The following is a 115343-nucleotide window of genomic DNA, read 5'->3' on the forward strand; positions in this document are numbered from 1 at the left end:
AGTTTGTCATCTAATTCGTATTGTGCTTCGTAATCTTCAAACAACTGATATAACTTATCATAATTTTGTCGATTATCCATTTCGATAATATCGTTATAAAGTTTATTTTGCGCTTTAGGAAAAGGGATGATATCTGACACTATTTTGCCCCCTTTTTTATAAATCTTTTAAAATTAACGCACTCCATGTTTCGAAGTTATCATAGTCTTCAATTTTTTCTTGTTCAACCCACTCAATTTTTAAAGTATCAGTTTCTTTAACTTCAATATCTTGGGAATTGACTTTAATTTTAAACACAACTCCGATGTGAACTTTGCCAACCTCATTAGTATCATCATTAATAAAACCGATATAATCCATATTTTGTGAATTTTGTTCTGATAAACCAACCTCTTCTTCTAGTTCACGTTGCGCATTAACACGTAGAATTTCATTAATAGATTGTGCGCCTACTACATCATTCATATGGCCACCTACACCTATTGAAGATTGTCCATGTAAACGTTCTTCTCCTCCACCACTTAAACGTTTATAAACTAGTAATTCATTATTTTCATTTTCAAGTAAGCAATACGAAATTAATTGTTTATATGAAGGATCTTCTTCCATATCTCCACGACGTTTTACTTCGTAGTGTGGTAAAGCATTAAAAATACTATCTCCTTGAGGATCATTTTTAGACAAAAATCCATTAAATGCATTTTTTTCATCTTCAAAAATTGTTTTTCTAGGAACTACTATAATTTGTTCATCGTATTTAGACATACTATTCTCCTTATTTAATGTATTCTTTTTATGTATTTTATCAAACTCCTCTATCGAACAACAATTAAAGCAATTACTATTTCTTAGTTCGAAGCGCTTTAATTTATTAAGAACTGGTTTGTTTGTTATAACTAGTCGATTAAATATGTTATAAAAAAATGTCGACAAAGTATAAACACCTTTGTCGACAATATGTGAAGACTTGATAAAATCTTCTATCTTATATTATTTTAAAGCTTCTTTAGCTTTTGATACTAATTCAGCGAATGCTTTATCGTCTGAAATAGCTACTTCAGAAAGCATTTTACGGTTGATGTTGATGTCAGCTTTTTTCAAACCGTTCATTAATCTTGAATAGCTGATATCGTGTTTACGTGCAGCTGCATTGATACGTGTAATCCATAATTTACGGAAGTCACGTTTACGTTGACGACGGTCACGGAATGCATATTGACCTGATTTCATAACTTGTTGTTTTGCTACTTTATATAGTGTGTGTTTTGAACCGAAGTAACCTTTAGCTAATTTAATAGTTTTTTTACGACGGGCTCTTGTTACTGTTCCACCTTTAACTCGTGGCATATTAAATTCCTCCTTAGATATAACTGTTTATTATCGTTCTTATTTAACGTCTACAATTATTTTTTGTAAGCTAATAATTGTTTTACGCGTTTCATATCGCTTTTAGAAACTAATTTAGCTTTACGTAATTTACGTTTTTGTTTAGTGTTTTTGTTTGCGAATAAGTGAGATGTGAAAGCTCTTGAACGTTTTAATTGACCTGAACCAGTTCTTTTAACACGTTTAGCTGCTCCACGGTGAGTTTTCATTTTTGGCATGATTCATTTCCTCCTACTAATTATGAATTATTTTTCGTTTACAGGCGCTAACATGATAAACATTTGACGCCCTTCCATTTTAGGTTTTTGTTCAACAGTTGCAATATCTTTACATTCGTCAGCAAATTTCTCTAATACACGTTGACCAATTTCTTTATGCGTAATCGCACGACCTCTGAAACGAATTGAAACTTTACATTTATCGCCTTTAGATAAGAATTTGCGTCCGTTTTTCAATTTAGTTTGGAAATCGTGTTCCTCAATTGTTGGACTTAAGCGAATTTCTTTAACGTTGATAACTTTTTGTTTCTTTTTCATTTCTTTTTCTTTTTTCTGTTGTTCGAATTTGTATTTACCGTAATCCATGATTCTCGCAACAGGTGGCTTAGCATTTGGAGCTACTACCACTAAGTCTAATTCTACACGTTCAGCCATTTCTAAAGCTTCACGTTTAGATTTAACACCGATTTGGTCTCCGTTTTGGCCAATGACACGTAATTCTTTTGCACGAATTTTTTCGTTAACTTGCGTTTGATCTTTTGCTATGGTTGACACCTCCCAAAATTTTACGAAATGTTCCAAGTAAAAAGAGCGGACGTATAACGCCCGCTCTTCACTCATACACAATAAATGTGTGACATGATTAACCTGCCAACTGCCTAAAGCGTCGCTACAGGTGAGAAACGGGTGTTTCTACTTGGTTCGTTTCGTATTCAACGTTAATAATCATATCAGCATTTATCATGTAAGTCAACAATTATTTTTTATCTAATGATGTTTAATATCATCCATTTTAACATCTTGACGTAAATCCACTTTATCAAGCGGTATTAATTTTGTTTTATATCTAATTTTATGGTAGATATAAAATGCTAAAAATACTGGAATACCCATGTAAGTAATAACAAAGCGATTTAAATCAAAATGCCCTGTTTTAATAAAATCTACGTCTTGTCCAATAATAACAATCACACATAAAATCCCTGCAAATATAGGACCAAATGGGAACCATTTAGCTTTATATTTTAATTCACTCTTATTATGGTGTTGTCTATCAAAGGCTCTTCTGAATCTATAATGACTAATGGCAATACCAACCCATGCAATAAATCCAGTCATACCACTTGCTGCAACAATGTATTCATATGCGCCACCGCTAAGCTTTTGAACTAAGAAAATAACAATAACTAACACGCCTGTAGCAACTAATGCTAAATATGGCACACCGTGTTTATTCGTTTTACCAAAAGTATCAAATGCTAATTTATCTTTACTCATTGAATATAACATACGTGTTGAAGCGTACATACCTGAGTTACCAGCAGATAAAACTGAAGTTAAAATAACTGCGTTCATGAATGAAGCAGCAAAAGCTAAACCAGCATTTTTAAATACAAGTGTGAATGGAGAAGTTGCGATACTGTCATCTCCACCCATTAAAGCATTACTATCATAAGGAATTAACATACCAATTACAAAAATGGCTAAGATGTAGAATAATAAAATTCTCCAGAATACTTGTTTAATTGCTTTAGGAACAGCACGTTCTGGATTCTCAGATTCACCAGCAGTAATACCGATTAATTCAGTACCTTGGAAAGAGAAACCTGCTACAAGGAATACACCTAAAATAGACAATAAGCTACCGCCAAGGTTGCCTCCTAAGATAGGACCCTCGCCTTTCGTGAATGTTTCAAATCCTACAAACTCGCCACCCATAATACCTAAAATTGTTAGTAAGCCTATAATGATAAATATGATAACTGTTACTACTTTAATTAATGCAAACCAATATTCACTTTCACCATACACTCTTACTGATAAAGAGTTAAGGGCAAAAATAATTACTAAAAAGATACAACTCCATAACCATGCAGGAATACTAGCCATAGGAGTCCAATATTGAATAACTTGAGCAGCTATTGTGACATCTGCTGCTACTGTAATTACCCAGTTAAACCAATAATTCCATCCTAAAGCAAATCCTAATGATGGATCCACAAATCGAGTGGCATATGTACTAAATGATCCTGATACAGGAAGATAAGTTGCCATCTCACCTAATGAAGTCATTAAGAAAAATACCATGGCACCAATAATAGCATATGCAATTAATGCACCAAGTGCACCTGCATCATGAATAGCGCCTCCAGATGTCATAAATAAACCTGTACCTATACATCCTCCCATTGCTATCATGGATATGTGACGGTCTTTTAAACCACGTTTGATGCCGTCATCTTGATTTTTGACTTTACTCATAGAAGCTTCCTTTCCTACAGTAGAGGCTAACTAGAAACATTTTATTTGCTATGTGTTGATAATTAACTTATCAAATTTATATTTTACTTTTATTTATGTAAAATTAAAAATCGAAATAAAAAAAGCTGCATACCTTAGAGATATGCAACCTTTTGCTTAATCTATATCGGTAGCACATCACAAATTGTGACAGTACAGTTTCTATTCGATAACTGTCCCAACAAATGATAATTATGGTTATCATTCATTTCGGCAACTTTACCTTTCACTCTTTCAACGTACGTTCCATAACAACTTCTGAAGAGTTACTGATCAAAGTTGCAACCTCTAACTCATTTTTTTATTTTAACTAATTTGTAATATACATTAAGCATCCATTTTTATCAAGACTATCTACGTTTTTTTAAACGAATTTCATCGACTAAATTCCAAATAAATTCATCTTTTTCAACAGTTTCTTGATCTTGTGAACCGTATTTACGTACATTCACTTCGTTATTCTCAACTTCTTTATCCCCTACAACGATTTGATAAGGAATTTTTTGCATTTGTGCTTCACGGATTTTATAACCCATTTTTTCATTACGATCATCGATTTCTACGCGAACGCCTTGAGATTTTAATTCATCTTGAAGATTTTTCGCATAATCGTAATGTAAATCAACATTTACAGGAATAATCTCAACTTGTTTTGGTGCTAACCAAGTTGGGAATGCCCCTTTAGTTTCTTCAGTTAAGAAAGCTACAAATCGTTCCATAGTTGATACAACACCACGGTGGATAACTACTGGACGATGGTTTTCGCCGTCACTACCAATGTAATTTAATTCAAAACGTTCAGGTAATAAGAAGTCAATTTGAGCAGTTGATAAAGTCTCTTCTTTACCCATTGCTGTTTTAACTTGAACGTCTAACTTAGGACCATAGAATGCCGCTTCACCAATTGCTTCAACATATGGTAAGCCCATTTCATCAACCGCTTCTTTAAGCATTGATTCAGCTTTATTCCACATTTCATCGTCATCCATGTATTTTTCTTTATCGTCTGGATCTCTATAACTCAAACGGAAAGTATACTCTTCGAAGCCGAAGTCTTTGTATACATCTTGAATCATGTGTACAACACGTTTAAATTCATCTTTGATTTGGTCTGGACGAACAAAGATATGAGAGTCATTTAAAGTCATACCTCGTACACGTTGTAAACCTGATACAGCGCCACTTGCTTCATAACGGTGCATAGTACCTAATTCGGCGATACGAATTGGTAACTCACGATATGAATGTGGTCTATTATTGTAAACCATCATATGATGAGGACAGTTCATTGGGCGTAATACCATTTCTTCTGTTTCATCTAATTTCATAGGTGGGAACATATCGTCTCTATAGTGATCCCAGTGACCTGAAGTTTTGTATAATTCAACATTCGCTAACACTGGAGTATAGACGTGATCATAACCCATACTTACTTCTTTATCTACAATATAGCGTTCGATTTCACGACGAATAGTAGCACCATTAGGTAACCATAAAGGTAATCCAGCACCTACTAATTGGTTGTTAGTAAATAATTCTAAGTCTTTACCGATACGACGGTGATCACGTTCACGACGTTCTTCTAACATTTGTAAATGCGCTTTTAATTCTTTCTTATCGAAAATTGCAGTACCGTAGATACGTTGTAACATTTTATTATCACTGTCACCACGCCAATAAGCACCAGCAGTTGATAATAATTTAAATTCTTTAATTTTTGAAGTAGATGGTACATGTACCCCTCTACATAAATCTGTAAATTCACCTTGAGAATATAAAGTTACATTTTCATCTTCAGGAATTGCATCAATTAATTCTAATTTATAAGGATCATCTTTAAAGAAGTCTTTAGCTTCTTCTCTAGAAACAACTTTACGTTCGATTTTATGATTTTCATCAACAATTTGTTTCATTGTTTTTTCGATTTTTTCAAAATCATCAGATGACACTTTTTCATCCATATCAAAATCGTAATAGAAACCGCCCTCAATAACTGGACCTACACCAAATTTCACATCACCATACAAACGTTTTAAAGCTTGTGCCATTAAGTGAGCAGTAGAATGACGTAAAACTTCTAAAGCTTCCTCACTTCCAGGTGTAACGATTTCAATTTCACCATCTTCTTCTAATGGTCTTGTTAAATCAACCATTTGTCCATTAAATTTACCCGCTACAGCTTTTTTTCTTAATCCAGGACTAATTGATTGCGCGATATCTTCAGTAGTAGTTCCTTTATCAAACGCTTTTGAATTGCCATCTGGGAATTGAATATTAATTTGATCCATTATATAACCCTCCAATTATAAATTCTATTATCGTTGAAAATTAAAAAAACTCGCCCCCTAAAAAAGGGACGAGTTCGTCGCGGTACCACCCTAGTTATTTAGTAAGCACTAAATATCTCTACATAAGATAACGGTCTTGAGCCGGGCACTAATTACTAGCACCTTAAAATGAAGGAGTAACAATTTAATATATTAGCTAAATTCACACCATACATTAGCTCTCTGTATAATATAAATTAAATTATCATATCTTCATTAATTTCAACGATTTAGATTTAAGTTTATTATACATCACTTATTGTAAATTTCAATTGTTTCGTAAATTTTCTCCGTCTAAATAATACGCATTCGTTAAACTCTTAATTCTTTCGACAATTCTAGCCGCTTTAGTTTGCTCAGCACCTTCACGTGTATTAGCTAAATGGTGCTCTAGTTCATCTAAATTTAAATTTGAAGAAAAGAATGTTGGTAGTTCATGCACCATGCGATAGTGAAGTAAAGGGCCAATAACTTCATCTCTTACCCATGGTGTCACTTCTTCAGCTCCAATGTCATCTAACATTAAAATATTAGCTTCTCTAATGCGTTGCAATTTTTTCTCATAACTTCCATCTTTGAATCCACTTTTTAATGTACGTATATATTCTGGAAGATAAACAATTGTAGATGGAACGTTTTTAGATTTTAATTGATTCGCTATCGCGCCTAATATAAACGATTTACCCGTTCCAAATGGTCCATGAATATATAGTCCTTTAACATTTTCCTTGTTCACTAACTTTTTACAAATATCATTAACCGCCATTGCAATATCTAAGCGATGTCTTCCGTTTGTATAAATATCTTTAACCTTCGCATTTAAAGTATCACGTTGCATATGATGAGCAGTAATGAGTTGAGAATTAATACGTGCCTCATCATGTTTAATTTTGCATGGACATTGTTTATATCTAATTTTTATGCGTTCATTTTCAATATAGAGTTCAGGTATATGCCCTTTAACGAAATTCGGACAATGTTCATAATCATGCCCATCATAATGCTTTTGTTGGTCTTTATACTCTTGTAGTATATTTAAATCATTATCAATCATTTTATTCGTCAATTCTGATTGATGCTGAGTTAAAAAATGTTTAACGTCTTCATCATTTAAAACTTGTTGCTTTATCTTAGCAATTCGGCGTTCTAATTCATTGTTTGTTCCAATGATACTACTAAAAGATTTCATCTAATCCTCCTCCCAGTCTTGAGCTAGTTGAGCACGAAAAGCTTCTCTATCTTTCTCAAGTTGTTCATCATTATCTTCTTTCTTAGTCGTTGATTGCTGTCCTCTATTTTGTAGCCATTTTGGTGTTTTCTCTCTTGAAACAATTTCACGATGTTTCGAATAGCGTCGACGTGACTGATTTGAATTATAAATTTTAGAAGAACTATCTTCATTTGTTTTTAGAGCATAATTATATGCTTGCTGAGCTGTTTTAATGCCTAACTTTTTCCAGTTTGAGGCAATCTCAAATATATAAGTTTTAGGAAGCTTCATATCATTTTTAAGCATGACAAATTGTAGCAGAATGTTAATAACACCAAATGACAATTTTTCGCGTTCTATTAATTCTTCAATCATTCTTTTTTGTTGTAAAGTTGGCTCAGATTCTGACCATGATGAAAGCATATCAATTGGACTCGTTTGTTCTAATAAATCAAACCATTCATTAGTAGATGTTTTATCATCTTTTAGCGCATTCTCATTTTGCGTCTCAGGTAATGATTGATGACTATCACTCGTTTTCACTTGCAATTCAGGAAGCTGCTGATTATGTTCTATTAAATAATAGGAACGAGCATGCTTTCTCATATCTTCAAAAGAAAGTTGTTGATTACTTGTAATTGAGTTCAGAATGATGCGTTTCATTGAATCTGGCGTTAAGCCGTATAATGTAGCTAACTGAATAATTAATTGACGTGCTTCTTTATTAAGAATTTCACTACTAATAAAATGCGTTTGCAACATTTCTTTTAGCATATCAAAATCAAATGTTTCATTTGATAAATCGATACCTGAATAACTAGATTCTTTGATTATTGGAGATGAATCTACACTTATATTATTTTGAGGCACTTTAAAAACATCGGTAAATTTACGTGTCACTTGTTGAAACCCTGCTAAATTAGGTTCATTCTTTTCAAAATAAGCTTTTAAACGCTTATATCTTTTATTATCTACTTCGTTGTATAGATAAACAGACAACATCGGATCATTAAAGAATTGATATGCTGTTGGTGGTTGAATGAGTTCATAAATAAAGAAAGATTGTTCATGACTATGTTTCACATACGTCTTAATTAAACCAATTGCTTCTAATGCATCCATGGACTTTCTAAACTCTAATAAATTGATCTTTAATTCGTTCATGATAGTGTAGTGCGTCAGTGCTTCACTTATTGATTCATTTACAAATTGATTCATGTAATGATAAACACCAATCGCTTGCGTACCAATTAGTGGAACATATAAACGATTTAGTATATCTAAATGATTATGATTAAAGAAAAAATAGCGATAAACTTCAAACCCATCGTGAGGTCTTAAACCATATTCATAAGATTGCAAACTCATTTATGAATCACTCCGTTTATTTTCATTCAATATACCTTGCATAGAGGCCAGTAATTGGTCTACATCTTTAAATTCTTTATACACAGAAGCGAAACGCACATAGGACACTTGATCCACATGCATAAGTAAATTCATCACATGTTCCCCAATATCTCTAGATGAGATTTCAGTATGACCTGTGTCACGCAATTGCCATTCAACTTTATTAGTAATATCTTCCAGTTGTTGATAACGTACAGGTCTTTTTTCACATGACCTTACAAGTCCATTTAATATTTTTTCTCTTAAAAATTGTTCACGTGTGCCATCTTTCTTCACAACTATAAGCGGACTAACTTCTATATGTTCAAATGTCGTAAAACGAGTTCCACAATTTTCACATTCACGTCTTCTACGAATTGCATTAGCTTCATCAGCATGACGTGAATCAACGACACGTGAATGCGTTGAATTACATTTTGGGCATTTCATATCTTTCACCCTCTTGAATAGATTATGCTTCATTATACTATAAATGCAATTGAGACAAAAGAAGTCGACTTATGAGCTATAATACCAAATCTGTATTTATTTCAACTAAAATTGGTATTATATATCTTAACCTTATTTATTTTACTTATATTGATGCTATACAATGTCCAATAATTGAAAATAAAAAATTTGTACTCCCTTAGATAACTATTCCAAACACTCTTAAACTTCAGATGAGTAAATATACCTTCAAAAGTTTACATAATAATTTTAAATTAAACTTAAATCTTATTAGTAGTTCTGAAGTGAGTGATGAAGTGTAGTTGTGCAGACGCCTAATAAAAAAAGTATCGAGTGATTCATACACAAGCCTTTTCCACCGAAAAAGCACCACTACTTAACAAATAAACACCTACCTAATAACTACAAATACATGTAAAAAATAAAACTGCCGGCAAAGATCAATACTTTGTCGACAGTCTGACTCATTTCCCTTATGAATAAGAATTGAGATTATTATATATAATTAGTTAGCAGGTACTGCATTTTCAGAAGCAATTAAATTACCAATTTGTTCAGCAACTTCAACTACTCTATTTGAGTAACCCCATTCATTATCATACCAAGCAATAACTTTAACTTTATTGTCACCCATAACGATAGTGTTTTGAGCATCAACAATAGCTGAGTTAGGATTAGTATTAAAATCAACAGATACTAATGGTGCGTCCTCAACATCTAAGATACCCTCTAAACCAGCATTACGGAATGCATCGTTCACTTCATCCACTGTAACGTTCTTCTCTAAATCAACAACTAAGTCTACTAAAGAAACGTTTTTAGTTGGCACACGTAAAGCAAGACCATGTAATTTACCTTCTACTTCAGGTAAAACTTCTTTTAATGCTTTAGCAGCACCAGTAGAAGTTGGAATGATACTTTCGTTACATGAACGCGCACGACGTAAGTCTTTATGTGGATTATCAATGTTATTTTGGTCGTTAGTAATAGCGTGAACTGTTGTCATTAAGCCATTTACAATACCAAATTTATCATTTAACACTTTTGCAACTGGACCAATACAGTTTGTTGTACAAGAAGCATTACTGAAAATGTCATATTCTTGAACATCTAATTTATCGTCATTTACCCCTTTAACAATCATTTGAACGTGGCCACCTTTTGATGGACCAGTTAATAATACTTTTTTAGCGCCAGCATTAATATGGCTGATTGCTTTATCTCCATGATTGAATTTACCTGTAGCTTCAATGACGATATCAATATCTAAATCTTTCCAAGGTAAGTTTTCTGGATTACGATCTGACACTAATTTAATATCATGACCATCTACACGGATACCATTTTCAATTGGTTCTACTTTTTTATCGTATCTACCGTGAGTTGTATCATAATTAATTAGATGCGCAATTGTTTCTGGTGGATAGCTAGCATTGATTGCTACTACGTTTAAGTTATCTTTATGTAATGCAATTCTTAATACCATTCTACCGATTCTACCCATACCATTAATTGCTATATTTGTTGACATTTAAAGCACCCCTTGATTGTTTGTTTATATGTTATACTTTATAAAATTAGTGTAACATAATTATTTGAATTTGAAAGCGTTTTCCACTAATTTAAATATTTTATTTTTATATAACTTTAATAAGTTTTAGTTATTAAAAAAATCTTAGCGAAAAGTGTTATGATTAATAACTTCTTTTTCACTAAGATTTGGGGCTTAAAATTATTCTTTATTTAAAAATCCTTGTTCAGTTAATAAATTTTCAACATTTTGTTTTAATTCAAGTTTGTCTCCAAGATTATCTATGACATGATCTGCCATTCTGCTTTTTTTATCAATTGAAATTTGACTATATACTCTTGCTTTAGCATCTTCCGCAGTCAAATTATTACGTTCCATTAAACGATCAATTTGAACACTTTCTGAAGTATATACTAACCAAACTTCATCTACTGTATCTTGTAAGTCATTTTCATATAGAAGCGGAATATCCATAATTACATTATGACCTTGTTGTAAATATTCATGTTTTTCTTCTTCCATAATTTCTCTTACAATTGGATGCACGATTTTATTTAATTCGAGGCGTTTTTCAGGATGATTGAACACGAGTTCTCCCATGTATTTACGATCCATTTCACCTTCTTCAGTAATTGCTTCCTCACCAAATTGCGCTCTAACTTGTTCTAGACCTTTTGAACCTTTAGCAACAGCTTTACGCGCTGCTATATCCGCATCTACAATTTTGAAGCCATATGCAGTTAAAAGTTCAGAAACTGTAGATTTACCTGTTGCTATACCACCTGTTAACCCAATCACTTTAGGCATAAATATCACCACTCATTTCTATTTCTGACACTGCGGGCAGAAATGACTATTTCTAGCTGCTACTACTTTTTGTTCTATGTCATGCCCACATACATTACATTTACTTTGTTTATACACATTTAAATGAAGTTGCATTTCTCCAGTTTTACCATCTGCATGTCGATAATCTGAAATGCTAGTACCTCCATTATCAATACCCTCTTTTAGAACTTCTTGAACATAATAGAACACCATTTTACGTTCAAGTTCAGTTGTATCTTTAACTTTTCTTGAAGGATGAATTCCCGCTCTAAACAGCGCTTCACACGCATAAATATTGCCACAGCCAGCGACAATCTTATGATCTAATAACATCTGTTTAATTGGCTTATTCTGTACTTTTTTTTGATTTAAATAATCTTTAAAATGTTCAAACGCTTCATCATCAAACGGTTCCGGCGCTATTTCTAAAAATGAAGGATAATCTTCAAAGGAAGCTAAATTACGAATTTCTCCAAATCGACGTATGTCTGAATAGACAAGCTTTTTGCCATTATCTAAGTGAAAAATAACATGCCAATGTTTTCTATAATTAGGTGTCGTTATTTCAGATAATTGATTAACGATGAAAACCCCACCTGCCATACCTAAATGGCTTAATAAAATACGTTCATTATTATTTTTCTCGATATTAAATACGATATATTTACTACGACGTTGAATTTTTTTTAATGTATAACCTTCACTATTTAAACAGAAACCATCTAGATTTATCCCTTTAATGATAGTTTCTTTACCTTGGCGTTTCCCTTCAATTACTTTTTTTGAAAAGGTTACACTTTTAATAGTAGCATTTTTAATATATGGTTCTATACCTCTTTTAACATGTTCAACTTCTGGTAATTCTGGCATTTCAATTTCCTTTCTCTATTTCGCATCATACCAAGTAGAGCCATAGTTTGAATCTACTTTTAAAGGTACATCTAAATCTAGTGCATGTTCCATTATGTCTTCTACAAACGCACTAAAATCTTCAATTTCATCTTTAGGTACTTCAAATATCAATTCATCGTGAACTTGAAGTAATAATTTCGCATGATAAGAAGTCTCTTTAACTTGCTTATCAAATTCAACCATTGCTAGTTTAATAATGTCAGCTGCGCTACCTTGTATTGGTGTGTTCATCGCAGTTCTTTCAGCAAAGCCTCTTAAATTAAAATTACGACTAGTAATATCTGGTATATATCTACGACGATGTAATAGTGTTTCAACGTAACCATTTGCTTTCGCATCTTTTACAATATCTGACATATATTGTTTTACACCCGGAAAACTAGCTAAATAATCATCAATAAATGCTTTGGCTTTTTTACGAGTTATTCCTAAACTTTGACTTAAACCATAGTCACTTATTCCATAAACAATACCAAAGTTAACAGCTTTAGCTTGACGACGCATTAAATCATTTACACCATCCGCTTCAACGCCAAAGACTTTCATAGCAGTAGCAGTATGAATATCATGACCATGAATAAACGCTTCCTTCATACTTTCATCTTGCGTAATATGAGCTAATACACGTAACTCAATTTGAGAATAGTCCGCTGAAAGTATGACACTGTCATCTGAGTTTGGTTTAAATGCACGACGAATTTTACGTCCTTCCTCAAGTCTAACAGGTATATTCTGTAAGTTAGGGTCTACTGATGACAAGCGTCCAGTTTGAGCTAATGTTTGATTGAAACGTGTATGAATACGTTTGTCATCACTAATTACTTTTTGTAATCCCTCAACATAAGTTGATTGTAATTTAGATAATTGGCGATAATCTAAAATATAATCTATGATTGGGTGTTCCCCTTGGAGTTGTTCTAACACATCAACTGCTGTAGAATAACCCGTTTTCGTCTTTTTAATGACTGGAAGTTTAAGCGTTTCAAATAATACAACACCTAGTTGTTTAGGCGAGTTAATATTGAATTCTTCTCCAGCTGCATTATGAATATTACTAATAAGTGTATCCAATTTTTCTTGAATTTCATGTTGCATTTGTTGTAAATCATTGACATCTGTATAGATACCTATCTCTTCCATTTCACCTAAGATGCGCGCAAGTGGAAGTTCTAAGTTCTGTAATAATTCTATTTGATTATGCGCTTCTAACTCTTTTAACATTAAAGGTTGTGATTCATGAATAGCTTCAGTTATAGAAGCGATATGAATGTTTAAAATTTCATCGTCAGGGATGCTACGTTTTTTACCTTTACCATATATAGAAATATCATCTTTTACATAATTTTGATGATAATGCGTTACAACAGAACGGACATCATCTATTGTTCTTGAAGGATCTATAATGTAACTTGCTAGCATTACATCAAATTGAATATTTTTAATATCTATATCTAATCTATGAGCTACGACATACGTTTTCTTAGCATCATAAACACTTTTGATCGTATTCTCATCTTCAAGCCATTTGATTAAATCAGGATAATCATTAATACTGTCAGCATTGATAACAATATGTTGTTCACCTGTATAGAAACCAAATTTTAATATTTCATCTTTTAAATAGTTTGAACCATCTATTTCAAAATGTATTACTGCTTCATCTAAATGCTTTAGATCGATATGTTCAAAAGTAGGTTCAATTTCAAATGTTCTATCTGAATTATCTTCAGTCTCAGGAACGTCGCTATCCATATCAGCAAGTAACTGCTTAAACTCTAATTTTTTAAATAACTCAATTTTATCTTTATTGTCTTCTTGATTTTTAAGTTGTGTATCTTCTAAATTTACTTCAATAGGACTTTCACAATTTATTGTCGCTAGGTCTTTACTCATTAATGCATCATCATGACTGTTTTCAAGTTTCTCTTTAAGTTTTTTTCCTGAAACTGATTCAATATTGTCATAAACACCTTCGACAGTTTCAAATTGTTTTAAGAGTTTAATCGCAGTTTTTTCACCCACTCCAGCAACACCTGGAATATTATCTGACGTATCTCCCATTAACCCTTTCATATCAATAATTTGATGTGGCGTTAATCCGTCATATTTTTCGGCAATAAATTCTGGAGTATAATGATCGACGTCAGTAACACCTTTTTTCGTATAATAAATAGTGACATTATCAGTCGCTAATTGAGTTAAATCTCGGTCTCCGGTTACTATAATCGTTTCAAAACCTTGCTTATCCGCTTCTTTACTTAGTGTACCGATAATATCATCGGCCTCGTAATTTTCTAATTCATAGTGTTTAATATGATAAGCATCTAATAATTGACGTATATATGGAAACTGCTCACTTAATTCAGGTGGTGTACTTTGTCTGCCACCTTTATACTCACTATACTTGGAATGACGGAATGTCGTTTTACCTGCATCAAATGCTACTAAAAAGTGGCTCGGTTGTTCTTCTCTCATAATTTTTTCTAGTAACATAGCAAATCCATAGATTGCATTTGTATGAATACCTGCTTTATTAGAAAGCAGTGGCAAGGCATAGAAAGCTCTAAAACTTAAACTATTACCATCTATTAAGATTAATTTATTCAAAGTGCAAACCTCCAGAATGAATTTAATTATATTTTAGCATATTCCCTGTATCATCACGAATGAATGACTTTACTGTAAATCTAAACAATAAAAAACCTGTCTATTTGCGATATACAAATAAACAGGTAATTTAAAATTTTATTGTTTTTCATCTATAAATGACACTCTAAACAATGAACCTTTACCAAGTTGGCTTTCAACATTAATCGTACCATGATGTGCTTCTACAATATGTTTTGTAATTGATAGTCCTAATCCTGTTCCTCCTGAATCACGACTTCTTGCCTTATCTACGCGATAAAATCTTTCAAAGATGTGTTTTTGTTCATCTTTATCAATACCAATACCAAAGTCTTGAATTTCCAAGTTAACTTTAATATCTTCTCGATAAACTCTCACTATAACTTTATTATCTTCAAAAGAATAATTAATCGCATTAGATAATAAATTAGTAATCACTTGTGCTAGTTTATTTTCATGGGCCTCAATAATCACATCTTTTTCAATTTCTGAAATAATAGCAATGTTTTTATATCTCGCCTGGTTTTGAAGATTATCAATCGTATTACAAGCTAATTCTGAAAGATTAACGTACGTTGTTTCAAGTTCCGTTTGTTGTTCAATATGTGATAAATCTAGTAAATCCATCACTAGTGATTCAATACGATTTGATTCTTTTAAAATAATATTTAAAAACATTTCAAGTGATTGTTCATCATTTTTAGCACCTTCAATTAAAGTCTCAGCAAAACCTTTAATTGACGTAATTGGTGTTTTAAGTTCATGAGAAACATTTGCTACAAATTCTCGTCTTAGATTTTCAAGTTTCTTTAAATTTGTAATATCATGCATAACGACTACTAGCCCTTGTAGACGTGTTTTAGATTTACTTAGAATTGGTATACATGAAACATCAAAGTATTTTTGATGTACATCATTAATATATAATTCTATCTGATCGTAGATTTGTTTTTCGGTTTTAAACGCTTCAAGTATTAAACGTTGTATTTCTTCATCTAGATATGAGGTATAGTCTTTACTTTCTACTTTTTTACCTGGTCTAAACACTTCATAATATGCATGGTTAGCTATCACGATTTCTCCTCGCTTATCAATCATTAAGACTGAACTTGGAATATTCTCAAGGGTTGTTTTTAAACGATTAGATTGCATTTTTTGCTTATTATTAAGCTTTTGAAGTCGTCTCGCTAAATCATTTGTTGTAACAAAAAGTGCTCGCGTTTCTTTAACGTTACTTTCTGGTACGCGAACATGATAATAACCATCCGCAATAAGTGATGTTGCATATGTAACTTCATTAATCGGTCTGATATAGATTCTATTAATACTTCTAACTGCTAAGTAAACTGCCAATAATACAAAGATGCCAATGATAGACAAGTATTTCCACATACTTTTTTGTAACTCAATAATTTCATTATTTAAGCCGCTTATGTATATCTTTTTATCATTCATACTATGTTTAAACGTATATCTTAATTGTCCATTTTCATTGTGATAAACAATTTCAGAAGGATTAGCAGCATTATCTATATTTTTATTTAAATTATGATGATTACCCAATTTATAGATAACCTTGTCATTTTTATATATATAAACCGTTAAATGTTGGTCAGATGCAATATTGGTAATTTCTTTATTGTTCTTTTGGTTATTTAATTTTATAAAATTTTCAGAAATATGGGTTAATTCAGCACTTTGTGTAGTAGATAATATTTGATAAATCGTATGATGTATAATAGCTCCTAAACCTATAAAACTGATAATCGTGATAGTACCTAATAGAAGAAGTAATCTATGATGAAACTTTAACATTACCCTTTAGGTCTTTCTAATTTATAACCTAAACCACGTACAGTTTTAATTAATTTAGGTTGCTTAGGATTTTCTTCTAATTTATCCCTTAAGTGACTAATATGTACATCAACTATTCTTGAATCTCCAGCAAATTCGTAATTCCATACTGAATTAAGCATATGTTCTCTTGTGATCACTCGCCCTTGTCTTTCGATTAAATATAGAAGTAATTCAAATTCTTTAGGTGTTAATTCTAATAATTCATCATCTTTGTAGACTTCAAAGAATTCCGGTCTAATTCTGATATTTTCTATTACTATATCTTCTTCATCCACATCATCTTTTTCTACTTCACTAGCAAATTTCGATCTTCTAAGGATAGCTTTAACTCTCGCTACTACTTCTCTAGGTGAAAAAGGTTTAGTCATATAATCATCTGCGCCCAATTCTAACCCTAATACACGATCAAATTCATCATCTTTAGCAGTTAACATTAAAATTGGAACTAAGTTTTTGTCAGATCGAATTGTCTTACAAACTTCAATTCCATCTTTTTTCGGTAACATTACATCTAAAACAATCAGTTCAGGTTGAACTTCATTTACTTTTTCAAGTGCCTCTTCCCCATCGTATGCAACTTCAACGATGTAACCAGCTGTTTCTAGATTATATTTTAGTAAAGTTACAATGGATTGCTCGTCATCCACCACTAATACTTTTTGTGACATAATGTGCCTCCCTGATTAGAAATAACATTCATGTACATTATAACTGATGTTTAAATAAAAATAACATACCACATATTAAATTTACATAAACTTAACAATTAATATAATATTTTCTATTTATTAAGAAATTATTTTACTAACCTTAACTTAATATTAACAAATTTAGTCATTAAATTATAATTTTTTATAAAATTAATCAAAAAAACTCACTTGAAGCCTATATCTAAGCTTCAAGTGAGTGATATTAATACTTAATGATTATTTTAAATTTTTAATAAGTTCATCAGCAAATTCAGAAGTAGAAACTTCTTTAGCGCCATCCATTAGACGAGCAAAGTCATAAGTAACGATTTTTGAAGCGATTGTTGCTTCAATAGCATCTGTAATCTTATCAGCCGCTTCTTGCCATCCTAAATGTTCAAGCATTAATACAGAACTTAATAATTCTGATGAAGGATTAACTTTATTTAAGTTTGCGTATTTAGGAGCAGTACCATGTGTTGCTTCGAAAATCGCATGTCCTGTTTCGTAGTTAATATTAGCACCTGGTGCAATTCCAATACCACCAACTTGTGCTGCTAAAGCATCTGAAATATAGTCACCATTTAAGTTCATAGTAGCAACTACATCATGCTCAGCTGGACGAGTTAAAATTTGTTGTAAGAAGATATCCGCAATTGAATCTTTAATAATGATTTTGCCTTCTTGTTCTGCTTTGTTTTGAGCTTCATTAGCAGCATCTTTGCCATCTTTTTCAACAATTTCATCATATTGTTGCCAAGTAAATACTTTATCTGCAAATTCATTATGTGCTACATCATAACCCCACTGTTTGAATGAACCTTCAGTAAATTTCATAATGTTACCTTTATGAACTAAAGTTACAGCTTTACGATCATTATCGATAGCATATTGAATTGCAGCTCTTACTAATCTTTCAGTACCTTCTTTAGAAACTGGTTTAATACCAATACCTGAAGTTTCTGGGAAGCGGATATTAGTAGCACCCATTTCATTTTGTAAGAAATCGATGACTTTCTTAACTTCATCAGTACCTTCTTTAAATTCGATACCAGCATAGATGTCTTCAGTATTTTCACGGAAGATAACCATATCAACATCTTGAGGACGTTTAACTGGTGAAGGTACACCTTTAAACCAACGTACAGGACGTAAGCAAGTGAATAAGTCTAATTCTTGACGTAAAGCAACGTTAAGTGAGCGAATACCACCGCCGATTGGTGTAGTTAAAGGCCCTTTAATTGCGATTAAATATTCTTTAATCGTATCTAATGTTTCTTGTGGTAACCATTCGCCAGTTTCATCATAAGCTTTTTGACCTGCTAAAACTTCTTTCCACTCAATACGTTTTTCACCGTTATATGCTTTTTCAACAGCAGCATCAATAACACGACTTGCTGCTTTCCAGATATCTGGTCCAATACCATCACCAATAATAAATGGAATGATTGGTTCATTTGGTACATTTAATCCTTCATTAGCTCTAGTAATTTTTTCTGCTGACATAACTTTAACCTCCAAGATTAATTATAATTAAATTATTTTAATAAATTAATTTATCTTTCTTCGATTGGTACATATTTGCGATTTTTTTCACCAATATAATTAGCACGTGGTCTCATAATTCTGTTATCACGATATTGTTCAAGAATATGAGCAGTCCAACCAGAAGTACGGCTCACTGCGAAAATTGGTGTGAATAAATCATGTGGAATATCCATACTGTGATATACAGTTGCACTAAAGAAATCTACGTTTGGAATAATGCCTTTTTCTTCACGCATACGTTTTTCGATTGCAATTGAAATATCATATAATTCACTTCTTCCTGTTTCAGAAGTGATTTTGCGACTCATTTCACGTAAATATTTAGCACGTGGGTCTCCGTCTTTGTATACACGATGTCCGAAGCCCATAATTTTGTCTTTATTTTTGAATTTTTCATCTAGATAAGCATCTACTTCATCAACTGATTTAACATCAGATAACATATTCATAACTTGTTCATTTGCACCACCATGTAAAGGTCCTTTTAAAGAACCAACAGCAGCTACAATACCTGAATACATATCAGATAAAGAAGAAACGGCACAACGTGCTGTAAATGCTGAAGCATTTAGTTCATGATCAGCATGTAAAACTAATGCTTTATTGAATGCTTCAACTTCTGTATCAGTTGGTAATTCCCCTCTTAGCATATATAAGAAGTTAGCTGCATAACTTAACTCTGGGTTAGGTTTTACAGGTTCTTTACCTTCACGCACACGTGCAAATGCAGTAACTAATGATGCAATTTTAGCTTGAATACGAATCGCTCTTTCTTTACGATTCTCTTCTGTTTCATCTTCAGCATCTGGATCAAAGTGTGCAATATAAGAAACTGATGTACGTAATGCTGTCATTGGATGTACATTATCAGTTGCGTATTCCTCGAAGTGTTTATACACTCTTGGATTTAATGTCATATATTTATTTAATTTTTCTTTTAATGTATCTAATTCATCTTGAGTTGGTAATCTATAATTCCATAAAAGGAAGATAACCTCTTCGAATTGCGCATGTTCTGCTAAGTCGTCAATATCATAGCCCGCATATGTTAATTGACTATCAATAATTGAACTGATTTTAGTTTCAGCTGCAATTACCCCTTCTAAACCTTTTTGTAATTCTGCCATAAGCAATTCCCCTTTTCTTTAACTTAATGTAATGGCTTTCAAGAACATTATAGCTAATTGTCTAAATTTTGTGAATGAATATATACCTTTTCACAATCAAACTAATGTGTATCCAACTTACTATTATGATACTTTTATAACCTATAATCCCCGTTATCAATGGCTTTATGCTTCAATTTAAAATGTAACTAGTAAGAAAATATTGAAAATTTTAATTTTTTTATCAAGAATGATTACAATTTGTTAACTAAATATTAAAGGAAATTTTAGAAAAAATTATAAAAATAATTGTCGAATTGGTTATATAAGTGCATAATAAATATTAATTAAATGTAAGGGAGTTGTCTTATGGCTGAAGAAAAATTACAAAGAGGGTTGAGTAATCGTCATGTGCAATTAATTGCCATTGGCGGCGCAATTGGTACAGGGTTATTCTTGGGAGCTGGACAAACGATAGCAATGACAGGTCCATCTATTTTATTCACCTATATTATTATAGGCTTCATGTTATTCATGTTCATGAGAGGTCTCGGAGAAATTATGATTCAAAATACCCGTTTCCACTCTTTCGCAGACGTGACTAATGAATACATAGGACCTTTCGCCGGTTTTGTAACTGGTTGGACTTATTGGTTATGTTGGATTATTACAGGAATGGCCGAAGTTACAGCTGTTGCAAAGTATGTAAGTTTCTGGTTCCCACACATTCCAAACTGGATTTCAGCATTATTCTGTGTATTAATTCTAATGGCATTCAACTTATTAAGTGCTAAAATATTTGGTGAATTAGAATTCTGGTTTGCGATTATCAAAATCGTTACAATCATCGCTTTGATAGTTGTAGGTTTAATTATGATTCTATTCGCGTTTAATACACAATTTGGTCATGCAAGTTTCACTAACTTATATAAACATGGCATCTTTGCTGATGGCGCTTCAGGTTTCTTTATGTCATTCCAAATGGCACTATTCTCATTCGTAGGTATCGAAATGATTGGTGTGACAGCCGGAGAAGCTAAAGATCCAGAGAAAACTATTCCAAAAGCAATTAATGCGGTGCCATTAAGAATTTTAGTGTTCTATGTGGGTGCATTAGCAGTAATCATGTCAATTATCCCTTGGGATAAAGTGGATCCTGCTGAAAGTCCATTTGTACGATTATTCTCATTAATTGGTATTCCGTTTGCAGCAGGATTAATTAATTTCGTAGTATTAACAGCAGCAGCATCATCTTGTAACAGTGGTATCTTCTCAAATAGCCGTATGTTATTTGGGTTATCTGAACAAGAACAAGCACCTCCTTCTTTTAGAAAGACAAATAAAAACGGTGTACCACATATTGCAATTATCGTATCATCAGCGTTATTGTTGGTTACAGCATTGCTAAATTACATCTTCCCTGATGCTACTCTAGTATTTACTTATGTAACAACTATTTCTACTGTATTATTCATCATTGTATGGGCATTAATTATTATTGCTTATATCAATTATCACAGAAAAAATCCTGAGCTACATAAAAAAGTTAATTATAAACTTCCTGGTGGTAAATATATGGGGTATGCAATTCTAGTGTTCTTCATTTTAGTATTCTGTTTATTATTCGTGAATGAAACTACTAGAAATGCAATTTTCTTAACACCATTATGGTTTATCATTTTAGGATTAATGTATTTAAGATATAAAAAAGTAGCTAAAAGAACTAAATAATTATATTGCTCATAAACCTTAACTTATCGAATTCGGTAGGTTAAGGTTTTTTTATGTAACAATTAATCTAGTATTGTTTATTCTTAATCGTTCCTTCTTAAAACATACTTTACCCTTTTACACGTGATTCCTTTAAGCATAAAAAATAGGCTAAACCATTTAATAGTAATAGTTTAGCCTATGATATTGATTGTAAAGCTTAATATTTTATATGGCTTTAATTAATTATAAAACGTTAGCATACCCTTCAAAGATTTTACCTTGGGCAGCATCGACAGTTACTAAAATATCATTTTTGAATTCTTTAGTAGCATTTTCAACACCAATTACTGTTGGAATACCTTTTTCAAGACCAATAATAGCACTTGGAGATGTAATACCATTTTCTTCAGTGATTAAACCAACTGCTTGTTCTACGTATGGTACTAGAGTTTCATCTACAGAGTTAGTAACAATAATTGATTCACTTAAATCCTTACCTTCTAAGTCACTAGCGCTATTCGCAACAACAGTTTTACCTACAACTGATCCACGTCCTACGCCTTGACCTTTAGCAATTTCGTCGCCTACTAGGTGTAATTTCATCATATTAGTTGTACCTTGTTCACCAGTTGGTACACCTGCAGTAATAATAATTAAGTCTCCGTTACTTACTCTTCCAGTTTCAACAGCAGTTGCAACCGCATTATTTAAAAGATCATCTGTAGTTTTACGACCTTTTTTAATTACAGGGTAAGCACCCCAAACTAATGCTAATTGACGAGCAGTGTGTTCACTAGGTGTAACTGCGATAATATCTGAATGAGGACGATATTTAGAAATAGTTACCGCTGTAGAACCACTTTCTGTAGCAGCTACGATAGCTTTAACATTTAAGTTAAGAGCAGTGTGTGCTACTGATACACCAATTGCATTTACAAGAGATGTTTCAACTAATTTAGTACGGTCAGATAATAATTTTTTGTAATCTTGAGCTGCTTCAGCAGATACGGCAATATTTCTCATTGTTTTAACTGCTTCTTCAGGATATAAACCTGCAGCAGTTTCACCAGATAACATTACTGCATCAGTACCATCGTAAATCGCATTGGCTACGTCACTTGCTTCTGCTCTTGTAGCACGTGGGTTACGTTGCATAGAATCAAGCATTTGAGTAGCAGTAATAACTGGTTTACCAAGTTTATTACATTTTCTAATTAAATCTTTTTGAACAATTGGTACTGATTCAGGTGGAATTTCAACACCCATATCACCACGAGCAACCATTAATCCATCAGAAACTTCAAGAATTTCTTCGATGTTATCTATACCTTCTTGGTTCTCAATTTTAGGGAAAATTGTAATATTGTGATTATTCTCTCTTTCAAGAATCTCACGAATATCTAATACGTCACTTGGACGACGTACGAAACTTGCAGCAATGTAGTCTACATCTTCTTTAATACCGAATAAGATATCCGCAGCATCTTTATCAGTGATACCTGGTAAATTAACTTTAACACCTGGTAAGTTAACACCTTTTTTATTTTTCAATTCACCAGTATTTAAAATATCACACTTAACTTCGCCTTTAGCTTTATCAATGTCTTTAACTTGTAATTCAATTAAACCGTCATCAAGTAAGATATAAGATCCTAAGTCAACATCGTTAATTAAATCACCGTATGTTACAGAGAATTTCTCAGGTGTACCTTCCACTTGATTCATGCTTACGATAACTTCTTTACCTTTTTCAAGTGTAATTAAGCCATCTTTCATGTCGTGAGTACGAATTTCAGGTCCTTTAGTATCAAGTAAGATACCAATAGTTTTACCTAATTTATCAGCTACTTTACGAATTGTATCGATACGCGCTTTATGTTCTTCATGGCTACCATGAGAGAAGTTTAAACGCGCAACGTTCATTCCAGCTTTCATTAATTTTTCTAACATTTCCTCTGATTCTGATGCAGGTCCAATAGTACATACGATTTTAGTCTTTCTCATTATAAAAGCCTCCTAAATTAAATAGATAACTCTTTAGCTAATTCATAAATATCTTTATAAAATTTATGATCATCTTTATTGAAAATGTCTTCAAACGGTGTTGCAGTAAGTTTGTTGTCTTTAATACCAACGCCCTTACCAGATTGTCCTTCCATTAATAACTCTACAGCATAACCACCTAAACGCGAAGCAAGTACTCTATCAGCACCTGATGGACTACCACCACGTTGGATATGACCTAAAACAGAAACACGTGCATCAACATTAATATATTTCATTAATTCATCCGCACATTCTTGTCCAGTCATACAACCTTCAGCGACCATCACTATAGAATGTTTTTTACCACGTTTGATACCTTTTTCAATTTTTTCCGCAATGTCTTTAATATCTGTGTGCGCCTCCGGTACTAAAATAGTTTCAGCCCCTACTGATAATCCAGCCCATAGAGCTAAATCACCACAGTCACGCCCCATTACTTCAACAATAAAAGTTCTAGCATGACTTGACGCTGTATCACGAATTTTATCGACGCTCTCAATGATAGTGTTTAAAGCTGTATCAAACCCAATTGTAAAATCAGTACCATTAATATCATTATCAATCGTACCAGGAATACCAATAGTTTTAATATCCTTCGTTTCTTCACTAATTCGTTGTGCACCTCGGTAACTACCATCTCCACCTACTACAACTAAACCTTCAATTCCATGCTTGTGTAAGTTCTCTATCCCTCTTTTACGAACACTAGCTTCTTTGAATTGTGGACATCTAGCAGAGTAAAGGAAGGTGCCTCCACGTTGGATAGTGTCTCCAACTGAGCCCAATTCAAGTTTATGAATATCATCGTCTAATAAACCTTGATAACCTTGATAAATTCCATAAACTTCAATATCATTATAAATCGCCTTACGCACTACTGCTCTAACAGCAGCGTTCATGCCTGGTGAATCTCCACCACTTGTTAATACCGCAATTTTCTTCATGACGACATACCCTTTCCTAACTAGAATTATCTTTAGTATTAAATTACCACAATTTTTTTAGGTGTTCCATTAATATAGGTGCTTTATATTGATGTAAACGTTTTATATATTAAAATTAACTTATTCAATATAAAAAAACTAGAAATCAAAGTATTGATTTCTAGTTTCAAAATTAATTTTCATTATAAGAACCGATGTTTCTAAACTTGTTAAATCTATTTTCGACTAATTCATCCGCGCTTTGCTTATTTAATTCATCTAAGTGTTTAACAAATGCAGTTTTAATGTCTTTAGCCTGTTGTTCGATATTATTATGAGCGCCACCAAGTGGTTCATTGATTACTTCATCAATTACATTTAATTGATGTAAATCCTTAGCAGTAATTTTCATCGTTTCTGCAGCCATCTTAGCTAATGAACTATCTTTCCATAATAATGCCGATGCACCTTCAGGAGAAATAACTGAATATGTACTATTTTCAAGCATTAGAATTTTATTAGAAATACCGATACCTAGTGCGCCACCACTACCGCCTTCACCAATGACAATAGCGATTACTGGAACTTTAAGTGAAGCCATTTCAACTAAATTTCTAGCGATAGATTCACTTTGACCTCTTTCTTCTGCAGCTTTACCCGGATAAGCACCTTTAGTATCAATAAAGGTAAAAATAGGACGCTTAAACTTCTCAGCTTGTTTCATCAATCTTAAAGCTTTACGATATCCTTCTGGATGAGCCATACCGAAGTTTCTATAAATATTATCTTTTGTATCCTTACCACGTTGTTGTCCTATTACTGTTACTGCTTGTCCGTTTAAATAACCGATGCCACCTATCATTGCTGGATCGTCTCTGAAATTTCTGTCTCCATGTAACTCAATAAAAGAATCAAAAATATGAGGTATATAATCAAGTGTAGTAGGTCTTTCTTGTAAACGTGCGATTTGTACTCTATCCCACGGCTTTAAATTTGTATAAATCTTTTTCGTTTCTCTCTCAAGAGAAGCTTCTAATAAATCAATTTCATCTTGCAAATCAACATCATTTTTTTCTTGAGATTCTTTTAAAGATTCAATTTTATTCTTTATATCAAATAATGGTTTTTCAAAATCAAGCATTCGGTTTCACCTCTTGGTGCATTTTTAAAATTTGAGCAAGCGTTGTTTTCATTTCTTTACGATGCACAACTTTATCAAGTTGACCATGCTCTAATAAAAATTCAGCAGTTTGGAAATCATCTGGTAATTTCTCATTAATAGTTTGTTCAATGACTCTACGACCAGCAAAGCCAATTAAAGCCTTTGGTTCACTTAAATTTATATCTCCTACAGAAGCAAAGCTCGCTGATACCCCGCCCGTTGTCGGATGAGTTAAATAAGAAATATATAGCAAACCAGCATCAGAATGGCGTTTTAAAGAGACGCTCGTCTTACCCATTTGCATTAATGATATAATACCTTCTTGCATTCTCGCACCACCACTAGCTGAGAATAAAATGAAAGGCAAACGATGCTCAGTACAATAATCAATAATACGACAAATTTTTTCTCCGACTACAGAACCCATACTACCCATTCTGAAACGTGCATCCATAACAGCAATTCCGTATTTGATGCCTTCTAATTCTGCAGTACCTGTTACCACTGCTTCATTTAAATCTGTCTTCTTCTGATCTTTTTCAATTTTTTCCTGATAACCTGGAAAATCTAATGGGTTAGCAGATGTCATTCCTTTATCAAATTCTTCAAACGTATGTTCATCTGAAATCGCTTCTATTCTTTTATAAGCAGGTAATGCAATGTGATGATCACAATTAAAGCATACATTTAAATTTTCGGATAATTCTTTTGTATACATAATTTTTTTACATTTAGGACATTTAGTCATTATACCTGCTGGAACTTCATTTTGTTTTGAATCTTGTACTGTTAAATATTTCTTTTTCTTACTACTTCTATTAAAAAAATCTTTAAACATGTGTAAACCTCCACGTAACCTATCAAACAACCTTATAGTTTACAAAAATGTTGAATTTGCATCTTTAATCGCTTGCAAAATATTAGAGAGAAATTATGAATAAATATTAATTCATAATTTCTCTGTAAATATAGCAAACTGAATTATTGGTTAATTATTTAACAAGTTGGATTAAATAACTTTTTATTATTTTAAATCAGTTAATTTCATTGTTTTATCGTACACTTTTTGAGGGTCAACATCAATACGAGCTACACCTGATTCCATTGCTGCTTTAGCAACTTCACGGGCCACTGAAGGTGCTACTCTTTTATCAAATGGTCCAGGAATGCAGTAGTCAGGGTTCAATTCATCTTCTTCAATTAAATTAGCAATCGCTTCAACCGCTGCTTTCTTCATATCTTCATTAATGTGAGTTGATTCAGTTTCTAAAGCGCCTCTAAAGATACCTGGGAATGCAAGTACGTTGTTAATTTGGTTAGGGAAATCTGAACGTCCAGTACCAACTACTTTAGCCCCAGCTTCTTTAGCATCATCAGGTTTGATTTCTGGATTAGGGTTAGCCATAGCAAAGATGATTGCATCATCAGCCATAGTTTGTACCATTTCTTTAGATAATAAATCTGCTACAGATACACCAATAAATACATCTGCATCTTTGATAACATCTTCTAAAGAACCATCTACTTTGTCTTTATTTGTAAATTTAGCAACGTATTCTTTAGTCTCATTCATACCATGAGAACGTCCTTCATAAATAGCACCTTTAGAATCACACATAACCATATTTCTAACACCATATGCATCTAAAAGTTTTACAATTGCAATACCAGCAGCGCCAGCTCCATTAAGCACTACTTTAATATCTGATAAATCTTTATTAACAATTCTTAGGGCATTAATTAAACCAGCCATTGTAACAATAGCAGTACCATGTTGATCATCGTGGAATACTGGAATATTTGTTTCTTTCTTTAATCTCTCTTCAATTTCAAAACAACGTGGCGCTGAAATGTCTTCTAAATTAATACCACCGTAGTTAGGTGAAATATGTTTAACTGTTCTAATTATTTCTTCAGTATCTTTTGTATCTAATGCGATAGGTACACCATTAATTCCTGCGAAACTTTTAAATAGAACTGCTTTCCCTTCCATAACTGGAATACTAGCAGCAGCGCCAATGTTTCCTAAACCTAATACTGCTGTACCATCTGTGACAACAGCAACTGTATTTCTTTTAATAGTATAATCATATACAGTACGAGGATCTTCATGAATCTCTTTACATGGCTCAGCTACGCCCGGTGAATAAGCTAAGCTCAGTTCTTCTTTATTCGTTACCTTTACATTAGGCATTATTTCTAATTTACCTTGATTTTCTTTGTGCATTTGTAAAGCGTCATCTCTTAAAGACATCAAATCAACCCCTGTTAATCATCTATATTTTTTAAACGAAAATTGCGAACAACTTATTTTTTATCTTAACTCAAATGTGTATATAAAATAAAATTAACTGATGATTTTATCTTATTAATCATCAGTTAACTATATCATAAAATTTTTACATATAAAAGTTATACAATCCTTATATCGCTCGGTTTAAATAGATTAATAAAATGACTGAGGTAGTCCCTTTCTCTTTTAATGAAACCTAATGTCATTGTTTTATTAGACGTTTCGTTATAAATCATTACTTCAATATTATTTTCTTTGCTATTTGAAAGATGCTGTTTTACTTCCTCAATATCTGTCACATTTCGAATAATAATTTGATTCGCCTTTTTAATTCGGTTCTCTTCAAATTGATCTACCGTAGTTAAATAATTGACCACTAATTGAATTTGTTGATTTCTTTTTTCAAATTTGCCATATACGACATCAATTTCATTTTCTTTCAAAACGGTTTCAAATTGCTTAAATTTATCAGGGAAGATGACCCCGTCTATAGTATTACAACCGTCATTAAGCGTTAAAAATGCCATATTTTGACCGTTTTTTGTGCGAATCTGTTTAACTCTATCAATTTGCACTAAAATTGGTTTAGAGTTTATCTGATGTTTAAGCTTAAAAATCCCTAAGTATTGTTTATTGTTAAATAATTTTTCAACGGGATGATTTGAAATATAAAATCCTAAATATTCTTTTTCATAATTGCTAATCATTTGATCACTGAGTTCTTCTTTATCTTGATATGTCTGTTTAGGCGTCAACATATCAAATAAAAAGTCATCTTGTTCTACATTAGAAACGTCATCTAAAACTTGATCAATAGCACTTAGCAATGTAGCCCGAGTCTTACCTAAACTATCAAATGCGCCAACTAATATAAGTGCTTCAAGCAATTTCCTTGTCTTAATTCGTTTAGGGATTCTTCTAGCAAAGTTAAAGAAGTCTTTGAAATTCCCATTCTGATATCGCTCATCGACGATTAATTTCACGCTCTGATAGCCTACACCTTTAATAGCACCAAGCGACAGATATATATTAGATTCAGTCGCTTTATAAAACCAATGGCTTTTATTTATATCAGGAGGCAAGATATTTAAGTTTTGACTTTTTGCTTCATCAATAATAGTCGCAGTTTTACTTTCATTTCCTACTACATTGCTGAGTATATTGGCATAAAAATAATTAGGATAATGTACTTTTAAATAAGCCATAATATAGGCTATTTTTGAATAACTAACTGCATGCGCCCTTGGGAAACCATAATCAGCAAATTTAAGTATTAAATCAAAGATTTGTTTACTTACCGCTTCATCATAACCATTTTCAACGGCACCATTTACAAAATGTTGACGCTCATTTTCTAATACGGTTCTATTTTTCTTACTCATTGCGCGACGTAAAATATCCGCTTGCCCATAACTAAAACTTGCGAACTGACTAGCAATTTGCATAATTTGCTCTTGATAAATGATAACTCCATACGTACGTTTTAATATAGGCTCTAAATCAGGATGCAAATACTGAATATCACTTTGATTATGTCTTCTTGAAATATAAGTTGGTATTTCTTCCATAGGACCTGGTCTATATAAAGAGGTTACAGCGACGATATCTTCAAAATGTTCTGGTTGAAGTCTAACCAGTACTTTTCTCACACCCTCTGATTCTAATTGGAAAATGCCAGTGGTATTACCTTTTGAAAGTAACGCAAATACATTCTCATCATTCATCGGTATTTTTTCAATATCAATATCTATATTTAAGTCTTTCTTAACTTGTGTAATAATTTGGTGAATAATTGAAAGATTTCGAAGACCCAAGAAATCAATCTTTAATAAGCCTAATCGCTCTGCTTCAGTCATTGTCCATTGCGTTAATAAGCCTGTATCCCCTGTTGTTAATGGCACATAATTATAAAGTGGTTTCTCATTTATGATAATACCTGCTGCGTGAGTAGAAGTATGTCTAGGTAACCCTTCTAATTTGCGACTGATTTCAAACCATTTCTCATGACGATGGTTTCGGTGAATGAACTGCTTAAAATCATCGTTTTGATACGCTTCATCCAGAGTGATTCCTAAACGGTGTGGAATAAGCTTAGATATCTCATTAAGAGTAATATCATCAAACCCCATAATTCGCCCAACATCTCTAGCAACCGCTCGAGCCAATAAGTGACCAAATGTTACAATACCAGACACGTGGTGCTCACCATATTTTTCTTGAACATATTGAATCACTTTTTCGCGTCTGGTGTCTTCAAAGTCTATATCGATATCTGGCATCGTTACACGCTCAGGATTCAAGAAACGTTCAAATAGCAAATTATATTTAATCGGGTTAATTGTTGTAATGCCAAGTAAGTAACTAACTAGTGATCCTGCTGATGAACCACGCCCTGGCCCTACCATGACATCATGAGTTTTTGCATAATGAATTAAGTCACTTACGATTAAGAAATAATCTTCAAAACCCATATCTGTTATAATTTTATATTCATGCTTTAAGCGAGCTTCGTAACGTTCATCTCGATGTAAATCGAATTCCTGTAACTTTTGTTGCAACAGTGACCATAAATAATCTTTAGAGCTTTCGCCAGTTGGTGTTTCAAATTTAGGTAATAAATCTTGATGATATTCAATTTCAGCTGTACATTGATTTACAAGTTCTGCAGTATTGTGCAGTATTTTATCAGATAACTTCATTTCTTGAAGTTCATTTTCTGATAAAAAATGTTCCTCAATATCCTCGACATCGTTGACTAAATCTAACTTTGTATTGTTTTTAATTGCTTCTAGAGCTGGTATAGTATCTATATCTTTCGCATCAAGATACCTAGCATTTTTTAGCCAAACTGTTTTTAAATCATATATTGATGCATCACTTGTGTGATTGATATATATCGCTTTATGATTAGCAAATTCATTAATGATAGATTGATGATCTTCTTGAGCCTCTTTAAAAATAATAGCAAGATCAGCACTATATTTATGTAACCAATCTAAGGGCACAAGGTCTTTCTCCTTCATCTTAATAGCAGATGATAATCGATACAAAGCAGTTAACCCTTTATTATTTCTGGCAAGTAACACTGTTTCAATGGTATTTAATCCATTCGACAAGTGAATGGTCATACCGAAGATGGGTTTAATGTGATGTTCGTTACAAGCATCATAAAATTTCGGGAAGCCATATAAAACATTCGTATCTGTTATTGCTAACGCCTCATAGCCATTTTGTTGCGCTTTTTTAACAACATCATCGATTTTCAAGCTTGAATATAATAAATCATACGTTGTGTGAATATTTAAATGTGCAACCATACATGACTTCCTTTCATTTTAAAATTTATAATTTTTGACGTAATGCTTCTGCTAACTTCTCAAACTCTTCCCAACTATAAACAGAAACGCCTGACGCATTCGGGTGGCCGCCCCCACCAAATTGATTAGCAACATCATTAATGATAATGCCTTTTGAGCGTACGCGACATCTTATTTGGTCTCCCTCATCAACAGCGAATACCCAAATTTTTAAGCCTTGAATATCAGCTACAGTATTTACAAATTGAGATGCTTCATTCGGCAATAATTGATATTCTTCTAATATTTCTTTAGTAATTCTCACTTGGCAAAATGCATGATCTTCACTCAATTCAAAGTTTTGGAAGATATAACCTTGGAAAGGCATCACTTTAGGATCTTTTTCCGACATTTTATTTAATTCTGCATTATGGTCGAATGAGAATTTCAATAATTGACTCGCTACTTCCATCGTATGCGGTGTTGTATTATTAAACATAAATCTACCAGTATCGCCGACTATACCCAGATAAAGGACACGTGCAACAGCAGCATCGATAATATTGAAGTCATTAAAATGCGTAATAAAGTCAAAGATGATTTCACTTGTGGATGAAGCTTCAGTATTTACATAATTGATTTCACCGTATTGATCAGTAGCTGGGTGATGGTCAATTTTAATTAACCCTTTACCATTACTGTATCTTTGGTCATCAATTCGTGGCGCATTCGCCGTATCGCATACAATTACTAATGCATCTTCATAAACCTCATCCGCAATTTCATCTAAACTACCGATAAATTCTAACGATACTTCTGGTTGTCCTACCGCATATATTGTTTTTTCAGGAAACTTGCGTTCTAAATATAATTTTAATCCAAGTTGTGAACCATACGCATCAGGATCTGGTCTAACATGTCTATGAATGATGACCGTATCCGCTTCTTCAATTTTTTGCATAATTTCATTAAATATTCCTACCATAAATGATTTCTCCTCAATTTTTATTTTTTGAAAATGCAGCTCCAAACAGACTGCATGACTTACTAATTAAATATCCTCAAACATTTGGCAAATAATCATTGCGTTCGCTACTCTTTCGTTACCACTCATCATTGTAACTTCTAACTTCGCAAAGTTTCTACCTACATCTAACATTTCATACGAAACATTTATGAATGTTTCAATAGGGACAGTTTTAATATATATGATATTCAAACTTTCAATCATTACATCTACTTTTTTAAACTTACGTAACTCGTGTTTAATTGTTTCTTCAATTATTGCTACAAATACAGATTTACTTAATGTACCGTATTGATTCGTTAATAATGGCGAAACTTCTACTGTAATATCATTTTGAGTGATAGTGATATGTTTAGCAATTTGATCATTAATTGTTTCACCAATCTGAGGTTGTCTACCAATTAATTGCATCGCTTTTAATACATCATCTCTAGTTATGACTCCGATTGCTTTTTTATTTCTCGTAGTTACTGGCAAAATTTCAATACCTTCCCATATCATCAGATGCGCACAACTTGCCACAGTTGTTGTTAATTCTACATTGATAGGTCGTTTAGTCATCACTTTACTAACTGTATCTTCAGCTTGCATGTGAATAACCTCTTTACTAGTAATAATGCCTACTAATTTCCAATTTCTATCTACAACTGGAAAACGAGAATGCCCTGTCACTTTCGCACGTGCTTTATAATCCTCAATACCCATCTCATCAAATATAACTGTCATATCATTAATAGGTTTAACTATATCATTTACAACCAAGATTTCTTTACGTATCATTTGATTGTACATTGCTCTATTAATAATATTAGCCACTAAAAACGTATCATAATTCGATGATAAAATTGGTAAATTATGACTATCGGCATAATCAATTATGTTTTGAGAGGGTTTAAAACCTCCGGTAATGAGTATTCCGCTTCCTTTCTTTAGAGCTTCTAACTGTACATCAGATCGATTCCCTACAATCAACAAAGTCTGGTGACTGATGTATTTTACGACATCTTTAAGCTCCATTGCACCTATGGCAAATTTAGATACACTATTGCTTAAGCCATTTTTACCACCAATGACTTCCCCCTCGATAATTTTAAGGATTTCATTAAATGTTAAATTTTCAATTTCTTCACGGTTTTTCTTATCAATACGCACAGTTCCTACGCGATCAATCGTTGTTACCAATCCTAATTGACCTGCATCCTTTATCGCCCTATAAGCAGTACCTTCAGATACACTCAAGACTTTTGCTATTTTTCGAACTGAAATTTTTTGACCGATTTTTAAAGATTCAATATACGCTATTATTTGTTCATGTTTAGTCATTCAACTACCTCTTTAAACTGACAATGTCCTATATATTATAACTTTTTACTTAGAAAAAATCGATTTTTGGTAAAACACCTAGTAAATCTCCTTTTTCACACATTTTCCGGATAAAAAATAATAATATCAAAATAATTTAATGATTATCGTTATTTAATAATTATAAATATATTCGTTGGAAAAATAAATTTACATTATATATAATTATATTAAAGGAGGAATGTCCTATGTATAAACATATATTATTAGGCGTTGACACACATTTAAAAAATGAAAAAGCATTGAAAGAAGTATCAAAATTAGCTGGTGAAGATACAGTTGTTACTATCTTTAATGTAATTGGAGAACAAGATGCTCAAGCATCTATTAAAGGTGGCACACATTTAGAAGAACTCACTGAGAAACGCAGTGGAGAACTTGAAAAAACACGAAATATTTTAGAAGACTATGGCATTAATTTTGATCAAATCATCGTGCGAGGAAATCCTAAAGATGAACTTGTTAAACATGCTAATAGTGGTAAATACGAAATCGTTGTGCTAAGTAACCGTAAAGCTGAAACTCAAAAGAAATTTGTACTTGGTAGTGTCAGTCATAAAGTAGCTAAACGTGCGACTATTCCAGTATTAATTGTTAAATGACTTTATTCAATATTAGAAAACTCCTATTATAGAGTGACTTGAAACATATGTTATCCACTCATATAATAGGAGTTTTTCTATTTATCGTATATTGAGAATACGAAACATTCTTCTATTTATTTAAAACTCTACAGCTTCTCCAGGTTCTAAGATTTGAACTTCCCCTTCTATTACTGCATCTTTAAATTCTTGAGGATTTTGCTCAATTAATGGAAACGTATTGTAATGAATTGGTACTGAAATTTTAGGTTTAATAAATTCATTAATTGCATAACTAGCATCATCAATACCCATTGTGAAGTTATCACCAATTGGTACGAAACATACGTCTACAGGATGGCGTTCTGCAATTAATTTCATATCACTGAATAAACCTGTATCGCCAGTGTGATAAATTGTTTTACCTTCAGTTTCAATAATCACACCCATAGGCATGCCTAGATAAACTGGAATGCCATCTTCATGTGTGAAACTTGAACTATGGAATGCTTGAACATATTTTACAGTACCGAAATCAAACTTGGCTTTTCCTCCAATATTCATGCCGTGAACATTCTCAACGCCATGATATGTTGATAAATAACCTTGTAATTCTGCCGAACCAATGACAGTCGCATGATTACGGTTAGCAAGTTCCACTACATCGCCAAAGTGATCAGCGTGACCATGCGTTAAGATGATGTAATCCACATCTAATCTTTGTTCATCTAAATCACAATTTTCATTACCAGATATAAACGGATCTACAATTACTTTTTTTCCGTTTCCTTCGAAATAAATAGTAGATTGACCATGAAATGAAAGTTTCATAATTGATAGCCTCCTAATAGCTTGTTAGTTGTAGTATACCCTAGCACATAAATTTTATAACACTTTTTAAAGAAAATGCGCGAGATAACGTGATCGTAGTAGTTCATTTTTCTAAAAAAGCCTAATAACAATCTCTTTAGAAATTATTCAATAATTTTGAAATTATTCTTTATTAGACGTAAAATTAAAATCAAAGCATTGAAGGAGGATACTTATTTTATGACAAAAATAGACGAAATTACACAAACATTACATAATGAAAATGCTGATGCAGCATGGATTACGACTCCACTTAACGTCTTTTACTTTACTGGTTATAGAAGTGAGCCTCACGAAAGATTATTAGCAGTATTAATTACTGCTTCTGGTGAGAAAACACTTTACTGTCCTAAAATGGAAGTTGAAGAAGCTAAAGCTTCACCTTTCGATGGTAAAATCATTGGCTACTTAGATACAGAAAATCCATTTGATATTGAACCTCATACTTTTAACAAATTATTAATTGAAAGTGAACATTTGACAGTAAAACGTCAACGTGAACTAACTGAGAATTTCAACGTCACTGAATATGGCGATATCGACCAAACTATTAAGAATTTAAGAAATATTAAAAATACTGATGAAATTAATAATATTAAGAAAGCAGCTGAGTTAGCTGATAAATGTATTGAAATTGGCGTTGATTTCTTAAAAGTAGGCGTGTCAGAACGAGACGTTGTCAATCATATTGAAAATGAAATTAAAAAGTTCGGCGTAAGTGAAATGAGCTTTGATACGATGGTATTATTCGGGGATCACGCTGCTTCTCCTCATGGAACACCAGGCGATAGAACTTTAAACGATAATGAATATGTTCTATTTGATTTAGGCGTTATTTATAATCATTATTGTAGTGATATGACACGTACTGTCCAATTCGGAATACCTTCAGATAAAGCTCAAAAAATTTATAATATTGTTTTAGAAGCTGAAACAGAAGCAATTCGTGCAATTAAAGCTGGCGTATCATTAAATGAAATCGACAAAATTGCACGTGATATTATTACAAATGCAGGCTATGGCGAGTACTTCCCTCATCGTCTTGGTCATGGATTAGGACTTGAAGAGCATGAATATCAAGATGTATCAAGTACAAATACTAATCAGTTAGAAGCGGGCATGGTTATTACTATTGAACCAGGTATTTATGTACCAGGTGTGGCAGGCGTCCGAATTGAAGATGATATATTAGTAACTGAAGATGGCTATGAAATTTTAACTCACTATGAAAAATAATAAAAAAATCCAGTTGAGACGGTTAATTCCCTTCTCAACTGGATTTTTAATTTTAATATATCGATTAATCTTCTTTTAAAGCGTCTTCGATAGTAGTGTATTCTAAATCAAATGCTTCAGCTACACCTTTATGAGTAACATGACCTTTATAAGTGTTTAAACCTAAAGATAATGCATGGTTAGCTTTAAATGCTTCACGGTAACCTTTGTTTGCTAATAATTGAGCATATGGTAATGTAGCATTATTTAAAGCAATTGTAGACGTACGAGGTACTGCACCTGGCATATTAGCTACAGCATAATGAACTACCCCATGTTTAACATAAGTAGGATCATCATGAGTAGTAATCTTATCAGTAGTTTCAAAGATACCACCTTGGTCGATAGCGATATCAACGATTACTGAACCGTCTTTCATTTGGTTAATCATATCTTCAGTAACTAAGCTAGGCGCTTTAGCACCAGGAATAAGCACCGCACCGATAACTAAATCACTTTGTTTAACTTGTTCTTCGATATTTAATGGGTTAGACATAATAGTGTTTACACGGCCATCAAATAAATCTTCTAATTCTGCTAAACGTTTAGGATTAACGTCTAAGATAGTCACATCTGCACCTAAACCTAAAGCGATTTTAGCAGCGTTTGTACCAGCTTGACCGCCACCAATAATCGTTACTTTACCTTTTGGTACTCCAGGCACTCCGCCAAGTAAAATTCCCATTCCGCCATTAATTTTTTGTAAGAATTCAGAACCAACTTGAGCAGACATACGTCCCGCTACTTCACTCATTGGTGTTAATAATGGTAATGAACGGTCAGGTAATTGAACCGTTTCGTATGCAATACCTACTACTTTATTATCAACTAACGCTTGAGTTAATTTTTCTTCGTTAGCTAGGTGTAAGTATGTGAATAAGATTAATCCTTCTCTGAAGTATTTGTATTCATCTTCTAAAGGTTCTTTAACTTTGATTACCATTTCTACATCCCAAACTGCAGATTGTTCAGATACAATTTCAGCACCTGCATTTTTGTAATCTGCATCTTCAAAGTATGAACCTAAACCTGCATCTTTTTCAACAAGTACTGTATGTCCTTGTTCAACTAATGCATGTACACCACTTGGTGATAAACCAACTCTGTTTTCGTTATTTTTTATCTCTTTTGGAATACCAATTTTCATTCCATCCACCTCCAACACCATCGTAACGCTAAACCGATGAAAGCGCAATCAGAAAAAGTACACATTATTGTTAAAATATAAATATTAAATATTCTGAAATTTGTGGTAAAATATAAGTAAGAAAAGCTAAGGGGGTTATTAAGATGTTAACTTATAAAAACATTTTAATCGCAGTTGATGGTTCACATGAAGCAGAGTGGGCTTTCAACAAAGCCGTAGACGTAGCTAAACGTAACGACGCCAAATTAACTATTGTAAACATTATCGATTCAAGAACATATTCTTCATATGAAGTTTATGATGCTCAATTTACTGAGAAATCTCGTGGTTTCTCTGAAGAATTATTAAAAGGTTATCAAGAAGTCGCAACACGTGCCGGAGTAACTAATGTAGAAACACGCTTAGAATTTGGTTCTCCTAAAGCCATTATCCCTAAAAAATTAGCAAGTGAACTTAAAGTAGATTTAATTATGTGTGGTACTTCAGGCTTAAATGCAGTAGAACGATTTATCGTAGGTTCTGTATCTGAAGCAATCGTACGTCACTCACCTTGTGATGTATTAGTCGTACGTACTGAAGAAATTCCAGAAGATTTCCATCCAGAAGTAGCTACACCAGAATTTAGACAACAATATTCTTAAAGCTAAAAACCATTACTATTAAATTTAAGGGTGCCTCATTTTAAAGAGGCACCCTTTTCTGATTCAACAAAAAAGCCATGGCCATATCTTAAAAAGACATAACCATGGCTTAAATTTATAAATTATAATTCACCGAATTTTACAGTGTCTCTTGCAATCATAACTTCTTCGTTAGTTGGAATTACAATTACTTTTACAGGTGAATGCGGGTAGTTAATGAAAGCTTCTTCGCCACGAATCGCTTCATTTTTCTTAGGATCCCAATAAACACCCATGAATTCTAAACCTTCTAATACTTTAGCACGTACTGTTGATGAGTTTTCACCTACACCAGCAGTGAAGACAATAACGTCTACGCCATGCATTCTTGTAGCATAAGAACCAATGTATTTGTGAATTCTTGAAGCAAATACGTCTAATGCTAATTGAGCACGTTCTTTACCTTCTTCAGCATCACTTTCAAGGTCACGTAAATCACTTGAAGTACCTGAGATACCAAGTAAACCAGACTCTTTATTTAATACATTAAGTACTTCGTCTGCAGTTTGATCAGTTTTTTGCATAATGAATGGAATTAACGCTGGGTCAATGTTACCAGAACGAGTACCCATTGTTACACCGGCTAATGGAGTGAATCCCATAGAAGTATCGATTGATTCTCCACCATCGATAGCTGCGATTGATGCACCATTACCGATATGACAAGAAATGATACGTAATTCTTCGATTGGTTTATCTAAGATTGCAGCTGCACGTTGAGATACATATTTATGGCTTGTACCGTGGAAACCATATTTACGGATACCATAATCTTTATAATATTGATAAGGTAAGCTGTATAAATATGATTGCTCAGGCATAGTTTGATGGAATGATGTATCAAATACTGCTACATGAGGAATATTTGGTAATAATTTTTTGAATGCACGGATACCCATTAAGTTAGCAGGGTTGTGTAAAGGTGCTAATTCACTTAATGATTCAATTTTTTGTTCCACTTCGTCAGTTACTAAAGCTGATTCAGGGAATAATTCACCACCGTGAACAACGCGGTGACCAGTACCAGCGATGTCATTAATGTCATCAATGATACCGTGTTTTTTGAAGCTATCTAACATAATGTTAATTGCTTCTTCATGATCTTTAATATCACGAACTTCTTTAACTTTTTCACCATTGACTTCAACAGTAAAAATTGAATCTTTAATACCAATACGTTCGATTAATCCTTTAGTAACTAATTCTTCTTCAGGCATTCTAATAAGTTGGAATTTTAAAGAAGAACTACCAGCATTAATCGCTAAAACTAATTTAGACATAAATTATTGTCCTCCAATTTATTAATTAAATATCCATATTTATTTAACCATTAATACAGTTATAATTCAAGAATATGACAGTTTATTTTTTAGGATGATTTTCTTCCATCCATTGATTCAATTCGCTAATAAATCCTTGAAATTGATTTGGATTTTTGAAATCAGGAATGTTCGCAAGTAAGACTTCTACTGGCTTAGTCTCATTTGCTTTTTTCTTTTGTAAAATTAAGATAGATTTACGCGCTTTCTCATTTTTAAATAACGTCTTAGGTAAATTAAGAAACGCTTGCATTTCTGTCTCTGTAGCAATGAAATTTTCTAACTGTTTTACATTTTCATCTTCAAAAATATTGCTAGGCACAACTAAAAAAGCATATCCAGTCGCTCTTAAAGCTGTAATAGCTTGCTCAATTAATAAATAATGAGAGTAACTATGTCCTTCTTTAAAACCTAATTTCATTTCTTTACTACGTTCATCTACTGGATAATAACCAATTGGGAAGTCTCCAATTACGACATCTGCTTCCTCTAATGGTAATGGCATAATTGCATCTTGAGGATAAACATCAAACGGTATTTCTAAGAAGTTAGCTAAATGCACACTTACTCTAGATAAGACTGGATCCACTTCGATTAAATGATGCATGATTGTAGTATCTTTCAATACTTCATTAACTGAAGCACTTAAATGTCCTGCCCCACTTGCAATATCAACCACGTGCAATTCATCACTATCTTTTGTAAATTTTTGAACTAAAAAACCTAAGATTAAACCTATTGAATCTGGTGTAATTTGATGATTCGCTTGAATCGTTTCTTCTTGTAATAAACTTAAATAAGCAAATTGAAATGCTTTACGTCTGTCCTGTAATGTTGCTTGTTCAAGCAACTCTCTTCGATTTTGATACACATCTTCCATTGCTAAACCTAAGTTTTCAATAAAACTTTGACCATTTTCTTCGTTTAAAGCTTTAGCCTTCTCATCAAGCGTACGGAATAACGTTTCCATAATTGTTTGTTCTTCAGTCATATAAACTTCCTTTCCAATAAAAAAGCGTCCATACTTTTTATTTCTTTAAAATGTAACCACTGTTTCTACATTCTTGTTTTTGAAATAAATATGGACACCTGTGTTTATGTCTTTTCAATCATTTATTTATATAATCATTAAATATTACGGTAAGCTTCTAAAGCCGCTTCGAAGTTAGGATAATCCGTACCTTCACTTACTAATTCTTTATAAACAACTTTATTATCTTTATCTAGAACAAAGACTGAACGTGCTAATAATCTTAATTCTTCCATTACTACACCATAATTTTTACCGAAAGATAAATCTTTATGGTCGCTTAATGTAATGACATTGTCTAAACCGTTTGACGCACACCATCTTTTTTGAGCAAATGGTAAGTCAGCTGAAATTGTTAAGACAACACCATCTTCTTGAGAAGCTTCTTCATTAAATTTACGAGTTTGTTGATCACATACACCTGTATCAATTGAAGGTACTACACTAATTAATTTCTTTTGTCCTTCAAATTGACTTAAATCAACTTCATTTAGATTATTATCTAATACTTTAAAGTCTGGAGCCTGTTGTCCTTCTGAAACTTCTGTTCCTAATAAATGAATAGGGTTATTTTTAAAAGTAATTTGTGCCATGTTGTTACGACCTCCAAAGTTGGTTAATAAATTATATCTATAATAATACGATAGTAGTAAATCTTAAATCAATTAATTGATACTGTCGTAACAAATTCAATATAACTATTTTCCTAGTAATTGAACAATATAATCGTAAGTATTTTTTAAAATTAATAATGCAGTGACTGTAATGAACAATATTTTAACATAGCCCACACCTTTGTTAATAGCTAATTGCGCCCCTATATATGATCCAACAATCATACTAACTCCCATGATTAAACCGTATACGAAATTGACTTGTCCTAAAATAATGAAAAGAATTAATGCCCCTATATTAGAAGCAAAGTTAAGTACTTTTGCATTCCCAGCAGCACTTAAAAAATCAAATCCAAACATTAATAATACAAATAGCATGAAAGAACCCGTTCCGCCCCCTAAAAAACCATCGTAAAATCCTATTAACAATAGCAATCCTACAAAAATAATAGCTTTACCAATCGTTAGTTTAGAAAAAGTACGAACGTCTCCCCAATCTTTTTTAAATATCGTATAAATTAGGACGAGTGTTAATATAACGATAACAAGTGGTTTTAAAACTTGAGCTGGTAAAAACGTTGCTAGACTTGCACCACCTGCTGAAAATATAAATATAAACGGAAAAAGCTTTAGTACGATTGACAAATCCACTTTTCCTGAGCGAATAAATTTAATCGCACTGGTTAATGAACCAAATGAGCTCGCTAACTTATTAGTTCCTAATGCTATAGAAGGTGGCATGCCTATAGCTAGCAATGCAGGAATAGATATTAACCCGCCACCCCCTACTACAGCATCAATAAATGCTGCTAAGAAACCAAAAGCAATAATGATAATAATGATATTTAAACTGATATCCATGATGCCATCCCCTAAAATTAGTTTCTATTTAAACCAATTTTAAAATAATTCATCTATTAATGCATCAGTATCTTTGTCTTTTTCACTCTTATAATCTTTATTAATTGTAATTGTTTCAACATTGTCCGCAGCACGTTGAACCATTTCATCAAAATTATAAACACTTTCATACTTAATTACTTTATCGAAATCTGGTTCGGTAACTGGGTTTTTAGGTGTGAAAATAGTACAACAATCTTCATATGGTTGAATTGAAACATCGAACGTTCCGATTTCACGAGCTTTCTTGACGATATCTTCTTTATCAAGAGAAACAAGCGGACGTAAAATTGGCGTCGAAGTCACGTTATTGATAGCGTACATACTTTTTAATGTTTGACTCGCTACTTGTCCTAAATTCTCCCCATTGACAATCGCATGCGCACCAATACGTTCTAATACAATATCAGCCACTCTAAGCATCATGCGTCGTGTTGATGTCATCGTATATCTTGGGTGTACCACTTTATTAATTTGTTTTTGAAGTTCAGTAAACGGTACAATGTGTAATTTAATAGGGCCGACGCGTTCAGACAAGATACGTGTTAATTCAATAACTTTATCTTTAGCTTTTTCACTAGTGAATGGTGGACTATGGAAATGAATAGCTTCTATTCGAACACCACGTTTCATAATTTCCATACCTGCTACTGGGGAATCGATACCACCTGAAAGCATTAATAATGTTTTTCCACCACTACCAACTGGTAAGCCTCCAGCACCTTCATATACTTCTGTAAAGATATAAACACCGTCCATGCGCACTTCTACTCTAACGTTATGATCGGGTTTTTTAACATCTACAGTAATATCTTCCGTTGCTTTTAATATTGTACCGCCTAATTCTCTTTGTAGTTCATACGTATCTAGTGGGAACGACTTATCCACGCGTTTAACATCAATTTTAAATGTATCTCCACTATTAAAATTTTGGGCAAGTTCCACACATAAGTTTTTCATTTCATCTAAATCTTGAGTCGTTTTATGCACTGGACTTACGGATTTAATTCCGAAAATTTTAGTTACACGAGAAATGACTTCTTGAACATCGGCTTCTTCCGTTAGTGAAATATACATTCTGTCTCGTTTTCCATGTACATGCGTACCTTCAAGTGATTGTATTGAACGAATTACATTATCTTTTAATGCATTGACGAATTTTTTACGATTAGTTCCTTTTAACGTTAATTCGCCATACCTTACTAATAAATGATCAAATTTCATTTATTTAAGCAACTCCTTTATTTCAATATATATTGATTTAAACTTTTCTTTAAATTGATTAATATCTTCCTGCGTCGTTGTATCTCCAAGTGATAATCGTATACTGCCTTCTATTTTTTCTTCACGAATGTTCATGGCTAATAATACTTCATTTAATTTACCTCGTTTTGATGAACAAGCACTTGTCGTCGAAACCATGATATCTAGTTTCGAAAAGGCATTGACAAGTACTTCTCCTTTCACACCCGGAAAGGCAATGTTTAAAATTTGCGGTGCACCATTTTCAGGTGAATTAATATAGACACCCTGATAATCTTTAAAATATGAACGTAATTCTTCATTATATGACGCTAACTTATTATGGCGTTCGTCTAAATTATTTACAGCTATGTCAATTGCTTTCACTAATGAAACATCCATTGCTAGATTAACTGTACCACTACGCACACCATATTCTTGACCTCCGCCATGAACGATTGGCTCAAGTTTTTCTTTATTATCTATTAATAACAATCCTTGTCCTTTAAGACCATTAAATTTATGACCACTAAAACTTACACTATTCACACCTGAAAGCGTCATCGGAACTTTTCCTAAAGCTTGAACAGCATCTACATGTAAGTGCGCTTTCGGATACTGCTTTAATAATTCTACTATTTGGTCAATGGGTTGAATTTGTCCCATAATATTATTCACGTACATACAAGTAACGAGTCCTACTTTATCATTCATTAGAGAAGATAAATGCTCCATATCAATTTGACCATTCTCTTTGATATTGACGTATTTTAAAACAAAGCCTTGTGTTTCCAAATAACGCATTACTTCTAACACAGAAGGATGTTCTAAGACAGAGGTAATAATTTCATTCGCAAATTGCTTTTTACGTAATGCCACGCCTTTTAAAGCGATATTGTTAGATTCTGTTGCCCCACTTGTAAATATGACATCAAATTGTTGTTTACCAAATAAAAGTTGATTAATACGCTCTTTAGCTTGGTTTAATAATTTTTCAGCTTGTAAGCCCATTTTATGTGGACTATTTGGATTATAATAAACAGATTCATTAACTTTAACAAACGAATCCAATACTGCTTTATGAGGTTTAGTAGTTGCGGCATTGTCCAAATAAATCATTTGCAACACTCACTTTCAAATCAAATATACTATTTAAAAAACGGGATTTAGTATACTCATAACTCCCCTTTTATAATTTTTTAAAATAGACACTAAAGCATTATACTATTTTTTAACAAAAATTAAAGGCATGTATCCTATTTTTAAGGGATACATGCCTATTATATGTGCTAATCTTTATTCTTTTGTAATTTCGTCTTCAATATATTTCGTAATACCAGGTTCAACACTTTCTAGTGCTTGTTCTGCGATTTCAATTGAGCGTTTGTAACGATTATTTTTAAATAAACGTTCCGCTTCATTTAAGCTTTTATCTACATTATTGTGATCTTTACGGTAACGGTTACCATATTGAATTAAACGTTCAGCATAAACTGCATTTACTAAAACATCATTTGCTTCATCTTCAAATGTGTTCATTTGAATCACAATTTTAGATACTCTATCTTTTAATTGCTTAACATTAATTGGACGCTCACTAAATTGTTCATTTACATCTCGGACTTCATGATCAATTTCATTCTTCATAATCACGAAACGTTCTGGCACACTAGTTAAATTAGAAGCAAGCAATCTACGATAAACTTCTTCTTTTTTAGATTGAATTCTTAAAAGATGATCTTCTGCATCAGCTTCATCTTCTCTCATTTGAATAAGATGATTTTGTAATTTTTCTTGTTTTTCATTAATGACTTTTACATGGTCATCTAGATATTCTAAATTGTCTTTAACTTCACTATATCTTACAGCCGATTTAGACATTTCTTTAAGAATATCGTCATATACAGTCACTAAATTTTGAATTTCATTCTCATGTTGACGAATACTATGAACGTCACTTTCATTAATAAAGTAATTCTCACGAATATAATCAATTTCAGTACGTAACGTATAGTTCATTTCTCTAGCTTTAAATAATTCATTAGTGATGTCTTCTTTAGTTTCTTCTACTTCATTTTTTGCTTTAACTTCATGTTCGATTAAATCATACATTTCATCAAGTTTATCATTGATTTGTTGAAGTTTATTATTCGCTTCATCTAATTCTAAGCGACTAATCATTGGTTCAACGAAATTCAATTCTGTTTTCAAACTTTGTAATGTACCATCAATTTTAACATGATCTAAATCGTAGCCATTTACTTTTAAATCTCTACAACCGTATTTTAAATCTTGGAATTGACCTGGTAATTCTTTTTGAGCTTCTCTAATTAACTCAGGAATTTCAGCCATATATTCTTTTGTTTCATTCATTGATTCATTTAATCCCATAATATGATTATGCGCTTGAACGTAATTACCTTCGCTTTTAAGCATGTCATATTGTTCTAATTCAGGCTCAAATGATTCAATTTGTTTTTCAAGGGGTGCTGCTGCCTCCCCAAATTGATGTCTATTCGCTAATACATCACGTTTCATTTCACGATAATCCGTTTTACATTTGTTATAAACTTCTTCATTTTCTTTATGTAAAGCTAGGATTTCGTTTACTTCATCTACTTGAGCTTGATAACCCGCTTCGTATCTGTCCATTAATTCATGCGCATCATCAATATCTGTTTGCGCTCCTGAAAATTGGAATTTATCAAGTTGAAGTTCAGCATCGTGAATCTTTTCTTCAACTGGTGCTAAATAATTGTTTGTATGATCTAAGGTGTCTTGTTTTAAAGCATCATATTTAGTTCTAGTTTCACCTTTTAAGTTTAATTCAGAAAGTTTCTCTAAATTTTTTTCAAAAGGTAGTTGTTGGATTTTTAATTTACGTTCTTCAGCTTCTTCAACAATTTTTCTCTTGCTAGAACGCATGTAGAACATAATACCAACAGCAATCAATATGATGATTAATATTGCTAATATAATGATTACAGCCATCTCATTTCTCCTCCTATGTTAACATCATTATAACGTAACTTTCCCTTTCATTAAAATAAAAATTAAATGAATTGATAGATTATTTTTTTCACTTTATACTTATTTGTAAAATAATTGAATGAGGTATTCTTATGACAGTTATCAAAGAAACAAATTATAGCCTGTTAGAAAAGCAACTTGCTAGTCTAATTGAAGATGAATCAAATTTAATAGCCATCTTAAGTAATACATCTGCTTTACTTAATGATACGTTAGATCAAGTAAACTGGGTAGGTTTCTATTTAATAGAAAATAATGAACTTATCTTAGGACCTTTCCAAGGCCATCCAGCTTGTGTTCATATCGCAATTGGTAAAGGCGTATGTGGCACAGCTGTATCAGAAGATAAAACACAATTAGTTGCAGACGTTCACGCGTTTCCTGGTCATATTGCTTGCGATGCTAATAGTAATTCTGAAATTGTAGTTCCTATCCATAAAAATGGAGAAATTATTGGTGTATTAGATATTGATGCTCCTATAAAAAATCGTTTCACAAAAGAAGACCAACAAGGTTTAGAAGCGATTGTATCTATTTTAGAAAATCAATTATCAAAATAACGATAAATGTGTTGACACATATAAAAATACTGGTACAATGGAATTTGTGTGAATTAACGAAAATAGCAGTTGTATATTATTGAGCGCTATGTTGTTCCCGAAGCGGACGTGTCACGTAACTGGAGCTATAAGGTGAAGACACATAAAACAACATATCTTGATGAGCATACAACACTCTTTTTTGTTTTTTCATAACAACAAAAAAGAAAAAGGAGGAGTCTTATTATGGCTCGATTCAGAGGTTCAAACTGGAAAAAATCTCGTCGTTTAGGTATCTCTTTAAGTGGTACTGGTAAAGAATTAGAAAAACGTCCTTACGCACCAGGACAACATGGTCCAAACCAACGTAAAAAATTATCAGAGTATGGTTTACAATTACGTGAAAAACAAAAATTACGTTACTTATATGGAATGACTGAAAGACAATTCCGTAACACATTCGACATCGCTGGTAAACAACACGGTGTACACGGTGAAAACTTCATGATCTTATTAGCTAGTCGTTTAGATGCAGTTGTTTATGCATTAGGTTTAGCTCGTACTCGCCGTCAAGCTCGTCAATTAGTTGGTCACGGTCACGTTGAAGTTGATGGTCGTCGCGTTGACATCCCATCATACTCATTAAAACCTGGTCAAGTTATCACTGTACGTGAAAAATCTCAAAACTTAGACATCATCAAAGAATCAGTTGAAATTAATAATTTCGTACCTGAATACTTAGACTTCGATGCAGACAGCTTAAAAGGTACTTTCGTACGTTTACCTGAACGTAGCGAATTACCAGCTGAAATCAACGAACAATTAATCGTTGAGTACTACTCAAGATAAGTTGCGTAGTATTAAACCACCCTTTCCTTTTGGATTGGGTGGTTTTTTATATCTTCATTATAATTTAAATAATTCATCTGGAATATCAGAAATAATTCCGTCTACCCCTAAGTTAATCATTTTTTTAACATCCTTCGCTTTATTAACTGTATAAGGAATAACGTTTAAACCATTCTCATGTGCGTGAGTCATAAATTTTTTATTTACCAACTTATAATTAGGATTCACAAACGACGCATATTCAGCAATCTCTTCAAAGTTAGGTAATTTATACCAATATTTCTTTTTACTAACCAATACTCCTAATTGATAACTACTCTGTAATTTAGAAAGTCGTTTAACGCTCTCAGTATCAAATGATTGAAGAATCGCTTTATGTGATGGCACTTGATGTGCTTTTAATCGCTGTAGAACTGCTTCCTCAATGCCAGGATATTGACTTGGCACCTTTAACTCTATTAATAATTTTTTGGAATAATGATTAAATACTTCTAACACTTCATCAAACGTAGATATTTTTGTATTTGAAAAGGCTTTGCTATGTTTAACACCAAAGTCAAAGTTTCTAAGTTCTTCAAGCGTATAGTCCATTACTTTCCCTTTTCCATTAGACGTACGATCAATCGTATCATCATGAATCACTACTAATTCTTTATCTTTAGTAAAATGCACATCTATTTCTAACATGTCAATATGTTGCATTAATGCCCCTTTAAATCCTTCAATGGTATTTTCAGGATATCGATGAGACAATCCACGATGCGCTACAATTTGAAACGCAGCATTGGGTTTAATTATTTTCATAAAAAGACACCTTTCTTTCATCTTGCACCTCTTTCAACTAAACTTAAGTTAACACACAATTTACGGAGGTCAAACTGATATGGTGAAACATGATTTCGAAGTTCAAACTAAATGGCAAGGTGGTCGCGAAGAAGTAGGTTCAGTGAATGGCGATGTCATTTCTGAACACATTTCAATTCCTGCTCCTTTAGGTGGTAATGGCACTGGTACAAATCCAGATGAATTATTAGTAGCTGCCGCTTCTTCTTGCTATATTATCTCCCTAGCCGCTACGCTTGAAAGAGCTAAATTTACAAATATAAATTTAACGATTAAGACCATTGGTACTGCTCTTTTTGAAAATGGAAAATTCAAAATGGATAAGATTACTCACTATCCTTCTATTACTGTTTCAAGTGATGAAAAATCAACTTTAGAAAAACGTTTACCTAAATTATTAACAATTGCGGATAATAACTGTATGATTTCAAATTCTATTCGCAATAATGTAACTATCGATATTCAACCAACTATTGAATAAAAAAACTTGATCTCACTAAGTTTTATAGTGAGATTATTTAATCCTCTTTTAAATTGTCAGAATATTTGTTAAAATAATTAAATCTTATTCATGTGGGAGGAAATTTAACTATGTATTATTATGAACCTTTATTACTTACACCAGGACCAACGCCAGTCCCTCCAGAAATTAATCACGCGATGAATTTACCAATGGTAGGTCACCGTTCTCCAGATTTTGAAGCAATTGCTAAAGAAGCTTTTAATAATTTGAAACCTATCTTTGGTACACAAAATGAAGTCATGATATTAACTTCAAGCGGGACAAGTGTGCTTGAAGCTAGTATGTTAAATATCGTGAATCCAGAAGACCATTTTGTAGTCATCGTTTCTGGTGCATTTGGCAATCGCTTTAAACAAATTGCGGAAACATATTATAAAAATGTGCATATTTATAATGTTGAATGGGGTAAAGCAGTCAATGTCGACGAATTTATTCAATTCCTTTCTTCAATTAACCACAAGATAACTGCAGTCTTTACTCAATATTGCGAAACTTCTACTGCTGTACTTCATCCAGTTGGAGAATTAGGGAAAGCTATCAAAGCGTTTGATAGTGAAATTTATTATGTAGTAGATGGCGTAAGCTGCATTGGCGCAGTTGATGTAAATCTTGAAAGAGATGCTATTGATGTCCTCGTATCTGGCAGTCAAAAAGCCCTAATGCTACCTCCTGGACTTGCTTTTGTCGCTTATAATCAACGTGCTCAGCAACGATTTAGTGACGTTACTACCCCACGATTCTATTTAAATTTAAATAAATACTTTGATTCACTTCAACAACATTCAACACCTTTCACTCCGAATGTAGGACTATTTAGAGCTATTAATGCTTATGCAGCTTTAGTTAAGAAAGAAGGATTTAATAATACGATAGCAAGACATAACACGATTAAAAATGCGTTGAGAGCTGCATTGAAAAAACTTGATTTAGGCTTATTAGTGGAAGATGCTTATGCTTCTCCTACTGTTACGTCTTTCGTACCTAAAGACGAAGCGGAAGTTAAACACATTAAAAATACTTTAAAATCTCAATTTAATATCACTATTGCCGGTGGACAAGGAAAGTTAAAAGGTAAAATATTGCGCATTGGTCATATGGGGAAAGTGTCTCCATTTGATATTTTATCTGTAGTAACTGCATTAGAACTTATTCTGACAGACTATCGCAAAGTCAATTATATTGGTAAAGCAACTACTAAATATACGGAGGTCATCCAACATGACGCATAAAATTTTAGTTTCAGACCCTATTTCTGAAGAAGGTTTACATAGTTTACTCTCTCACCCTGATTTTGAAGTTGAGATAAATACAGATTTAACACCTGATCAATTAGTTGATATCATCCCACAATATGATGGTTTAATCGTGCGTAGTCAAACACAAGTTACTGCTGAAGTCATCAATCAAGCCCAACAGTTAAAAGTTATCGCTCGTGCAGGTGTCGGTGTAGATAATATTGACATTGAAGCAGCTACATTGAGAGGAATTTTAGTCGTTAACGCACCTGACGGAAATACGATTTCAGCTACTGAACATTCCGTGGCCATGATTTTAGCGATGGCGCGTAATATTCCTCAAGCTCATGCCTCTTTGAAAAGTAAAGAATGGAATCGTAAAGCATTTAAAGGGGTTGAACTATATCAAAAAACTTTAGGTGTCATCGGTGCAGGACGAATAGGATTAGGTGTAGCTAAAAGACTTCAAAGCTTCGGCATGAAAGTTTTAGCATTTGATCCCTACTTAACTGAAGAAAAAGCGCAACAATTAGATATTCAATTAGCTACAGTAGATGAAATCGCTACTAATGCGGATTTCGTTACTGTACATACACCTCTAACACCTAAAACGCGTGGTATTATCAATGCGGATTTCTTTGCTAAAGCAAAACCTTCACTACAAATTATTAATGTAGCTAGAGGTGGCATTATTGATGAGCAGGATTTACTTAACGCATTGGATAATAATCAAATTGCACATGCAGCTTTAGATGTGTTCGAACACGAACCTCCTACCTCTTCACCTTTATTAGATCATGATAAAGTGATTGTTACACCTCATTTAGGCGCTTCAACTGTAGAAGCTCAAGAAAAAGTAGCAATCTCAGTAGCAAATGAAATGATTGATATTTTAGAAAACGGAAACGTTACAAATGCAGTTAATGCACCAAGATTAAATTTAAATAATATTGATAAAGCGACTCAACAATGGATTGAAGTTGGAGAATTGTCTGGCGAATTGGCTATCCAATCATTAGAAGATGCGCCTAGAGAAGTTAAGATTACCTTCAACGGAGAAGTGAGTAAAAAAGAAACAGATTTAATTATTCGTTCTATAGTTACTCGTATTTTACAACAAGATTTAGGTGAACGTGTGAACTTAATTAATGCTATGGCTTTATTAAAAGAACAAGGCGTAACACATCATATTGAAGACCGTGCTTCTCAAGGAACCTTTAGTAACTATATCCAAGTTCACTTAATTGGAGATAAAGAAGAAGTTAAAATCGGGGCGACAGTTATTTCAGGCTTTGGCCCACGTATTGTACGTATTAATGATTTCTCAGTTGATTTTAAACCTAACGCTTATCAATTCATTTCATACCATGCAGATAAACCTGGTATGGTTGGATTAACAGGCCAATTATTAGGTAAACATGATATTAATATCGCATCAATGTCTCTAGGACGTCACAGCGAAGGTGGACAAGCGATGATGGTACTTTCAGTTGACCAACCTGTAACTCAAGAGGTCATCTATGAATTATATCAATCTGGTGGTTTCGACAAAATTTATGGTACTACTTTATCAGTAAAATAAATACATTATAAAAGCTCGTAGATGAAATAAATATTCATCTACGAGCTAAACTTATAATAAAATATCACGAATTTTTCCAACGTGATCCACGATATAGTCTGCATGATATTGCTCTAATTCTTCACGAGCTTCTTTCCCTTTTAAGCCTGTTAATGTGCCTATGAACGTAGCATCTATTTTTTTCGCACATAATAAATCTGCTAAAGAGTCACCCACGATATATACCTCTTCTTTATTAACAATATTTTCTTGCTCAGTGATATACGTTTTATAATCCGGTTTATGGTTACCATTGAGGGTTGCAATATAACAAAACGGATTAGGTTTACCTAAAGGAATACATTGTGGGTATTCCCTTTCAGCTTCAAGCACATCACTAGCAGTTACAATGTTACTTTTATCGAAATATTTTAAAAGACCAAGTGCTTCAAATGGTACTATCGTTTCTGTTTTAGGACGCCCTGTTGCAATGGCTAATTGATAACCCGCTTCTTGTAAATCATGTAATAAGGTTTTGACTTCCTCCACAGGTCTTAAAATAATTTCATCATAAATGAATCCTTCTTTTTGATTGTTAATAGGTGTTTTATTTTCAACTTCTTTGAACAACTTTCCGCCTAAATACCAATTTTGATAAACTTCTCTAGATATTTGCCATAGAGGACCCTTAAGTTTAAATATGCTGGTATCATCTAAATTTAGTTGCAATTGAGCATAGTGTTCTAAAGCTGCATATACATTTGCCTTGCCACTTTCAATATTTTTAATAAAAGATAGAGGCGCTTCATATTGAATTTCTATGTCTTTGTTAATGAAAGTTTGTAAATGCTGTAGATCATCTTGAGACATAGATTTTAGTTGTAAAAATGGATTAACAACTTGCGCACCTAACGCTTTTAATATATGTATAAAATGAATACTAAACACGACAAATAACATATCCCAATTGGAATTAAGACCCATTGATTTTAATTGTTTTAAAATGTGATCATCTTGAAACACTCTATTTCTTACTTCTTCAATCAGTTCATCATTCATATTCTCAAAATTAATTGATTTATCTAAACCAAGAAAAGTTCCACTCTTAAGCAATTCTTCTACAGTTAGCGCTGAAACATCAAAACAGCGTTCCTCACTTAAAAATACCCCATCTACATCAAATAATATTGACTTCATTTCACCGCTCCCCCTAATTTTAAATATTCTGATACTTTTAATCATAACTAACCTATGATTAAAGTCAATATACTAAAAAAAGAAACCAGCATGATATATAAATGATTACATATCATACCGGTTATCTGAACAACATATATTTATCAATATGGTTTTATCTTATCAGACTACTAAGACATATATTGTCTGTTTAATTAATTCTTGAAAATTAATGCATTTGTTTTTCAATTTCATCGGCTACTTGTTGAACATGCGTACCAATAATGACTTGTGTAGAGTGTTTACCATTTTTTGTTACACCTACAGCGCCTGCATTTCTGATTTTTTGTTCATCAATAATAGAATTGTCTTTTAATTCCATTCGTAAACGTGTTGCGCAGTTTGTTAGTGTATCGATATTTTCACTACCACCTAAGCCTTCTAGGATTTGACTTGCAGTTTTATAGTATCTGCCTTTTCCAGAAGCAACAGCTTGATCATTAGAATCATCAGTCGCGTCATCAGTTGGGTCTGCAAGTAAATTACTTCCTCTACCAATGGTATTTAAATTAAATACGCGAATCAGCACTCTGAAAATCACATAATATAAAATAAAGAAAATAACTCCTTGAACTAACAACATTAATGGATGATTAGCTACAGGGTTGATTAAAGATAAAACGTAATCAATTAATCCTGCACTAAATGAGAATCCTGCTGTCCAGTGGAAGAACGAAGCGATAAATAAAGATAAGCCTGTTAAGAATGCATGGATTACAAATAATACTGGTGCTACAAACATGAACGCGAATTCAATCGGTTCAGTAACACCTACGACGAAGGCTGAGACAGCACTGGCTAAGAACCAACCCCATACTTGCTTCTGTTGTTTAGTATCGGCACTATGATACATTGCTAAAGCTGCAGCTGGGATACCAAACATCATAATCGGGAAGAATCCCGCTTGATAACGGCCTGTTAAACCTTTAACTGCACCTTGGCCAGTTTGGAATTTACCGATGTCATTAATACCCGCTGTATCAAACCAGAATACTGCGTTCAATGCATGATGAAGGCCTGTTGGAATAAGTAAACGGTTAAAGAAACCATACAAGAAAGCACCAAATGAGCCAAAGCCTACAAGCCATTTACCAAATGCTACAATTCCTGAGAATACTAGTGGCCATGCAAATAATAAAATAACGGCTAAAATCGTACAGAAGAATACAGTCATAATTGGTACTAAACGTTTACCACTAAAGAATGATAAAGCCATAGGTAATTCAACTTCACTAAATTTGTTATATGAATATGCGGCAATTAAACCGATAATCATTCCTAAAAATACATTGGAATTATCCATTTTAGTGAAACCTAGATTAACGGCTTTTTGATTAATGTGAAACATGAGTGCTACATTCTCTGGATTAAGCACTTTAGTCACCATTGCGTAGCCTAAAGCACCTGCTAAGGCAACTGCGCCGTCATTTTTCTTAGCCATGCCAATCGCAACACCAATTGCAAAGATAAGCCCTAGTTGGCCTAGTATAGCTGTCCCTACCGTTGAAAAGAACAGCGCTACAGTTGGCAAGACGTCTAATGCTTTAAGCAAGTTACCAATTCCAACAATTATTGCACCAGCTGGTAATACAGCAACGGGTAGCATTAACGATCGCCCTAAATTTTGAAAAAACTTAAACATCTATAATATTTCCTCCCAAATGACTAACTCTTAATTAAAAAAGTAATTGAAATTTATGTATGTTATACACCTATAATAATTTATCATATTTGAAAGCGTTTTGTAATGGTATTTTCAGTAAAAATCATCAAATTTGTGGACTTAGATAAATTGATTATGATGAATAATATAAAGTTAGATAAAAGGCTTATTTAGGAGCATCTTTTGAGTTGAGATTAAAAAACTCTTGAACCTAAATTATGTTCGCAATATTTAAGTTAAGTGTGAAATATATTAGAAATGAATGTATCAAGAAATAAATATTTAAAAGTTATTTCCATCTCATAATCAACATATATATTAAATAAAATACCAACATTAGGATGGCACTTAAAAATATACTTACAGTTAATTCTAATCCAATCCCCTTTATAATGTTCTTAGTTCTCAATTGTTTAATAGTAAGTAATACAATGTTCGTTACTAACACTGCAAAAATCACATTAATAAACGGGTTCATGTTTTATCACCTATCATTAAATGTTCAATTTAGTTAAACCTTAACTGCTATTCAACAAACTTCATTATAGAATTATAGTAACTTATTAATATTTTGATACGTAATATATTTCTTAAGTGTCCGACTCTAATATTTAAATGTCACTGCATTAATCACTACTTTAACATTCAATCTCATAATAATGTGTTTTTAAATTTTTTTTATAAATACTCACTCGGTATTTTACTTAATATAAACTCTTTAGAAAGTGGTTCATCATATTTAATAGTAATTAATTTAACGTCATTTTCTTCGCATAAATCTTGTTTAATTTGATCGTAGCGTTGTTGTTTTAAGAGTTGTGTTTCGCCGCCCCAATGTTCTAGCGCTTCGTAATGTTTAATTCCGTTATATTCAAATCCTAATTTTAATTTTGGTATATAAATATCAATCTCTAATCCTTGTAGCCAATTGGGACGGAAATGGCGTTTACATTGATATTCATGGAAAATATCTTCAACGATTTTGAACATAGTCGTCTCAGAAGTCCACTTTTCTCCTATTTTTGCGACACCATATTCTTGGCGTAATATATTCTCAGATTGTTTAAAATAGTAATTATTTTTCAAGTCTTCTTCTATTTCAATTTGTTTAAAATACCAACCATACTTTTCTCTAAAACGACTACCAAACTTATCGAATGTGTACCTAGGCGTAGTTTGATTACATCTGAAACAAATATTATCTTTAAAATTAATATCACTCATTGTGATTTCTTGATTCTCTAAATGTGCATTTACTACTGGATGTAGATATTTTCTTATGTCTTCTTTCTTATTGATTAATTTAGCAATAGCAGTTTGGGTGCAACTACACATAAAAGGTACTGTTTTAAAGTTCTCTCTAAATGCGAAAAAGATAGTATTGTAATTCATAGGATAGTAAGTAATATATGCGTCTACATTTTCATTAATAGAAAAATCTATTTTTAGGTTATGGCTATAATTGAGAAACCATTTCATTTTATTATTCATATTATGTTGAAACGTTTTGAATTCAGTTAATATTTTTGTAACTAATTGACCTTCTATATATACTTCTTTGTCTTTCCAATTTTTTATTAAATTAATAATTTCTTCGATAATTAATTTATGTTCGAGATACTCCATATCATCACATACTTCTATGCTAAATTGACCCTCTGTTTGTTTAAAAGATGCTAACTGTTGCATCAAACCAATCACTTTTTGGAAATTTTTAGATTTGCTTGGTTTTAGAATAATTTTTAAAACGTCTCTATTTTCATATAATGGCGCAATTTCTTCTTCAGTATGTTTATATGCATTAGGATGATTTAGCGCCAATCCATCTAGATGCATCACCTTCTTACCGTTAATTTCCTTCTCCATAGAGCGGCTATTAAATGGATGTAATTCAAGACGATGATTTCCTTCACTATTAATTGATGTTTCTATTGTTCCTGCATATTGGCTACTATTTTCTAAAATATCTTGAATTTCTTTCGCTTCATTTAACGTTTTGAAGATTAAGAAATGTGTAACTGCTTCATCATTATTTGTAAAATGCAGTCTTAAGCACCTATCTCTTTCCTCACCATCGAAGCTCACCTCTTTAATTCTTGAAAAGGGTATGTGTAATGTTAAGTGATTTGTAAGATTAACTATAAATAATTCATTCAGTCCAAGATAAAATGAACTATAAATACTTTGTCCAAAATCATTGTAGTTATAGTAAAAATCACATTCCGTTTTATAAAAAATTGCTGTATCTTCGTATGTATCTTTAATATATTGATCATTGGCTTCCATACTTTTTCTATAATCCAATATCTATTCACCCATCATTCTTATTTATATGTAATATGCACTTATTAATCATTATATTATGACACAAAAATAAAGATTGAGAACATGAATCGTCTCAATCTTTATCTGTAATCAACTTATTTTTCTTTTAATTTGTCTTGAATTTGATGTAATTCTTTTTGAAGCTCTGAAGTACGTTTTTCAATTTCTTTAGTTAAAAAGTCGATTTTTTCATTTCGTTTTAAGTCTTTTGGAATATCTGATTGATAAATAGGTTTCCCAAATTTAATTAATGCTTGTCCTGTAATTAAGCCATGTAATTTTGTAGGACCCACGTATGCAGCTGGTAAAATTGGCGCTTTACCTAACATTGCGATTGTTGAGGCACCGCGTTTTAAAGGTGCACCTTCTACTGAAGTACGGTGACCTGTTGGGAAGATTCCTACTGTTTTGTTTTCTTTTAATAAATTAACTGGGCGTTTTAACGTACTTGGACCAGGATTTTCACGGTCTACTGGAAACGCATTTAATGAAGTTAAAAACTTACCGCCCCATTTATTACTGAATAATTCTTTCTTAGCCATATAATGAATTTCATTAGGTACAAGTGCTATCCCTAACATAATCACTTCATTATAACTTTCATGAGTACATGTTACGACATATTTATTATCTTTTGGAATATTTTCTTTTCCTAAAACAAATAAAGATTTAGCCATTTTCACTAAGAAAACATCTAAAATTCTACTAATAATTTTATACATTTTGTCACCTGCTTCTTTTTTATACACTTTACGATTTTATCATTATACTTATTTTTGAACAACATTTCACAAAGATACATCTAAAGTCTGATAGTAGTTTACTGGCAAATTTTCAAAAAAATAAGCATAATTGACATATCGACTAATTTAAAATGGAGGTTTAATATGTCAAATTATAATCAAGATAATTATTCGGAAAATCCAAATTATTATTCACAACCTAGAAAACCGAAATTTCCATGGTTTAAAACTATCTTGGTTGCTTTAATTGCAGGTATTATAGGAGCATTACTTGTGTTAGGTGTAAGTAAGCTTATGGGTAATAGTGGCTTCAATGACAATGGTGGTCAAGTTCAAGAAGTAAGTAATAGTAAAGGTCGCAATGTTCTTGATGGTAAAAGTGATAAATATAAATCAGTCAACGTTATGATTAAGGACGTGTCTCCATCTATTGTTGGTGTCATTAATATGCAAAAGGCGACAAGCTTAAATGATTTATTACAAGGTAAATCTACGAAAGCACAAGAAGCGGGTGTTGGTTCTGGTGTTATTTATCAAATCAATAATAATTCAGCTTACATCGTAACAAATAATCATGTTATTAGTGGGGCCTCAGAAATTAAAGTTCAACTACACAGCGGTAAGCAAGTAGAAGCGAAATTGATTGGTAAAGATGCTGTTTCTGATATTGCAGTATTAAAAATTGATAAAGTTGACGGTATTAAATCAATGAAATTCGCTAACTCTTCTAAAGTTCAAACTGGTGATAGCGTATTTGCTATGGGTAACCCGCTTGGCCTAGAATTTGCTAACTCAGTAACTTCAGGAATCATTTCTGCTAATGAACGTACAATCGAATCTAACACAACATCTGGAGGTACTAAAGTTAACGTATTACAAACGGATGCGGCGATTAACCCAGGTAACTCAGGTGGTGCGCTAGTAGATGTTAATGGTAATTTAGTTGGTATTAACTCAATGAAAATTGCTGCCGAACAAGTTGAAGGCATTGGATTTGCTATCCCTAGTAATGAAGTGAAAATTACCATTGAACAACTCGTAAAGAATGGTAAAATTGAACGCCCTTCTATTGGTATTGGATTATTAAATTTAAGCGATATTCCTGATTCTTATAAAAAAGAATTAAAAACTGATCGTGATGACGGTATCTATGTTGCTAAAGTAAGCCATGGTAGTGACTTGAAAGTTGGAGATATTATCACGAAAATTGATGATAAAGAAGTTAAAGAAGATACAGATTTAAGAACTTACTTATATCAAAATAAAAAACCTGGTGAAACTGCTAAATTAACAGTTATTCGCGATGGTAAATCAAAAGAAGTGACTGTTACGCTAAAAAGTCAAAAATCAACAGCATCTGAATCATCATCTTCAGAATCTGAAAATAATAGTCAATTTATAAGATAATTATCAAATATAAAAACACACATTTTGCATAATACAATATATGTATTATTAGCAAAATGTGTGTTTTATTTTATGCAACCGGTTGATTCTTATGTGTTAAGAATAACGCAGGAATAATAATGATAAGTAAAGTAACTACTGATACTAAGAAACCTGCATGATAAGCAGTAAGACTATCAGTTATTGAATTACCTAAACGATTTAATACCATTGCAAGTGTCGTAGCAATGAAGGCAGTACCGAAGCTTGCACCCACATTTTCAATCATATTAATACCAACACCTGCTTCAGCGATTTCATCTTCGTTAAGACCCATGTATGCATCAGTGGTCATACCAAGATTGATGCCACCTACGCTACAACCTCTGATAAATAAAATAATTGAAAGCCATACAATGCTTGTATGTTGTGTGATAAACAATAACGGTACTGAGCCAAACATAGCGATTATCACACTAATAATTACGATCCATTTCGCCCCATATTTATCAATGGCTTTGCCTATATATGGACGCGTAATTAACATACCTAAACCTTGCGGGATTAAAGCTAAAGCCGCTTCAATTGCCGTATAGTGTTTGAATGTTTGGAAATATAGCGGAATAATGACCATCGGCCCCATAATTCCTATATTTGATAGAAATAATCCTATAAATGAAGCACTATAATTTCTTCTTTTGAAAATAGATAAAGGTAAAATAGTGTCATTATGTTTATATCGATTATAGAAATAATAGCCTATTAATAAAACTACACCTATAATGACATAAATTAATGTCACAGAATTACTGAAACTGTGATAATCTGCTGCTTTAGTTAAACCATAAATAAATACTAAACTGATTAAAGCTAAAAGAAAAACACCTATGAAATCCATGGATTTAGCTTTATTAAATGGCTTAAAGTTTGGTAAATATTTCATCTGTAATGTTACGGCGACAATAACGACGACGATATTAATAAAGAACATCCAACGCCAAGAAGCAAAGTGAACGATGAATCCCCCAAGCACTGGTCCTAAAATTGGGCCAAATATCATCGGCGTACTCACTACAGCCATGACTTTACCAATATGTCCTTGGCCTGTCGTTTTAATTAGCAACGTAAACATCAATGTGGTGATGACCCCAGCACTCAAGCCTTGAATAATACGGAATATAATGAAACTTTCAACATTCCAACTTATACCAGCTAAGACAGAGGTTAATCCAAATAGTAATGAAGCGCCTATAAATACATGCTTACCATTAAATTGGTTAATTAACCAACCTGCCACAGGAATAATCATGGCTAACGCTAAAGTATAGCCCGTAATCCCCCACTGTACAGTATCTAGGGTAGTCTTGAAAGTTTGGTTAAGTTGTTTAATTGCGATATTGATCATTGTTGAATCAAGCATTGGCGCAATAGCGCCTAAAGCGATTGCCCATGCGGCAGTCATTGTCTCTTTGGAAACTTGATTCGTCCCTTGATTAGACATGAATTCTCTCCTTTAATATTGTTTCTTTATCAACAAAAATATACGCTCTTTTTGTTTCCGTGTCAACAATATGAGAATAAAATTTTTTCTTAACCATGCTTTAACAATTTCTAATTTATGGTCTCCGATCTTGTTTAATAATTTCTTCATCCAAATGCTGATTATATCGATGAATAAAAGCCATCATATTTTCAAATTCTTCATTAGTCATAGTTTCAAATACTTTTTCATCTCTTTGTTGAAATTCTTGATGTAATTCTGCGTGAATTTGATAAACGTCTTCACCTTCAGGCGTTAATTTAAAATAAATCTCTTTTTTATTGTTTGGGTTTCTATAGTTTTCAATTAAACCTTTTTGTTGTAAACGTTTTGTAAGTTTACTAATGGCACCTCGCGTCATATATAACGTATCAGCTAGATAACGCACATTAGGTTGTGAATATTCTTTAATTGCTTCAATACAATGAACTTCACTCGATTTATAGCCTTTTAATGCAGCTTCCATTTTATCTTTATTTAACCAACCTATTTTATTGAATAAATCTCTAAAGCTATTCATTAAGATTTCTTCTTTATTTTTTTGCATGTTATATCACTCTTTTTAGAAAATTAATATTATACACATTATAGCTTACATGTATCCTATATTTCAGTATAAAAAAGTCACATAGAAGTGTTTATCTCCTATGTGACTTTACTTTAATTATTTATTTATAATTTACCATGAAGTATTTTTTCTTACCGCGACGAATAATTGTAAATTCATCATCAATTTTATCTTCACTACTTAATTCGTAATCCACAGATTGCTGTCTTTCGCCATTAATATAAATTGCACCATTATTAACGTCCTCTCGTGCTTGACGTTTAGACGAAGCAATACCAGTTTCAATTAATGCTTCAATAATGTTTGTAGTATCAGCTGATAATTCAACTTGTGGTACATCTTTGAAACCTTCTTTTAATTCTTTACCAGATAGTGATTTTAAATCACCACTAAATAATGCTTGAGAAATACGAATCGCGTCATCTAAAGCTTCTTGACCGTGGATAAATTTAGTTACATTTTCAGCTAAAGCTTTTTGAGCTTCACGTAAATGAGGTGCTTCATCTCTTGATTGTTCTAAACGTTCAATTTCTTCTTTATCTAAGAATGTGAAATATTTTAAGAATTTGATTACATCTTCATCTGATTGGTTAATCCAGAATTGATAGAATTCGTAAGGACTTGTTTTATCTGCATCTAACCATACCGCACCAGATTCTGATTTACCGAATTTTTTACCGTCAGATTTTGTTACTAATGGAATTGTTAAACCGTATGCTTCCGTTTGACCATACATACGACGCATTAATTCAATACCACTTGTAATGTTACCCCATTGGTCTGATCCACCTACTTGAATTTTACAATTTAATTCACGATTTAAATGACCAAAGTCAATCGCTTGTAAAATAGTGTATGTGAATTCAGTGTATGAAATACCATTTTCTAAACGTGATTGAATTGAATCTTTACCTAACATATAGTTAACCCCTACATGTTTACCATAATCACGTAAGAAGCTAATTAATGAGATTTGGCTTAACCAATCTTTATTGTTAACTAAAACTGCGCCTTTTTCAGTGCCAAATTCAAATAATTTATGCATTTGTTTACTTAAAGCTTGAACATTTACTTCAACTTGATCTTCTGTTTGTAACACACGTTCTTCTGATTTACCAGAAGGGTCGCCAATCATACCTGTACCTCCACCAATCAGTACAATTGGACGGTGGCCGTGTTCTTGGAAACGGCGTAAAGTCATGAATGGTAATAAATGACCGATGTGTAAGCTATCTGCTGTTGGGTCTGCGCCACAATATAAAGTTACTTGCTCTTTATTTAAAAGCTCTTCAATACCTTGTTCGTCAGTTTGTTGGTAAATTAACCCTCTCCACTGTAATTCTTCAATTAATGCGTTTGTCACGATGACGTCCTCCTCTAAATATAATTATAATATTGAATAAAGATTTAGCATTTTCATAAATAAAAGCGCCCCTACATTAAAAAATGTAAGGGCGCTTAATTGCACGTTACCACCATACTTAAAACAAACCAATACTTTAATACCACTCACAAATAGCTTTATAAATGATATTCAAGCATAGCTGTTCACTCTCTTAATGATACGTTCATTAATAAAACGTAGGATAATTCTTAATAAGGTGTATTCATACAAAAGTAAGTGTTAGTTCACAGCACCCACTAACTCTCTGGAAATCTTACTAAAATACTACTTCTCCTCTTATCCAATATATATTGAATTGCTTTTAATTATAGGTAAGAGATGTTTAAAAGTCAACTTCATGAATGTGGTATACTATATTTAAATTTTAGGAGGTTCGAGATGAAAGTACGTTTAACTCAAGCATATAGAAGTGAAAAATTAAATACTTTTGAAAAAACCTACAAAAAGTTAAAACATATTTGTGTAGGACTTTTTAGTGTTGCTTTATTATTCACTGTTATCGGTTTTATTGGTACTGTATTGTATTTTCATCACTTAACACATGAAGCCTCACAAATAAGTAATACTGAACTTAGACAAAGAGTACTCCACTTTGCTGGTGACGATCTTTTAAATCATGATAATAAAAATATTTTACAAGAATATGATCGCTCTCAAAACTCGTTAATTGTTGGTCCTGCACATGTTAGTCCAAATGTTATCAAAGCATTAACTTCATCTGAAGATACTTTATTCTATAATCATAGGGGTGTTTTACCTAAAGCATTAGTACGAGCTATGGTACAAGATGTATTTAATTTAAAGCAAAGTACAGGTGGAAGCACGATTACTCAACAATTGGTGAAAAACCAAGTGCTTACTAATAAAAAAACTTATAGTCGTAAAGCAAATGAAATCATATTAGCGATGCGTTTGGAAAAAATCTTATCTAAAAATGAGATTATTTATACATATTTAAATATTGTTCCTTTCGGTCGTGATTATGAAGGGGCTAACATTACTGGCATTGCTTCAGCGTCATATAGTTTATTTGGTGTACCACCTTTTGAACTAAACATTGCGCAATCTGCTTATTTAGTAGGCCTATTACAAAGTCCCTATATGTATACGCCTTATGATAAAGATGGTAGTTTAAAATCGCCAAATGAAGTTGAAATTAGCATTCAAAGACAACATTATGTATTAAAGAGAATGTTAGTTGAAGGTGTGATTAGCAAAGAAGAGTATGTGCACGCTAAGAAGTATAATATTTATCATCATTTACTTACTAACCCTAAATTGCATAGTACAAAGCAAACGTCAGCTTAAGTTTGTTAGCGTACTGGGTTCTGCTTTTTCAAAAAAGAAAAAGAGCAGTAGAGATAATCTCTACCACTCTTTGTTAATCATTAAGTTCTAATTAGAATAAACCTACTGCATGTCCGTCTTCTGTAACGTCCATGTTTAATGCAGCTGGTTTCTTAGGTAAACCAGGCATTGTCATGATTGCACCTGTTAATGCAACGATGAAGCCAGCACCTGTTTTAGCTTCTAATTCTCTGATTGTAATATCAAAGTCAGTTGGCGCACCTAATGCAGTTGCGTCGTCACTGAATGAGTATTGTGTTTTAGCCATACAGATTGGATATTTACCCCAACCATTATCAGTGAATTCTTTTAATTGTTTTTTAGCTTTTTTACTAAATGTAACTGAAGAACCACCGTAGATATCTTTAACGATTGTTTCAATTTTTTCTTCTAATGATTGATCTAAATCATATAAGAATTTGAATTCGTTAGGTTGTTCAATTACTTCAAGTACTTGGTTAGCAAGGTCTACGCCACCTTTACCGCCTTTTTCCCAAACTTCAGTTAAAGCGATACGTACGTTGTTTTCTTTAGCCCAAGCTTTTACTGCTTCAGTTTCAGCTTCAGTATCGTGGATAAATGCGTTTAATGCGATAACTGGTTCTACACCGAATTTACGGATGTTGTTAACGTGACGTTCTAAGTTAACAATACCAGCTTTAAGTGCTTCAACATTTTCTTCTTTTAAGTCGTCTTTAGCTACTCCGCCATGCATTTTAAGCGCACGAACTGTTGCTACTAATACTACTGCTGATGGTTCGAAACCTGCTTCACGAGCTTTGATGTCGATGAATTTTTCAGCACCTAAGTCTGAACCGAAACCTGCTTCTGTAACTACGATATCAGCTAAGTCACGTGCAGTTTCTGTAGCTAAGATTGAGTTACAACCATGAGCGATGTTAGCAAATGGTCCACCGTGTACTAATGCAGGTGTACCTTCGATAGTTTGTACTAAGTTTGGTTTGATAGCGTCTTTTAAAATCATTGCTAAAGCGCCTTCAACTTTAAGATCTGCAACAGTGATTGGTTTACGTTCGCGAGTGTAACCAATTGTAATACGGCTAATTTTATCTTTTAAGTCGTTGATGTTACGAGCTAAACATAAAATAGCCATGATTTCAGATGCAACTGTAATGTTGAAGCCATCTTCACGAGGTACACCATTTGTAGGTCCACCTAAACCAACTATCACATTACGTAATGCACGGTCATTCATGTCTAAAACACGTTTCCATTCGATACGACGAACGTCGATACCTAAATCGTTACCTTGATGGATGTGGTTATCGATGAATGCTGATAAAGCATTGTTTGCTGTTGTAATTGCGTGGAAGTCCCCGTTAAAGTGTAAGTTAATGTCTTCCATTGGTAATACTTGTGCGTAACCACCACCAGTGGCACCACCTTTAATACCGAAAGTTGGTCCTAACGCTGGTTCACGTAAAGCAACCATAACGTTTTTATTTAACTCATTAAATGCATCAGATAAACCTACTGTAACTGTTGATTTACCTTCCCCTGCTGGAGTAGGACTCATTGCAGTTACTAATACAACTTTCCCTTTGTTATCTTTAGGTTTAATTTGATTGATATCAATCTTCGCTTTGTAATGACCATATTGTTCTAAAGCAGCTTCAGGAATACCTGCTTTTTTAGCAATTTCTCCAATAGGTTTTAATTCTGATTGATTAGCAATATCTAAATCTGATAAATGTGCCAACTTATTTCAACCCCTTATGATAATTAAAATATTTTTATGTAAGAAGACCTTTACTTGATAGAAGGTTTCTTTAAATCTTACATATTAATAATAACTAACTATATAAGCGATGTCGAATTTTTGTTAGCGTTTCCAAGCATTTGTGTAAAATTTAACTGAAAGTTTAGGTAATTTTTAATTTTTATAAAGATTTAATATGTATATATTTTACATAATAAAAATATAGTCGTTTTAAATGATTAAAAGACGTCCACTATTAAAGTGGACGCTCATTTTCAAAAACAAATTAATCTTCCATCGTACTTAAGTCACCAGCATCTAAATTCAATTCCCATGCTTTGAGCACACGTCTCATAATTTTACCTGAACGTGTTTTAGGTAATTTATCTTTAAATTCAATTTCACGCGGTGCAGCATGTCCTGACAGACCTTCTTTAACAAATTTACGAATTTCTTCTTTGAGCTCGTCAGATGGCTCATATCCTTGTCTTAACGAAATAAATGCTTTAATAATTTCTCCTCTTACTGGGTCAGGTTTACCGATAACCCCTGCTTCAGCTACCGCTTCGTGTTCTACTAATTTAGATTCAACTTCAAATGGACCGACACGTTCCCCTGCTGTCATAATGACATCGTCTACACGGCCTTGGAACCAATAGTAACCATCCTCATCTTTATAAGCTGAATCTCCTGATACATACCAATAACCAATAAAGTAAGAGTCATACTTTTCAGGATTTTTCCAAATTGCATACATCATTGATGGCCAACCTTTTTTAATTGCTAAATTACCCATACGGTTGGGTGGCAATTCATTTCCAGAATCATCAATGATAGCTGCCTCAATACCAGGTAACGGTTTACCCATTGAGCCTAGCTTAACGTTCATTGATGGATAATTGACAATCATATGACCTCCAGTTTCTGTCATCCACCATGTATCAAGTACTCTTTTATCGTATACTTCTTTAGACCATTTAATTACTTCAGGGTTGAGTGGTTCACCCACTGATAAAATTGAACGTAGTGATGATAGATTGTATTTTTCAACGATGTCATCTCCTGCACTCATTAACATTCTTAAAGCAGTTGGAGCAGTATACCAAATTGTTACTTTAAATTCTTCAATCATGTTATACCACTGTTCTGGCGAGAATCTTCCACCGGCAATACAATTCGTCACACCGTTTAGCCATGGCGCAAATACCCCATAAGACGTACCTGTAACCCAACCTGGATCAGCTGTGCACCAGTAAATATCATCGTCTCGTAAATCTAATACATATTTACCAGAAATATAATGTAATAACATTGCTTTTTGAACATGTAATACTCCTTTAGGTTGTCCAGTTGAACCTGAAGTATAATGCAAGATTAAGCCATCATCTTCTTGTAACCATTCGATGTCAAAGTCTTCACTTGCTTGCTTAAGTTCTTTATTAAAATCAACATAGCCCTCTTCAACATCTTCGTCTACAACAATGATAGTTTCAAGATGCGACAATTTATCTTTAGGAATTCTGCCTAATAAACTATTTGTTGTAATGACTACTTTAGCTTCACTATTTTCAAGACGATCTGTTACTGCTTTTTCCATAAAAGCTTCAAACAATGGGCCAACGATAGCACCTATTTTTAAAATACCTAAAAAAGCAAAATAAAGTTCAGGTGTACGAGGCATAAAAATAAATACTCTATCACCCTTTTGTACATTTGCTTTCTCAACTAATACATTTGCAGCTTGATTTGATAATGTTTTCAATTGCTTAAATGTATATTGTTCTTTTCTGCGTTCATCTCTATAATTTAAAGCAATTTTATCCCCCTTACCTTCGTCTACATGACGATCAATACATTCATAAGCCATATTCATTTTCCCAGTTTCATACCATGAAAATGCTTTTTTTACCTCCTCCCAGTTAAAATTCGCATATGTGTCTTCGTAATTTCTTAAGTTATAATTACCTTTCTGTGCTTCATAAACTTCTATTTTCATCATAAACTCCCCCTTGTTATAGTGAAAACGCTTTCTTAAAAAGTATTATACCTCAATTTTTGTGTTATTCAAAATTTTTAGATAATTATTACAATTTAAGTTGTTTATTAAACTAAAAATTATATAATATGATTAATCATTAGGTGAAATGGATGTGAATAAATTGAAACACAAAAAAACATACATCACTAAACAAATGAAATTTGATCAATTCAATATAGTTATTGAAGGTCCAATCGCACACGACGATTTGAAACAATTAACTTTTGATGAAGCCTTAAACGCCTTTCGCCCTCCACAAGACCAATTTGAAGCATTACTAGAAATTACACAATTACCTGAAGGTCGTATTTATATATCGAGAATAAATCAACATATTATAGGCTATGTAACCTATCACTACCCCGATGAGTTTGAGCGATGGTCTGAAGGCAACTTACCTTATCTCATTGAATTAGGAGCCATTGAAGTTCATAAAGATTATAGACAATATCACATTGGTGGCGATCTCATTTCTCAAAGTCTTTCGCAAGATGAGTTTGAAGATTACATTGTTTTAACCACTGAATATTACTGGCATTGGGATTTAGCTCAAGCCAAATTAAATGTTTACGATTACAAGAAAATGATGCAAAAATTAATGGCTAAAGGTGGTTTAGAAGTTTTTGCTACAGATGATCCTGAAATTACAAGTCATCCTGCCAATTGTTTAATGGCTAGAATAGGTAACAGAATATCTCTTGACCAACAACAAGCGTTTGATGATTTAAGGTATAAAAACCGCTTTCTCTTTTAAAAAGATAAGTGAAAGGAGTGTAGCATAAATGTTACCTACAAATAAAACAGGCTTTGTCTATTCAGAGGAACTGTTAAACTATCGTTTTAACAACGACCACCCTTTTAACCAAATGAGGTTAAAATTAACAACTGAACTACTTCAGAACATAAACGTTTTAACAGAAGAACATATCATTAGCCCTAGAATTGCAACTGAAGAAGAATTGGCTTTAGTTCATCAGTATGATTATATTCAAGCGATTAAACATGCCTCGCACGGTATCCTAAGTGAAACTGAAGCTCAAAAATATGGTCTAAATTCTGAAGATACATTTCAATTTAGACATATGCATCGTCATAGTGCCAGAATCGTGGGTGGCGCACTCAATTTAGCGGATGCTATTATGGAGGGCACATTACAAAATGGCTGTCATTTAGGTGGTGGTTTGCATCACAGTTTACCCGGGCGTGCTAATGGGTTTTGTATTTATAATGATGTAGCAGTAACAGCGCAATATTTGTCTACATATTATCATCAACGTGTAATGATCATCGATACGGATGCACATCATGGAGATGGAACACAGTGGAGTTTCTATACAAGTAATGAAATTATGTGTTATTCCATTCATGAAACCGGTAAATTTCTATTTCCTGGCTCAGGACATTATACCGAAAGAGGCGAAGATTTAGGATTTGGCTATACCGTTAATTTACCATTAGAACCTTACACTGAACATGATAATTATTTAAATATCCTAAGAACTACCGTTAAGAGTGTAATTGAATCTTTTAAACCAGATATTATTTTGAGTGTACATGGCGTCGATATTCATTATTTAGACCCTTTAACACACCTTAGCTGTTCTTTAGAAACATTATATGAAATCCCATATATTATTAAACAATTTGCTGATGAGTATACGAATAGTAAAGTTATTATGTTCGGAGGTGGTGGCTATAACATTTGGCAAGTCGTGCCGCGTGCTTGGAGCCATATATTTTTAGCCCTTTTAAATGAGCCTATACGCAATGGTCCCCTTCCTGAAAAATGGTTAACAAAATGGAGTAGCTATTCACCTGTTAAATTAGCGAAACAATGGACCGAAGATTATCGAGATTATCAGCCTGTGTTAAGGTCTAAGGCAATTTCTGAAAAAAACTTAGAACGCGCTCAGCGGATTATTGACTGGTATAGTTAAAATTCAAAAAAATGCGAGTTACATTATTGTAACTCGCAATTCTATACAACTATTTCGTTGTACCACGATATTCAATTCGATGAGGTAAAACCACATTAGGCTCTTCAATTTCTTCTTCATTCATATACTTAGTTAATAAACGCATGCCTACCGCACCAATATCATATAATGGTTGAATAATACTTGATAATCTAGGTCTAACCATTTCAACTAAACGAGTATTATTAAAGCTAACAATTTGTAGGTCTTCAGGAACATTTATACCGGCATCTAAAGCACTGTGTAAAATACCAATTGCTTGTTCATCACTAATTGATAAAATAGCATCAGGTAAATTGTCCTTAATTTCATCAAAGACGCGAATACCATCTTTATAACTTTCAGAGCCAGATAATTGTAAAGTCTCATTTAATTTTAAATCATGCTTTTCAAGTGCTTCTCTTAAGCCGTCAAGAACGTCTTCTTGCGCTTTTTTAGAATAATCTCCACTAACTAAAGCAAATTCTTTAGCTCCTGACTCAATGAGATGTTCTGTAATTTCCTTCGCTGCTTCTTTAAAATCAATATTAACTGAAGCAATGTTATCATCTTTACCATTAGTACCTGAAACTACAACAGGAACTGAAGATTGATTAATTAAATCTTTAATTTCTTCTGAAATCGTTCCACCTAAGAAAATAATGCCATCTACTTGTTTACTTAGTAAATTATTGAAAATTTCTTTCTCTTTCTCAGGATCATTATCAGAGTTAGAAATAATTGAGTGATATTTATACATAATCGCAATATCTTCAATACCACGTGCTAATTGAGAGTAATAAATATTTGAGATATCTGGGATAATAACGCCTACAGTTGTCGTACGTTTACTAGCCAATCCTCTTGCAACAGCATTTGGTCTATAATTTAAACGTTTAATAACCTCATTCACTTTTTTACGAGTCTCAGGTTTTACATTTTGATTACCATTTACTACGCGTGAAACTGTCGCCATTGATACTCGAGCTTCTCTCGCAACATCATATATCGTTACTGTCATAACATCCTCCTTGTAAGCGTTTTATTTACTATTATAACGTGTTTTCATTACATTTTCAAAGTTTATCACAAAAATTATTTGTGTCAAATAAATTATTTATTTATTCACATTTATGTCATAATTTAATATTAATTAAGTTATTTAAGTCAAATTAATTCATTCAAAACATATTTTTTTCGTAAAGTATTTAATATCCCGCTATTTAATATCTTATATTCTGGAGGAATAATAAATAAGCTATTCATTTTTAACTAGAAAATAGTATTATAAAATACTTACTTTTCTTAGTAAAATGAATAGCTTAAATGATTAAAAGTTTTTTATTTTACTAACTTAACTTTATTTAAGTTGTTTAGAATTATACATTTCAGCAAGTGGTTTTAATTCATTATAGAATTTATCGAATTCATTTAAATCCATTTGTTGACCACTATCACTAAGTGCTACTGATGGATCAGGATGAACTTCTGCCATAACACCATCTGCCCCTACTGCTAAAGCAGCTTTTGCTGTAGGTAACATGATATCTTTACGTCCAGTACTATGTGTAACGTCAACCATAACTGGTAAATGAGTACCTTGTTTTAAGATTGGTACTGCAGAGATATCAAGTGTATTACGTGTTGCTTTCTCATATGTGCGAATACCACGTTCACATAAGATAATATTTTTGTTACCTTGTGAAGCAATGTATTCAGCAGCAAATGTAAATTCTTCAATTGTAGCTGATAATCCACGTTTTAATAAGATTGGTTTATTCGTTTTTCCAGCTTCTTTTAAGAGTTCAAAGTTTTGCATATTACGTGCACCAATTTGGAAAACATCTAAATATTCATCAGCAATTTCAAAATCAGCAGGATTAACAATTTCACTTACTACATTGAGACCAAATTTATCTTTGACATTTTTTAATATTTTAAGTCCTTCTACCCCTAATCCTTGGAAGTCATATGGAGAAGTACGAGGTTTGAATGCGCCACCTCTAATAAATTTCTCGCCTTTAGCTTGTAAGTCTTTTGCAACTGCATCTACTTGTTCTTGAGATTCTACTGAACATGGACCAAAAACAAAAGATTTATTACCATCACCAATAATACCGCCATTATCGAATTTAACTACAGTATCCTCTGGTTTTAACTTACGTGAAACATATAAATGTTTTTCATTTTCAGATTTTTGTAAATCTGTTGATGCTTTAAAGATTTCTTTAAATAACTGTTTGATAACATTATCATTGAAAGGTCCTTGGTTACGGTCCATCAATTGATTAATCATTTCTTTTTCACGTTGAGGGTCATATACTTTTGTTCCTTGCTTAATTTTTTCCTCACCGATTTTTTGTGCTAATTCGCCTCTTTTAGATAATAAATCTAAAATCTGATAGTTAATCGAAACAATCTCTTCTCTGTATTGTTCTAACTTAGTTGACATTCTTACTCACCTCAATAAAATTCCTTACTTATATATTACTTTAAAGCGATAAAATAATAGTATTTAAATAGTATTCTAACAATTAGATGGCTGTTGTTCAACCGTATTGATAAATAAATTATCTAAAATTTGTGAATTGTCTAACATTTAAGTTGTTTATTTTACTAATGCAGAATAAAAAGAGCAATGCAAATTGCATTTGCATTACTCTTTTGCAATATACTTTAATAATTAATCATTAAAAGTACGTTTATCTATTTTACTTTTAGCTTTTTCAGTTCTTTGTTGTTGTTTAGGTGTTTTGTTACCTTGCTTTTTGTTTGATTGTTTTTTTACACCGTTAGAATTTTCATTTGTATCGTGCGTAATAACACCTTTATCAAATTTAGCTGAAACATGACTTTGGTTATTTTTCAAATGTGCTTCATCTCTATTGAACTTTTTAGTTACTAACATAGGAATTTTATTGCTTTTAGATTTAGCAATTGGTTTTTCAGCTAATAACTCTTCTGTCTTTTTCGCAACATTTTCATCTTTAGTTAATTTATCTTTTTTAGCGTTCGCAGCTTTAGCTATTCTTTTAGCTAATGATAAGTTATTTGTATTGTGTGTGTTTGTAACTGAAGGGTTAGCTAAATTATTTTCCGCAGCCTCTGCTTTAACAGCACTTTGTTGAGCAGCAAGTTCTTTAGCAGTTACTTTTTCTTGAGATTTATCTGATTTAGCTTCTGCTTTCGCTTCTTGAATTTCTTGGGCTTGTGGTGATTGGTCTGCTAAGTTATTTGATGTCTCTGCTTTAATCGCGTTTTGTTGTGCTGTTAATTCTGTTGCACTTGCTTTTTCTTGTGACTTGTCTGTTTTAGTTTCTGCTTTCGCTTCTTGGATTTCTTGGGCTTGTGGTGATTGATCTGCTAAGTTGTTTGACGTCTCTGCTTTGATTGCATTTTGTTGTGCAACAATTTCTTCTGCACTATTACTTTCATTATTTCTTTGATGATAGTCATTATTCATAGCTTCAACTTTAGCATCCTGAATTTCATGTGCTTGTGGTGACTGATCTGCTAAGTTGTTTGATGTCTCTGCTTTTATCGCATTTTGTTGTGCTTTCAACTCATCTGAAGTAATATTTGAATTTTTTCTATTTTTGAAGTCATCAATTTTTTGTTTTACATTTTCAATATTTTCTTCAGCTTGACGTCTAATATGATGATAGTTATCTTTAAACTCTTGCTCTTTAGCTTTAGCTTGATCAATTTTATCTTGAGCTTTTGTTTTAGTAAGTAAGCCAATAGCAGAACCGATTAAAGCGCCTGTAATAAAGCTTACTACAAAGTCTTTTCTTGAATTCTTAGTATTGTAAGTATACTGATGACGAGAATTTGTAGTAACTTGACTATTTTGATTGCTTCCTCTATTGTGCAAGTCTTCACCAGTGTTGTTTGTTTCAAATGCATCTCTATCATAATGTCTTGTCGCATTTGTATATTGTGCGTTTTCACGTTGATTTGCACCTTGGTTACGTAAATCATTACCTGTATTGTAAGATTCAAACGCATCACGATTATAATGTCTTGTCGCATTTGTCTGTGCTGAACCATCTTGTTGGTTAGCGCCTTGACCATGTAAGTCATTACCAGTGTTGTTTGTCTCGAATGCATCTCTATCGTAATGTTTTGTCGCATTTGTTTGTGCTACATCACTTTGTTGGTTAGCACCTTGACCATGTAAATCATTGCCAGTGTTGTTTGTCTCAAATGCGTCTCTATTGTAATGTTTTGTCGCATTTGTTTGTGCTACATCACTTTGTTGGTTAGCACCTTGGCCATGTAAGTCATTGCCAGTATTGTTTGTTTCAAATGCATCTCTATCGTAATGTTTTGTCGCATTTGTTTGCGCTGCATCATTTTGTTGGTTAGCGCCTTGACCATGTAAGTCATTACCAGTGTTGTTTGTCTCGAATGCATCTCTATCGTAATGTTTTGTCGCATTTGTTTGTGCTACATCACTTTGTTGGTTAGCACCTTGACCATGTAAATCATTGCCGGTGTTGTTTGTCTCGAATGCGTCTCTATCATAATGTTTTGTCGCATTTGTTTGCGCTACATCACTTTGTTGGTTAGCACCTTGGCCATGTAAGTCATTGCCTGTGTTGTTTGTTTCAAATGCGTCTCTATCGTAATGTTTTGTCGCATTTGTTTGCGCTGCATCAGTTTGTTGGTTAGCACCTTGACCATGTAAGTCATTGCCTGAGTTATGTTTTTCAAACGCATCGCGATTATATTTCTTACTCATGCTAATTCCTCCTATAAGAAATGCACTTAAACAAGTACAAACCTCATTTAAGTGCATTTGATTGAATCATATTAATTAAAAGTTTTTCTCAACGTTTGTAGTGTAATTTTGGTTTGAATGATTTGCATATTTTGCATCATCAGCTACAGAATTTGTTCTGTAGTTTGCACTTCCTCTGCGGTAGTGTCTATTTTGCCATTTGTCAGCAATTTCCATTGCCACATTTGACCATTGAACTACTTGAGAAATTTTATCTTCATTTTGAGAAATGTTATGTGTAATTGAGTTAGTTACACGATCAACTGAACTATTTAAAGTTTGAACTGAATCGCCAATGCCTTTTACGCCATCAACAACAGAGTTTAAACGTTCAACTTTACCTTGAATATCTTCAGTTAAGCGATTTGCTTTGTGAAGTAAGTCAGTTGATTCACGAGTGATACCTTGAACTTGACCTTCAACACCATCTAGTGTTTTAGCCACATGATCTAAATTCTTTTTAACTGAGATTAAAACTACAAAGATTCCAATACATAAAAGTAAGAATGCAATTGCAGCGATAATTCCAGCAATTGGTAAAATCCAATCCATTAAAAACGCCTCCTAATTACTTTTAAAATAAAAGTCATTAATTATTAATACCCAACATAATTATATATAAACATATTAAAATTCATTTGTAATGCCAATTTTTTCTTCATAAGCGCGTTGAAGTTTTTGAATGTCCCCTGCGCCCATGAATAAAATAACTGCATCTTTAAATTCTTTTAATACGTCAATATTATTTTCATCGATTAATGCAGATCCGTCAATACGGTTTATTAAATCTTGGATAGTTAATTCTCCAGTATTTTCTCGAATAGAACCAAATATTTCACATAAAAATACATGATCAGCTTTGCTTAAGGATTCAGCGAATTCATTTAAGAAAGCTTGTGTTCTAGAAAATGTGTGAGGCTGAAATACTGCTACGATTTCTTTGTTAGGATATTTTTTTCGTGCTGTTTCAATTGTAGCACTAATTTCTCTAGGATGGTGAGCATAATCGTCTACTAATACTTGTTTAGCAACATTTGTTTCATTAAAGCGACGTTTTACACCACCAAATGTTTCTAAAGCCTCTTTAATATTATTTACGTTCATTTTTTCTAAATAACTAATAGTGATAACTGAGAGTGCATTTTGGATGTTATGGTCACCATATTGAGGCGTTAAGAATTGATCATAATATTCACCATTGATATAAACATCAAATTGCGTTCCTTTATCAGTAATTTGAATATTATCTGCATAAACGTCATCGTTTTTACTTAAACCATAATAATAAATTGGAACATCCGCTTCTAATTTTCTTAAATGTTCATCGTCTCCCCAAGCAATAATGGCTTTTTTGACATTATGTGCCATGTTTTGGAAAGCATCAGCTACATCATCTATATCTTTAAAATAGTCTGGATGATCAAAATCAATATTAGTCATAATAGCATAATCCGGGTGATAACTTAAGAAGTGGCGACGGTATTCACATGCTTCAAATGCAAAATAATCACTTGCCGGTAATCCCATACCAGTACCATCACCAATTAAGAATGATGTCTTTTTGTCACCATTCATAACATGAGACAATAAACCTGTAGTAGATGTTTTACCGTGTGCTCCAGTTACAGCTACAGATGTATATTGACTAATCACTTGACCTAAAAAGTCATGATATTTAATAACATCTAATTTTAAATCATGGGCTTTAACGATTTCTTCATGTGTATCTGGAAACGCATTACCTTGTATTACTACCATGCCTTCTTTAATATTATCAGCACTAAAAGGAAGAATTTTAATTCCTTTATTTTTTAATGCTACTTCTGTAAATACGTAATTTTCAATATCTGAGCCTTGCACTTCATGTCCTAAATCATGCATGATTTGTGCTAAAGAACTCATTCCTGAGCCTTTAATACCAACAAAATGATAATGCGTCATAACCATAAAACTCCTTTTAAATTAATCTTTCTTTAAATCTTCTTCTGTTATATATACATCTCTTGGTTTAGAACCATTAGCGCCAGAAATATAATTTAACTGTTCTAATTGGTCTACGATTCTAGCTGCACGATTGTATCCAATTTGAAAATGTCTTTGAATTGAAGAAGTAGAAATATGTCCTTCTTTAACCATAAATTCACATACATCATCAAATAGTTCATCTTGAGCTTGTGTTTGATTCTTTTTCAGTAATTCTTTTTCTTCAAATAAATAATTTGGCTCTCTTTGCGCTTTAATAAAATCAACGACTTCATCGATTTCATCATCTGACACAAATGTACCTTGTACACGTATAGGTTTATTCATACCGCTGCCTAAGTAAAGCATATCGCCATAACCTAATAATCGTTCTGCGCCACCACTATCTAAAATAGTACGTGAATCTACGCTTGATGACACCATAAAAGCGATACGTGTAGGAATGTTAGCTTTAATTAATCCTGTAATGACATTTACTGATGGTCTTTGAGTTGCGACAAGCATATGGATTCCACATGCACGTGCTTTCTGAGCAATTCTTGCAATAGATTGTTCAACTTCTTGTGGAGCCATCATCATTAAATCAGCTAACTCATCAATAACAATAACAATTTTTGGCATTCTTTGCTCATATGACGCTTTTTTATTGAAAGCAGTAATATTTCTCACATGGTATTGCGCAAATAATTTATAACGGCGTTCCATTTCCTCTACAGCCCATTTTAAACTTTGAGTGGCTGCTTTTACATCTGTAATAACTGGTGACACGAGATGTGGTAAATCATTGTATGGAGCCAATTCAACCATTTTTGGATCAATTAATAATAATCTTAATTCTTCAGGGTGATTCTTATAGAGTAATGACATTAAGATACTATTGATACAAACAGACTTACCAGAACCTGTCGCACCTGCAATAAGTGCATGAGGCGTCTTAGCAATATCCATAAGCAATGGATCATTATTAATACGATTACCCATTGCTACAGTTAATTTAGATTCAGCATTTTTAAATTTATCTGTTTCTAAAATGGATTTTAAGTTAACTTTAGTTGGATTTTGGTTAGGAACCTCAATACCGACTAAACTTGTTCCAGGAATTGGCGCTTCAATTCTAATATCTTTTGCAGCTAGCGCCATTTTTATATCATCCTGCAGTGCTGTAATTCTTGAAACTTTAACCCCTTTTTCAACTGCTAATTCAAATCGAGTAACACTTGGACCTTCAGTAACATTTTGAACTTCAGCAGGCACATTAAAATAATAGAATGCATCATTTAACTCTTGCTTTTTCTCTTCAATCCAAGCTTCATCAATTTCATGAGTTTCAGGGTTCTCAAGTAAATCTAAGCTTGGTAATTTAATGTTTGGCCCTTTTCGAATCGCAGGTTTAGACACTTCAGTTTCAGCATTGTTTGCTTGATTACCTTCTTTAGTTGCACCACTAGCTTCATTTGAAGGTACTGAATTGCTTTCTATTGGAGCTTTAGTTTCTTGTTTAGTAACAATTTCTGTTGATAATGACTTTTCAGCAGTGTTGTCGTTATTACGGTCACTAATTACTTCCTGCGTATCATTAGATGAGTTCTCAGACTGGTTTAGTTTACTATGATTTGAATGATCTGCTTCAGAATTAGTTTGTTGGTTAGCAACTTGTTTACCATTAGAGATAGACGTTTCTACTTTTCTGCCATTATTTACCAGTGTAGAAGAGTTGTCATTATCTTCTTTTTTAACTTTCGTTTCTGGTTTCAATTCAGGCACTGCTACTTTACGTGATTTCTTTTTAAATGCATCCATCATACGCTTTTTATCAGACGGCGTCATAACTACATTAAATGGTTTGCTACCTGGCTTAATTGATTGTTTAAGCGATTTTTTAGGTTGCTCAAGCTGATTTTCATTGTTGTTATGATGCTCATCTGTTGTTGCTTTGTTAGTTACAGTATCATCAATATTAGAAGAATTATTTCCTTCTAAATCATGTGTTTTAGCTTGAGAATTGTCAGCTGAATGATCATTGTATGAATTTCTCATCTCATTTTCTTTTTTGTCTGAATCTTCATGAGGTTTTGTTGCATATTCCGTTTCTGACTCTACTGCATTTTGAACAAAATCATTAGTTTCATGTTGAGTTTGAGATGAATTTGATTGATTTTCATTCATGGTCGAATCATCTTGAGATAAAGTACTGTTTGATGATTCTTCAGCTGAATTATCTTCCTCTTGCGCTTTATAAGAGCCATCTTGAGCTTTATCAAGTTCGCGATAATTCGCTTCATCTATAGTCGTCTCATCACTTTCACTTGAATTATAAGGTGCATCATCTTCGTTATTGTCATGAACCTTGGTGTGTTCATTTGAAACATCCTCAATTTGTCCTTCACTATCTTTATCAACTAATGTTGATTCTTGATCAGAAATTAGTTGAGTAGTGTCATCTAAGTGTTGTACTGAAGAATCTTCTGATTCAAATTGCTTTTTATCTTCTTGAGCATTTTCAACCTTCACATCTTCATCTTTCACTTGTTGAACGCTCGGCACTTGATTTAAATCAATTTCTTCATAATTATACGGTGATGCTTTATTTAAGTCCTCAACTTGTTGTTGCTCTATATCATCAGTATTTACATTTGTTGATTGTGATTCACGAGACGCCTGAGTAATATCATGAGGTGTCGCTTCAATTACATTGTCTGTATCATTCTCATTTGTTGTAGATGATTGATCTGTCTTTTTACCGAATGATTCATCGTCAAGTGAGCTTTCTCCTATATATTGCTTAGCTTGTTGCGCATACATTTCGTCAATTGCTTTTTGAATATCATCATCTTCATTATTTGTTTGCTGACGCTTATTTTGTAAAGCTTCTTTAAACTTACGTTTTTGTTGCGCTTTACGTTCTCTTTCTTTTCTAATTTCTTCAACAATTTGTGAAGCATAGATATTTTCAATATTAATTGTATTATCTCTTTGAGAATAATTAGGTGTTTTTTCATTTGAAGAGAGAGTCTCGTTAGTTTCTGTATTATCTATTGCATTATCAGACACTTCATTCACTGAAGAATGTTTATCTTCATCTTTTGACACACTAATATTATTATTTTTTGAAAATGTTTCTGCAGGTTTTTCTTCATTATGAGTAACACGTTCTGCCGTATTAGCATAATCTTTAGTTGAATCTGCTTTATTATCCTCTGAATCTTTGGCAGGCGGTATCACGCCATTTCTTATAGGACGACGTTTTTTAGTACCAAAAATAGCAGAAGGAACTTCAGAAGTTTTAAAGCTCGACTTATGATATGTAGAATGAGGACGCGTATTATAACTTGATTTAAAACGCTCTGATTGCAATTTCACACGCTCATGATCATTAGAATTTCGTTGAGAAGTAGAGTATTTACTTCTTTGTGAATTTACGTGATTAGAACTTGACTGAGTAGAAACATTTTCACGTCTATGTGAAGGTCTTTCTTTAATTGAAGGGATACCAGTGTCATCATGATTGGTATATTTTCTTCTACGACGTCTTCTCGTATCTTGAGCGCTATCATAAGCTTGAGTTTGTTCAGAAGCTTGATTAAAGTCGTCATAATGATATGAACCGTAGTCGTATAAATCTTCGTTATTGTATGAAGCATCGTTATGATAGGTTTCATCTTCATTGCTATTCTCTTGATAAATAGCATCTTCAGCCTCATCCGTATCTCTACCAACGTCTATTGGGAAACGAAATTTACCTTTTGGTCGGTCATAAATATCATCATTTTCAGGAAGTAATGCATTATCATCATTCATTTGTGTTTTTGAGTCCTGACGACGTTTGTTTTTACGTCTTAATAATTCTTCATTCGAATTATTATCATTGCCAAATAATTCATCAAACCAACTCATACACTCACATCCTTCCTTTTTTAATCAAAAAATGCTTGACCGACTTGATAATCGTCAGATAGTACCATGATACCTTTTTCTTGAGGCGCATTTGGTAAGTTTAATTCTTTCATGGAACAAACCATACCACTTGAAGCAACACCACGTAATTCAGCGTCTTTAATAACCATACCACTTGGCATAACAGCACCTACTTTAGCAACAACTACTTTTTGTCCGGCTTCAACATTTGGTGCACCACACACAATTTGCAAGTTTTCATTACCTACGTTAACTTTTAAAATACTTAATTTATCTGCATTAGGATGTTTATCTTTAGTTTCAACATATCCTACGACAAATTTAGGTGATAAATCTGCATCTAATTTGTAATCTACACTAGATTTATCGATTGCTTGTTGCAATGCGTCAACCAATTCTGGCGTTAATTTGATATGACCATTTTCTTGAATTTTGAAGTAGTTAGAGAATCCAAAAATATTAAATCCAACTACTTTATCTCCGTCTTTGATAACAACGATATCATTTTGTTTATCATATTCGAACGGACCATTTGTAGGTTCGATTTGTAGGAATGCTACGTCCCCTACCCCTGCATTATTATAAAATAAATTCATTGTAACTCTCCTCTATTTATCTTTATTATTAAACTTTTTACGATTCGCTTCCAAACGCTGAATAACATTAGGATCGCGTTTCTGTTTATTATTTTTACCTAGAATAAATATAGGTTCAAAATGTCCTTTTTCATAACCAAAAGATAATGATGTAATAGGAACTAATCCTTTAGTGAAAAATTCCATAGTTAAATGTGCCATCACATCATAACCTGTTTTATTACGAATATCTGCGATAATTAATACATCTTGATGCGGAACGGCTACTAACATTTCGCCTTCGCACTGACTATAAATCTCATCTAAAAATTTAGTATTTAGAATACGACTTGCATCATATCCATCATTAGAATTCACGAAATAAAAAATATTTCCTTTTACTTCGTCAGTTTTATATTTATTCTGTAATTTACGAATATTAAATAAAGACATTTCTTTAACTTGTTGTTCAGTTATACCTAATTGTTTAAGCATACTTTCGTCAATCAAACGGTAAGATTTACCTAAATCCAGTGCGTAGTAAATGTTAGTTTCTGCAGTATGCTTTTCAATAATAAATGGATGACCTTCTTTAGTTTTTTTATCAAAACTTGCTGAACGAATAACAGGCATAATTTGGATATCTTGCATTTTATTTAGACTATCATCATTCATTTGAGCAATTGCTTCTTCGACATAATAAACAATTTCATCCACTATTTTTTCTTTTTGTTCTTCATACTTGGCAACAATCGCATTTAATTTGATTGTGACGCCTTTATGATTGTCTTGTCTATAAATACGTAACGTTTCTTCTTCGCGGTCGAACTTAAAATCGACATCTAAGCTACTTAAACGTTGTTTAATTTTATCTCTCATTTGAAAGACATTCATTTTTAACACTCCTATTTCGCACCTTATAATATTTTACAATAAATAAGTACCTAATTACAGAGAAATCAAAGTATTACTTAAATAGAATTCTATTTTTCTACTTAAAATGAGGTACAAAATCATTATTATAAAATATTACTTGTACTGATTTAAAAATTCGTCAATTTGTTCAATTGATTTACGTTCTTTTCCAATATAGCTACCTACTAATTCACCTTGTTTAAAGACTAAAAAGCTTGGAATACCCATAATATCATTTTCAATAGCTAAATCGATAAATTCGTCTCTATCTACTGATACGAATTTAAAATCTTTATATTTTTCTTCTAGTTTTGGTAAATCTGGTTCAATCACTCGACAGTCTGGACACCATCCTGCAGTAAATTCAAATACAGTATTTTCTTGTTTTAATTCATTAAATTGTTGTTCAGATTCTAATTTAATCATTTTATCTCTCCTAATATTAGTCTTGATATTGTAATTGTTTAATTGTTTGATCATCTAAATTTAAAATAGCGTGTTGCAATAATTCACGTGCCGCATAATAATCTCTAATATCAAATACAGCATCAGTGCTATGAATATACCTTGCACATACGCCTATTACAGCAGTTGGCACACCTTGATTTGCTTTGTGGATTTCTCCCCCATCAGTGCCGCCTGGCGAAATATAATATTGATGCTTAATATTATGTTCTTTAGTTAAATCTAATAAATAGTTTTTAAAGTTAGGCTGAAGAATCATCGTACCATCTTTAATACGGATGAGTGTACCTCCGCCTAATTCTCCAGATAACTGTTGTACTCCTTTAATATCGTTCGCCGGAGAACAATCTACTACAAATGCGATATCAGGTTGAATCATTTCTGTCGCTGCTTTCGCTCCTCTTAAACCTACTTCTTCTTGGACATTGGCACCAACATATAAATCAACATCCAACTCGACATCTTTTAACAATTCTAATATCTCAATAGCAATGACACAACCATATCGATTATCCCATGCTTTCGCACTAAATCGATGCTCTGATAATTGAGTGAAAGGAGTATAAGGTACAATCGTGTCCCCTATTTCAATTCCACGCTCACGTACTTCCTCTGCACTTTCTGAACCAATATCTAACATTAAATCTTTAATCTCAGGCACCGCTTCGTTACCTGTTCTAAAATGTTTTGGGATGTTTGAAACTACCCCAATAACGTGTTCGCCATCTCTATTTTTAACTTGTAAGCGTTGACCTTGCCATATATCATTTACCACGCCCCCAAGATTTGTAAATTGAATCATTCCATTAGAAGTAATATTCGTAATCATAAAGCCAATCTCATCCATGTGAGCAGCAATCATCACACGTTTAGCATTTTCTTTTTTAGATTTCTTTACGCCATAGAAACCACCCATATGATTAGTTATAAATTCATCTACATATGATTTCATTTCTTGTTTCATATATGCACGCACGTTGTCTTCAAAGCCTGGCGCGCCATGCAGTTCAGTTAATGTTTGAATTCTTTTCAATGTTTTGTCGTTTTGCATTTAAATAACACGCTCCTCAAATGTATTATATCATTTTGAATATGGTAAACTAATGATACGAATTCATTAAGAGAGGTAAGAGGTTATGACACGTCAAACAATTAAATTCATCACAATTCCTGTAGTACTAACAGTTGGCGTTTCTACAGCAATTTTATTTTATTATCTTCTTGACAATAAAAAAGTCAAACAGCCAAATAAAGTGTTAGACGAAGCTAAATCTTATTTCATGAATATAAGAGGCTCCTGCATTCTTCATGAGGCATATGTAGACAATGATAAGTATCCTAATCGTTTAATTTATCAAGGCGGAATCACTCAAGATAAGCACAATAAAATTATAGAATATATATTCTATGCAGATGCTTACACTGGTGAAATATTAACTATCGAAGAGTTGTAGATAACTGCATATATAAAATAAGTAGCATAGTTCCCCTTTATATAGAGAGGTCTATGCTACTTAATTTTTATACGAGCATTGATTTAATACTTCTTATTTAACCTTCTGATATCCCATCTTTTACTCTATTTTATCTTTCAATTTTCTCTTTTATTGTTTTTCCATCATTTTCATATTTTACAGCGAAATATTTATTATCATGATAATATAAAAACCAATAATCATTTCTTATAAAGTAAGGAACTAATCTCTCTTTTTCACGAATAGATTGCATCGGATAATCATCATATGCACATACCCATAATGGATTGTTATGCGCATGTGTTGGAAAGATGTCTGACATATGCACAGCTTTATCTTCATCACTTTCAATCATCACAATGGATTGACCATAACTATGTCCACCGGTATGCTTCATTTTAACGCCAGGATATACCTCGATTTCTTTATCAAATAGCAACATATTCTCTTCATAAGTGCCACGATTTTTCTTCCAATATGTGGCCTGGCTACGAATATTTGGACTGATAAACTCGTGCCACTCATCCTGTTGGATATAATGTAGTGCGTTTTTGAAGATGGCCTTCCCTTCAACGTCAGTTAGACCAGTAGCATGATCAAAGTGCATATGCGTCATTAATACGATATCAATATCATCCACACTTAACCCATGACGTTTGAGTTCCTCTTCTATTTTACTTTCATAATCAACCGCATAATTTCTGAGTTGCTTATCATTTAATTTACCATTACCTATTCCAGTATCCACTAGAATATTTTTATCACCAGTTTCTATTAATATAGGATAAGTGAGATTAGGTACTTGATTCTTATCATTAACATCATACTTTTTGGACCATAATGGTTTCGGTACAACGCCAAATATAGCGCCTCCGTCCATTTTAGTTGTGCCACCATTCAAAGCATTAACTTCGAATTTCCCTATTTTCATATTTCATTTCCCCTTCTCTTTTTTGAAAATAAAATACTTATACCTTTTGTAAAAAGCATTATTAAACATCTATTTTTATTTATATGTTTAACCTTTTCAACGCCATTTCAATCATTGAACACAAAAATATCGCACAATTATAATAATCGCGCGATACGTTAAGTGTATTATTTATTTTTATGAAATTTAGCTTCCATACGATAAATACGTGAGCCTTTATCAGAGAATTTCTTCTCATATTCAGTAAGGATATTATCCTCATTATCTTCCTCATGAAGATTTAAGTTCAATTTAGTGAAATACATACCATACTGAGACATGCTTTCTAAACTAAACGCAAACAATCCACGATTATCTGTTTTGAAATGAATTTCACCGTCATCTTTAAGAATTTGTTCATACAATGCTAAAAAAGTATGATAAGTGAGTCTTCTTTTCGCATGTCGTTTCTTAGGCCAAGGATCTGAAAAATTTAGATATATGCGAGATACTTCACCATCTTTAAAGTATTCATTCAACTCGATTGCATCATTACAAATCATTTTTAAATTGGTGAGTTCGAGTTCTTTAACTTTATCTAACACTTTATACATTACACTTTTTTCACGTTCCATTGACACAAAGTTAATCTCTGGATGTTTTGCTGCCAATGTAGTAATAAATTGACCCATACCTGAACCAATTTCAATGTAAATAGGTTGAGTTTTATCAAACCAATCAGTCATTTTGCCTGCATGTGCGCCATCCATATCTACTAAATCTGGATGTTCTTTTAAATAATCTTCCGCCCATGGTTTATAACGAACTCTCATACAAGAAATCTCCTTATATAAATAAGTTACTATTCATAACTTCATTTAAAAATTTTAACCAAGTATTCATATCTTTGAATCTTTTCTGTTCTTCATACCATTGCACCATACCAATAGATTGAATCACAGTGTACCATTTCATACGCTTATTTAAATCAATGTTTTCTTCTACTCCATAGGTTTTAAACCATTGAGACCATTTATGTTCAGGAACGTAGTTGTAAAGCAACATACCAATGTCGATAGCGGGATCTGCTATCATAGCCCCTTCCCAGTCTACTAAAAATAATTCATCACGATCAGATAATAACCAATTATTATGATTAACATCGCCATGAACAACCGTGAAGAAACGAGAATCTAAGTTAGGAATGTGCTCTTCTAAATAAGTAAGGGCTTTACGAACAACATGATGGGTTAATACTTCTCTTGATAATGAAGCATTAATTTTATTTAGCATAATTGTCGGCGTAATAGGTTCCATTTCCATGCGTTTGAGCATATTTAATAATGGCTTTGAACCATGTATTTTTTTCAATAGTTCCGCTACTCGCGTTTGATACATTTCAGAAGGTTCTAATTCACGACCATTCTTCCAATGTTGTGCAGTAACGACTTCACCTGTCTCAATACGCTTTGTCCAAACTAATTTCGGTACAATGCCTTCTGCTGATAAGGCTGCAATAAATGGATTTGAATTACGTTTTAAGAATAATTTTTGACCATCTTGTTCAGCCATATATGCTTCGCCCGATGCACCACCTGCTGAATCAAGCGTCCATCCTAACTGATAAAATTGCTCCAACTCGTTCACCTCACTTTCAATTAGAAAATGGCTCGAGAAATATAGTTTTCAAGAGCCATATATTCTAATTTATTATAATCGTAAACTGTATTTTCACGATTATTTATTTATATTTTGAACTTTATTATTTTCAACTATTCATTTAGTTTATTATGTAAAAATGGTTTAATAAACTTTCTATTTCTTTAATCACTCACTGATGATTTTATAATTTTTAGCTTGCTTTTTCAACTGAAAATGAGAAACAAAAAGATACATTTTACTAGTTAAATTAAAGCTCAATTTCGATTAATCTTTAAGTCATATTATAACATAATTTAAGGCCAATAGCTGAATAATTTTTATGTAAATAATATAAAGCTAAAGTTGGACTAAAATTATTTCATCGTCCTGCTCTAACTTTTATAGGTCGTAGACATTCAGTTTAAAAGACTCTATAATAAGCTACCGCTAAAAAATGTCATTAGTATTCAACAAAGTTTAATATTAACGCATTTGTATTTAGTTATCCAATACCAAGAACTCAAACAAGCCTGTCACAAATGTAACAGGCTTGTTTCATATTTCCACAAAATTTAGGTTCAATATAAGCTATCTACTATTTACTTTTAGATTCAATATACTTATTGAACCCTTCTTGTAATTTACGAGTGACAGGTCCTACTTTACCATCGCCAACAGTTTCGCCATCAATTTTTATGACTGGTGTCACTTCAGCTGATGTACTTGATACAATGACTTCGTCTGCATTTTTCAAGAAATCAACTGTAAAAGTTTCCTCTTTAAATGGAATATCGTAATCTTCAGCGATCCATTTAATAACTCTGCGGGTAATACCATTCAAAATGTAATTATTAACGGGATGAGTGTAAATCGCGCCATCTTTTATTGCATAGACGTTACTTGAAGCACCTTCAGTGACAGTATCGCCTCTATGTTGAATTGCTTCGCTGGCATTGTATTTTACAGCATATTCTTTGGCAAGAACATTACCTAATAAATTCAAACTTTTGATATCACAGCGCAACCATCTTATATCTTCAACTGTAGCGGCATTAATACCACTTTCTAAGTCTTCATATGGACGGTCATAACTTTTAGCAAAAGCCATTAATACAGGTTTAACTTCTGGCGTTGGGAATGAATGATTACGTGGCGCTACGCCTCTAGTTGCTTGAATGTAGATACCACCATTTTTAATATCATTGATCTTTAATAGTTCCCTTACAATATCAATTAGCTCTTCAACTGAATAACCTAAATCGATTTGAATTTCGCCAGCACTTCTAACAAAGCGTTCAAAGTGTTCATCGACTGTAAATAATTTACCATCATAAGCTCTGATATATTCATAGATACCATCACCAAACACATAGCCTCGGTCTTCATATGATACTTTAGCGTCTTCTTGGTTTACAAATTCACCGTTAATAAATACTTTTGTCATAGTTTATCCCTCCACACATAGTGAATAAATTGCTTCTAAATAGATACTTGTTGCGTTGAATAATTGCTTTTTAGTAATATATTCATTCTTTTGATGCATTAAATCTTCTGAATCCTCGAACATAGCGCCAAATGCTACACCTTTATCAAGGTTTCTAGCATATGTGCCTCCACCAATTGTATAAGGTTCTGTCATATCGCCAGTTTGGTTTCTGTAAGCAGTGACAAGCTTTTGTACAAATGGATCATTTTTATCTACATAATGTGGTTGTTGAACTTTACCTAGTTCGACTTCAAAACCTAGTGCTTTAATTTCGTTAGTGAAACGTTCAATTGCTTCTTCAAATTCAAAACCTTGTGGGTATCGCAAGTTTACACCGAATCTACCAGCTTTATCTTTATCATAAGTGATGATACCTACATTTGTAGTTACATCGCCCATAATATCAGTATGGAATTTCATTCCCATTTTTTCGCCAAAGTGAGATTCATGTAAATAACGATTACTAAATTCAACAAACGCTTTCGCAGTTTGGTTAAGGTTAAGCGTTGATAAAAAGTCTAAAAGATATAATCCTGCATTAACACCTAATGAAGGGTCCATGCCGTGTACAGCCTTACCTTCTACTGTTAATACTAATTCGCCACTATCCACAACACTTTCACCTTGTAAACGATGTTGGTCTAAATAATGTTCAAAGTGTTGGACTACGTCTGTCATATTCTCTTTAACTAAGACACGTGCTTTAGCAAAATCAGGTACCATATTATAACGTTGACCTGATTCGAAAGATAATAACTCGTAATCTGGTTCATCTGAATCATCGGCAGTGTTTGTTTGTACTAAATCAAATGTTGTAATCCCTTTTTCACCATGAATAGCAGGGAATTCTGCATCAGGCGCAAAACCTAGTGTTGGCATTTCTTCAGTTTGGAAGTATCTTTCTGTACATTTCCAGTCTGATTCTTCATCAGTACCGATGATAATATGGATACGTTTTTTCCAATCCACATTCATTTCATTTAAAATTTTAACTGCGTAGTATGCTGCGATTGTCGGTCCTTTATCATCTAAAGTACCACGAGCAATGATAGCATCGTCAGTTACAACAGGATCGAAAGGATTAGAATCCCAACCATCACCAGCAGGTACAACATCGACGTGACATAATATACCTAATACATCGTCGCCATTACCCGCTTCAATACGTCCTGCAATGTGATCTACATCGTGTGTAGAAAAACCGTCTCTTTTAGCAATTTCATACATGTAATCAAGCGCTTTTCTAGGGCCAGGGCCAACTGGCGCATCTGTTGAAGCTTGAGCATCATCTCTAACACTCTCAATTGAAAGCAGACCTTTTAAGTCATCTATAATCTGACTTTCATATTCTTGAACTTTTTCTTTCCACATTCGAGATCAACTTCCTTTTCAATAGATATACCTATTATTTTACATAATTCTGACTTCAAATTACAGTAAGATGTCAGAAAATTTATAAATTCAATAAAAAAGGAGTGAAACTCCGAAATCAAATCAATATGATTTCATCGTTTCACTCCTAAAACATCTTATAAAAAATTATATTAGTCTTTGTCTTCTAAAGCATTTTTATTATTTTTTAAATCATCTTCACTAACAACACGTAAATTATTATTTACTGTTGCGCCACCTTCATCATCAAATTTTCCTTCTTGTAAAGAATCTTCTTCATTTGAATTTTGGCCTGTGAATTTAGATTTTTCTTCTTCAAGAAATGCTTTAGGATCATTTTTTAAACGATTAGCATAGTCTTGAGGATTATTTCTTACGTCTTGAATTTTTTCATTTGCTTTAGCACCAAATTGGTTAGCTAAATCTTTTGCATTTTCTTTATAACCTTCTGGATCTTGTTTATATTTACTGTATTCTTCTTTTAATCTATCTCTGCTTTCTTTACGAGATAATACAACTGCTGCAGTTGCAGCACCAACTCCAGCTAGAATTCTAAATAAACCTGCTCTTTTAGCCATAGTTAACACCTTCTCCTTTAGTTATTGTTGTAAAAGTTGTAGTTCTTCATCAGTTAGTAATCGATACTCTCCTGATTGAAGATTACCATCTATCGCTAAATTAGCGATTTTAAGACGTTTTAATTCTAATACCTCATTTTCGATGGCATGAAACATCCTTTTTACTTGATGATATTTTCCTTCGTAAATTGTTACATGTGAAGTCGTATCGCTAACTTTAATTAATTGAGCTGGTTTAACTGGCCCGTCGGATAATTCTATTCCCTTTTCAAAAGCTAAAATGTCGCTTTCTTTAATAGGAAATTTCGAGACTACTTCATATGTCTTAGAAACATGTTTAGTAGGACTCATAAGATTATGATTAAATTGTCCGTCGTTGGTAATAAGAAGCAATCCTTCTGTATCTTTATCAAGTCTACCTACTGGAAAGATAGAAAGGTGTTGATACTCTGGTACCAAATCTATCACTGTCTGAGCTGAATCATCGTGAGTTGCTGAGATATAGCCTTTAGGCTTGTTTAACATTATATAAATGTTATCAATGTAGTCAATTTTTTCTCCATTAACTGAAATTTCATCTTGATTAGGATTAATTTGAATTTTAGGAGACTTTTCAACTTTTTGATTAACTTCTATATTTCCTTTTTTCAATAACTGTTTTACTTCAGTTCTTGTACCTACGCCCATATTGGCTAAAAATTTATCTAATCTCATCTTAAGAAACCAACTTTACGACGAATTTTGCCAGGTAAGTCTCCCAAGAACTCATCAGCTAAGCGATTTTTAATAGTAATTGTGCCATAAATTAATGCACCCACAATCACACCTACAATTAAGATAATTAGTGCGCCGATTTTGCGATCAACAGGAATAAAGAGACTTAAAATAAAGTACACAACCTCTACTCCTATCATCATAATTAAGCTATAGATGAAGATTTTTGCCACTTGAACAAATGTATCAGTAAAGTGATATTTTGCATAAACTTTTAAAATCATTAAGTTTGCTATATTCGCAACTAATAATGCAATAGCTGTACTTAACACTGCCCCAGCAGTATGGAATAACATGATGAGTGGGAAGTTTAAAATTAATTTTAAAAGTACTGAACCTAAAATGACAAAAACTGTTAATTTCTGCTTATTAATACCTTGTAACATTGAAGCAGTTACACTTAATAAAGAAATTAATATTGCAACTGGCGCATAGTAGAATAAAATCTTATTACCATCAGGGTTATACTGATAAAACACTGTGTATAATGGTGATGACAATGCCATAATACCTAAACTTGCTGGAACTGTGATATACATTAACACGCCAATCGATGTTTTAATCTGACGGTGCATTTCTGTTAAACGTCCTTCAGCAAAGGTCTTAGTAATGTAAGGAATTAAACTCACTGCAAATCCTGCTGCTAATGATGTTGGTATCATTACGATTTTATTTGTCGTAAAGTTTAAAATTGTGAAGAAATAGTCTTTATTTGCATGCATTCCAGCAGCATCTAATGCATTGTTATGCGTGAATTGGTCTACTAAGTTAAATAATGGGAAGTTAAGACTCACGATAACAAATGGAATACTATAAGAAATAATTTCCTTATACATTTTAGTATAAGATACTTCTAATCCAGTTTTATCAGAAGCCACCATTTCTTCAATAAATGGTTTACGTTTACGCCAGTAGTACCATAGAGTAAATAGACCAGCGATTGCTCCAATTGCGGCAGCAAAAGTCGCAACACCATTTGCTTGTAAATATGTACCATGGAACACATTAAGAACTAAATAACTACCAATTAAGATAAAGATAATTCTAGCGATTTGTTCAGTAACTTCTGATACAGCAGTAGGTCCCATTGATTCGTAACCTTGGAAGACACCGCGCCACGTAGCAAGTAATGGAATAAATACTACTACCATACTAATAATTCGTATAATCCAAGTAATATCGGCTACTGTCCAACCAATTTTCCCTTCTTTTTGACCAAGGGTAATACTTGCAATTTCAGGAGCTAAGAAGAATAAAATTAAAAATCCTATAATTCCCGAAATCGTCATTACTATAAAGCTAGATTTGTATAACTTTTGTCCTACCCTATAGGCGCCTAGTGCATTATATTTTGCTACAAATTTAGAGGCAGCTAAAGGTACACCAGCTGTTGCCACAGCAATAGCGATGTTATAAGGAACATAAGCATAGTTGAAAGGTGCTAATTTTTCTTCAGCATTCGCACCCATGATTGCATAAAATGGAATTACAAAAAGCACACCTAATACTTTAGTAATTAAAATACTTAAGGTTATTAGGAAGGTGCCTCGTACCATTTCCTTATTTTCACTCATATTTAATCTTCCTACCTTTAAAATTAATCATAGATTTGATTGATTTACTTTTTTACTTCTGCATGTTTTCTAGACTTGCATTACTATAAAATATATCACAAAATACTTATTGTTTCCTGTATCTTTTTAAGTTTTCAAGAATTATTCTTATAATCAATAATTTGTTAATGAAACATACTTATAAAATTTAAATGTACAAATGCTTTGTATAGCGTAACTTCTCATCAATCTTTTGTAAATTCTATTGTACCCATAGTAAAAAATGATATTTCTAGATAAAATATTAACGAGTCATAATGGAGGTTAAATCATGTACCAAACGATTATTATTGGTGGCGGTCCAAGTGGACTAATGGCGGCAGTCGCTGCTAGTGAGTCTAATAACCAAATTCTTTTATTAGAGAAAAAGAAAGGTTTAGGACGCAAATTGAAAATTTCTGGTGGCGGGCGTTGTAATGTTACCAATCGCCTTCCCTACGCAGAAATCATAAAAAATATACCTGGGAACGGCAAGTTTCTTTATAGTCCTTTTTCAATTTTTGACAATGAATCTATTATTGAATTTTTTGAAAGCCGTGGCGTTAAACTTAAAGAAGAAGATCACGGTCGTATGTTCCCCGTATCAAATAAAGCTCAAGATGTAGTTGACACTTTGGTAAATACCATTAAAGATCGTCACGTTGAAATTAAAGAAGAAACAATTGTTAATAGTATTACATTAACAGAGGATAATCATTTCAAAGTCACTACTCATAATGGTGAATTCTTCTCTAAAACTGTCATTATTGCAACTGGTGGTACAAGTGTACCTCAAACTGGTTCAACTGGAGACGGTTATAAATTTGCCGAACATTTAGGCCATACGATTACTGAACTCTTCCCTACTGAAGTGCCGATTACTTCTGCGGAACCGTTTATTAAATCTAAACAATTAAAAGGTTTAAGTCTTAAAGATGTAGAACTATCTGTATTGAAAAAGAACGGCAAGAAACGTATAAGTCATCAGATGGATATGATATTCACGCATTTTGGGGTAAGTGGTCCAGCTGCCTTACGCTGTAGTCAATTTGTATATAAAGAGCAAAAAAATCAGAAGAAACAAGATATTATGATGCAACTTGATGTCTTTCCAGATATTAAAAAAAATGAGTTAGAACAAAAAATCAAAAAAATACTTAACGAAGAGCCTGATAAATATGTAAAAAATAGTTTAAGAGGTTTAATTGAAGAACGCTATTTACGCTTCATGTTAGAACAAGCAGGAATTGATGATGAAACAACTTATCATCACTTATCTAATCAACAACTCACTCGATTTGTTGAATGTTTAAAAGGTTTTACCTTTACAGTTAACGGTACCTTGCCAATAGATAAAGCATTTGTCACAGGTGGTGGCGTGAGTTTGAAAGAAATTTGGCCGAAAACAATGATGTCTAAGTTACAACCTGGCTTATTTTTATGTGGAGAAGTTCTAGATATACATGGTTATACAGGTGGATATAATATTACGAGTGCCTTAGTAACTGGTCATGTTGCTGGATATGAAGCTGGACGATTCGAACCAGAAACAGAGCAATAAAACTCACCTAATTTTATATCAAATCTTAATATTTACTTAATTTAATACTAAAAAAGATAGCTCGAAAGAATAATTCAAATCTTTCGAGCTATCTTTATATTTTGTATCAAGATTTCAATTCTACTTAGATACTTTGAATATCTGTTCCTTCAGAACCCCACTCATTCATACCGCCTTCAACGTTAACAGCGTGAATACCTTGATCTTCTAAATATTTAACTACTTTAGCACTACGCATACCGGCAGCACAGATAATGTAGTATGTTTCATCTTTATTAAATTGATTTAAGTTGTCAGGAATTTGATCCATTGGAATTGTTGTAGCTCCAGGAATAATTCCTAATGCAGTTTCTTCATCATTTCTTACATCCACTATATTCACTGGATTAGAATCTAATACTTTCTCTTTTAATTGATCTACACTAATTGATTCCATTTTTTAAAACTCCTTTAAATTTATTTAGCAACAATGTTAACTAATTTTTGAGGTACAGCAATGATTTTTTTAATATCTTTACCTTCAATTGATAGTTTAACATTTTCATCTTGTAATGCTAAATCTTGCATTTCTTCTTTAGATAAATCTTTAGGGATATTTAATTTAGCTCTAACTTTTCCGTTAACTTGTACAACAATTTCTACTTCTGCATCTACAAGTAATGATTCATCGTAAGTAGGCCATGGTTGATACGTAATTGTATCAGCATTACCTAAACGATTCCATAACTCTTCACCGATGTGCGGAGCAATTGGAGCTAACATTTTAACAAATCCTTCTGCGTAAGGTTTGTAAATTTCATTCACTTTATAGCAATCGTTAATAAATACCATTAATTGACTGATAGCAGTATTGAAGTTAAGTGTATTAAAGTCTTCTGTCACTTTTTTAACAGTTTGGTTATAAACTTTATCTAATGAATTATCGTTATTTTCTACAATTTTATCAGAAAGTGAATCATCTTCATTGATAAATAATCGCCACACTCTATCTAAGAAACGTCTAGATCCATCTAATCCATTTTCACTCCACGCAATAGCAGCATCTAAAGGTCCCATGAACATTTCATAAAGACGTAATGTGTCAGCACCATGTGATGCTACGATATCATCAGGGTTAACTACATTACCTTTAGATTTACTCATTTTTTCATTACCTTCCCCAAGAATCATACCTTGGTTAAATAATTTTTGGAAAGGTTCTTTAGTTGGTACAACGCATAAATCATATAACACTTTATGCCAGAAACGAGCATATAATAAGTGAAGCACTGCATGTTCTACCCCGCCGATGTATAAATCAACTGGTAACCAATGTTTTAGTTTTTCAGGGTCAGCTAACATTTTATCATTATGAGGGTCGATGTAACGTAAATAGTACCAGCAACTACCTGCCCATTGTGGCATTGTATTTGTTTCACGACGGCCTTTCATACCTGTTTTTTCATCTACTACATTTACAAACTCATCGATATTAGCTAATGGAGATTCACCTGTACCTGATGGTTTAATTTCGTCTGTTTCTGGAAGTAACAATGGTAGTTCATCTTCTGGAACAGTTGTCATTGAACCATCTTCCCAATGAATAATCGGAATAGGTTCACCCCAATAACGTTGTCTACTGAATAACCAGTCTCTTAATTTATAATTAACTTTCTTTTCTCCAGCGCCTTTAGCTTCAAGTAATTCAATTGCTTTTTTGATAGCCGCTTCGTTATCTAATCCATCTAAGTCACCAGAGTTAACATGTGCTCCTACGCCAGTGTAAGCTTCTTTTTGAACGTCGCCACCTTCAATGACTTCGATGATTGGTAAGTCAAATTTAACAGCAAATTCGTGGTCACGTTCGTCATGTGCTGGTACCGCCATTACTGCACCTGTGCCATAACTTGATAATACGTAATCAGCAATCCAAATTGGTAATTTCTCACCTGATAAAGGATTAATTGCATAAGCTCCTGTAAATACACCTGATTTATCTTTTGCTAAGTCCGTACGTTCTAAGTCAGATTTTTTAGAAGCTTCTTCTTGATAACGTTTAACTTCTTCTTTTTTATCTTCTGAAGTAATGTCATTTACTAACGCGTGTTCAGGACTTAACACTAAGAATGTAGTACCGTAGATCGTATCTGGACGTGTTGTGAAGACATCGATTGAAGCATCCTTATCTTCAACTTCAAACGAAACACGAGCTCCTTCAGAACGACCAATCCAGTTACGTTGCATATCTTTAATAGATTCAGGCCAGTCTAATTCATTTAAGTCTTCTAATAAACGGTCAGCATATTCAGTAATTTTTAATACCCATTGTTTCATTGGACGACGGTATACTGGATGTCCACCACGTTCAGATACACCATCAACAACTTCTTCATTTGATAGAACAGTACCTAAAGCTGGACACCAGTTAACTGCTACTTCATCTACATAAGCTAGACCTTTATTATAAAGTTGAATGAAAATCCATTGTGTCCATTTATAATATTCTGGGTCAGTCGTATTTACTTCTCTGTCCCAGTCATAACTGAAACCTAACTCTTGAATTTGTCGTTTAAACGTTTGAACATTTTGTTTTGTAAATTCTCTTGGGTCATTACCTGTATCTAAAGCATATTGTTCAGCTGGTAGACCAAACGCATCCCATCCCATTGGATGTAATACATTGTAGCCTTGCATACGTTTATAACGTGAAATAATATCTGTTGCGGTATATCCCTCTGGATGACCTACGTGAAGTCCTGCGCCTGATGGATATGGGAACATATCTAATGCATAAAATTTCTTCTGACCTAAATTATCACTAGCTTTAAAAGTTTTATTATCAGCCCAATAATTTTGCCATTTCTTTTCGATTTCTTTGTGATTGTAACTCAAAGTTTCTCCTCCTAAGACAAATAAAAAACACCTCTAACTATTACATTTTAAAGGGACGACTTATAAGCCGCGGTACCACCCTAATTCACATAACTATGTGCACTTTATAATAGTAAGAGATGTTTTAAATTTAATTATTTAACGGTAAGTTCACTTAATTCTTAACACTAGTTTACACCACCACTAGCTCTCTGTTGAAAAGTCTTTAAGCTACTACTCCAATACAATTTAATATTATGAGATTCGCGCCTTATTTGCAAGTGGTTAAACTAATTTTATTAAAAGTGATTTACTCTTAAAATTATTGACGAGTATTTCTTGGATGTTTGCCTTTTGGTAAACCTTTATCAAAAACAGCAAGGAAAATCATAGCAACAATTAAAAGAAGCATAATTCCTATGAACATTGCACTCATATTAAAGGTATCTACCAACACACCACCGATGAATGGGCCGAACGCTTTACCTACTGTAGAGGCTGAATTAACAACACCTTGATATTGACCTTGTTTACCTTCAGGCGCAAGATAATTAGCAATAGTAGGAACTGCTGGCCATACAAACATTTCACCAAACGTTAGAATAATCATACCGATTAAGAATACAGTAAATTGTTGCGCAAAGCTTGTAACAAAGAATGCAAGCATAAAGATTAAAATTCCAACGAACATTTGTGCTTTTAAATTACCTTTTAATAGTACAATAACAGGTCTAATTAATGGTTGCGCAACTAAAATCATGATACCGTTAACAGTCCAAAGAATACTGTATTGAGATAATGAAATGTTTAGTTCTTGTGTGTATGATGCAATAGTTGTTTCCCATTGAATGTAGGCAATCCAACAAATAGCAAACATTCCACATAAAGCAAGTAAAGCCATGAAACGTTTTTTATTTTCTTTACTTTTAATATCAATACTGTCAGGGGCTTTCATCTTAGCATGATATTCAAGATTGAATTGAGTCACTGCTATTAATGTAAATAGAACATACATAATTAAGTTTGCTATAAAGATATAATTAAAACTCAATTCTGCTACGAAACCACCTAAAGCAGCGCCAAGCGCAACGCCCATATTTTGTGCTAAATAGATAGCATTAAAAGTCGTTCTACCTCCGTTAGGCCAAACGGCACCTGCCATCGCAAATATTGTGGGAACTATCATTCCACCACCAAATCCTAGTAAGACTAACCAAACCGCATACCATGGCCACCCATGGAAGAAGTTTAATAAAGTAGTACTAGTCAAACATGTAAAGGCACCTATCATAATTGTGCGATAACCACCCAATTTATCAAATAATGAACCGCCTAGTAAGTTACCAACTACCATGCCGAATGAGTTCACCATTAGAACGAGCGTAGCTGTTGTTAAACTCTTGCCAAGTTCTTCTTTCATATAAATTGTGTTTAAAGGCCATAAAAAGCTGGCACCAGTTATATTTAGCGCCATGCCAATAACTAGCCACCATACTGATTTAGGTATATTCATATTTCTAGTCCCCTCTTTATATATTTGTAGAACCACATTAAACACTATAACATTAAAATATGTTAAAATCTTTACTTAGAACTAAGTTAGATAGAAAGGATAATGTATTATGGGTAACTATTTCCCGTATGCCTTTGAAAATAAACGATATCATACATGGAATTACCATTTAAAAAATAAATTTGGCCAAAAGATTTTTAAAGTTGCGTTAGACGGTGGATTTGACTGTCCAAACCGTGATGGCACAGTTGCGCACGGTGGATGTACGTTCTGTTCTGCTGCAGGTAGTGGTGACTTTGCTGGTAATAGAGCAGATCCTATTGAAGTTCAATTCCAACAAATTAAAGATAGAATGCATGAAAAATGGAGCGAAGGTAAATATATTGCTTATTTCCAAGCTTTTACTAATACACACGCCCCAGTCGAAGTATTAAAAGAAAAATATGAACCTGTCTTAAAAGAAGAAGGTGTAGTTGGTTTATCAATTGCTACACGTCCTGATTGTTTACCAGATGATGTAGTCGAATATTTAGCTGAATTAAATGAACGTACTTACCTTTGGGTAGAACTAGGATTACAAACTGTCCATCAAGAAACATCTGATTTAATCAATCGTGCACATGATATGCAAACTTATTATGAAGGCGTAGCTAAATTAAGAAAACATAACATTAATGTATGTACACATATTATTAATGGTTTACCTGGTGAAGATTACAATATGATGATGGAAACAGCACGTGAAGTAGCTCAAATGGATGTACAAGGTATTAAAATCCACTTACTTCATTTATTAAAAGGGACGCCTATGGTGAAACAATATGAAAAAGGTATGCTCGAATTTATGTCACAAGAGGATTATACCAACCTAGTGTGCGATCAACTAGAAATTTTACCTCCAGAAATGATTATACATCGTATCACTGGAGATGGACCGATTGACTTAATGGTAGGTCCTATGTGGAGTGTTAATAAATGGGAAGTCTTAAATGAAATTGATAATGAACTTGCACGCCGTGATTCTTATCAAGGTAAACATTACAAAGCTGAGTCAAAAATCAAATCATGAAATTAGAACGTATTCTCCCCTTTTCAAAAACACTCATACAAAGCCACGTTACAGAAGACAGCATTGTCATTGATGCAACGTGTGGCAATGGTAACGATACTTTATTTCTAGCTCAACAAGTACCTAACGGTGAAGTTTATGGCTTTGACATTCAAGCTACAGCCATCCAAAACACTGCTGAAAAAGTTAAAGACTATGATAATGTAACATTAATACAAGATGGTCACGAACATGTCTTGAACCATTTGCACGGGAAGATTTCAAAGCCAATTGACGCTGCTATCTTTAATTTAGGATATCTTCCAAAAGGTGATAAGGCCATTGTTACTCAACCCGACACTACTATTAAAGCAATTGAAGATATATTTGAATTGTTAAGTGTTGAAGGGATTATCGTGTTAGTGATTTATCATGGTCATGAAGAAGGTAAAGTTGAACGTGATGAAGTGATGAAATATTTAACATCGATGGATCAAACTAAAGCACACGTTTTGCAATATCAATATATTAATCAAATTAATAATGCGCCCTTTATTTGCGCTATTGAAAAACGATAATTCTAATGAATAAATAAATTTAAAACGAGCCTAACACATTATCATCCCATGTGTTAAGCTCGTTTATTTAATTAAACTTCCATTAATGATTTTAGGCTTTCTTCAAATAATTGATACCTTTTTTTAATGTTATTAGTAATAAAATTAAGTAATTCAACTTTATCTTCTTTTTTATTTTCATTAAAGTGAATAATTACTGTGCGCTCATCATCTAAAGGACGTTCTTTATATATCCATTCAGATTGAACTAAATTATTATAAGTCCGTGTTCTTTTATATGATTTAATACAAACGTAACTATCCATTTCTTTTAACGTCATAGGTCCCTTATCCCATAACGTTAACAAAATTAAAACTTCTTCTTTTGATAAGTCGTAATTTTCATAAATTACCTTGAATACAGAATTAATTTCTTTACATAATTCCTCTAATTTTAATATCATCGTTATATTTTCATTAGCTTGATTACTCAAGGCAATCCCCTCCTTCATGTAAATAATCCTATCCCTATCAATTTATGATAGGATTTTGACACTTCTAACCCTTGTAAATAATCATAATACTCTTGAATTATGATTAATAATTCACTTAAAATCTATATGTAAAAATGTTTGTTTTTTATATAAATCTACAAACTTTTAAACATGCAATATCAATAAAATTTTATAAATTCATTCAATTAAAATATACCAATTCTCTTAATTTTATTCAACATTCAATATGTAGTTTTAATTTTATAAACTAAAGATATGTTTATTAAAAAATCAGGATTGCCCCTCTTTGTTTTACAAAGGTTGATAATCCTGATTCTTTACTATGATTTAAATGTCTTCAATTTCTTCCTCTTTTACAATAAATCCCATAGTATTCACACTGTTATTTAAAAACGTTAAGACATAACGCATCACTTGATCACGTTCAGGCTCATTATGTATTTCATGATATAGCCCTTCCCACGCTTTATAATAAAATTCCGTCGTAGCAAGTTGTTGTTTTAATTCAACAATTGAATGTGTATCTAATAATTTATCTTCAGTACCATACATTAATATGGTTGGAAGTGGTTTTACATCTTGAATATGTTGCAAAGTGTCTTTCATTGTTTCAATAATGATGTTGTACCATTTGTAAGTCACTTTTTTAAGTATTAACCCATCTTGTTTAGTCTCTTCGATAACTTCATCATTACGAGTTAAGTCACTATAATTAATACCTAATTTAAAGCGAGCATCCTTAGAAGCTTTGCCTATATTAGAAATGAACATGTTTTTGCGAGTCTTATTATTTTTTTGTAATTCAAGCATTGGAGACAATAATAACATTCCTTCAATTGGCACGTCATTTTTTTCCAAAAGATTTAATACAATAAGTCCACCTAAACCTACACCCATCACAAATGTAGGTAATTTATATTCATTCGCAATTTTAACCCATTCTAAGACGCTTTCATGATATACATTGAAACTTTTCAAATGACCTTTATTAATGCGTGAAGTTTGTCCTTGTCCTGGTAAATCTCCCATAATTACATGATAGCCATTACGTCTTAACATTGTAATGACATAGGCATAACGTCCTGTATGTTCTAAAATATTATGTACTATGACTACTACGCCTTTAGCATCTTGTTCTGTTTCCCACTTCCACATATCTATTAATCCCTTCATACTTAAATTCCAACAACAATATTATATCAGATAATACACTATGATTGGTGTATGTCATCCATCTTTGAAGTATCTTAATATAAATATTTTAGTTATGAAATAACTATATGTGTAATTATACATTAGAAATACTTTTCAGATAATTGAAAACGCTTTCTTGACAGTGATTTTCATGCTAAACTATATATAAATAAACGATTTGTGGGTAATGGAGGAATTAAAAATGTCACTTTTCAGAGATTTTTTTATCGCTTTATCTAATAGTACATATTTAAATGAAACAGCAAAAAGAATTGGACCACGCATGGGTGCTGATAAAGTCGTTGCAGGCAATACAATTGAACAACTTATAGAAACGATTGAAAGATTAAATGACAAAAACATCGAAGTTACTGTAGATAACTTAGGAGAATTTGTGGGTACAGAAGCTGAAGCTAATCAAGCTAAAAATGAAATTCTTGAAGTTATGCAAGCAGTTAAAGACTATAATGTTGATGCTCACATGTCTGTTAAATTAAGCTCTTTAGGAGCAGAATTCGATTTAAATTTAGCTTACGAAAATTTAAGAGAAATCCTTCTAAAAGCAGACGAATTTGATAAAATGCATATTAATATTGATACAGAAAAATATCAAAGTTTACAACAAATTATTGAAGTCCTTGATAAATTAAAAGGCGAATTTAAAAATGTAGGTACAGTGATTCAAGCATACTTATACGATGCTGATGATTTACTAGATAAATATTCTGACTTGCGCCTACGTTTAGTTAAAGGTGCATATAAAGAAGAAGCAAATATAGCATATCAAACTAAAGAGGAAATTGATGAGAATTACATTAGACTGATTGAAAAACGATTGCTTAATGCTAGAAACTTCACTTCTATTGCAACGCATGACGATAGAATAATTAATCATGTTAAACAATTTGCAAAAGATCATCACATTGATAAAGATAATTTTGAGTTCCAAATGTTATATGGTTTCCGTGGTGAACTAGCTGAACAAATTGCTAGAGAAGGCTATCATTTTACGATATATGTACCATATGGTAACGATTGGTTCGCTTATTTCATGAGACGACTTGCAGAGCGTCCACAAAACTTAGCATTAGCTTATCAAGAATTTGTATCAACAGAGACGTTGAAAAAAGTGGGACTTGCTAGCGCAGTTGGTATTGGTAGCTTAACCATTTTATCAGGAGCTGTAAAATTATTTAGAAAATAAAATAGTTAAATGTAGATTAAGAATTAAATCAAGATTATAAATATAGATAAAGTTTTAATTCTTATACATAAGGCACTTCGTTATTTAATGATAGACATTAAATCAAACGAAGTGCCCTTTTTTAAGTATTTAATTATAAAAATAAATGAACAAAAGTGTGCACACATTTACGCAAATAGTTCTAACGTAAATTATGAAGTGTATTTGCGAAGACGCCTAGTGGAAAGGAAAGTGTCGAGTTAGTACAGGTTCGAGACTTCCAATAAGCAAGCGTCGCAACAAAATGAGTCAATGTACAAATAATTAAAATTGTTTTAGTAAGTTAGCCATTTCAATCGCACTAACCGCTGCTTCAGCACCTTTGTTACCCGCTTTAGTGCCTGCACGTTCAACAGCTTGTTCAATACTTTCAGTTGTTAAAACACCGAAAATGACTGGCGTATCAGTTACATCGTTAGCTTTAGATACTCCTTTAGCCACTTCGTTACATACATAATCATAGTGTGATGTAGCGCCTCTAATGACACATCCAAGTGTAATAACGGCATCATATTCACCTTTTTGAGCTAACTTTTTCGCTACTAAAGGAATTTCAAATGCACCTGGTACATAAGCTACATCGATATTATTTTCATCAACACCATGTCTAATTAATGTATCTTGCGCACCATCTAAAAGACGACCTGTAATAAAATCATTAAACCTACTCACTACTACCGCAATTTTTAAATCTGTACCTACTAATTTACCTTCAAAATTCATTTTAAATCTCCTCCTAAATTAAATGTCCCATTTTTAATTTTTTTGTTGTCATATAGTCATGGTTATGTGCTGTTTCTGGAACTATAATTTCCGTACGATCAGCTACTTTAATACCATACTCTTCTAATCCCTCAAACTTCTTAGGATTATTGCTTAATAAATTAACTTGTTGCACATTAAAGTAATTAAGAATACGAGCTGCAATGTGATAATCACGTAAATCTTCATCGAAGCCTAATGCTAAATTGGCAGTTACTGTATCGTGCCCTTGTTCAATCAACTCGTAAGCGCGCAATTTATTGATTAAGCCAATTCCTCTTCCTTCTTGAGGAAGATAAATAATTAAACCACCATGCTCATTAATGTAATTCATAGCTGCATCTAATTGTGCACCACAGTCGCATCGTTGACTATGGAAGATATCTCCTGTTAAACAAGCAGAATGAATTCTTACATTTTCAGTACTACGTGGTTCTCCTTTTGCAAGAACAACGATTTCTTCATCTGTTAATGAAGATTGAAAACCATACATCTCGAAGTCGCCATTATCTGTTGGCATATTGACACGTGCTTTTAATTCAACATCATTCGCTTTTTTTTTACGATATTCAACTAAACTTTCAATAGTAATCATTTTTAACTGATGCTTTTCCTTAAACGCTATTAAATCTTGACCTTTTGCCATTGACCCATCATCATTCATAATTTCACAAATGACACCTGCGGGTTGTGCACCAGTTAAAATAGCTAAATCAATTGCTGCTTCTGTATGACCCATTCTTTCTAATACACCATTATCTTTGGCAATTAAAGGGAATAGATGCCCAGGTCTATTAAAGCTCTCTGGCGTAGATTCTGGATTAATTAGAGCGCGCGCAGTAGCCATACGATCAAATGCGCTAATCCCTGTTGAGGTCGATACATGGTCAATACTTACAGTAAAGTTCGTACCATAATCATCTGTATTTCTATTCACCATTGATACAAGATTTAATCGATTTGCAATTTCATTACTGATAGGTGCGCAAATTAATCCTCGTGCATGTTGTGCCATAAAATTAATCGTGTCATCTTTCATCCATTCTGTTACTGCAATTAAGTCGCCTTCATTTTCACGATCTTCATCGTCTACTACGATAATACTTTCGCCTTGTTTCAAAGCTTCAAGCGCTACATTGATGTCATCAAACTTCATATTATGCCCTCCTAAACTCCTAAAAACCAAATGCTTTTAATTTATCAATTGTTAAATCTGAATCTTTTGCTTTTACAATATTCTCTACATATTTAAAAAGTACGTCTGTTTCTAAATGGACATTATCGCCAATCTTTTTAGAGAAAAGAATAGTAGAACGTCTTGTTTCAGGAATTAAATGTATATCGAAACTGTTGCTACGCAGGTCAAAGACAGTAAGACTGACACCGTCTACCGTTATGGATCCTTGTTTCACCATTTGACTCATTGTATGTGACGGTGCTTTAATCGTCACAATACGTGAATTTGGTGTTTCATTCACTTGTGAAATTGTACCTACTTCATCCACGTGGCCTAAAACAAAATGTCCACCAAAACGCCCATTTCCTGCCATAGCACGTTCTAAATTCACTTCATCATTTAATTTTATATTTGATAAGTAGGTTTTATTTTCAGTGCCTTTAATAACTTGCACAGAAAAATAATTACTGTGGAAGTCAATAACTGTTAAACATGCGCCATTGACACTAATTGAGTCGCCGATGTGCATATCCTCTAAAATGCGTTGACACGCGATATCTAACGTTTTAACAGACTGTTGCGTACGAATGTTTTTTATAGTACCTATTTCTTCAACGATACCTGTAAACATATTTATTTCACTTCTTTCGCAATGTCATTTTAATATTTTGGTAAATTAACTCTGTAGAAATGATTTCAAATTGAGTGGCTTCGTTTAAATCAATTACTTTCTCTGTTTGATAAAATTGATATTGACCGGAACCACCTATTATTATCGGGGCATAATAAATAATAAGTTGATTAACATAATTAGTTTGGAGAAATTCTGAAGTAACATGAGGGCCTGCCTCAACAAGTAGCTTACCAACACCTTTATCGTAAATATCAGATAAGATATTTGCTAAGTTACATTCAGTTAAATTTATAATTTTGATATGTTCAGATGGACTGCTAAGCGATTGATTTTCCGTATAAATCCAAATTTCACTAAAGTTGTCTTGGAACATTTGTTTTGTGAAATCGATATCACCACTTTTCGATAATACAATTCGAATTGGATGTTTCCCATCTTGAATTCGCGTTGTATATTGTGGGTTATCTGCTTCAACTGTTCCATTACCTGTTAACACAGCATCATGTGAATGTCTCAATTGATAAACATCTTGTTTCACGTATTTATTTGTTATCCATTGACTTTGTCCATTATCAGTTGCTTGTTTGCCATCCAAGGACGTCGAAACTTTTAAAGTGATTTCAGGAAGTTGATGTTCTTTCGCTTTGAAAAAGTCTTTATAAAGCATCGCAGCTTCATCTGAAGGTTGATATTCAACTTCAATACCAGCATCTTGTAAAATCTTGTCTCCTTCAGAAGGTAATGTTGTATCCTTTACTGCATAAACGACTTTACTTAGTCCAAATTCAATTATTTTATTAACACAAGGTGGCGTTGAACCGTAATGTGTACAGGGTTCTAGGGAAATATAAATGGTGCCGCCTTTAGCCTTCTCTTGTGCCATATCTAAAGCTTGAACTTCGGCATGTTTATCACCTTGCTTTAGATGAGCACCAAGGCCTACTATACGACCTTCATTTACAACCACTGAACCTACTGGAGGATTAACACCAGTTTGTCCGTCCACCATTTGTGCAAGTTGTATTGCATATTGCATGAAATTACTCAAATTATCACCTCAATAAAAAACCCTATGCCTAGAATCTTCAGTTAGGCATAGGGAGATACATGTATAGTTAAATAAGCTTACTACTAACAGTAAACTATCCATATTTAAATAAACGTCTATTATATCAATAGCGCGGCTTCATTCTTTCTCCCATCCAGACTATTACTGTCGGCTCTAGAATCTCACTAGATCAGCCACTTATAACTTCTTAGTTATAAGCAGGTCGCAGGCTTAAATTACTGCCGGTTGGGAATCACACCCTGCCCCGAAAGAATTACTATGAAATTGTGATAACTTAAGAGTTAATGTAGTTAATTACTACACACTTAATCATACGCTTATTTTTAGAAAATTACAAACAAAGAAATACAGTCTTGTAGACGATTTAGTCACAAAATGTAGATTTTTTCAGCATTAGGTGTAAGTCTATGATGATTCATGATCAAATTCGCTTTGAACTTCGTATAGATAATTCACAGAGCTCACCGCTTGAGTCACAATCATTTTAACACCGTTTCTCAATTTATTAACGCCATTTGTAACTTGACCAATCGCAATCATATTATGCAATGTGCCATATCGCGGACTAATCACTTGATTGGTTTCCGGAATAATTTGAATACCACCCATAGGATGAGCTTGAACTATTTGACGATTTTCAAGATTTAACACTAGTTGATCATCTTCATCTAAATCTGATAGATGGGTTTTAGAACCAGTAGAATTAATTACCACATTATATTGATGGACTTCCGCTTCATCTTTAAATTTTAAATAAAACTGATTGTCCTCATATTTAATATCCTCTAATCCTTTTTTAATGATTAAGGAGCCATCATTTATTAAATCAATAACTAAACGGGCAGTACGAGGAGGCATCGGGTTAGAATTTAATTGAATAATTTTAGTAAAACGTTTATCAAATTCTTTTTGATCACTACGACTGAAACTATTCCAAATCCAATTTAAATTTTCTTTAACATTTTCAATGATACTTTGAAAGACACCTAATTCATCGGGACGATCTAAGTCAAATTGTAAATCTTTAATCGTATCACCTGTTCTACGATGAACCATTCTATCTAATTTAACATTATATAATTCACATTCTAATTTGAATAATTCAAATGCTTTTTCTAATGGCACGTTTCCATAATGTTCCATTTTAATTTCATTGAACTTTTCTTTAGTTAAATATTTAAAATCGATCTCCACCATATTTCCTCGTACACTAGGTAAATTGGCCGATCTACTTGTCATAGTTATTGGTAACTTAGGATGATGCGAAGCGACATAACGTACTACATCTAAACTCGCTAATCCAGTGCCAACTATCGCAATACTATCTGTTTCTTTCACTTCATCTAAGGTATGGTATGTCGGATATGGTGTTTGTATGTATCCTTTTTTTCCTTTTAAATAATATGGATCGTGATATGCAAAAGTTCCAATCGTTAGAAAAATATAATCATATTCTTTCCATTGGGACATATCTTCAGACGTACAGACATAATATTTTAACGTCGTTTCATCAACATCAGAGTTAGTAAATATTTCATGCACTGGTTTATTAATAACATTTAAATTATCAAACATAGTTGCATAATCTGATAAATATGATTTCATATAATGACCAAAGACAAATCTTGGTAAATATTTAGGATTATCGAATTTAAATTCATTCTGATTTTGATACCATTTCCAGAATTCTTCATCATCATCTAAATTTAAACTCATATTTTTAGTAGGTAAATTAATTAGGAGTTGGCTACTGTCATTTTGAAAAGGCACGCCTTGTCCCATATTATCTTCATTATCATAGACATCTACTTTTAACTTCTTGAAGTCTTCATTTTTAACTAACTGTCGTAAAACACTGACGCCAGCTGTTCCCATTCCAATTATTGCTACACGCATTTAACATCATCCTTCTATCTATCTCTCATTCAAAATATAATTGTATTATATCAATGTCTTAAATTAATAGTCTTATTCAAGTATAGCCATTTCTAATTACTTCTAACCATTATAAGATATGGTAGAATCTATTTGAGGTGAAATGATTATGAAATTTTTACTTAAAGTTGCCCTTGTATTTGTGATTGCTTTTTCTTGGTTGAATCGAAAAAATAAAGCTGAATAATTTTTTAATATGATAAAAAACCAGCGCACACAATAGTTTAACAAATTGTGTATGCTGGTTTAATTTTAATTATTTTTGATGTTTAGTATCATCTTTATATACATAAAGTTTGAAATATTTACCTTCTGTTTTCATTTCTTTATAGAAATCCGCAATAATTTCGGCGTTATTTTCAGCCCATTTAATATCTGTAGCATATTGGTGTTCACCAGGGTTTTTAGGATTCCATCTCATACTATAAAGTGTATTTTGATCGCTATGTGATAAATAGTGTTGGTGAATGAAATCTGCGCCACCTTTGATAGCTTTCTCAGGTGTATCCCAACCATGCTTTTTAGCGTATTCTGAACCTGTTTTAATAGGATCTTCATCTAGAGCCCCTACGCCGTAAAAGTTATAATACTTCTTACCGTCAATTTCGACGCCTTTAGCTAAATCACTTTTAACTGAACCTGTTTCTAATAACGCATGTGAAATTAAATAAACTTCATTTACATGCTTTTCTTTAGCGGCACTAACGAAAGCATCAGTATGTTCTAATAAAGTAGGTCTATCAAATAACATACGTTTGATACGATTTTCATCAATACCTTGATATTTTGATAAATCTAAAAATTGATATCTTTGTTTGTCATCATCAATGAATTTACTACTATCCATTGCAGCTTTTATTTCACTCGCTGAAGCATCTCTCCAAGCATTGTTGCTTTTATTAGATACTTGTTGGCTTGTATAGTTATCAATTTGCTTCTCAGCAGCTTTATCTAACGTTACATTTAAATGCTCAACACTTTCTTCTTCATCAACATTTTTGAAAAAAATCTGATCAGAAATCATTGAAAAGAAGACGAAACCAGCTACTACTAAAACAATGAGCAACCCTACAAGTCCTATTATAGAGCCCTTCTTGTGCTTCGTCATATTCACACCTCTTAGGTCATTCTTTTAATCTTAATTAAACTATTTCATGATAAAAAGTTTAACATTATTACTACCTTTAAACAATTTTATAGTTACAATGTTACAAATTCATAAAATAACAGTAATCAAAATGAAACTTAACAAAATAAAAAGTAATGAAATAAGTGGAATTTCATTACTTGGTACATCTATATAAAATTCGTTAGTTATCTAGATCAATCTATATAAAGTTATTTATTCTCATTGCGGTAATCCATCATGATGAAACTCGCAGCTTGTGATCTATTCTTATAGTAATATTGGTTTAAATCAATTGTGCCCTCAACTTCACCATCACGGTACATCATTTCATTTGTGAAATTATTAATCATCACAAATTCAGAACGATCTCTAATAATATCTAAATCATCATTTCTCGCAAAGAAATGTTCAAGATTTAAATGTGCGTAATCCAACTTCATACCTCCCACTTTTTAAATGTCGCATTGTATTCTAATGAACGATTTAATTCAACATTTTATTATATTTTGTCATTCTATGTTTACTATTTAACACCTATTTTTTAAATTACGCAAATGATAATTCATTGTGACTATATTATTCTCTATTTATCCGGAAAATTAATTTATGTATATACATAATCAAGGAGTTTAAATCGTACACATTGAATTTTGAAAAAATTTACGCTAACCACTATAAAATAATTCATTATTTGTTAAAACAATACCATATAAAGTATAATTATGATGAATTTTACCAATTACTTTTAATTAAATTATGGCAGTTATCTCTTATATATGATTCAACTTCCTCTATCACTCTTAACTCATTTCTATATACTCGATTAAAATTTTATCTTATCGACCTTTTTAGACATGAAAAGGTAAAAATTGAAACTATTGATTTAGAAACTGCAGAAATAAATTCTTCTATGAACTCTTTTTATAAACAATATCCTCTTAATTATCTACAAGATGTTCAGTCTCTTCTTCGTCCTCACGAATACACTTGGCTCAAATTTTATATGCAAGGTTATAAACAATATGAAATCGCTAAGTTAATGGGTGTTTCTACTACTACTATTAAAAAGTATAAATCCTTAACTTTTAATAAATTACAAACTTATTATCATGAAGGTGTATAACGTGTTACCCCATAATTCATACCATTTATTATATATTCAAGCTATGTCAGGTAGTTCGCTTAAAACGAAGTGTTGCTTTACAACTTATGACATGGTACTGCCTTTTCCAATAAAAAAGGTACTGATTTATTATTTGGAGCAACATCAACGTTCATATTCGCAACAGGTAAAGTTAGCGAAACGTTTGTTGGCGATTAATAAATTAGTACCATTATATATCTCTAATAAAGTGATTCTTTTTCCAGTGAAGCAACAGCGTGCACCCTTACAAATTTATTTGAATGCTCAAGCAATTATAGGATTAACGTCAACAAGCACCGGAACTATAGTAACGTTTGATAATTTAATCCAGTTTAAAATTAATGAACCCTATACGTTGGTTTATAAGAAATGGCAAGAAAGCTTACTATTATTTCATTTAGTGCAAAAATCTACGCCGTCTTATTAAATTTGTACTCTAGCAACTTCTTAGTAAATAGCGCTGTCACTGATTTAATTAATAACAAACTGACTAAAGCTAATAAAATAGCCCCTATTAAAATTAAAATAACGTTAATAACTGGCATAGAAACTTGAGGATTAACGAAAAAATTTACTGCCGTTAAACTCGTGATAAATCCGGTTAAAAATAAACCTAATAATAATGCATAAACAGTAACCATACCAATTAACATAGCGAATAAAGTTATACTTGAAGTATTTTTCTCTTTAAAAATATATTGCTTTAAAAATGTATTGGCGTACGTCACAGGTTTATTAAATTTATACGCATCTGCTTGTTCACTATGCGTTGCAAGTTGCTCATCAAGTAATCTTTTCTCTTTTTTATTTAGAAACCATAACTGTTTTTTTACTTTTTGTTCAAAGGCTGCTTGTTTCATACTTAGTTGTATCTCTCCTTTTCCTCTCTTACTCATAAATCTTAGCGGAGTTTTTAAAGAGTAGCAAGATGTTATTCTCTTAAAATAAAAGAAGCGAACCAGAAATCGAATTTAACTAAAACGATTTCTGATTCGCTCTTCTTTATTTAATGATTATAAAATTGATAATCCTGAACTTTGAATATCTTTAGCGAAACCTTTTACAGTGTCTACTGATAATTCATTAATGTCACGACCTAAATGTGTGTTTACTTTTTTCACAACATCAGCTGGACATGTAATAATATCAACACCTAGTTGATCAGCTTGAATAACGTTGAATGTTTCACGGCAACTTGCCCATAATAATTTAACGCCTTCTTTGCTGTGTGCTACTTCAACAGATTCTTTGACTAATGGAAGTGGATCTACGCCTGTATCTGCAATACGTCCAGCAAACACTGAAATATAAGTAGGTACACCAGCTGTTACCGCTTCAGTGATTTCTTTAACTTGTTCAATTGTATAAACTGCAGTCACGTTTAAGCGAACATTATCTGCTGATAATTTTTTAATTAATGAGATAGTTGATTCACCTTTAGAGTTTACAACTGGAATCTTAACAAACACGTTGTCACCATATTGTTTTAAGATTTCAGCTTCTTTTTCCATTGTGTCTAAATCATCTGAGAACACTTCGAATGAAATCGATGCATCTGGAATTTCACGAACCGCTTCTTCAGCAAATGCTTTATAATCTGTAACGCCAGCTTTAGCCATTAAACTAGGGTTAGTTGTGAAACCATCCACTTCTTTATTTTTATATGCAGCTTTCATTTGTTCGATATCTGCGCCATCCGCAAATACTTCTACATTAAGTTTAGTCATCTTACTATTCCTCCAAATTAAGTTTTACGAACATAGAAATATATTAATTGTATGAATTTAAATTTCAAATATGTATATTTTGTGATGAACTTTATATATTATTTTCTATTCCGTATAGATAAATGGTTATAAACTATTTATATCATTCTTGGTGTTTGTTAGCGAGTGTTTTGCTTATTTTTGAAAATGCTTCCTCACTATAACGTGCTAGTATCCAATTCTATAAATGTGGTAATATAATGTAATGATGTCGCACAGGAGGTTCAATATGTCGAAATCTAAAAAGTACTTTATTATTTCAGTTGTTTTATTAGTAATAAGTTTTTACTTTAATACATTTAACCCATTACTTAGTAGACAAATTACATCAATAAAACATTTATTAATTGCTTGTAGTCTTCTCAATGTGATTATTCTAATAGCGTCTATTATATTTTCAGATAAAGCCATTAAACATCTTAATTCCAAAAAAGATAAGCTAAGAACTGCAACTAAATTGTTACCTTTTATTATTTTGGTAGTTATTCTGTTCCATATCTTCGCTTCAATTACCACTTTTGGTGTATTTTCTTAAATTTTAATGGTAACTTTGAATGTTCAATAAATCAATTTTAAAATTATAGGTGAAAGTTCATGCAATATATTTTTGTCTTTATCGGTGGAATGGTTGGTGCATTACTTAGATATTTTATATCTTATATAAATAATGGCATGGCATTTCCTATAGGTACGTTAGTAGCCAATTTAGTTGGTGCATTTCTCATGGGATACCTTTCTACTATAGCCATTCAATATTTTAAAGACCATCCTAAGTTCAAGAAAGGACTAACAACTGGATTTTTAGGTGCCTTAACGACTTTTTCAACGTTCCAATTAGAACTTGTAAAAATGTTTCACCATCATTCCTTTATATTATTATTAACTTACGCTTTAGTTAGTTATATAGCAGGAATTTTATTGTGTGGGATAGGCGTAAAATTAGGAGGTCGTACCCAATGATTAATGGCTTATTAATTATGCTGGGTGGTGGTTTAGGCGCAGTAGTAAGAGCTTGGTTAACAGACTTTACGAAAAGTAAATGGCCTTCACCATTACCCATAGCGACACTAATAGTGAATATTATTGGAAGTTTTTTAATAGGATTAACGTTAGGTGTGACACTTAATCATCCATCGTTCAGCTTATTCTTCTCAACTGGTTTTTTAGGCGGCTTAACGACTTTTTCAACATTATCCTATGAGCTGGTCAATTTTATAACACCTAAGTTTAAACCATTACATATTATTAGTTACACAATTTTACAATTTATTATAGGATTTTTAGCTTGTTACCTAGGTTATATTCTTTAGTCCTATAATCTTTTTAAAAATAAATGCTATTCATTGACCATGAAGAAGCGGTCAATGAATAGCTATTTTTGTATTAATGTCCTTCAAATGTATTAGGATCTGGTCCTACCCTTTTATCTTTATTTAATTGATCAATGCGATTCATTTGATCTTCAGACAATTCAAAATCAAACACATTAATATTTTCTTCAATTCGACTAGGTGTAATTGATTTAGGAATCACAATCACTCCATGTTGAATGTTCCAACGAATAATAACTTGTGCTGGTGATTTACCTACTTCTTTACCAATCTCAATTAAAGTTTCATCATTTAGAATTTGAGCATTCATTAATGGTGACCATGATTCCATATAAATTTTTTGTGCATCTAAATATTTTCTCAATTCATTTTGCGTAAAATAAGGATGAAATTCAACTTGATTGATTACAGGCTTAATTGATACTTGAGCTAGTAAAGCTTCAAGATGTTCTGGTTGAAAGTTACTTACACCTATATTTTTTACTTTGCTATCTTTATATAAATCTTCCATACCTTTCCACGTATCAATCATCACTGCTTCATTCGTACCTGGCCAGTGCACTAAATATAAGTCTAAATAATCAAGACCTAATTTTTTAATACTTGTATCATAAGCTTGAGCTACATTTTCGCGACCAAAATCTTCAAAATATAATTTAGATGTGACAAAGATATCTTCACGACTTAAACCAGCCGCTTCAAGTCCTTCTTTAATACCTATACCTACTTGTTCTTCGTTCCCATACACTTTAGCTGTATCAATACTACGATAGCCTGATTCAATTGCATGTTTCACTGCTTCTTTACACGTTTCATCATTTTCAACTCTAAATGTACCTAGACCTAATTTAGGCATGTGATGTCCATTATAAAACTCAATTGTTTCCATTTTATAGACCCTCCCACTATTTATCATATGATTTATTTATAACATGTATGATGTATATGATGATATTATTTTATTCCCTAAAATCTCTCACATTAATACACAAACATGACATTAATAATAATGTGACTCAAACAAGAGTATTTAAAGCATTATTA

Annotated in this window: 101 protein-coding genes, 1 pseudogene, 2 riboswitches and 2 other annotated features (1 of these 106 only partly in view); of the genes and pseudogenes, 23 read left to right on the forward strand and 79 right to left on the reverse strand. The window is 32.6% G+C overall.

Going from position 1 to position 115343, the window contains the following annotated elements; genetic code table 11:
- The 18 genes and pseudogenes from LIX58_RS11410 to LIX58_RS11495 form a co-directional block, all read right to left on the reverse strand.
- Positions 1-140 carry the 5' portion of a hypothetical protein gene (locus tag LIX58_RS11410; RefSeq protein ID WP_154837472.1) on the reverse strand. It extends 784 nt beyond the left edge of the window, so only the first 140 of its 924 coding nucleotides appear in the window; it begins with the start codon at positions 138-140; its stop codon lies off the left edge, out of view.
- Between the two features lie 16 nt (positions 141-156).
- Entirely contained in the window at positions 157-765 is a 609-nt protein-coding gene (locus LIX58_RS11415; protein ID WP_154837470.1) for an NUDIX domain-containing protein, read from the reverse strand.
- A 225-nt stretch (positions 766-990) separates the two neighbouring features.
- The gene (gene rplT, locus LIX58_RS11420; RefSeq protein ID WP_103298707.1) at positions 991-1347 is read right to left on the reverse strand and encodes a 50S ribosomal protein L20; all 357 of its coding nucleotides are present in this window, start codon (positions 1345-1347) and stop codon (positions 991-993) included.
- A gap of 56 nt (positions 1348-1403) precedes the next feature.
- The gene (rpmI, locus tag LIX58_RS11425) at positions 1404-1604 is read right to left on the reverse strand and encodes a 50S ribosomal protein L35 (RefSeq protein WP_002448990.1); all 201 of its coding nucleotides are present in this window, start codon (positions 1602-1604) and stop codon (positions 1404-1406) included.
- 27 nt (positions 1605-1631) lie between these two features.
- A complete protein-coding gene (gene infC / locus LIX58_RS11430) occupies positions 1632-2159 on the reverse strand; it encodes a translation initiation factor IF-3 (protein ID WP_126567071.1) in 528 nt (175 codons plus the stop codon).
- Positions 2160-2181: 22 nt separating this feature from the next.
- Positions 2182-2309: a sequence feature (ribosomal protein L20 leader region), on the reverse strand.
- A gap of 63 nt (positions 2310-2372) precedes the next feature.
- The gene (locus LIX58_RS11435; RefSeq protein WP_226386334.1) at positions 2373-3866 is read right to left on the reverse strand and encodes an amino acid permease; all 1494 of its coding nucleotides are present in this window, start codon (positions 3864-3866) and stop codon (positions 2373-2375) included.
- 162 nt (positions 3867-4028) lie between these two features.
- Positions 4029-4204: riboswitch (Lysine riboswitch) on the reverse strand.
- Between the two features lie 51 nt (positions 4205-4255).
- Positions 4256-6193 (reverse strand): threonine--tRNA ligase, encoded by a 1938-nt coding sequence (gene thrS / locus LIX58_RS11440; protein WP_226386335.1) that lies wholly within the window; start codon positions 6191-6193, stop codon positions 4256-4258.
- A gap of 307 nt (positions 6194-6500) precedes the next feature.
- Positions 6501-7421 carry a primosomal protein DnaI gene (gene dnaI / locus LIX58_RS11445; protein WP_126567074.1) on the reverse strand — a complete coding sequence of 307 codons (921 nt, stop codon included), beginning with the start codon at positions 7419-7421 and terminating at the stop codon, positions 6501-6503.
- Positions 7422-7630: 209 nt separating this feature from the next.
- Positions 7631-8810: pseudogene (locus LIX58_RS11450) on the reverse strand (replication initiation and membrane attachment family protein); the annotation flags it as partial.
- Entirely contained in the window at positions 8811-9281 is a 471-nt protein-coding gene (gene nrdR, locus LIX58_RS11455) for a transcriptional regulator NrdR (RefSeq protein WP_126567076.1), read from the reverse strand.
- Positions 9282-9807: 526 nt separating this feature from the next.
- Positions 9808-10833, reverse strand: coding sequence for a type I glyceraldehyde-3-phosphate dehydrogenase (gene gap / locus LIX58_RS11460; protein ID WP_126567077.1), 1026 nt, complete (start codon positions 10831-10833; stop codon positions 9808-9810).
- 201 nt (positions 10834-11034) lie between these two features.
- Entirely contained in the window at positions 11035-11640 is a 606-nt protein-coding gene (gene coaE / locus LIX58_RS11465) for a dephospho-CoA kinase (RefSeq protein WP_154837462.1), read from the reverse strand.
- Between the two features lie 18 nt (positions 11641-11658).
- Positions 11659-12531 carry a bifunctional DNA-formamidopyrimidine glycosylase/DNA-(apurinic or apyrimidinic site) lyase gene (gene mutM, locus LIX58_RS11470; protein WP_226386336.1) on the reverse strand — a complete coding sequence of 291 codons (873 nt, stop codon included), beginning with the start codon at positions 12529-12531 and terminating at the stop codon, positions 11659-11661.
- Positions 12532-12546: 15 nt separating this feature from the next.
- Positions 12547-15180, reverse strand: coding sequence for a DNA polymerase I (polA, locus tag LIX58_RS11475; RefSeq protein ID WP_154837458.1), 2634 nt, complete (start codon positions 15178-15180; stop codon positions 12547-12549).
- Between the two features lie 138 nt (positions 15181-15318).
- Positions 15319-17016 (reverse strand): two-component system histidine kinase PnpS, encoded by a 1698-nt coding sequence (pnpS, locus tag LIX58_RS11480; protein WP_226386337.1) that lies wholly within the window; start codon positions 17014-17016, stop codon positions 15319-15321.
- Entirely contained in the window at positions 17016-17726 is a 711-nt protein-coding gene (locus LIX58_RS11485; RefSeq protein ID WP_103299175.1) for a response regulator transcription factor, read from the reverse strand. Before LIX58_RS11485 ends, pnpS begins: the two co-directional genes overlap by 1 nt.
- A 258-nt stretch (positions 17727-17984) precedes the next feature.
- Positions 17985-19253: an NADP-dependent isocitrate dehydrogenase gene (icd, locus tag LIX58_RS11490; RefSeq protein WP_154837454.1), complete on the reverse strand. Its 1269-nt coding sequence runs from the start codon at positions 19251-19253 to the stop codon at positions 17985-17987.
- Between the two features lie 50 nt (positions 19254-19303).
- Positions 19304-20422 carry a citrate synthase gene (locus tag LIX58_RS11495; protein ID WP_126567083.1) on the reverse strand — a complete coding sequence of 373 codons (1119 nt, stop codon included), beginning with the start codon at positions 20420-20422 and terminating at the stop codon, positions 19304-19306.
- 348 nt (positions 20423-20770) lie between these two features.
- Here LIX58_RS11495 and LIX58_RS11500 point away from each other — a divergent pair, with 348 nt between their 5' ends.
- Complete coding sequence (locus LIX58_RS11500; RefSeq protein ID WP_126567084.1) at positions 20771-22132, forward strand: amino acid permease; 1362 nt, start codon at positions 20771-20773, stop codon at positions 22130-22132.
- A 225-nt stretch (positions 22133-22357) separates the two neighbouring features.
- On the opposite strand, the gene pyk is transcribed toward LIX58_RS11500, so the two are convergent.
- From pyk to LIX58_RS11540, 8 genes are all read right to left on the reverse strand, one after another.
- Positions 22358-24118: a pyruvate kinase gene (gene pyk, locus LIX58_RS11505; RefSeq protein ID WP_154837452.1), complete on the reverse strand. Its 1761-nt coding sequence runs from the start codon at positions 24116-24118 to the stop codon at positions 22358-22360.
- A gap of 17 nt (positions 24119-24135) precedes the next feature.
- On the reverse strand, positions 24136-25104 hold the full coding sequence (gene pfkA, locus LIX58_RS11510; protein ID WP_126567086.1) for a 6-phosphofructokinase: 969 nt from the start codon (positions 25102-25104) through the stop codon (positions 24136-24138).
- Between the two features lie 172 nt (positions 25105-25276).
- Positions 25277-26224 (reverse strand): acetyl-CoA carboxylase carboxyltransferase subunit alpha, encoded by a 948-nt coding sequence (locus LIX58_RS11515; RefSeq protein ID WP_154837450.1) that lies wholly within the window; start codon positions 26222-26224, stop codon positions 25277-25279.
- Positions 26217-27083, reverse strand: coding sequence for an acetyl-CoA carboxylase, carboxyltransferase subunit beta (accD, locus tag LIX58_RS11520; protein ID WP_126567088.1), 867 nt, complete (start codon positions 27081-27083; stop codon positions 26217-26219). The genes LIX58_RS11515 and accD overlap by 8 nt, the downstream gene beginning before the upstream one ends.
- Positions 27084-27269: 186 nt before the next feature.
- Entirely contained in the window at positions 27270-28499 is a 1230-nt protein-coding gene (locus LIX58_RS11525; RefSeq protein ID WP_226386338.1) for an NADP-dependent malic enzyme, read from the reverse strand.
- 158 nt (positions 28500-28657) lie between these two features.
- The gene (locus LIX58_RS11530; RefSeq protein ID WP_154837446.1) at positions 28658-31855 is read right to left on the reverse strand and encodes a DNA polymerase III subunit alpha; all 3198 of its coding nucleotides are present in this window, start codon (positions 31853-31855) and stop codon (positions 28658-28660) included.
- Positions 31856-31880: 25 nt separating this feature from the next.
- Entirely contained in the window at positions 31881-32819 is a 939-nt protein-coding gene (locus tag LIX58_RS11535) for a DHH family phosphoesterase (RefSeq protein ID WP_154837444.1), read from the reverse strand.
- Positions 32820-32885: 66 nt separating this feature from the next.
- Entirely contained in the window at positions 32886-34184 is a 1299-nt protein-coding gene (locus LIX58_RS11540) for a DRTGG domain-containing protein (protein WP_126567092.1), read from the reverse strand.
- A 227-nt stretch (positions 34185-34411) separates the two neighbouring features.
- Between LIX58_RS11540 and LIX58_RS11545 the strand changes: the two genes are divergently transcribed.
- Positions 34412-34825: a universal stress protein gene (locus LIX58_RS11545; RefSeq protein ID WP_126567093.1), complete on the forward strand. Its 414-nt coding sequence runs from the start codon at positions 34412-34414 to the stop codon at positions 34823-34825.
- Between the two features lie 120 nt (positions 34826-34945).
- Here the strand turns inward: LIX58_RS11545 and LIX58_RS11550 are convergent, their stop codons facing one another.
- On the reverse strand, positions 34946-35635 hold the full coding sequence (locus tag LIX58_RS11550; protein WP_226386339.1) for a metal-dependent hydrolase: 690 nt from the start codon (positions 35633-35635) through the stop codon (positions 34946-34948).
- A 219-nt stretch (positions 35636-35854) separates the two neighbouring features.
- On the opposite strand from LIX58_RS11550, the gene LIX58_RS11555 reads away from it, so the two are divergent.
- Positions 35855-36910 carry a M24 family metallopeptidase gene (locus LIX58_RS11555; protein ID WP_154837442.1) on the forward strand — a complete coding sequence of 352 codons (1056 nt, stop codon included), beginning with the start codon at positions 35855-35857 and terminating at the stop codon, positions 36908-36910.
- A 64-nt stretch (positions 36911-36974) separates the two neighbouring features.
- Here the strand turns inward: LIX58_RS11555 and ald are convergent, their stop codons facing one another.
- Positions 36975-38096 carry an alanine dehydrogenase gene (ald, locus tag LIX58_RS11560; protein ID WP_154837440.1) on the reverse strand — a complete coding sequence of 374 codons (1122 nt, stop codon included), beginning with the start codon at positions 38094-38096 and terminating at the stop codon, positions 36975-36977.
- Between the two features lie 143 nt (positions 38097-38239).
- Between ald and LIX58_RS11565 the strand changes: the two genes are divergently transcribed.
- Positions 38240-38737, forward strand: a complete 498-nt coding sequence (locus LIX58_RS11565; RefSeq protein ID WP_103328138.1) for a universal stress protein — start codon at positions 38240-38242, stop codon at positions 38735-38737.
- A 122-nt stretch (positions 38738-38859) separates the two neighbouring features.
- On the opposite strand, the gene LIX58_RS11570 is transcribed toward LIX58_RS11565, so the two are convergent.
- The 7 genes from LIX58_RS11570 to ezrA form a co-directional block, all read right to left on the reverse strand.
- The gene (locus LIX58_RS11570; protein WP_126567097.1) at positions 38860-40056 is read right to left on the reverse strand and encodes an acetate kinase; all 1197 of its coding nucleotides are present in this window, start codon (positions 40054-40056) and stop codon (positions 38860-38862) included.
- An 82-nt stretch (positions 40057-40138) separates the two neighbouring features.
- On the reverse strand, positions 40139-41086 hold the full coding sequence (locus tag LIX58_RS11575; protein ID WP_154837438.1) for a class I SAM-dependent methyltransferase: 948 nt from the start codon (positions 41084-41086) through the stop codon (positions 40139-40141).
- Positions 41087-41223: 137 nt separating this feature from the next.
- Positions 41224-41718, reverse strand: coding sequence for a thiol peroxidase (gene tpx, locus LIX58_RS11580; protein ID WP_126567099.1), 495 nt, complete (start codon positions 41716-41718; stop codon positions 41224-41226).
- Positions 41719-41823: 105 nt separating this feature from the next.
- On the reverse strand, positions 41824-42600 hold the full coding sequence (locus tag LIX58_RS11585; RefSeq protein ID WP_154837436.1) for a TSUP family transporter: 777 nt from the start codon (positions 42598-42600) through the stop codon (positions 41824-41826).
- Positions 42601-42639: 39 nt separating this feature from the next.
- Positions 42640-43863 carry a tRNA uracil 4-sulfurtransferase ThiI gene (thiI, locus tag LIX58_RS11590; RefSeq protein ID WP_154837434.1) on the reverse strand — a complete coding sequence of 408 codons (1224 nt, stop codon included), beginning with the start codon at positions 43861-43863 and terminating at the stop codon, positions 42640-42642.
- Positions 43864-45000, reverse strand: coding sequence for a cysteine desulfurase family protein (locus tag LIX58_RS11595; protein WP_226386340.1), 1137 nt, complete (start codon positions 44998-45000; stop codon positions 43864-43866).
- A gap of 177 nt (positions 45001-45177) precedes the next feature.
- Positions 45178-46872 carry a septation ring formation regulator EzrA gene (gene ezrA / locus LIX58_RS11600; RefSeq protein WP_154837432.1) on the reverse strand — a complete coding sequence of 565 codons (1695 nt, stop codon included), beginning with the start codon at positions 46870-46872 and terminating at the stop codon, positions 45178-45180.
- Positions 46873-47003: 131 nt separating this feature from the next.
- Between ezrA and LIX58_RS11605 the strand changes: the two genes are divergently transcribed.
- Both LIX58_RS11605 and rpsD read left to right on the forward strand, forming a co-directional pair.
- Positions 47004-47471 (forward strand): GAF domain-containing protein, encoded by a 468-nt coding sequence (locus LIX58_RS11605; protein WP_126567104.1) that lies wholly within the window; start codon positions 47004-47006, stop codon positions 47469-47471.
- A 225-nt stretch (positions 47472-47696) separates the two neighbouring features.
- Positions 47697-48299, forward strand: a complete 603-nt coding sequence (gene rpsD / locus LIX58_RS11610) for a 30S ribosomal protein S4 (protein ID WP_126567105.1) — start codon at positions 47697-47699, stop codon at positions 48297-48299.
- 57 nt (positions 48300-48356) lie between these two features.
- Here rpsD and LIX58_RS11615 read toward each other — a convergent pair whose 3' ends face one another.
- On the reverse strand, positions 48357-49103 hold the full coding sequence (locus LIX58_RS11615) for a glycerophosphodiester phosphodiesterase (RefSeq protein WP_226386341.1): 747 nt from the start codon (positions 49101-49103) through the stop codon (positions 48357-48359).
- A 79-nt stretch (positions 49104-49182) separates the two neighbouring features.
- Between LIX58_RS11615 and LIX58_RS11620 the strand changes: the two genes are divergently transcribed.
- The 3 genes from LIX58_RS11620 (at position 49183) to serA (ending at position 52482) form a co-directional block, all read left to right on the forward strand.
- On the forward strand, positions 49183-49623 hold the full coding sequence (locus tag LIX58_RS11620) for an OsmC family protein (RefSeq protein WP_154838255.1): 441 nt from the start codon (positions 49183-49185) through the stop codon (positions 49621-49623).
- Positions 49624-49733: 110 nt separating this feature from the next.
- Positions 49734-50894 carry a pyridoxal-phosphate-dependent aminotransferase family protein gene (locus LIX58_RS11625; protein ID WP_154838256.1) on the forward strand — a complete coding sequence of 387 codons (1161 nt, stop codon included), beginning with the start codon at positions 49734-49736 and terminating at the stop codon, positions 50892-50894.
- A complete protein-coding gene (gene serA / locus LIX58_RS11630; protein ID WP_226386342.1) occupies positions 50884-52482 on the forward strand; it encodes a phosphoglycerate dehydrogenase in 1599 nt (532 codons plus the stop codon). The genes LIX58_RS11625 and serA overlap by 11 nt, the downstream gene beginning before the upstream one ends.
- 51 nt (positions 52483-52533) lie before the next feature.
- Here serA and LIX58_RS11635 read toward each other — a convergent pair whose 3' ends face one another.
- The 5 genes from LIX58_RS11635 to LIX58_RS11655 form a co-directional block, all read right to left on the reverse strand.
- Entirely contained in the window at positions 52534-53658 is a 1125-nt protein-coding gene (locus LIX58_RS11635) for an HAD family hydrolase (RefSeq protein ID WP_226386343.1), read from the reverse strand.
- 208 nt (positions 53659-53866) lie between these two features.
- The gene (gene nagE / locus LIX58_RS11640; protein WP_154838259.1) at positions 53867-55339 is read right to left on the reverse strand and encodes an N-acetylglucosamine-specific PTS transporter subunit IIBC; all 1473 of its coding nucleotides are present in this window, start codon (positions 55337-55339) and stop codon (positions 53867-53869) included.
- 310 nt (positions 55340-55649) lie between these two features.
- On the reverse strand, positions 55650-55838 hold the full coding sequence (locus LIX58_RS11645) for a hypothetical protein (RefSeq protein ID WP_154838260.1): 189 nt from the start codon (positions 55836-55838) through the stop codon (positions 55650-55652).
- A gap of 200 nt (positions 55839-56038) precedes the next feature.
- A complete protein-coding gene (locus LIX58_RS11650; protein WP_226386344.1) occupies positions 56039-57664 on the reverse strand; it encodes a hypothetical protein in 1626 nt (541 codons plus the stop codon).
- A 116-nt stretch (positions 57665-57780) separates the two neighbouring features.
- Positions 57781-58407 (reverse strand): lysophospholipid acyltransferase family protein, encoded by a 627-nt coding sequence (locus tag LIX58_RS11655; RefSeq protein WP_126567114.1) that lies wholly within the window; start codon positions 58405-58407, stop codon positions 57781-57783.
- A 165-nt stretch (positions 58408-58572) separates the two neighbouring features.
- Between LIX58_RS11655 and LIX58_RS11660 the strand changes: the two genes are divergently transcribed.
- The gene (locus LIX58_RS11660) at positions 58573-59835 is read left to right on the forward strand and encodes a S1C family serine protease (RefSeq protein ID WP_226386345.1); all 1263 of its coding nucleotides are present in this window, start codon (positions 58573-58575) and stop codon (positions 59833-59835) included.
- Positions 59836-59905: 70 nt separating this feature from the next.
- Here LIX58_RS11660 and LIX58_RS11665 read toward each other — a convergent pair whose 3' ends face one another.
- The 3 genes from LIX58_RS11665 to tyrS all read right to left on the reverse strand — a co-directional run bounded on the left by LIX58_RS11665 (position 59906) and on the right by tyrS (position 63285).
- Complete coding sequence (locus LIX58_RS11665) at positions 59906-61315, reverse strand: MDR family MFS transporter (protein WP_154838263.1); 1410 nt, start codon at positions 61313-61315, stop codon at positions 59906-59908.
- A gap of 115 nt (positions 61316-61430) precedes the next feature.
- The gene (locus tag LIX58_RS11670; RefSeq protein WP_154838264.1) at positions 61431-61901 is read right to left on the reverse strand and encodes a MarR family winged helix-turn-helix transcriptional regulator; all 471 of its coding nucleotides are present in this window, start codon (positions 61899-61901) and stop codon (positions 61431-61433) included.
- Positions 61902-62022: 121 nt separating this feature from the next.
- The gene (gene tyrS / locus LIX58_RS11675; protein WP_154838265.1) at positions 62023-63285 is read right to left on the reverse strand and encodes a tyrosine--tRNA ligase; all 1263 of its coding nucleotides are present in this window, start codon (positions 63283-63285) and stop codon (positions 62023-62025) included.
- A gap of 420 nt (positions 63286-63705) precedes the next feature.
- Between tyrS and LIX58_RS11680 the strand changes: the two genes are divergently transcribed.
- Positions 63706-64635, forward strand: coding sequence for a transglycosylase domain-containing protein (locus LIX58_RS11680; protein WP_226386346.1), 930 nt, complete (start codon positions 63706-63708; stop codon positions 64633-64635).
- Positions 64636-64726: 91 nt separating this feature from the next.
- Here LIX58_RS11680 and LIX58_RS11685 read toward each other — a convergent pair whose 3' ends face one another.
- Complete coding sequence (locus LIX58_RS11685; RefSeq protein ID WP_126567120.1) at positions 64727-66394, reverse strand: formate--tetrahydrofolate ligase; 1668 nt, start codon at positions 66392-66394, stop codon at positions 64727-64729.
- Positions 66395-66680: 286 nt separating this feature from the next.
- Entirely contained in the window at positions 66681-68390 is a 1710-nt protein-coding gene (acsA, locus tag LIX58_RS11690; protein WP_154838267.1) for an acetate--CoA ligase, read from the reverse strand.
- Positions 68391-68553: 163 nt separating this feature from the next.
- Here acsA and LIX58_RS11695 point away from each other — a divergent pair, with 163 nt between their 5' ends.
- Both LIX58_RS11695 and LIX58_RS11700 read left to right on the forward strand, forming a co-directional pair.
- On the forward strand, positions 68554-69186 hold the full coding sequence (locus tag LIX58_RS11695; protein ID WP_154838295.1) for a GNAT family N-acetyltransferase: 633 nt from the start codon (positions 68554-68556) through the stop codon (positions 69184-69186).
- A gap of 28 nt (positions 69187-69214) precedes the next feature.
- A complete protein-coding gene (locus tag LIX58_RS11700; RefSeq protein ID WP_154838268.1) occupies positions 69215-70369 on the forward strand; it encodes an acetoin utilization protein AcuC in 1155 nt (384 codons plus the stop codon).
- Positions 70370-70418: 49 nt separating this feature from the next.
- Here the strand turns inward: LIX58_RS11700 and ccpA are convergent, their stop codons facing one another.
- The 10 genes from ccpA to LIX58_RS11750 form a co-directional block, all read right to left on the reverse strand.
- A complete protein-coding gene (gene ccpA, locus LIX58_RS11705) occupies positions 70419-71408 on the reverse strand; it encodes a catabolite control protein A (protein ID WP_126567123.1) in 990 nt (329 codons plus the stop codon).
- Positions 71409-71747: 339 nt separating this feature from the next.
- A complete protein-coding gene (locus LIX58_RS11710) occupies positions 71748-72839 on the reverse strand; it encodes a bifunctional 3-deoxy-7-phosphoheptulonate synthase/chorismate mutase (RefSeq protein ID WP_126567124.1) in 1092 nt (363 codons plus the stop codon).
- Between the two features lie 231 nt (positions 72840-73070).
- A complete protein-coding gene (locus LIX58_RS11715; protein WP_226386347.1) occupies positions 73071-75131 on the reverse strand; it encodes a YtxH domain-containing protein in 2061 nt (686 codons plus the stop codon).
- A 75-nt stretch (positions 75132-75206) separates the two neighbouring features.
- Entirely contained in the window at positions 75207-75722 is a 516-nt protein-coding gene (locus tag LIX58_RS11720) for a DUF948 domain-containing protein (RefSeq protein ID WP_126566080.1), read from the reverse strand.
- A 75-nt stretch (positions 75723-75797) separates the two neighbouring features.
- Positions 75798-77111 (reverse strand): UDP-N-acetylmuramate--L-alanine ligase, encoded by a 1314-nt coding sequence (gene murC / locus LIX58_RS11725; RefSeq protein ID WP_126566083.1) that lies wholly within the window; start codon positions 77109-77111, stop codon positions 75798-75800.
- 21 nt (positions 77112-77132) lie between these two features.
- Entirely contained in the window at positions 77133-81047 is a 3915-nt protein-coding gene (locus LIX58_RS11730) for a DNA translocase FtsK (RefSeq protein ID WP_154838269.1), read from the reverse strand.
- A 20-nt stretch (positions 81048-81067) separates the two neighbouring features.
- Entirely contained in the window at positions 81068-81664 is a 597-nt protein-coding gene (ytpR, locus tag LIX58_RS11735) for a YtpR family tRNA-binding protein (protein ID WP_154838270.1), read from the reverse strand.
- 12 nt (positions 81665-81676) lie between these two features.
- Positions 81677-82537 carry a DUF1444 domain-containing protein gene (locus LIX58_RS11740; RefSeq protein WP_126566090.1) on the reverse strand — a complete coding sequence of 287 codons (861 nt, stop codon included), beginning with the start codon at positions 82535-82537 and terminating at the stop codon, positions 81677-81679.
- 135 nt (positions 82538-82672) lie between these two features.
- Positions 82673-83038, reverse strand: coding sequence for a thioredoxin family protein (locus LIX58_RS11745; RefSeq protein ID WP_371869264.1), 366 nt, complete (start codon positions 83036-83038; stop codon positions 82673-82675).
- The gene (locus LIX58_RS11750) at positions 83001-84074 is read right to left on the reverse strand and encodes a M42 family metallopeptidase (protein ID WP_154838271.1); all 1074 of its coding nucleotides are present in this window, start codon (positions 84072-84074) and stop codon (positions 83001-83003) included. Before LIX58_RS11750 ends, LIX58_RS11745 begins: the two co-directional genes overlap by 38 nt.
- 85 nt (positions 84075-84159) lie before the next feature.
- Between LIX58_RS11750 and LIX58_RS11755 the strand changes: the two genes are divergently transcribed.
- Positions 84160-84477 carry a PepSY domain-containing protein gene (locus LIX58_RS11755; protein WP_226386348.1) on the forward strand — a complete coding sequence of 106 codons (318 nt, stop codon included), beginning with the start codon at positions 84160-84162 and terminating at the stop codon, positions 84475-84477.
- Positions 84478-84607: 130 nt separating this feature from the next.
- Here the strand turns inward: LIX58_RS11755 and LIX58_RS11760 are convergent, their stop codons facing one another.
- The 8 genes from LIX58_RS11760 to LIX58_RS11795 all read right to left on the reverse strand — a co-directional run bounded on the left by LIX58_RS11760 (position 84608) and on the right by LIX58_RS11795 (position 92853).
- Entirely contained in the window at positions 84608-85429 is an 822-nt protein-coding gene (locus LIX58_RS11760) for a YtnP family quorum-quenching lactonase (RefSeq protein WP_154838272.1), read from the reverse strand.
- Between the two features lie 167 nt (positions 85430-85596).
- Positions 85597-86241, reverse strand: coding sequence for a tRNA (guanosine(46)-N7)-methyltransferase TrmB (trmB, locus tag LIX58_RS11765; RefSeq protein WP_126566100.1), 645 nt, complete (start codon positions 86239-86241; stop codon positions 85597-85599).
- A 13-nt stretch (positions 86242-86254) separates the two neighbouring features.
- Positions 86255-87046 (reverse strand): phosphotransferase family protein, encoded by a 792-nt coding sequence (locus tag LIX58_RS11770; protein WP_126566103.1) that lies wholly within the window; start codon positions 87044-87046, stop codon positions 86255-86257.
- A gap of 598 nt (positions 87047-87644) precedes the next feature.
- Positions 87645-88493: a D-amino-acid transaminase gene (gene dat / locus LIX58_RS11775; protein WP_154838273.1), complete on the reverse strand. Its 849-nt coding sequence runs from the start codon at positions 88491-88493 to the stop codon at positions 87645-87647.
- A gap of 3 nt (positions 88494-88496) precedes the next feature.
- A complete protein-coding gene (pepV, locus tag LIX58_RS11780) occupies positions 88497-89906 on the reverse strand; it encodes a dipeptidase PepV (RefSeq protein ID WP_126566108.1) in 1410 nt (469 codons plus the stop codon).
- A 173-nt stretch (positions 89907-90079) separates the two neighbouring features.
- Positions 90080-90505, reverse strand: a complete 426-nt coding sequence (locus LIX58_RS11785) for a YtxH domain-containing protein (protein ID WP_126566110.1) — start codon at positions 90503-90505, stop codon at positions 90080-90082.
- A 21-nt stretch (positions 90506-90526) separates the two neighbouring features.
- The gene (locus LIX58_RS11790; protein ID WP_154838274.1) at positions 90527-91219 is read right to left on the reverse strand and encodes a pseudouridine synthase; all 693 of its coding nucleotides are present in this window, start codon (positions 91217-91219) and stop codon (positions 90527-90529) included.
- Positions 91216-92853 (reverse strand): polysaccharide biosynthesis protein, encoded by a 1638-nt coding sequence (locus LIX58_RS11795; RefSeq protein ID WP_126566115.1) that lies wholly within the window; start codon positions 92851-92853, stop codon positions 91216-91218. Before LIX58_RS11795 ends, LIX58_RS11790 begins: the two co-directional genes overlap by 4 nt.
- Before the next feature lie 310 nt (positions 92854-93163).
- Between LIX58_RS11795 and LIX58_RS11800 the strand changes: the two genes are divergently transcribed.
- Positions 93164-94432: an NAD(P)/FAD-dependent oxidoreductase gene (locus LIX58_RS11800; protein WP_154838275.1), complete on the forward strand. Its 1269-nt coding sequence runs from the start codon at positions 93164-93166 to the stop codon at positions 94430-94432.
- Between the two features lie 124 nt (positions 94433-94556).
- On the opposite strand, the gene LIX58_RS11805 is transcribed toward LIX58_RS11800, so the two are convergent.
- The 3 genes from LIX58_RS11805 to LIX58_RS11815 all read right to left on the reverse strand — a co-directional run bounded on the left by LIX58_RS11805 (position 94557) and on the right by LIX58_RS11815 (position 98795).
- Positions 94557-94868: a rhodanese-like domain-containing protein gene (locus tag LIX58_RS11805; RefSeq protein WP_126566120.1), complete on the reverse strand. Its 312-nt coding sequence runs from the start codon at positions 94866-94868 to the stop codon at positions 94557-94559.
- A gap of 20 nt (positions 94869-94888) precedes the next feature.
- Entirely contained in the window at positions 94889-97303 is a 2415-nt protein-coding gene (leuS, locus tag LIX58_RS11810) for a leucine--tRNA ligase (RefSeq protein WP_226386349.1), read from the reverse strand.
- Positions 97304-97351: 48 nt separating this feature from the next.
- Positions 97352-97539: a binding site (T-box leader), on the reverse strand.
- 65 nt (positions 97540-97604) lie between these two features.
- On the reverse strand, positions 97605-98795 hold the full coding sequence (locus LIX58_RS11815; protein ID WP_126566126.1) for an MDR family MFS transporter: 1191 nt from the start codon (positions 98793-98795) through the stop codon (positions 97605-97607).
- A 109-nt stretch (positions 98796-98904) separates the two neighbouring features.
- On the opposite strand from LIX58_RS11815, the gene LIX58_RS11820 reads away from it, so the two are divergent.
- Positions 98905-99864: a TIGR01212 family radical SAM protein gene (locus LIX58_RS11820; protein ID WP_103366463.1), complete on the forward strand. Its 960-nt coding sequence runs from the start codon at positions 98905-98907 to the stop codon at positions 99862-99864.
- The gene (locus LIX58_RS11825; protein WP_126566129.1) at positions 99861-100421 is read left to right on the forward strand and encodes a tRNA (mnm(5)s(2)U34)-methyltransferase; all 561 of its coding nucleotides are present in this window, start codon (positions 99861-99863) and stop codon (positions 100419-100421) included. Before LIX58_RS11820 ends, LIX58_RS11825 begins: the two co-directional genes overlap by 4 nt.
- 71 nt (positions 100422-100492) lie before the next feature.
- Here the strand turns inward: LIX58_RS11825 and LIX58_RS11830 are convergent, their stop codons facing one another.
- On the reverse strand, positions 100493-100894 hold the full coding sequence (locus tag LIX58_RS11830; protein WP_413470820.1) for a transcriptional regulator, SarA/Rot family: 402 nt from the start codon (positions 100892-100894) through the stop codon (positions 100493-100495).
- 348 nt (positions 100895-101242) lie between these two features.
- The gene (locus tag LIX58_RS11835; RefSeq protein WP_226386350.1) at positions 101243-102070 is read right to left on the reverse strand and encodes an alpha/beta fold hydrolase; all 828 of its coding nucleotides are present in this window, start codon (positions 102068-102070) and stop codon (positions 101243-101245) included.
- Positions 102071-102311: 241 nt separating this feature from the next.
- Here LIX58_RS11835 and LIX58_RS11840 point away from each other — a divergent pair, with 241 nt between their 5' ends.
- The gene (locus LIX58_RS11840) at positions 102312-103313 is read left to right on the forward strand and encodes a proline dehydrogenase family protein (protein ID WP_154838280.1); all 1002 of its coding nucleotides are present in this window, start codon (positions 102312-102314) and stop codon (positions 103311-103313) included.
- A 303-nt stretch (positions 103314-103616) separates the two neighbouring features.
- Here the strand turns inward: LIX58_RS11840 and ribE are convergent, their stop codons facing one another.
- The 7 genes from ribE to LIX58_RS11875 form a co-directional block, all read right to left on the reverse strand.
- Positions 103617-104075 carry a 6,7-dimethyl-8-ribityllumazine synthase gene (ribE, locus tag LIX58_RS11845; RefSeq protein ID WP_103366468.1) on the reverse strand — a complete coding sequence of 153 codons (459 nt, stop codon included), beginning with the start codon at positions 104073-104075 and terminating at the stop codon, positions 103617-103619.
- 13 nt (positions 104076-104088) lie between these two features.
- Positions 104089-105270, reverse strand: coding sequence for a 3,4-dihydroxy-2-butanone-4-phosphate synthase (gene ribB / locus LIX58_RS11850; RefSeq protein WP_154838281.1), 1182 nt, complete (start codon positions 105268-105270; stop codon positions 104089-104091).
- A 19-nt stretch (positions 105271-105289) separates the two neighbouring features.
- Positions 105290-105922, reverse strand: coding sequence for a riboflavin synthase (locus LIX58_RS11855; protein WP_226386351.1), 633 nt, complete (start codon positions 105920-105922; stop codon positions 105290-105292).
- A gap of 7 nt (positions 105923-105929) precedes the next feature.
- Complete coding sequence (ribD, locus tag LIX58_RS11860) at positions 105930-106973, reverse strand: bifunctional diaminohydroxyphosphoribosylaminopyrimidine deaminase/5-amino-6-(5-phosphoribosylamino)uracil reductase RibD (RefSeq protein WP_154838282.1); 1044 nt, start codon at positions 106971-106973, stop codon at positions 105930-105932.
- A gap of 138 nt (positions 106974-107111) precedes the next feature.
- Positions 107112-107250: riboswitch (FMN riboswitch) on the reverse strand.
- A gap of 149 nt (positions 107251-107399) precedes the next feature.
- The gene (locus LIX58_RS11865; RefSeq protein ID WP_226386352.1) at positions 107400-108890 is read right to left on the reverse strand and encodes an FAD/NAD(P)-binding protein; all 1491 of its coding nucleotides are present in this window, start codon (positions 108888-108890) and stop codon (positions 107400-107402) included.
- Positions 108891-109185: 295 nt separating this feature from the next.
- Positions 109186-110037 (reverse strand): N-acetylglucosaminidase, encoded by an 852-nt coding sequence (locus LIX58_RS11870; protein WP_126566146.1) that lies wholly within the window; start codon positions 110035-110037, stop codon positions 109186-109188.
- Between the two features lie 230 nt (positions 110038-110267).
- Positions 110268-110492, reverse strand: a complete 225-nt coding sequence (locus LIX58_RS11875) for a hypothetical protein (protein WP_103298659.1) — start codon at positions 110490-110492, stop codon at positions 110268-110270.
- Between the two features lie 209 nt (positions 110493-110701).
- On the opposite strand from LIX58_RS11875, the gene LIX58_RS11880 reads away from it, so the two are divergent.
- Together LIX58_RS11880 and LIX58_RS11885 are read left to right on the forward strand one after the other, a co-directional pair.
- The gene (locus LIX58_RS11880; RefSeq protein WP_154838284.1) at positions 110702-111181 is read left to right on the forward strand and encodes a sigma-70 family RNA polymerase sigma factor; all 480 of its coding nucleotides are present in this window, start codon (positions 110702-110704) and stop codon (positions 111179-111181) included.
- A gap of 1 nt (position 111182) precedes the next feature.
- Positions 111183-111629: a competence protein ComK gene (locus LIX58_RS11885; protein WP_154838285.1), complete on the forward strand. Its 447-nt coding sequence runs from the start codon at positions 111183-111185 to the stop codon at positions 111627-111629.
- Here LIX58_RS11885 and LIX58_RS11890 read toward each other — a convergent pair.
- Together LIX58_RS11890 and LIX58_RS11895 are read right to left on the reverse strand one after the other, a co-directional pair.
- A complete protein-coding gene (locus LIX58_RS11890; protein WP_154838286.1) occupies positions 111613-112062 on the reverse strand; it encodes a hypothetical protein in 450 nt (149 codons plus the stop codon). The genes LIX58_RS11885 and LIX58_RS11890 overlap by 17 nt on opposite strands.
- A gap of 153 nt (positions 112063-112215) precedes the next feature.
- Positions 112216-112929 carry a transaldolase gene (locus tag LIX58_RS11895; RefSeq protein WP_154838287.1) on the reverse strand — a complete coding sequence of 238 codons (714 nt, stop codon included), beginning with the start codon at positions 112927-112929 and terminating at the stop codon, positions 112216-112218.
- A gap of 268 nt (positions 112930-113197) precedes the next feature.
- On the opposite strand from LIX58_RS11895, the gene LIX58_RS11900 reads away from it, so the two are divergent.
- Genes LIX58_RS11900 through crcB (LIX58_RS11910) form a run of 3 tightly spaced genes read left to right on the forward strand, consistent with a single transcriptional unit; the run spans position 113198 to position 114278 of the window.
- Positions 113198-113503, forward strand: a complete 306-nt coding sequence (locus LIX58_RS11900) for a hypothetical protein (RefSeq protein ID WP_126566156.1) — start codon at positions 113198-113200, stop codon at positions 113501-113503.
- Between the two features lie 59 nt (positions 113504-113562).
- Complete coding sequence (gene crcB / locus LIX58_RS11905) at positions 113563-113928, forward strand: fluoride efflux transporter CrcB (protein WP_126566158.1); 366 nt, start codon at positions 113563-113565, stop codon at positions 113926-113928.
- Positions 113925-114278, forward strand: a complete 354-nt coding sequence (crcB, locus tag LIX58_RS11910; protein WP_126566161.1) for a fluoride efflux transporter CrcB — start codon at positions 113925-113927, stop codon at positions 114276-114278. Before crcB (LIX58_RS11905) ends, crcB (LIX58_RS11910) begins: the two co-directional genes overlap by 4 nt.
- A gap of 73 nt (positions 114279-114351) precedes the next feature.
- Here crcB (LIX58_RS11910) and LIX58_RS11915 read toward each other — a convergent pair whose 3' ends face one another.
- Positions 114352-115188, reverse strand: a complete 837-nt coding sequence (locus LIX58_RS11915; RefSeq protein WP_154838288.1) for an aldo/keto reductase — start codon at positions 115186-115188, stop codon at positions 114352-114354.
- Positions 115189-115343 lie beyond the last annotated feature (155 nt).

This window comes from Staphylococcus sp. Marseille-Q1834 (assembly GCF_916858875.1).
GTDB lineage: Bacteria > Bacillota > Bacilli > Staphylococcales > Staphylococcaceae > Staphylococcus > Staphylococcus pragensis.

Coding starts and splice junctions, on each gene's coding strand:
- LIX58_RS11415 (WP_154837470.1), bottom strand. CDS start 765: ATGTCTAAATACGATGAACAAATTATAGTAGTTCCTAGAAAAACAATT.
- rplT (WP_103298707.1), bottom strand. CDS start 1,347: ATGCCACGAGTTAAAGGTGGAACAGTAACAAGAGCCCGTCGTAAAAAA.
- rpmI (WP_002448990.1), bottom strand. CDS start 1,604: ATGCCAAAAATGAAAACTCACCGTGGAGCAGCTAAACGTGTTAAAAGA.
- LIX58_RS11435 (WP_226386334.1), bottom strand. CDS start 3,866: ATGAGTAAAGTCAAAAATCAAGATGACGGCATCAAACGTGGTTTAAAA.
- thrS (WP_226386335.1), bottom strand. CDS start 6,193: ATGGATCAAATTAATATTCAATTCCCAGATGGCAATTCAAAAGCGTTT.
- dnaI (WP_126567074.1), bottom strand. CDS start 7,421: ATGAAATCTTTTAGTAGTATCATTGGAACAAACAATGAATTAGAACGC.
- nrdR (WP_126567076.1), bottom strand. CDS start 9,281: ATGAAATGCCCAAAATGTAATTCAACGCATTCACGTGTCGTTGATTCA.
- gap (WP_126567077.1), bottom strand. CDS start 10,833: ATGTCAACAAATATAGCAATTAATGGTATGGGTAGAATCGGTAGAATG.
- coaE (WP_154837462.1), bottom strand. CDS start 11,640: ATGCCTAAAGTGATTGGGTTAACAGGTGGTATAGCAACAGGTAAATCT.
- mutM (WP_226386336.1), bottom strand. CDS start 12,531: ATGCCAGAATTACCAGAAGTTGAACATGTTAAAAGAGGTATAGAACCA.
- pnpS (WP_226386337.1), bottom strand. CDS start 17,016: ATGTTAAAGTTTCATCATAGATTACTTCTTCTATTAGGTACTATCACG.
- LIX58_RS11485 (WP_103299175.1), bottom strand. CDS start 17,726: ATGTCACAAAAAGTATTAGTGGTGGATGACGAGCAATCCATTGTAACT.
- icd (WP_154837454.1), bottom strand. CDS start 19,253: ATGTCAGCAGAAAAAATTACTAGAGCTAATGAAGGATTAAATGTACCA.
- LIX58_RS11495 (WP_126567083.1), bottom strand. CDS start 20,422: ATGGCAGAATTACAAAAAGGTTTAGAAGGGGTAATTGCAGCTGAAACT.
- LIX58_RS11500 (WP_126567084.1), top strand. CDS start 20,771: ATGGCTGAAGAAAAATTACAAAGAGGGTTGAGTAATCGTCATGTGCAA.
- pyk (WP_154837452.1), bottom strand. CDS start 24,118: ATGAGAAAGACTAAAATCGTATGTACTATTGGACCTGCATCAGAATCA.
- pfkA (WP_126567086.1), bottom strand. CDS start 25,104: ATGAAGAAAATTGCGGTATTAACAAGTGGTGGAGATTCACCAGGCATG.
- LIX58_RS11515 (WP_154837450.1), bottom strand. CDS start 26,224: ATGCTTGATTTTGAAAAACCATTATTTGATATAAAGAATAAAATTGAA.
- accD (WP_126567088.1), bottom strand. CDS start 27,083: ATGTTTAAAGATTTTTTTAATAGAAGTAGTAAGAAAAAGAAATATTTA.
- LIX58_RS11525 (WP_226386338.1), bottom strand. CDS start 28,499: ATGTCTTTAAGAGATGACGCTTTACAAATGCACAAAGAAAATCAAGGT.
- LIX58_RS11530 (WP_154837446.1), bottom strand. CDS start 31,855: ATGGTTGCACATTTAAATATTCACACAACGTATGATTTATTATATTCA.
- LIX58_RS11535 (WP_154837444.1), bottom strand. CDS start 32,819: ATGGTAGGAATATTTAATGAAATTATGCAAAAAATTGAAGAAGCGGAT.
- LIX58_RS11540 (WP_126567092.1), bottom strand. CDS start 34,184: ATGACTAAACATGAACAAATAATAGCGTATATTGAATCTTTAAAAATC.
- LIX58_RS11545 (WP_126567093.1), top strand. CDS start 34,412: ATGTATAAACATATATTATTAGGCGTTGACACACATTTAAAAAATGAA.
- LIX58_RS11550 (WP_226386339.1), bottom strand. CDS start 35,635: ATGAAACTTTCATTTCATGGTCAATCTACTATTTATTTCGAAGGAAAC.
- LIX58_RS11555 (WP_154837442.1), top strand. CDS start 35,855: ATGACAAAAATAGACGAAATTACACAAACATTACATAATGAAAATGCT.
- ald (WP_154837440.1), bottom strand. CDS start 38,096: ATGAAAATTGGTATTCCAAAAGAGATAAAAAATAACGAAAACAGAGTT.
- LIX58_RS11565 (WP_103328138.1), top strand. CDS start 38,240: ATGTTAACTTATAAAAACATTTTAATCGCAGTTGATGGTTCACATGAA.
- LIX58_RS11570 (WP_126567097.1), bottom strand. CDS start 40,056: ATGTCTAAATTAGTTTTAGCGATTAATGCTGGTAGTTCTTCTTTAAAA.
- LIX58_RS11575 (WP_154837438.1), bottom strand. CDS start 41,086: ATGACTGAAGAACAAACAATTATGGAAACGTTATTCCGTACGCTTGAT.
- tpx (WP_126567099.1), bottom strand. CDS start 41,718: ATGGCACAAATTACTTTTAAAAATAACCCTATTCATTTATTAGGAACA.
- LIX58_RS11585 (WP_154837436.1), bottom strand. CDS start 42,600: ATGGATATCAGTTTAAATATCATTATTATCATTATTGCTTTTGGTTTC.
- thiI (WP_154837434.1), bottom strand. CDS start 43,863: ATGAAATTTGATCATTTATTAGTAAGGTATGGCGAATTAACGTTAAAA.
- LIX58_RS11595 (WP_226386340.1), bottom strand. CDS start 45,000: ATGATTTATTTGGACAATGCCGCAACTACTAAACCTCATAAAGCAGTA.
- ezrA (WP_154837432.1), bottom strand. CDS start 46,872: ATGGCTGTAATCATTATATTAGCAATATTAATCATCATATTGATTGCT.
- LIX58_RS11605 (WP_126567104.1), top strand. CDS start 47,004: ATGACAGTTATCAAAGAAACAAATTATAGCCTGTTAGAAAAGCAACTT.
- rpsD (WP_126567105.1), top strand. CDS start 47,697: ATGGCTCGATTCAGAGGTTCAAACTGGAAAAAATCTCGTCGTTTAGGT.
- LIX58_RS11615 (WP_226386341.1), bottom strand. CDS start 49,103: ATGAAAATAATTAAACCCAATGCTGCGTTTCAAATTGTAGCGCATCGT.
- LIX58_RS11620 (WP_154838255.1), top strand. CDS start 49,183: ATGGTGAAACATGATTTCGAAGTTCAAACTAAATGGCAAGGTGGTCGC.
- LIX58_RS11625 (WP_154838256.1), top strand. CDS start 49,734: ATGTATTATTATGAACCTTTATTACTTACACCAGGACCAACGCCAGTC.
- serA (WP_226386342.1), top strand. CDS start 50,884: ATGACGCATAAAATTTTAGTTTCAGACCCTATTTCTGAAGAAGGTTTA.
- LIX58_RS11635 (WP_226386343.1), bottom strand. CDS start 53,658: ATGAAGTCAATATTATTTGATGTAGATGGGGTATTTTTAAGTGAGGAA.
- nagE (WP_154838259.1), bottom strand. CDS start 55,339: ATGTTTAAGTTTTTTCAAAATTTAGGGCGATCGTTAATGCTACCCGTT.
- LIX58_RS11645 (WP_154838260.1), bottom strand. CDS start 55,838: ATGAACCCGTTTATTAATGTGATTTTTGCAGTGTTAGTAACGAACATT.
- LIX58_RS11655 (WP_126567114.1), bottom strand. CDS start 58,407: ATGTATAAAATTATTAGTAGAATTTTAGATGTTTTCTTAGTGAAAATG.
- LIX58_RS11660 (WP_226386345.1), top strand. CDS start 58,573: ATGTCAAATTATAATCAAGATAATTATTCGGAAAATCCAAATTATTAT.
- LIX58_RS11665 (WP_154838263.1), bottom strand. CDS start 61,315: ATGTCTAATCAAGGGACGAATCAAGTTTCCAAAGAGACAATGACTGCC.
- LIX58_RS11670 (WP_154838264.1), bottom strand. CDS start 61,901: ATGCAAAAAAATAAAGAAGAAATCTTAATGAATAGCTTTAGAGATTTA.
- LIX58_RS11680 (WP_226386346.1), top strand. CDS start 63,706: ATGAAAGTACGTTTAACTCAAGCATATAGAAGTGAAAAATTAAATACT.
- acsA (WP_154838267.1), bottom strand. CDS start 68,390: ATGAAAATAGAAGTTTATGAAGCACAGAAAGGTAATTATAACTTAAGA.
- LIX58_RS11700 (WP_154838268.1), top strand. CDS start 69,215: ATGTTACCTACAAATAAAACAGGCTTTGTCTATTCAGAGGAACTGTTA.
- ccpA (WP_126567123.1), bottom strand. CDS start 71,408: ATGACAGTAACGATATATGATGTTGCGAGAGAAGCTCGAGTATCAATG.
- LIX58_RS11710 (WP_126567124.1), bottom strand. CDS start 72,839: ATGTCAACTAAGTTAGAACAATACAGAGAAGAGATTGTTTCGATTAAC.
- LIX58_RS11715 (WP_226386347.1), bottom strand. CDS start 75,131: ATGAGTAAGAAATATAATCGCGATGCGTTTGAAAAACATAACTCAGGC.
- LIX58_RS11720 (WP_126566080.1), bottom strand. CDS start 75,722: ATGGATTGGATTTTACCAATTGCTGGAATTATCGCTGCAATTGCATTC.
- murC (WP_126566083.1), bottom strand. CDS start 77,111: ATGACGCATTATCATTTTGTTGGTATTAAAGGCTCAGGAATGAGTTCT.
- LIX58_RS11730 (WP_154838269.1), bottom strand. CDS start 81,047: ATGAGTTGGTTTGATGAATTATTTGGCAATGATAATAATTCGAATGAA.
- ytpR (WP_154838270.1), bottom strand. CDS start 81,664: ATGAATTTATTTTATAATAATGCAGGGGTAGGGGACGTAGCATTCCTA.
- LIX58_RS11740 (WP_126566090.1), bottom strand. CDS start 82,537: ATGAATGTCTTTCAAATGAGAGATAAAATTAAACAACGTTTAAGTAGC.
- LIX58_RS11745 (WP_371869264.1), bottom strand. CDS start 83,038: ATGATCAAACAATTAAACAATTACAATATCAAGACTAATATTAGGAGA.
- LIX58_RS11750 (WP_154838271.1), bottom strand. CDS start 84,074: ATGCAAAACGACAAAACATTGAAAAGAATTCAAACATTAACTGAACTG.
- LIX58_RS11755 (WP_226386348.1), top strand. CDS start 84,160: ATGACACGTCAAACAATTAAATTCATCACAATTCCTGTAGTACTAACA.
- LIX58_RS11760 (WP_154838272.1), bottom strand. CDS start 85,429: ATGAAAATAGGGAAATTCGAAGTTAATGCTTTGAATGGTGGCACAACT.
- trmB (WP_126566100.1), bottom strand. CDS start 86,241: ATGAGAGTTCGTTATAAACCATGGGCGGAAGATTATTTAAAAGAACAT.
- dat (WP_154838273.1), bottom strand. CDS start 88,493: ATGACAAAAGTATTTATTAACGGTGAATTTGTAAACCAAGAAGACGCT.
- pepV (WP_126566108.1), bottom strand. CDS start 89,906: ATGTGGAAAGAAAAAGTTCAAGAATATGAAAGTCAGATTATAGATGAC.
- LIX58_RS11785 (WP_126566110.1), bottom strand. CDS start 90,505: ATGGCTAAAAGAGCAGGTTTATTTAGAATTCTAGCTGGAGTTGGTGCT.
- LIX58_RS11790 (WP_154838274.1), bottom strand. CDS start 91,219: ATGAGATTAGATAAATTTTTAGCCAATATGGGCGTAGGTACAAGAACT.
- LIX58_RS11795 (WP_126566115.1), bottom strand. CDS start 92,853: ATGAGTGAAAATAAGGAAATGGTACGAGGCACCTTCCTAATAACCTTA.
- LIX58_RS11800 (WP_154838275.1), top strand. CDS start 93,164: ATGTACCAAACGATTATTATTGGTGGCGGTCCAAGTGGACTAATGGCG.
- LIX58_RS11805 (WP_126566120.1), bottom strand. CDS start 94,868: ATGGAATCAATTAGTGTAGATCAATTAAAAGAGAAAGTATTAGATTCT.
- LIX58_RS11815 (WP_126566126.1), bottom strand. CDS start 98,795: ATGAATATACCTAAATCAGTATGGTGGCTAGTTATTGGCATGGCGCTA.
- LIX58_RS11820 (WP_103366463.1), top strand. CDS start 98,905: ATGGGTAACTATTTCCCGTATGCCTTTGAAAATAAACGATATCATACA.
- LIX58_RS11825 (WP_126566129.1), top strand. CDS start 99,861: ATGAAATTAGAACGTATTCTCCCCTTTTCAAAAACACTCATACAAAGC.
- LIX58_RS11835 (WP_226386350.1), bottom strand. CDS start 102,070: ATGTGGAAGTGGGAAACAGAACAAGATGCTAAAGGCGTAGTAGTCATA.
- LIX58_RS11840 (WP_154838280.1), top strand. CDS start 102,312: ATGTCACTTTTCAGAGATTTTTTTATCGCTTTATCTAATAGTACATAT.
- ribE (WP_103366468.1), bottom strand. CDS start 104,075: ATGAATTTTGAAGGTAAATTAGTAGGTACAGATTTAAAAATTGCGGTA.
- ribB (WP_154838281.1), bottom strand. CDS start 105,270: ATGAAGTTTGATGACATCAATGTAGCGCTTGAAGCTTTGAAACAAGGC.
- LIX58_RS11855 (WP_226386351.1), bottom strand. CDS start 105,922: ATGTTTACAGGTATCGTTGAAGAAATAGGTACTATAAAAAACATTCGT.
- LIX58_RS11865 (WP_226386352.1), bottom strand. CDS start 108,890: ATGCGTGTAGCAATAATTGGAATGGGAACAGCTGGCGTCAGTGTTTTA.
- LIX58_RS11870 (WP_126566146.1), bottom strand. CDS start 110,037: ATGACGAAGCACAAGAAGGGCTCTATAATAGGACTTGTAGGGTTGCTC.
- LIX58_RS11890 (WP_154838286.1), bottom strand. CDS start 112,062: ATGAAACAAGCAGCCTTTGAACAAAAAGTAAAAAAACAGTTATGGTTT.
- LIX58_RS11895 (WP_154838287.1), bottom strand. CDS start 112,929: ATGACTAAACTTAATGTAGAAGTATTTGCGGATGGCGCAGATATCGAA.
- LIX58_RS11900 (WP_126566156.1), top strand. CDS start 113,198: ATGTCGAAATCTAAAAAGTACTTTATTATTTCAGTTGTTTTATTAGTA.
- crcB (WP_126566158.1), top strand. CDS start 113,563: ATGCAATATATTTTTGTCTTTATCGGTGGAATGGTTGGTGCATTACTT.
- crcB (WP_126566161.1), top strand. CDS start 113,925: ATGATTAATGGCTTATTAATTATGCTGGGTGGTGGTTTAGGCGCAGTA.
- LIX58_RS11915 (WP_154838288.1), bottom strand. CDS start 115,188: ATGGAAACAATTGAGTTTTATAATGGACATCACATGCCTAAATTAGGT.